Annotated in this window: 102 protein-coding genes, 4 tRNA genes and 1 pseudogene; 51 read left to right on the top strand and 56 right to left on the bottom strand. The window is 45.5% G+C overall.

Going from position 1 to position 106,248, the window contains the following annotated elements; translation table 11 throughout:
• Nucleotides 1-254: 254 nt before the first annotated feature.
• The 4 genes from A2621_05030 to A2621_05015 all read right to left on the bottom strand — a co-directional run bounded on the left by A2621_05030 (nt 255) and on the right by A2621_05015 (nt 1,761).
• Nucleotides 255-328, bottom strand: a tRNA-Gly gene (locus tag A2621_05030).
• A gap of 10 nt (nt 329-338) precedes the next feature.
• Nucleotides 339-424: transfer RNA gene (locus A2621_05025), tRNA-Tyr, on the bottom strand.
• Nucleotides 425-529: 105 nt separating this feature from the next.
• Complete coding sequence (locus tag A2621_05020) at nt 530-1,666, bottom strand: aminotransferase DegT (GenBank protein OFW90317.1); 1,137 nt, start codon at nt 1,664-1,666, stop codon at nt 530-532.
• An 18-nt stretch (nt 1,667-1,684) separates the two neighbouring features.
• Nucleotides 1,685-1,761, bottom strand: a tRNA-Arg gene (locus A2621_05015).
• 224 nt (nt 1,762-1,985) lie between these two features.
• Between A2621_05015 and A2621_05010 the strand changes: the two genes are divergently transcribed.
• The gene (locus A2621_05010) at nt 1,986-2,444 is read left to right on the top strand and encodes a hypothetical protein (GenBank protein ID OFW90324.1); all 459 of its coding nucleotides are present in this window, start codon (nt 1,986-1,988) and stop codon (nt 2,442-2,444) included.
• Here A2621_05010 and A2621_05005 read toward each other — a convergent pair.
• From A2621_05005 to obgE, 5 genes and pseudogenes are all read right to left on the bottom strand, one after another.
• Nucleotides 2,441-3,094 (bottom strand): hypothetical protein, encoded by a 654-nt coding sequence (locus tag A2621_05005; protein ID OFW90316.1) that lies wholly within the window; start codon nt 3,092-3,094, stop codon nt 2,441-2,443. The genes A2621_05010 and A2621_05005 overlap by 4 nt on opposite strands.
• 3 nt (nt 3,095-3,097) lie before the next feature.
• Nucleotides 3,098-3,397, bottom strand: coding sequence for a hypothetical protein (locus A2621_05000; protein ID OFW90323.1), 300 nt, complete (start codon nt 3,395-3,397; stop codon nt 3,098-3,100).
• A 94-nt stretch (nt 3,398-3,491) separates the two neighbouring features.
• Nucleotides 3,492-4,769 carry a hypothetical protein gene (locus A2621_04995; GenBank protein OFW90315.1) on the bottom strand — a complete coding sequence of 426 codons (1,278 nt, stop codon included), beginning with the start codon at nt 4,767-4,769 and terminating at the stop codon, nt 3,492-3,494.
• Between the two features lie 318 nt (nt 4,770-5,087).
• The gene (locus tag A2621_04990) at nt 5,088-5,504 is read right to left on the bottom strand and encodes a hypothetical protein (protein OFW90314.1); all 417 of its coding nucleotides are present in this window, start codon (nt 5,502-5,504) and stop codon (nt 5,088-5,090) included.
• Nucleotides 5,505-5,645: 141 nt separating this feature from the next.
• Nucleotides 5,646-6,539: pseudogene (obgE, locus tag A2621_04985) on the bottom strand (GTPase ObgE).
• A gap of 469 nt (nt 6,540-7,008) precedes the next feature.
• Between obgE and A2621_04980 the strand changes: the two are divergent.
• Both A2621_04980 and A2621_04975 read left to right on the top strand, forming a co-directional pair.
• A complete protein-coding gene (locus tag A2621_04980; protein ID OFW90313.1) occupies nt 7,009-7,206 on the top strand; it encodes a hypothetical protein in 198 nt (65 codons plus the stop codon).
• Between the two features lie 171 nt (nt 7,207-7,377).
• Nucleotides 7,378-8,322 carry a dTDP-4-dehydrorhamnose reductase gene (locus A2621_04975; protein OFW90312.1) on the top strand — a complete coding sequence of 315 codons (945 nt, stop codon included), beginning with the start codon at nt 7,378-7,380 and terminating at the stop codon, nt 8,320-8,322.
• 49 nt (nt 8,323-8,371) lie between these two features.
• Here A2621_04975 and A2621_04970 read toward each other — a convergent pair whose 3' ends face one another.
• The 9 genes from A2621_04970 to A2621_04930 form a co-directional block, all read right to left on the bottom strand.
• The gene (locus tag A2621_04970; protein OFW90311.1) at nt 8,372-8,836 is read right to left on the bottom strand and encodes a hypothetical protein; all 465 of its coding nucleotides are present in this window, start codon (nt 8,834-8,836) and stop codon (nt 8,372-8,374) included.
• 25 nt (nt 8,837-8,861) lie between these two features.
• The gene (locus A2621_04965; protein ID OFW90322.1) at nt 8,862-9,761 is read right to left on the bottom strand and encodes a site-specific tyrosine recombinase XerD; all 900 of its coding nucleotides are present in this window, start codon (nt 9,759-9,761) and stop codon (nt 8,862-8,864) included.
• A gap of 39 nt (nt 9,762-9,800) precedes the next feature.
• Nucleotides 9,801-10,169 (bottom strand): histidine triad nucleotide-binding protein, encoded by a 369-nt coding sequence (locus A2621_04960; protein ID OFW90310.1) that lies wholly within the window; start codon nt 10,167-10,169, stop codon nt 9,801-9,803.
• Nucleotides 10,166-10,540: a hypothetical protein gene (locus A2621_04955; GenBank protein OFW90309.1), complete on the bottom strand. Its 375-nt coding sequence runs from the start codon at nt 10,538-10,540 to the stop codon at nt 10,166-10,168. Before A2621_04955 ends, A2621_04960 begins: the two co-directional genes overlap by 4 nt.
• A 182-nt stretch (nt 10,541-10,722) precedes the next feature.
• Complete coding sequence (locus A2621_04950) at nt 10,723-11,100, bottom strand: 50S ribosomal protein L19 (GenBank protein OFW90308.1); 378 nt, start codon at nt 11,098-11,100, stop codon at nt 10,723-10,725.
• 7 nt (nt 11,101-11,107) lie between these two features.
• A complete protein-coding gene (locus A2621_04945; GenBank protein OFW90307.1) occupies nt 11,108-11,797 on the bottom strand; it encodes a tRNA (guanosine(37)-N1)-methyltransferase TrmD in 690 nt (229 codons plus the stop codon).
• Nucleotides 11,794-12,318, bottom strand: a complete 525-nt coding sequence (locus A2621_04940; GenBank protein OFW90306.1) for a 16S rRNA processing protein RimM — start codon at nt 12,316-12,318, stop codon at nt 11,794-11,796. Before A2621_04940 ends, A2621_04945 begins: the two co-directional genes overlap by 4 nt.
• A 53-nt stretch (nt 12,319-12,371) precedes the next feature.
• Nucleotides 12,372-12,926, bottom strand: coding sequence for a 30S ribosomal protein S16 (locus tag A2621_04935; GenBank protein ID OFW90305.1), 555 nt, complete (start codon nt 12,924-12,926; stop codon nt 12,372-12,374).
• Between the two features lie 18 nt (nt 12,927-12,944).
• Nucleotides 12,945-14,291, bottom strand: coding sequence for a signal recognition particle protein (locus A2621_04930; protein OFW90304.1), 1,347 nt, complete (start codon nt 14,289-14,291; stop codon nt 12,945-12,947).
• Between the two features lie 347 nt (nt 14,292-14,638).
• Here A2621_04930 and A2621_04925 point away from each other — a divergent pair, with 347 nt between their 5' ends.
• The gene (locus tag A2621_04925; GenBank protein ID OFW90303.1) at nt 14,639-15,286 is read left to right on the top strand and encodes a hypothetical protein; all 648 of its coding nucleotides are present in this window, start codon (nt 14,639-14,641) and stop codon (nt 15,284-15,286) included.
• A 68-nt stretch (nt 15,287-15,354) separates the two neighbouring features.
• Here the strand turns inward: A2621_04925 and A2621_04920 are convergent, their stop codons facing one another.
• The gene (locus A2621_04920) at nt 15,355-16,227 is read right to left on the bottom strand and encodes a hypothetical protein (GenBank protein OFW90302.1); all 873 of its coding nucleotides are present in this window, start codon (nt 16,225-16,227) and stop codon (nt 15,355-15,357) included.
• Between the two features lie 73 nt (nt 16,228-16,300).
• A complete protein-coding gene (locus A2621_04915; protein OFW90301.1) occupies nt 16,301-17,308 on the bottom strand; it encodes a hypothetical protein in 1,008 nt (335 codons plus the stop codon).
• 32 nt (nt 17,309-17,340) lie between these two features.
• Between A2621_04915 and A2621_04910 the strand changes: the two genes are divergently transcribed.
• A complete protein-coding gene (locus tag A2621_04910; GenBank protein ID OFW90300.1) occupies nt 17,341-18,090 on the top strand; it encodes a hypothetical protein in 750 nt (249 codons plus the stop codon).
• Between the two features lie 21 nt (nt 18,091-18,111).
• Here A2621_04910 and A2621_04905 read toward each other — a convergent pair whose 3' ends face one another.
• The 5 genes from A2621_04905 to A2621_04885 form a co-directional block, all read right to left on the bottom strand.
• Nucleotides 18,112-19,188 carry an anhydro-N-acetylmuramic acid kinase gene (locus A2621_04905; protein OFW90321.1) on the bottom strand — a complete coding sequence of 359 codons (1,077 nt, stop codon included), beginning with the start codon at nt 19,186-19,188 and terminating at the stop codon, nt 18,112-18,114.
• A gap of 67 nt (nt 19,189-19,255) precedes the next feature.
• Entirely contained in the window at nt 19,256-21,661 is a 2,406-nt protein-coding gene (locus tag A2621_04900) for an endopeptidase La (protein ID OFW90299.1), read from the bottom strand.
• Nucleotides 21,662-21,685: 24 nt separating this feature from the next.
• Entirely contained in the window at nt 21,686-22,954 is a 1,269-nt protein-coding gene (locus A2621_04895; protein OFW90298.1) for an ATP-dependent protease ATP-binding subunit ClpX, read from the bottom strand.
• Nucleotides 22,955-23,156: 202 nt separating this feature from the next.
• The gene (locus tag A2621_04890) at nt 23,157-23,579 is read right to left on the bottom strand and encodes a hypothetical protein (protein ID OFW90297.1); all 423 of its coding nucleotides are present in this window, start codon (nt 23,577-23,579) and stop codon (nt 23,157-23,159) included.
• Nucleotides 23,580-23,724: 145 nt separating this feature from the next.
• The gene (locus A2621_04885; protein ID OFW90296.1) at nt 23,725-25,560 is read right to left on the bottom strand and encodes a hypothetical protein; all 1,836 of its coding nucleotides are present in this window, start codon (nt 25,558-25,560) and stop codon (nt 23,725-23,727) included.
• 84 nt (nt 25,561-25,644) lie between these two features.
• On the opposite strand from A2621_04885, the gene A2621_04880 reads away from it, so the two are divergent.
• The 10 genes from A2621_04880 (at nt 25,645) to A2621_04835 (ending at nt 36,196) form a co-directional block, all read left to right on the top strand.
• Nucleotides 25,645-26,358, top strand: coding sequence for a triose-phosphate isomerase (locus tag A2621_04880; protein OFW90295.1), 714 nt, complete (start codon nt 25,645-25,647; stop codon nt 26,356-26,358).
• A complete protein-coding gene (locus tag A2621_04875) occupies nt 26,358-28,364 on the top strand; it encodes a hypothetical protein (protein OFW90294.1) in 2,007 nt (668 codons plus the stop codon). The genes A2621_04880 and A2621_04875 overlap by 1 nt, the downstream gene beginning before the upstream one ends.
• 33 nt (nt 28,365-28,397) lie before the next feature.
• Nucleotides 28,398-28,634: an ATP-binding protein gene (locus A2621_04870; protein OFW90293.1), complete on the top strand. Its 237-nt coding sequence runs from the start codon at nt 28,398-28,400 to the stop codon at nt 28,632-28,634.
• A gap of 9 nt (nt 28,635-28,643) precedes the next feature.
• Complete coding sequence (locus A2621_04865) at nt 28,644-28,952, top strand: monothiol glutaredoxin, Grx4 family (GenBank protein ID OFW90292.1); 309 nt, start codon at nt 28,644-28,646, stop codon at nt 28,950-28,952.
• A gap of 17 nt (nt 28,953-28,969) precedes the next feature.
• Nucleotides 28,970-30,460: a lysine--tRNA ligase gene (locus A2621_04860; GenBank protein OFW90291.1), complete on the top strand. Its 1,491-nt coding sequence runs from the start codon at nt 28,970-28,972 to the stop codon at nt 30,458-30,460.
• A gap of 3 nt (nt 30,461-30,463) precedes the next feature.
• A complete protein-coding gene (locus tag A2621_04855) occupies nt 30,464-32,116 on the top strand; it encodes a hypothetical protein (protein OFW90290.1) in 1,653 nt (550 codons plus the stop codon).
• Between the two features lie 11 nt (nt 32,117-32,127).
• Nucleotides 32,128-33,288: a UDP-4-amino-4,6-dideoxy-N-acetyl-beta-L-altrosamine transaminase gene (locus A2621_04850; GenBank protein ID OFW90289.1), complete on the top strand. Its 1,161-nt coding sequence runs from the start codon at nt 32,128-32,130 to the stop codon at nt 33,286-33,288.
• Between the two features lie 7 nt (nt 33,289-33,295).
• Nucleotides 33,296-34,252, top strand: coding sequence for a UDP-4-amino-4-deoxy-L-arabinose-oxoglutarate aminotransferase (locus tag A2621_04845; protein ID OFW90288.1), 957 nt, complete (start codon nt 33,296-33,298; stop codon nt 34,250-34,252).
• Nucleotides 34,249-35,289 (top strand): hypothetical protein, encoded by a 1,041-nt coding sequence (locus A2621_04840; protein ID OFW90287.1) that lies wholly within the window; start codon nt 34,249-34,251, stop codon nt 35,287-35,289. The genes A2621_04845 and A2621_04840 overlap by 4 nt, the downstream gene beginning before the upstream one ends.
• A gap of 64 nt (nt 35,290-35,353) precedes the next feature.
• Nucleotides 35,354-36,196, top strand: a complete 843-nt coding sequence (locus tag A2621_04835) for a hypothetical protein (protein OFW90320.1) — start codon at nt 35,354-35,356, stop codon at nt 36,194-36,196.
• On the opposite strand, the gene A2621_04830 is transcribed toward A2621_04835, so the two are convergent.
• From A2621_04830 to A2621_04820, 3 genes are read right to left on the bottom strand one after another with little or no spacing between them, the layout of a single operon-like run.
• Entirely contained in the window at nt 36,183-37,445 is a 1,263-nt protein-coding gene (locus A2621_04830) for a hypothetical protein (GenBank protein OFW90286.1), read from the bottom strand. The genes A2621_04835 and A2621_04830 overlap by 14 nt on opposite strands.
• 12 nt (nt 37,446-37,457) lie before the next feature.
• Nucleotides 37,458-38,861: a hypothetical protein gene (locus A2621_04825; GenBank protein OFW90285.1), complete on the bottom strand. Its 1,404-nt coding sequence runs from the start codon at nt 38,859-38,861 to the stop codon at nt 37,458-37,460.
• Nucleotides 38,854-39,417: a hypothetical protein gene (locus tag A2621_04820; protein OFW90284.1), complete on the bottom strand. Its 564-nt coding sequence runs from the start codon at nt 39,415-39,417 to the stop codon at nt 38,854-38,856. Before A2621_04820 ends, A2621_04825 begins: the two co-directional genes overlap by 8 nt.
• A 132-nt stretch (nt 39,418-39,549) precedes the next feature.
• Here A2621_04820 and A2621_04815 point away from each other — a divergent pair, with 132 nt between their 5' ends.
• The 4 genes from A2621_04815 to A2621_04800 all read left to right on the top strand — a co-directional run bounded on the left by A2621_04815 (nt 39,550) and on the right by A2621_04800 (nt 43,738).
• A complete protein-coding gene (locus A2621_04815) occupies nt 39,550-39,735 on the top strand; it encodes a hypothetical protein (GenBank protein OFW90283.1) in 186 nt (61 codons plus the stop codon).
• 40 nt (nt 39,736-39,775) lie between these two features.
• Nucleotides 39,776-41,650, top strand: a complete 1,875-nt coding sequence (locus A2621_04810) for a hypothetical protein (protein ID OFW90282.1) — start codon at nt 39,776-39,778, stop codon at nt 41,648-41,650.
• Nucleotides 41,651-41,673: 23 nt separating this feature from the next.
• On the top strand, nt 41,674-42,090 hold the full coding sequence (locus A2621_04805; protein ID OFW90281.1) for a hypothetical protein: 417 nt from the start codon (nt 41,674-41,676) through the stop codon (nt 42,088-42,090).
• 103 nt (nt 42,091-42,193) lie between these two features.
• Nucleotides 42,194-43,738, top strand: a complete 1,545-nt coding sequence (locus A2621_04800) for an AAA family ATPase (GenBank protein ID OFW90280.1) — start codon at nt 42,194-42,196, stop codon at nt 43,736-43,738.
• A 55-nt stretch (nt 43,739-43,793) separates the two neighbouring features.
• Here A2621_04800 and A2621_04795 read toward each other — a convergent pair whose 3' ends face one another.
• Nucleotides 43,794-44,537, bottom strand: coding sequence for a tRNA pseudouridine(38-40) synthase TruA (locus tag A2621_04795; protein OFW90279.1), 744 nt, complete (start codon nt 44,535-44,537; stop codon nt 43,794-43,796).
• A 3-nt stretch (nt 44,538-44,540) separates the two neighbouring features.
• The gene (locus A2621_04790; protein ID OFW90278.1) at nt 44,541-44,990 is read right to left on the bottom strand and encodes a tRNA-specific adenosine deaminase; all 450 of its coding nucleotides are present in this window, start codon (nt 44,988-44,990) and stop codon (nt 44,541-44,543) included.
• A 40-nt stretch (nt 44,991-45,030) separates the two neighbouring features.
• On the opposite strand from A2621_04790, the gene A2621_04785 reads away from it, so the two are divergent.
• The gene (locus A2621_04785; GenBank protein OFW90277.1) at nt 45,031-46,812 is read left to right on the top strand and encodes an oligoendopeptidase F; all 1,782 of its coding nucleotides are present in this window, start codon (nt 45,031-45,033) and stop codon (nt 46,810-46,812) included.
• 20 nt (nt 46,813-46,832) lie between these two features.
• The gene (locus A2621_04780) at nt 46,833-48,116 is read left to right on the top strand and encodes a hypothetical protein (protein OFW90276.1); all 1,284 of its coding nucleotides are present in this window, start codon (nt 46,833-46,835) and stop codon (nt 48,114-48,116) included.
• Here the strand turns inward: A2621_04780 and A2621_04775 are convergent.
• Both A2621_04775 and A2621_04770 read right to left on the bottom strand, forming a co-directional pair.
• Nucleotides 48,063-49,058 (bottom strand): hypothetical protein, encoded by a 996-nt coding sequence (locus A2621_04775; GenBank protein ID OFW90275.1) that lies wholly within the window; start codon nt 49,056-49,058, stop codon nt 48,063-48,065. The genes A2621_04780 and A2621_04775 overlap by 54 nt on opposite strands.
• Nucleotides 49,059-49,168: 110 nt before the next feature.
• Nucleotides 49,169-49,879 (bottom strand): hypothetical protein, encoded by a 711-nt coding sequence (locus tag A2621_04770; GenBank protein OFW90274.1) that lies wholly within the window; start codon nt 49,877-49,879, stop codon nt 49,169-49,171.
• A 125-nt stretch (nt 49,880-50,004) separates the two neighbouring features.
• On the opposite strand from A2621_04770, the gene A2621_04765 reads away from it, so the two are divergent.
• The 3 genes from A2621_04765 to A2621_04755 all read left to right on the top strand — a co-directional run bounded on the left by A2621_04765 (nt 50,005) and on the right by A2621_04755 (nt 52,736).
• Entirely contained in the window at nt 50,005-50,328 is a 324-nt protein-coding gene (locus A2621_04765; GenBank protein OFW90273.1) for a hypothetical protein, read from the top strand.
• Nucleotides 50,325-51,104: an exodeoxyribonuclease III gene (locus A2621_04760; GenBank protein OFW90272.1), complete on the top strand. Its 780-nt coding sequence runs from the start codon at nt 50,325-50,327 to the stop codon at nt 51,102-51,104. The genes A2621_04765 and A2621_04760 overlap by 4 nt, the downstream gene beginning before the upstream one ends.
• An 87-nt stretch (nt 51,105-51,191) precedes the next feature.
• Nucleotides 51,192-52,736: a murein biosynthesis integral membrane protein MurJ gene (locus A2621_04755; GenBank protein OFW90271.1), complete on the top strand. Its 1,545-nt coding sequence runs from the start codon at nt 51,192-51,194 to the stop codon at nt 52,734-52,736.
• A gap of 305 nt (nt 52,737-53,041) precedes the next feature.
• On the opposite strand, the gene A2621_04750 is transcribed toward A2621_04755, so the two are convergent.
• Nucleotides 53,042-55,678, bottom strand: coding sequence for a valine--tRNA ligase (locus A2621_04750; GenBank protein ID OFW90270.1), 2,637 nt, complete (start codon nt 55,676-55,678; stop codon nt 53,042-53,044).
• 122 nt (nt 55,679-55,800) lie between these two features.
• On the opposite strand from A2621_04750, the gene A2621_04745 reads away from it, so the two are divergent.
• From A2621_04745 to chaB, 6 genes are read left to right on the top strand one after another with little or no spacing between them, the layout of a single operon-like run.
• Nucleotides 55,801-56,622, top strand: coding sequence for a hypothetical protein (locus A2621_04745; protein ID OFW90269.1), 822 nt, complete (start codon nt 55,801-55,803; stop codon nt 56,620-56,622).
• Nucleotides 56,610-57,863 (top strand): tRNA lysidine(34) synthetase TilS, encoded by a 1,254-nt coding sequence (locus A2621_04740; protein ID OFW90268.1) that lies wholly within the window; start codon nt 56,610-56,612, stop codon nt 57,861-57,863. Before A2621_04745 ends, A2621_04740 begins: the two co-directional genes overlap by 13 nt.
• Before the next feature lie 33 nt (nt 57,864-57,896).
• Nucleotides 57,897-59,852: a cell division protein FtsH gene (locus A2621_04735; protein OFW90267.1), complete on the top strand. Its 1,956-nt coding sequence runs from the start codon at nt 57,897-57,899 to the stop codon at nt 59,850-59,852.
• On the top strand, nt 59,846-61,207 hold the full coding sequence (locus A2621_04730) for a phosphoglucosamine mutase (GenBank protein OFW90266.1): 1,362 nt from the start codon (nt 59,846-59,848) through the stop codon (nt 61,205-61,207). Before A2621_04735 ends, A2621_04730 begins: the two co-directional genes overlap by 7 nt.
• On the top strand, nt 61,185-61,724 hold the full coding sequence (locus A2621_04725) for a hypothetical protein (protein OFW90265.1): 540 nt from the start codon (nt 61,185-61,187) through the stop codon (nt 61,722-61,724). The genes A2621_04730 and A2621_04725 overlap by 23 nt, the downstream gene beginning before the upstream one ends.
• A 34-nt stretch (nt 61,725-61,758) precedes the next feature.
• Nucleotides 61,759-61,989, top strand: a complete 231-nt coding sequence (chaB, locus tag A2621_04720) for a cation transport regulator (GenBank protein ID OFW90264.1) — start codon at nt 61,759-61,761, stop codon at nt 61,987-61,989.
• A gap of 77 nt (nt 61,990-62,066) precedes the next feature.
• Here the strand turns inward: chaB and A2621_04715 are convergent, their stop codons facing one another.
• Nucleotides 62,067-62,297, bottom strand: a complete 231-nt coding sequence (locus A2621_04715; GenBank protein OFW90263.1) for a 50S ribosomal protein L31 — start codon at nt 62,295-62,297, stop codon at nt 62,067-62,069.
• 194 nt (nt 62,298-62,491) lie between these two features.
• On the opposite strand from A2621_04715, the gene A2621_04710 reads away from it, so the two are divergent.
• From A2621_04710 to A2621_04685, 6 genes are all read left to right on the top strand, one after another.
• Entirely contained in the window at nt 62,492-63,256 is a 765-nt protein-coding gene (locus tag A2621_04710) for a hypothetical protein (protein OFW90262.1), read from the top strand.
• Nucleotides 63,257-63,261: 5 nt separating this feature from the next.
• On the top strand, nt 63,262-63,729 hold the full coding sequence (locus tag A2621_04705; protein OFW90261.1) for a hypothetical protein: 468 nt from the start codon (nt 63,262-63,264) through the stop codon (nt 63,727-63,729).
• Between the two features lie 75 nt (nt 63,730-63,804).
• Nucleotides 63,805-65,505, top strand: a complete 1,701-nt coding sequence (locus A2621_04700) for a hypothetical protein (protein ID OFW90260.1) — start codon at nt 63,805-63,807, stop codon at nt 65,503-65,505.
• A complete protein-coding gene (locus tag A2621_04695; GenBank protein ID OFW90259.1) occupies nt 65,502-66,674 on the top strand; it encodes a hypothetical protein in 1,173 nt (390 codons plus the stop codon). Before A2621_04700 ends, A2621_04695 begins: the two co-directional genes overlap by 4 nt.
• Nucleotides 66,658-67,491: a hypothetical protein gene (locus tag A2621_04690; protein OFW90258.1), complete on the top strand. Its 834-nt coding sequence runs from the start codon at nt 66,658-66,660 to the stop codon at nt 67,489-67,491. The genes A2621_04695 and A2621_04690 overlap by 17 nt, the downstream gene beginning before the upstream one ends.
• 35 nt (nt 67,492-67,526) lie before the next feature.
• Nucleotides 67,527-67,736 carry a hypothetical protein gene (locus tag A2621_04685; GenBank protein ID OFW90257.1) on the top strand — a complete coding sequence of 70 codons (210 nt, stop codon included), beginning with the start codon at nt 67,527-67,529 and terminating at the stop codon, nt 67,734-67,736.
• On the opposite strand, the gene A2621_04680 is transcribed toward A2621_04685, so the two are convergent.
• Entirely contained in the window at nt 67,690-68,430 is a 741-nt protein-coding gene (locus tag A2621_04680) for a hypothetical protein (protein ID OFW90319.1), read from the bottom strand. The two genes, A2621_04685 and A2621_04680, sit on opposite strands and share 47 nt — an antisense overlap.
• A 349-nt stretch (nt 68,431-68,779) precedes the next feature.
• Between A2621_04680 and A2621_04675 the strand changes: the two genes are divergently transcribed.
• From A2621_04675 to A2621_04660, 4 genes are all read left to right on the top strand, one after another.
• Nucleotides 68,780-69,253: a transcription elongation factor GreA gene (locus A2621_04675; protein OFW90256.1), complete on the top strand. Its 474-nt coding sequence runs from the start codon at nt 68,780-68,782 to the stop codon at nt 69,251-69,253.
• Between the two features lie 88 nt (nt 69,254-69,341).
• Nucleotides 69,342-70,100 (top strand): hypothetical protein, encoded by a 759-nt coding sequence (locus tag A2621_04670; GenBank protein OFW90255.1) that lies wholly within the window; start codon nt 69,342-69,344, stop codon nt 70,098-70,100.
• A 3-nt stretch (nt 70,101-70,103) separates the two neighbouring features.
• Nucleotides 70,104-71,408, top strand: coding sequence for a hypothetical protein (locus A2621_04665; GenBank protein ID OFW90254.1), 1,305 nt, complete (start codon nt 70,104-70,106; stop codon nt 71,406-71,408).
• 46 nt (nt 71,409-71,454) lie between these two features.
• Nucleotides 71,455-71,802 (top strand): alkylphosphonate utilization protein, encoded by a 348-nt coding sequence (locus A2621_04660; protein ID OFW90253.1) that lies wholly within the window; start codon nt 71,455-71,457, stop codon nt 71,800-71,802.
• 21 nt (nt 71,803-71,823) lie between these two features.
• On the opposite strand, the gene A2621_04655 is transcribed toward A2621_04660, so the two are convergent.
• The 5 genes from A2621_04655 to A2621_04635 all read right to left on the bottom strand — a co-directional run bounded on the left by A2621_04655 (nt 71,824) and on the right by A2621_04635 (nt 78,514).
• The gene (locus A2621_04655) at nt 71,824-72,702 is read right to left on the bottom strand and encodes a hypothetical protein (protein OFW90252.1); all 879 of its coding nucleotides are present in this window, start codon (nt 72,700-72,702) and stop codon (nt 71,824-71,826) included.
• Between the two features lie 29 nt (nt 72,703-72,731).
• On the bottom strand, nt 72,732-74,540 hold the full coding sequence (locus A2621_04650) for an elongation factor 4 (protein OFW90251.1): 1,809 nt from the start codon (nt 74,538-74,540) through the stop codon (nt 72,732-72,734).
• Nucleotides 74,541-76,979 carry a phenylalanine--tRNA ligase subunit beta gene (locus tag A2621_04645; protein ID OFW90250.1) on the bottom strand — a complete coding sequence of 813 codons (2,439 nt, stop codon included), beginning with the start codon at nt 76,977-76,979 and terminating at the stop codon, nt 74,541-74,543.
• Nucleotides 76,976-78,061 carry a phenylalanine--tRNA ligase subunit alpha gene (locus tag A2621_04640; GenBank protein OFW90249.1) on the bottom strand — a complete coding sequence of 362 codons (1,086 nt, stop codon included), beginning with the start codon at nt 78,059-78,061 and terminating at the stop codon, nt 76,976-76,978. Before A2621_04640 ends, A2621_04645 begins: the two co-directional genes overlap by 4 nt.
• A 96-nt stretch (nt 78,062-78,157) precedes the next feature.
• Complete coding sequence (locus tag A2621_04635; GenBank protein OFW90248.1) at nt 78,158-78,514, bottom strand: 50S ribosomal protein L20; 357 nt, start codon at nt 78,512-78,514, stop codon at nt 78,158-78,160.
• Nucleotides 78,515-78,610: 96 nt separating this feature from the next.
• Between A2621_04635 and A2621_04630 the strand changes: the two genes are divergently transcribed.
• The 4 genes from A2621_04630 (at nt 78,611) to A2621_04615 (ending at nt 82,055) form a co-directional block, all read left to right on the top strand.
• On the top strand, nt 78,611-78,862 hold the full coding sequence (locus A2621_04630) for a hypothetical protein (protein OFW90247.1): 252 nt from the start codon (nt 78,611-78,613) through the stop codon (nt 78,860-78,862).
• A 134-nt stretch (nt 78,863-78,996) separates the two neighbouring features.
• On the top strand, nt 78,997-79,839 hold the full coding sequence (locus A2621_04625) for an acetyl-CoA carboxylase subunit beta (protein OFW90246.1): 843 nt from the start codon (nt 78,997-78,999) through the stop codon (nt 79,837-79,839).
• Nucleotides 79,840-79,887: 48 nt separating this feature from the next.
• A complete protein-coding gene (locus A2621_04620) occupies nt 79,888-80,577 on the top strand; it encodes a hypothetical protein (protein OFW90245.1) in 690 nt (229 codons plus the stop codon).
• A gap of 20 nt (nt 80,578-80,597) precedes the next feature.
• Nucleotides 80,598-82,055 (top strand): hypothetical protein, encoded by a 1,458-nt coding sequence (locus tag A2621_04615; protein OFW90244.1) that lies wholly within the window; start codon nt 80,598-80,600, stop codon nt 82,053-82,055.
• Here A2621_04615 and A2621_04610 read toward each other — a convergent pair.
• Nucleotides 82,052-82,951: a hypothetical protein gene (locus A2621_04610; protein OFW90243.1), complete on the bottom strand. Its 900-nt coding sequence runs from the start codon at nt 82,949-82,951 to the stop codon at nt 82,052-82,054. The two genes, A2621_04615 and A2621_04610, sit on opposite strands and share 4 nt — an antisense overlap.
• Nucleotides 82,952-83,171: 220 nt before the next feature.
• Here A2621_04610 and A2621_04605 point away from each other — a divergent pair, with 220 nt between their 5' ends.
• Nucleotides 83,172-84,773, top strand: a complete 1,602-nt coding sequence (locus A2621_04605) for a hypothetical protein (protein OFW90242.1) — start codon at nt 83,172-83,174, stop codon at nt 84,771-84,773.
• Nucleotides 84,770-84,961, top strand: coding sequence for a hypothetical protein (locus A2621_04600; protein OFW90241.1), 192 nt, complete (start codon nt 84,770-84,772; stop codon nt 84,959-84,961). Before A2621_04605 ends, A2621_04600 begins: the two co-directional genes overlap by 4 nt.
• Before the next feature lie 40 nt (nt 84,962-85,001).
• Here A2621_04600 and A2621_04595 read toward each other — a convergent pair whose 3' ends face one another.
• A complete protein-coding gene (locus A2621_04595; GenBank protein OFW90240.1) occupies nt 85,002-86,048 on the bottom strand; it encodes a hypothetical protein in 1,047 nt (348 codons plus the stop codon).
• A gap of 178 nt (nt 86,049-86,226) precedes the next feature.
• Here A2621_04595 and A2621_04590 point away from each other — a divergent pair, with 178 nt between their 5' ends.
• Nucleotides 86,227-86,982, top strand: coding sequence for a hypothetical protein (locus A2621_04590; protein ID OFW90239.1), 756 nt, complete (start codon nt 86,227-86,229; stop codon nt 86,980-86,982).
• Nucleotides 86,983-87,058: 76 nt separating this feature from the next.
• Here the strand turns inward: A2621_04590 and A2621_04585 are convergent, their stop codons facing one another.
• Nucleotides 87,059-88,243 (bottom strand): hypothetical protein, encoded by a 1,185-nt coding sequence (locus A2621_04585; protein OFW90238.1) that lies wholly within the window; start codon nt 88,241-88,243, stop codon nt 87,059-87,061.
• The gene (locus A2621_04580; GenBank protein OFW90237.1) at nt 88,230-88,859 is read right to left on the bottom strand and encodes a hypothetical protein; all 630 of its coding nucleotides are present in this window, start codon (nt 88,857-88,859) and stop codon (nt 88,230-88,232) included. The genes A2621_04585 and A2621_04580 overlap by 14 nt, the downstream gene beginning before the upstream one ends.
• An 86-nt stretch (nt 88,860-88,945) precedes the next feature.
• Between A2621_04580 and A2621_04575 the strand changes: the two genes are divergently transcribed.
• Entirely contained in the window at nt 88,946-90,217 is a 1,272-nt protein-coding gene (locus A2621_04575; protein ID OFW90236.1) for a hypothetical protein, read from the top strand.
• A 16-nt stretch (nt 90,218-90,233) separates the two neighbouring features.
• Here A2621_04575 and A2621_04570 read toward each other — a convergent pair whose 3' ends face one another.
• The 8 genes from A2621_04570 to A2621_04535 all read right to left on the bottom strand — a co-directional run bounded on the left by A2621_04570 (nt 90,234) and on the right by A2621_04535 (nt 101,997).
• Nucleotides 90,234-91,052 carry a hypothetical protein gene (locus A2621_04570; GenBank protein OFW90235.1) on the bottom strand — a complete coding sequence of 273 codons (819 nt, stop codon included), beginning with the start codon at nt 91,050-91,052 and terminating at the stop codon, nt 90,234-90,236.
• Nucleotides 91,049-91,564 carry an rRNA maturation RNase YbeY gene (locus tag A2621_04565; protein OFW90234.1) on the bottom strand — a complete coding sequence of 172 codons (516 nt, stop codon included), beginning with the start codon at nt 91,562-91,564 and terminating at the stop codon, nt 91,049-91,051. The genes A2621_04570 and A2621_04565 overlap by 4 nt, the downstream gene beginning before the upstream one ends.
• A complete protein-coding gene (locus A2621_04560) occupies nt 91,551-92,498 on the bottom strand; it encodes a phosphate starvation-inducible protein PhoH (GenBank protein ID OFW90233.1) in 948 nt (315 codons plus the stop codon). The genes A2621_04565 and A2621_04560 overlap by 14 nt, the downstream gene beginning before the upstream one ends.
• A gap of 7 nt (nt 92,499-92,505) precedes the next feature.
• The gene (locus A2621_04555; protein ID OFW90232.1) at nt 92,506-93,867 is read right to left on the bottom strand and encodes a tRNA (N6-isopentenyl adenosine(37)-C2)-methylthiotransferase MiaB; all 1,362 of its coding nucleotides are present in this window, start codon (nt 93,865-93,867) and stop codon (nt 92,506-92,508) included.
• A 258-nt stretch (nt 93,868-94,125) separates the two neighbouring features.
• Complete coding sequence (locus A2621_04550) at nt 94,126-96,078, bottom strand: hypothetical protein (protein ID OFW90231.1); 1,953 nt, start codon at nt 96,076-96,078, stop codon at nt 94,126-94,128.
• A 224-nt stretch (nt 96,079-96,302) separates the two neighbouring features.
• Nucleotides 96,303-97,490: a hypothetical protein gene (locus A2621_04545; protein ID OFW90230.1), complete on the bottom strand. Its 1,188-nt coding sequence runs from the start codon at nt 97,488-97,490 to the stop codon at nt 96,303-96,305.
• A 410-nt stretch (nt 97,491-97,900) separates the two neighbouring features.
• A complete protein-coding gene (locus A2621_04540) occupies nt 97,901-99,016 on the bottom strand; it encodes a hypothetical protein (GenBank protein ID OFW90229.1) in 1,116 nt (371 codons plus the stop codon).
• 287 nt (nt 99,017-99,303) lie between these two features.
• Nucleotides 99,304-101,997, bottom strand: coding sequence for a preprotein translocase subunit SecA (locus A2621_04535; protein ID OFW90228.1), 2,694 nt, complete (start codon nt 101,995-101,997; stop codon nt 99,304-99,306).
• Between the two features lie 203 nt (nt 101,998-102,200).
• On the opposite strand from A2621_04535, the gene A2621_04530 reads away from it, so the two are divergent.
• The 3 genes from A2621_04530 to A2621_04520 are packed head-to-tail and all read left to right on the top strand — an operon-like array spanning nt 102,201 to nt 103,760.
• On the top strand, nt 102,201-102,572 hold the full coding sequence (locus A2621_04530; protein ID OFW90227.1) for a ribosome silencing factor: 372 nt from the start codon (nt 102,201-102,203) through the stop codon (nt 102,570-102,572).
• Entirely contained in the window at nt 102,573-103,016 is a 444-nt protein-coding gene (locus A2621_04525; protein OFW90226.1) for a hypothetical protein, read from the top strand.
• A gap of 57 nt (nt 103,017-103,073) precedes the next feature.
• Nucleotides 103,074-103,760: a hypothetical protein gene (locus tag A2621_04520; GenBank protein ID OFW90225.1), complete on the top strand. Its 687-nt coding sequence runs from the start codon at nt 103,074-103,076 to the stop codon at nt 103,758-103,760.
• Between the two features lies 1 nt (nt 103,761).
• Here A2621_04520 and A2621_04515 read toward each other — a convergent pair whose 3' ends face one another.
• The 4 genes from A2621_04515 to A2621_04500 form a co-directional block, all read right to left on the bottom strand.
• Nucleotides 103,762-104,811, bottom strand: coding sequence for a hypothetical protein (locus A2621_04515; protein ID OFW90224.1), 1,050 nt, complete (start codon nt 104,809-104,811; stop codon nt 103,762-103,764).
• A 25-nt stretch (nt 104,812-104,836) separates the two neighbouring features.
• Nucleotides 104,837-104,913: transfer RNA gene (locus tag A2621_04510), tRNA-Arg, on the bottom strand.
• A 63-nt stretch (nt 104,914-104,976) separates the two neighbouring features.
• On the bottom strand, nt 104,977-105,579 hold the full coding sequence (locus tag A2621_04505) for a hypothetical protein (protein OFW90318.1): 603 nt from the start codon (nt 105,577-105,579) through the stop codon (nt 104,977-104,979).
• A 52-nt stretch (nt 105,580-105,631) separates the two neighbouring features.
• Entirely contained in the window at nt 105,632-106,024 is a 393-nt protein-coding gene (locus A2621_04500; protein ID OFW90223.1) for a hypothetical protein, read from the bottom strand.
• Nucleotides 106,025-106,248 lie beyond the last annotated feature (224 nt).

Genomic DNA, 106,248 nt, shown 5'->3' with positions numbered 1-106,248 from the left:
GCATCAATCTGGTCATACGCCTTATAAACCGCTCCGCCTGTCTCTGCCAGTATCTTTGTGATCGCTGCTGTTAAACTCGTCTTCCCATGATCAACGTGCCCGATCGTCCCGATATTACAATGCGGCTTCTTCCTCTCAAATCTCTCTTTTGCCATCTTCTTCTCTCTCTCTTCCTTTAATCTACGATTCAGCCCTTGACAGGACTCTCTAACCCTTCACCCTAAGCACTCCCATTTTGGGCATGCTGCAAAATTTGGAGCGGGTGATGGGGATCGAACCCACACAGCCAGCTTGGAAGGCTGGAATTCTACCATTGAACTACACCCGCAATTTTTAAGTGGTGGAGGGAGCAGGGTTCGAACCTGCGTACGCATTCGCGGGCAGATTTACAGTCTGCTGCCTTTAACCACTCGGCCATCCCTCCGGCCTATAAACCTAAAGCCATCGAACATGAACCTCAAGTACCTGTTCCACCCTAACGGAAATAGGTTATTTCCTGACAATTGTCAACTGAAATTCATCGAAACCTTTATTTTCCAAAGAAGCTTAGGAGGGTGTCAATAATATGGTCTTGCACCCCAGAATCCAGATATCCATGCATGGGCAGACTCAAGACTTCTTTGGACAGATGATCCGTTTCGGGCAGAGACCGCCCCAACAGCCCTGCTGCATAAAAAGGCTGCACATGGAGCGGCTTTTTATAATAAATGACGGAAGGAATGCCTTTTTCTTTGAGGAACGCCTGCAACTCGTCTCTCTGGGGAGTCTGAACGGTGTATTGAGCCCAAACGGAAGAACATCCCTCTTTTATCTTAGGCACTTTGCAAACAGCGGATAATTTCTCTCCATATCTTTTTGCCACACGATTTCTATGGGCAATTTCTTTAGGGAATACTTTCAATTTTTCAATTAGAATGGCGGCCTGCAACGTATCCAGGCGCCCTGTTAACCCCAATCCACTGGCCTCATACGGCACTGGACCTTGCCCATGCACGCGAATTTCCTTTAATTTTTCAGCAAGAGTCTTGTCTTCCGTAAAAATGGCACCCCCATCCCCATATCCTCCCAGCGGTTTTGCTGGGAAAAAACTGGTGGTCGCCGCAATGCCATGCTTCACCGTATGTTTCCCTTTGTATATCGCTCCCATGCTCTGAGCCGCGTCCACCAGCGTCCATAAACCATAGCGTTTGGCCACCTTTTCAATCTCGTCATGGGGAGCCGGATGGCCAAACAAATCAACGGAAATAATCCCTTTCAAGGCAACGCCTTTCCTTTTCGCAAACAGGATGGTTTCTTCTAAATGGAGAGGGCATAGAGTGAACGTGAGAGGATCCACATCCACAAATACAGGAAGCGCCCCGCGGAGCGCCACCACCTCAGCGGTCGCAATAAAGGTAAAGGACGGCACCAAGACCGCATCCCCTGGTTTTACATCCAACGCCATCAGCACCATGGTCAAGGCATCGGTTCCGTTCGAGCATCCTAAGACATGGGACGCCCCCGTATAATCTCTTAAGTCTTGTTCAAAGAGTTGGCACTCTGGCCCCAAAATGTATTGCCCATGATCCAAAACCCGCGCGAGCGCGCGATCGAGCGCTGGGCGAATATGGGCTTGCTGTGCCGCCAGGTCAATAAAAGGGATGGGATCTTGTCGCTTTGTATTCATGACTCGCTTCTTTCACTATGGTGCGTCCGAGGGGATTCGAACCTCTGACCTTTGCCTCCGGAGGGCAACGCTCTATCCAGCTGAGCTACGGACGCCTGATTTTATAGCTGACCCTTTTAAATAGTTGAGCCACTAATTTTTATCTTAGTGAAAATATAGCAAAAACAGATTGGTTTTCGACAAAACTTCTGTCAAAAGGGTGCAATTAATATTTCAAATTGTAACCCATTATCTTTGCAAAAATAGGAACAGTCTCTGGAAATGTAAACAAAAAAGTTATCTTGCACTCAGAATAGAGGCCCTTTATCATCAAGACCGTATGATGAAAAAGCTCTCTCAACTTATGGTCACGGTCTTCGGCATTGGGTATCTGCCCGCGGCGCCAGGCACGTTTGGCTCTCTCTTTGGGTTAGGGCTGGGGGGAGGCCTCCTTACCTTCTGCCCCCAGATCAGCCTGTGGATTGCTATTTTCATCGTTTTAGCTTTGGGGGTGTTCTTTATTCCAGTCTACCTCAAGGCCCATCCTGGTAAAAAAGACCCGAGCGAAATCGTCATCGATGAAGTCTTGGGCCAATTGGTAGCCCTCATCCTCTGCCACACCCTGTTTCAGATGGTGTGCGCGTTTGTGTTCTTCCGTGTGTTTGATATTTGGAAACCCTGGCCTGTCTCGTGGGCTGATGGCTTAGGCGGAGGCCTTACCAAAGACACCACCGGGATTCTGCTCGATGATGTGCTGGCGGGCCTATTGGTGCTAGCAGGGGTATGGGTATTGTTTTAGTGAGGTTTCTTTTTTTTCTCTTTTAGGTAGGCTCTATATTTTAGGATGCCAATCACACCCAAAATCAAGAATCCAAAGCCTCCAGCCAAGTAGATTTTATACCGATCAAAGTCTTGCAAGATCACATCGAGTGCCATGGCAAAGGTAAACCCAAGATAGGCAATGACGATGGCCCAAATGGCCGCAGAAATAGAAACCAAGAGACTATACCGCTGCCACGCCACCTTGCTATGCCCAACGATTAAAGGAGTGAGCGTCCGTATTCCATACACAAACCGAAAGCTCATGATAAATAGATTGTCATATTTATGAATCAGATCGCTGATCTTTGAAATGCGACTGTGCCATGAAGGAGAATAATTGATCAACTTTTTTCCAAAGACGCGCCCTGCAAAAAAAAGAAGATGGTCATGCAACACGGCCCCCAGAAACGCGATAAACATAACCCAATGCACATTCATATACCCATGATACGCAGACCCACCTGCTAACAAAAGAACCATCTCGCCTTCTAGTAACGCCCCCAGAATGACGATCCAATACTTATATTCATGGAGCAAATTCAGCCAAAAATCGGCTTCAACAAGATGCTGGAGGGAATGAACCCCCTCCCCGAGTCCTGCCATCAGAGAAGAAAGCCATTCCACCATTAATTAGCCTTGTATCGCAACGGTAAAAGGCTCTTTTTTCTCCACAGCAGCAGACCCAGGCAACATCCCCAAAGCATTGAGATAGAGATCGAGCATCTCCTCTTGTTCCTGACGGTCATCCGTATCCATTTTCCTGAGCTTGACCACTTGGCGCAATGTTTTTGCATCATATCCATTGCCCCGCGCTTCGGCGTACACATCTTTAATGTCTTCGGCTATGGCTGCCTTTTCTTGTTCTAATCTTTCAATCCGCTCCACAATCGACTTCAATTGATCGGCGGAGACTCCGGCAACATACGTCATGAGATCTCCTTTTTTCATGTCTTGTTATGGAGGGTTTTTGGGTAAGTTGTCAATTCCTCCTCAAAAACAAAAGAATTAAGAAAGAAAAATCTACTTATTTCTTTTTTTGTTTTTTGATCTTGGAGGAGATATTCCCCATACTTTCAGAAGAAGGTTCAGATTCTTTCCTCTTCCGCAGATTATGAGAAAGAGAAGTCATTTCTTCCCTTAAGGGTGCTGCCTCCCGTTGAAAGGTGCGCGTTCGAAAAGCTGGGAAATCTACATTTATTTGGAATCCGTTTGCGCTGATCCACTCTTGTATGGCCCTTTCTTTTTCTTGGGAAATTCTCGTTGCACAATTTCCACTCCTGATTGTTCCCCCATACGTATGGATAGCACGAACGCACTTGTGTCTATCTATAAGAGGACCTCCACTATGGCCTGGAGAGCTATTAATAAAATGAAACACTTGTTCTGGCGTCACATCAATAACGGGTCCTGAGGCATGATACATCTCTCCACTCGCACTCACCGCCATGCCATCTCTTAATACCGAAGAAGGATATCCTACAAGATCTAATACTTGCGTCTTTAAGTGTTCATCCGGTAAAAATCCGTAGGAAGCCCAGCCCACCTCTCGACCAATATGTTGACTCAAAATAACGATTCCAAGATCATGTTTTTGATAGTCTTCCCCTGCGCTTGAAATGAACCCTGGATCTACAACAAAGAATGTGGATGCAACTGCATGAGGAAAAGTGTAAGGATCTGATCGGGCCGGATGAAAAGTAATTTGACTATAAGCAGAGTTAAGATGTCTACACCATAAGTTATGACCTGCTGTTAAGACTATATTTGGCGCAATAAGCACCCCACTTCCCACATAACGTCTCGATATACCCCCATCGGGGCCAAAGAGTGATGTTTCTAGAAGACCTACACATCCCCATCCAGCATTCAGAGGATTTGGAACAAAAGTCGGCTCTCTACTTGTAACCCAACATTCAGGAACCCAAGAAAAATGTCGAAGTCTGAGAAAAGGTCCCGCGTTGTCGTCTAAGGGGTGATTATGCTGGGCTCTCTCTTCTGTTTCTGGCAAGAACAATGATCTTCGTAATGCTTCTTCCTTTCTCTTCTGTCTCGAGGAAAGAGGGGCAGACGCAAATACCCAACCTGTTGATGACTCAGAGAGGGGAAGATTTTTTTTGACAAAATTTAGGTCAAGTTCCGCCTGACTGCCATCACTCCAGTAAGGGAGACCCACCAGAGGGTCATACTGTAAACGGGTGTTTGGCCCCGGCCCCCATTCTTCTCCCCCAGGCGCCGTATGTCCATGGGTTCCCCCCATGAGAAATCCACTGATAACGACTAAAAAGAATTTGAAAAACTTCATCGAAACTCCCTACTTTCTGCTTTTTATTAATTGTATTCTGAAATGAGAAAAGAAGTCAACGAGATCTCTTATAAGCAAGAGGCACCCGACATGATTAAAGAAGCGTAAAAAGGGTTGCCTTTTCGGGGAGATTCGAAGAATCGACGTGGCAATCCATCTTATAAAATCTTTCCACAGTCGAAATATTGCCCGAATGATACTCAAAAAAGATGGATCACCCCAAAAATTCTCACGAATTTTCTCGTGATGACGAGGGGAGGAAATTGAAAATTCCCTCTTTATCAAACTATGTGGGATGGTAAGCTCAGTAAATAGGGATTATTTAACCTTAAACTTCTTTTTGGAGTTGGAGACAGGGAAACATATGACCCCAGCTTCAGTCTGAATTGTCTTAATCTTCATAACATCTCCAGAACTTATTGGCCCTGAGTTTCCTCGGAAAGGAAGTCCATCTTCGTTTACCCACCAAGAATTTGCTCCATCTTCATGGAGAAGATACACCAATGGATCTATTCTCGGTGCAGAAGAGGGGGGTGCTTCAAGAGGAACCAGAGGAACAGTAGCCGCCCGCTTCCGTCCCGGTTTTCGTGCGTCTACGGCGTCATCAACAGAAGACCAGCCACTCCCAAAGGTTGCGAACACCCCTATAAATACAAACCCAACAAAACTTTTCGTTCTAAACATAATTATCCTCCAATTTTTCCGTTTTAAATCAGTATTTACAATCAGATTCATCGTATATGGTCTTTTTACAAAAATCAAATTAGAAATCTAAATCCACCACTACATCTATACCATTAATTCCATCTCGTAAAGGATAGGCATAAAATCATTTTTTTTGAAATTAGAAAAACAGAACACTTTTCCCTTGGACAATTTTTCCAGGACTTTTTTCTGCTGTTGAACCACTTCTTCCTCCACAAGGTCAGTCTTGCTCAGGGCAACGATTTCAGGCTTGTCAATGAGCCCGCCCCCATACTCTTTCAATTCATGGCGAATGAGTTTATACGTTGCCCCCACATCTTCTTGATCAGCCGCAATCAAATGAAGCAACACTTTGCATCGTTCCACATGGCCTAGAAATCGTGTTCCCAATCCGATCCCTTGATGCGCCCCCTCAATAAGCCCCGGCAAATCCGCGATCACAAATTCGGTGCCCCCCACATAAGCCACCCCCAACTGGGGATGCAGCGTCGTAAACGGATAATCTGCGATTTTGGGGCGTGCTGCAGTGACTGCTTTGAGAAAAGTTGATTTCCCCGCATTGGGCAATCCTATTAGCCCCACATCCGCAATGAGTTTAAGGCGTAGCCAAAGCCACATCTCTTCCCCCTCTTGGCCAGGGTTCGCATGACGGGGCGCTTGGTTCGTGGACGACTTAAAGTAGGCATTGCCAAACCCCCCATTCCCTCCGCGCGCCAGCAAAAATTCTTTACCTTCGTGATCCATATCCACGATCAATGTTTTTTTGTCTTCCGCCAATACTTGGGTGCCCACCGGTACTTTTAGGATAAGCGTGTCTCCCGCCTTCCCAGAACGATTTTTTCCCATACCCCCTTGGCCCGATTCTGCCTTAAAATGCTGCAAATATCGAAAGTCGATTAATGTATTCAGATTAGAAACGGCCACTAGTTTGATAGCGCCACCTCTGCCACCATCTCCCCCATCAGGGCCACCGAATTCCACAAACTTTTCGCGACGGAAACTAACGGCGCCATTCCCGCCGTTCCCAGACTTGATATAAATTTTGGCTTCATCTAAAAATCTCATTCCATCTCCTAAGGCAGAATCCTTACCATATAAACGACATAAAAGGAACCGATCGTTTTAGAGACAAATAAAACCGTGCGGTTTAAAGAAATGAGCCGTTTTTCTAATCATGATTGAAAAATAAACCCGATCGGTAAAATTTAATCCCGTACGTATTTAAAATCTTAAAAATACACCCGAACGGGAGTTTTTCATTTCATTTGGGTTAAATGTGATAATATAATCCCGAGAGGATTGATTATGATTCACAAAATGTATGATACAAAAGCACTTGGCAATCTTATTCGGGAAACTCTCGAAAATCTCAGAACCTAACACAGACGCAACTATCTTCCCTATGCGGTGTGGGTGTTCGCTTCATTTCTGAAGTGGAAAAAGGGAAATCTAGCAGCCAGATTGGAAAAATTTTAATTGTCATAAAGATGCTAGGACTTGAAGTGGTCATAGCTAAACGTGGAGAACTTGCCTCATGAGCCGTATCTTAGACGTTTACTTCCATGAAATGTTTGTCGGCAAGCTTATACAGAATCTTTCTGGCAATTTGTCTTTTCAGTACGATGAAGAATACATAAACCTTAAAGCAGTTCCTGCCATTTCTATCTCCATGCCATTAAGGAGAGAAATTAATGTGATCTCTAAAAGATCAAAACGCGTTCAAGACATGTAGGGTATTTCTCTGTCAGAACGGAAAAAGAATAGAAGGAATTGTGCTTCCCCTCTTATGAAACAATGCCACCTCTTACACAATAGGTTTAATATATCTTTTGCGTTTTTCAGAGATTAGAATAATAAAGAGATATAAGGGAGATGTAAAATTAATAGGAGATAGTAGTTGTCCATGTTGTATGAAAAAAAGAAAGAAAAATCTCTAACAGCTAATAAGATTCACCATATTCTAATTTTAGGAGCAGGTGGGCAGCTAGGAACAAATCTAGTAAAATCTAAATGGCCTCAAGAATATTCTCTTAAAGGATTAAGTCACGAACAGCTTGATATTACAGATAGAGATTCTCTAGAAAAAGAAATTCAAAGTCAGCGCTGGAGTTTTGTTATCAATGCCACCGGCTATGTAAAAGTTGACAAAGCCGAGCAAGCTGGGCAAGAGCCATATCTAGTAAATGGTCTTGGTATTTTATGGTTAGCGACGATATGTAAAAAACATAATATCCCTGTTTTCCACTATTCAACGGATTATGTTTTTGATGGCAGTAAAAATACTCCGTATGTCGAATCTGATACGTTTAATCCTTTAAATACATATGGTCTTAGTAAATTATTTGGAGAACTTGCTCTAAAATCTGTGTTGGATAAACATATTATTTTAAGAAGTTCGTGGGTTTATGGGGTATATGGGCGTAACTTTGTCAAAACTGTTTTACAAAAGGCACGGGCCGAAGAAGATATTTTTGTGGTAAATGATCAAAAGGGTACCCCAACATGCGCCGAAGATATTGTCGAAGTCACAAAAGAGATTATTTTCTCTCAACTTGGCCAATGTAGTGAAGAAAAATGGGGAACCTATCATTATGCAGGGTTAGGGGAAACCACCTGGTATGAATATGCAAATTATATCTTGAACATTGCTTATCAAGATTTGAAAAAACCCGTATCAAAAATTATTCCAATAACGACAGAAACCCAAAGAAGAAATAGCCCTAATATTACTTTGAGGCCTAAGTATAGTGCCCTATGCTCTTCTTTAATAAAAAACACTTTTTCTGTCAAAGAAAGGTCTTGGAAGGATGGGGTGAAGAAAGTAGTTGAGCAATTAAGCACACTCTAAAACACTATTTTTTCCTGAATGGATTAGGTTATTGATGTTTTTTATAAGATTATAAATGACGTTCCGCTTCTGCCACGGGATGGAGCCGCGCCACAAACTCTTTATACGCTTGGAGGCCTGGCTCGAGAGGGAATTCTCTGATTCTTTTTTTTCCCAGAACAATATAAAGCATGCGCCGTGTGGTCCGATCCCCCAAATAAAGAACCTGACCTCGGCCCTCTAAAGGCTCGGCCAATCCCACATCCGTCACTTTCTGAAGGGAAAACTGTTCCTGCCCTAGCGAGATGGGATGATGATATTTGGTATGGGCATAAAAAATCCGAATGGCGGGAGGGTTACTTTGAACCACATAAATAAGCGGACGTCCTTCTTTTGTAGCAACTTGGACATGCCAAACTTTTGTCTTCTGTTTCAGGTTTTTTTTTGTCTGGACCGTTTCCCATTTTAGGGCACTGAAGGAAGGCAGAGAATAAAAAGAAAGGCTCATCACAACAAGGGTTAATAAGATATTCATTTTTATTTTCCAATATTCCCTTATGCTAGCCGTTTCCAGAAGAAGACACAATTTTTTTCTTTTGGCTAAGGGGGTGACATTGCTGAATAACATCCTGTAATTTTTTATGCATCACATGCGTATAGATTTGAGTGGTAGAAATATCCGCATGACCCAGCATGTTCTGCACGCTCAGCAAATCAGCCCCCCCATTCAAAAGATGGGTAGCAAAGGCATGGCGGATCACATGGGGAGATACTTTCTCAGGATCAAGTCCTGCCTGGAGAGCTAAGTCTTTCAAAAGTTGGCCAAACCGTTGTCGCGTTACATGACCCGACTTTCCATAGGACGGAAACAACCATCTGGATGCCCCCCATGGGGGCATAAACGCTGAACGCACCTTCAAATATTTTTCCAGCGCTTTAATGGCATAAGAACTTAAGGGGACAAGCCGTTCTTTCCCCCCTTTTCCTTTTACAATCAACGTTTCTTCTGCCCGAAGGACCGAGTTGTGCTCTAAAGAAATAAGCTCGGACACGCGTAACCCCGAGGCATAGAGAACTTCTAACAAAGCCTCTAGCCTCTCACCTTCAGGGGAGGAGTCTTCTGCCACCGTTTCGAGCAGTCTCGTGATCTCTGCCTCCGTTAAAATCTTGGGCAAAGGCTTGGTTTTTTTAGGACGGGCTAAAAGAGAGGTGGGATCTTCCTGAGCGATTTCTTCTGTGAGTAAAAATTGAAAGAATTGCTTGAGAGCAGAGAGATGTCTTGAAATGGAAGAACTGGTCATCCCCCGGTCATATAAAGACGTCAAATATTCCCTTAAGACACTGGGCTCTGCTTGTTCCAGAACAAGATTCCTTGTTTTCAGGAAGGCAGCGCAATCCGCTAAATCTCGACGATAAGATTCGAGGGTGTTCAAGGCACTTCCCCTTTCGGAGGCAAGCATCTCAATAAACTGGTCAATGTAGAAAGACACCTAGTACTCCTATCTATGACGCGATCCCAGCATAGACCCCAACGGCTCGCCTCCCAATAAATGCATATGGAAATGGGGAACTTCTTGGTTGGCGTCTCGCCCATGATTGGCAATCAACCGATATCCCGACCTCTCAACACCTGCTTTTTTCGCAATGAGTCCCACCGCACGGAAAAATCCTGCCAGCTCTTCGGGCGATGCCTTGAGAGAAAAGTCATGGAAAGAGACATAAGACCCTTTCGGAATGATCAGCAGGTGAACCGATGTTAAGGGGTTGATATCAGGGAAACTGAGGACAAACTCATCCTCATAAAATTTCTTACACGGAATCTTGTTCTCAAGAATTTTGGCAAAAATGTTATCTGCGTTATAGATCATGTGGTTTTATCCTGTCCATTTCCGTTACGACGGTGTTCTTTAATCGCCTGGATCATGGCCTCGGCAATGGCAATTTTATAATCAATAGCCCGTCTTTCATCTTCTATGGTGACCCCTGCTAAATCATTGTGATAGCGCTCTAAATCCTCTGCCAAAACCAAGGGATCAAGCTCATCTAGAAGGGTAAATGTTTCGGTGAAGATCTGACACCCTTCCTGGTCTATTGACGCGAGCCCGCCCCACACAAAGTAATGGCGCCAGAGCCCCCCCTTCTTATGGAGAGAAACAATCCCCGACCTTAGCTTCACCGCTAAGGGCGCATGGCGAGGTAAAACGCCAATTTTACCCTCAATCCCCGGCAACACCACCATGGACAGCCCCTCCAAGGCTTGGGAATGAAAGGGTGTTGCAAACGTACAGGCATAGCTATAAGGGATCATGGATCAAGTATAAGAAATTTTGTCACAGAAACCAAGAAGGGATCTCGGAAAAAAGGAAATCATTTGATGCTCTTAAATGTCTAGATCATTTTGGCGTCGTTGAAAGACGTTTTTTACTGAGCTGGAGCCTCAAGCCCTCTTGTCTTTTCCGCAATACGAGCTTTCTTACCTTTTAGATTTCTGAGGTAATAAAGTTTTGCCCGACGCACAGAACCCTGACGCACCACTTCGATGGTGATTTTTGGAGAGTACAGAGGGAATACACGTTCAACCCCTTCCCCATAAGAAATTTTCCGGACGGTAAAGGCAGAGTTCAGGCTCGCATTTTTCCGCGCGATACAAACGCCTTCAAAGGCCTGTACACGCTCTCTGTTCCCTTCAACAACCTTTACGTTTACTTTTAAAGTGTCTCCCGGCGCAAACTCAGGAATAGATTTCCCGGCTGTAAGCTTCTCGATCTGCTCTTTTTCAATTTGTTCTAAAATGTTCATCGTAAACTCAACTTTTCTTTTCTAAATGTCTTTTCCACAAATCGGGACGGCGCTTTTTGGTTATTTCACGCGACTGTTCCTGGCGCCACTCATTTATTTTTTCGTGATGACCAGATAATAATACTTCCGGAACCTGCATTCCCTTCCACTCTCTGGGTCGAGTATAGTGTGGATATTCCAAAAGATCGTCTTCAAAACTTTCTTGGACGGAAGACTGCTCATTCCCTATGACACCGGGCAAGAGACGCACACAGGCATCAATAAAAACAAACGAGGCAATCTCTCCTCCAGACAAAATAAAATCTCCAACACTGACTTCTTGGATGTTTCTTGACTGGATAACCCTCTCATCAATACCCTCATATCGCCCACAAATCAAGCCTATTCTGGGTAAAGATGCAAATTTCTTTACCATGCTTTGCGTTAAAGTACAACCCCTAGGGCTCAGATATATCAACGGGATGGGTTCAGAAAGAGACTCAATGGCTGCATCGAGCACATCTGGACGCATTACCATGCCTGGGCCTCCACCAAATCCCACATCGTCCACCGCTTGATGATTGCCTGTGGCAAACGAGCGAATATTGACGGTATCAAACGTCCAGTGTTTCCCGAGAGCCCTGCCCGTCACCGAGTACCCCAAGGGCCCAGGGAACATTTCTGGAAATAAAGTAAAAATAGTGGGGTGCCAGATCATTCTTCGTATAAGTCCGTTAAGTATTGGTCTTTGATCACCATGTGGGAATCCAGATCAATAAAGGGCACAGAGGCATCTTGAAAAGGCACGAGAACACTACGACAGGTCACAGGATCAAAAACTTCTAGAACCGTTCCTGCTCCATAATCATCCACATATTTAATCACGCCCACTACTGTACCGCTCTCATTTTGAACAGGAAGCCCCATTAAATCTGTATGGTAATAAGTATCAGCGTCTACCGCCGGCAACTGATCTCGTCTGACGTAAAGTTTTTCACCCCGCAACTTGAGAGCCTGATCTCTATCTTTGATGGTGGGAGTAGAGGCAATCACAGCATTGGCAAGCGAACGAATAACTTTTAAAGAAAATTCTGACCCATCTTCAAAGAAAAGAGGGGAATAGATGCCGATATCGCTGGGGGTATCTAAGTATACTCGGATCTTTAACTCTCCCCGAATGCCCTGGGCACCCGAGATGCTGGCAACACAAACCTTGTTGTTTTTTTTAGGCTCTGACATGGATGTGACGCTCCCTAAGACCAAGCTTCTTTGCTGGCTAGAAAAAAAGAGACTTAAGCAGAGGGCTCTTCTGAAGCGTCAGGTGTTGATTCTTCTTCAGACGTCTCGGTCACCGCTGGAGCTTCTTCTGATACAACATCAGCTTCTACCTCGGTGATCACATCTTCCGCTTGAACAACGGGCGCTTCTTCTGCAACGACGTCAATCACCGCTTCTTCTACTAGAACTTCTGGTTCTGCTTGAGGTTGGGCGGCGAGCTCTGCTGCTGCCTGCTGCTTCTTTATGTCAACGGCTATCCGTTCTTGAGCTTTTTTCTTCGGTTGATTCTTTTTCGTTTGCTCAAACCGTTCTTGCGCTTTTTCAATTCCAAGCTTGGCTAAATAACGGTTCACGCGATCAGAAGATTGAGCCCCCACCGAAAGCCAATACCGAACACGCTCTTCATTCACGGCGAACCTTTGGGGATGATCATTGCTTAAAAGAGGATCATGCATCCCCAATTTCTCAATAAACTTTCCATCCCGTGGGTTTCTTGAATCAGTCACAACCACACGATAAACGGGTCGTTTCTTTGAACCACCCCGTGCCATACGAATCTTTAATGCCATTTTTTCCTTCTTCCTTAATTAGCCAAACAGTCCCTTAAGACCATTTTTCAAAAGACCTTTTTTATTCAACTTGGTCATGCGCTTCATCATTTTTGACATGCCATCAAACTGCTTTAAAAGGCGATTAACATCCTGAACAGTCGCCCCAGAACCAAGCGCAATCCTGCGTCTTCTGGACGCGTTGATCAATTGAACATAACGCCGCTCCTTTGGGGTCATGGAACGAATAATGGCGATCTGCCGTTTAATCATTCTATCATCGAACCCAGCTTGGGACACCTTGCCTTGGAGCTGTCCCATACCGGGCAGCATCTTTAAAAGCATCCCCATGCCCCCCATTTTTACCATCTGGTTTAATTGGGTAGCCATATCATTCAGGTCAAACGAACCCTTCTCGATCCTCCTGTTTAGCCTGTCTGATTCTTCTTTGTCAATAGTTTCCATCGCTTTTTCTACAAGACTAACCACATCTCCTTGTCCAAGGAGGCGTCCTGCAATGCGATCCGGATGAAAAACTTCCAATTGGTCAAGTTTTTCCCCCACCCCCATAAACTTGATGGGTTTACCTGTGACATGGCTGATGGAGAGTGCCGCGCCTCCCCGCGCGTCCCCGTCTAACCGCGTTAAAATCATCCCTGTTAAGTCTAAATTTTCCTGAAAAGATTGGGCCACCCGCACGGCATCCTGCCCCATCATGGCATCCACAACCAACAAAATTTCTGCGGGAGAGCTTATGGACGCCAGCTGTTTTAACTCTTTCATCAACGGGGCATCCACATGCAATCGGCCCGCTGTATCCAGAAGAACGACGTCAAATCCCCCCAATTTCGCCTCGGATAACGCCCGTTTTGTGATGGCCTCGGGGGCTTCTTTCGGGTTGATGGGCAAGCTTTCGATCCCAAGGTTCGTCGCCAGGACTTCCAATTGATGCTGGGCTGCAGGTCGATAGACATCGAGAGACGCCACCAAAACCTTTTTCTTTAGCTTTTCCTTCAGATACTTCGCGAGCTTGCCTGTAGTGGTTGTTTTGCCTGACCCTTGCAACCCCACCAGCAGGATCACTGCCGGAGGCTTGACCGCAAAATTGAGCCCTGTCTCGCCCTGTCCCAATATGGAAACAAGCTCGTCGTGCACAATCTTAACCACCATTTGTCCGGGGGTGACGCTCGACAAAACCTCTGTGCCAACGGCTTTTTCTTTGATTCTTTGGATAAAATCTTTCACCACCGGCAAGGCCACATCAGCCTCCAGCAGGGCGATGCGCATCTCTCTAAGCGCCACCCCCACATCTTCTTCTCTGAGAGCACCCTTCTTCTGAAGAGACCCAAAAATTTTAATTAATTTATCCGAAAGATTTTCAAACATTATTCTATAGCTGGTTCCTTATAAATTGAATACATCGTCACATCGTCTCTTGCGTAGTTAGCACGCGGCGTTCCTCGTTCCTCGTCTCACTTTAAAGGATCTCAGCTATACTATTGTTCCTTTTTCGAAAACGATCTCTCCTGTTTTCGGGGCTGTATAGCGGATGGATTTTTTATCTGTACCGCGATGACTTCCGTCACAAAAGGGATAGGACGCACTTTTTTCACACGAGCATAAACAATAGGTCACTCCTTTTTCCACCGAGATTTTCATTTTTCCTTTAAATACTCCCAAATATTGCCAAAAATATTCTTTGTCTGGAAAGAAACTTACCCTATAGTGACGGCATGATTCAAGATTTTTATATTTTGTCCTCAGCGCGTCAAGCACCAAAATCTCTTGTGGTCATCCTCCATGGGTATGGGGCAGATGGAAAAAATCTCCTCTTCATGGCTCACTATTGGAAGAATCTCCTTAAAAACACGCTCTTTATCCTCCCCACTGCCCCGTTCCCCCTTCACCACTCGATCAATGAGGGGTATCAGTGGTTTGATATTGGAGATCTGGAGCCTTCTTACCTGGAGAAAGGCTCCCAAGAAGCAGCCCCGTTCCTGCGAGATTTTATTACCAAGATCCAAACTGCTTATAAAATTTCTGGAAAAAAAACAGTTCTTGCCGGCTTTTCCCAAGGCAGCATGATGGCGCTGGCCACCGGACTGCTCTATGAAAACCTGTGCCAGGGGATCCTCTCTTATTCGGGAGGGCTTTTCCTCGCAGCAGAGCGCCTAAGCCCCGCCTCTGCCCAGATTGATGTCTGTCTTATCCATGGGAGAGACGATTCTGTGGTGCCTTACACGGCCTCAACAGAGACCCGAGACTTTCTGGTAGGAAAAGTCCACACAGTCACTTTGCACAGCCTGTCAAATTTAGGCCACGAAATCAGTGAAACGGGTCTTCAGCAAGGGGCGGAGTTTATCAGCTCTCTAAACGCCTGAACCCCCTTCCATAAAAAAAGCCCCCAAGATGGGAGGCTTTTTTTTCAAAAGAATAATCCTTTTTGGATTTATGCGCCCCTTGGTGCTTTCGAAGACAGCAAATCAAACTTGTCAGGCTTTCCGTCCACGGTAAAGACTTGAAGACCGGACCGTTTAACGACGCCTTGTAAATATTCGAACAATGCTTTTTGGAAATACATACCCTTAAGCTGAGATTTAACTTCATCAAAGGTTGGCGGCGTCGCGGGTCGTGAGTCCCCTCTATACACGATAATAAACTTCCCGCCCTTTGAAATAATGTTGCGACTATGCGCATTGCTTTTCAAGATCTTGAAAGCTTTTCCAATGTCTGGACCCAATACCTGGTCTATGGCTGGTGCCAACAAGAACCCAAGACGTCCTCCTTGAGCCGATGTATTGGGCTCTTGAGAATATTTCTTGGCCACTTCTCCAAAGTTCTTGCCGGCATTCAGCTCTTGCATCGCTTTATCAGCGTCAGCTTTGGAATTGCAGACGATAATGCTGACTTCAGACTCTTTTTGGCCCTTGAATTTTTTTACAAGCTCTTCGTAAAGAGGCATTAATTTGGCATCCGTAATTTCCTTTTCAGCCGCTCTTTTTAAGAACACCTGCATTTCAATTGATTTGATGGCCTCTTGCTTGAGCTTGATGACTTCTGGATCGTTTGAAAGGTTCGCTTTGTTTTTTTCAGTTTCCAAAACAGCTTCCATCACCTTCTGATCTCTCAAAGGTTTGAACACTTTCTCAAACGGCATGGCCTTAATCTGGTCTGGCGCTGTTGCTTGAAACTTTTTGAGATCACTTACTTTTAAAGATCCCCCATTAAACTTTGCGACCACAGCATCACCTGCATCAGCTAAAACATTGACCGAGAGGAAAGCTGCAAAAACAAGGGAAGAAACTATATGTACACGCTTCATAGAAAAAAACTCCTTAATTAGTAATATAATGGAAAGGATAATGCCTGAAATCTTAAAGAATCTCAAGAATTATTTAACTCTCGCGCGACATCACAAAAGTGGCAAAATTCCTTAGGAATTCTTTCTCCATTGTTTCAGGCAACCCTTCCAAACAACGAAGCGCTCTTGAAATATACGGCGCGATACGCGATAAAATTTCATTTTCAATTTTGTATTTTCTCATCGCCCTTTTCAGAAAAGAAAAATCTTCTTCTGTCAACGCCCCCAGATTGAAAATCTCTTGAATACGGTTTTTTTCTTCGCTTGTCACTTGTTCGAGCAATAAGATCATGGGCAGCGTCACGTTTTTCTCTTGAAAATCTTGGCCCAAATTCTTGCCCACTTTGGATTTTTGCAACCCATAGTCCAGCAGATCATCCACTATTTGAAAGACCATTCCAAAGTTGTACCCATACTCTTTGATCAGATCTTTGTCTCTCTCTGAGGCGTTCGCAATCACGGCCCCCACCTGACAACAGGATTCAAACAACCTGGCTGTCTTTGATTCAATGATTTGGAAGTATTGTTTTTCAGAGAGGTCTAGATTTCCCACCGTTCCCAGCTGCATAATCTCCCCCTCCGCAATGGTGGTGGCTGTTCTTGAGAGGACTTTCAGAATCTCTAAGGACCCATCTTCTGTGACCAGCTCGAAGGCACGACAAAACAAAAAGTCTCCCACTAAGATGCTGGCTTGATCGCCCCAAATAGCATTGGCAGACGGGCGTCCTCGACGCTGCGTGCTGCGGTCCACCACATCATCATGAAGCAAGGTGGCCGTATGAATAAATTCGATGCAGGCGGCAACTTTAATGTGGCGTTGACCCTGGTATCCTAAAAGTCGAGCACTTAAAAGGGTGATGAGGGGACGCAATCTTTTGCCTCCCGCTTGGATTAAATACCCCGCCATCCCATTGATCAGAGGAACCCGTAAGGACAGTTTATTCAGAATGAGCATGTTCACTTCTTCAAGGTCTGCATGAAGAAGTTCTTGGGCTTGAGCCAATGAATCAGAAAAACTATTATAAGTATCAACGCGCAACATGTAGAATGCTCATTTAATTTTAGGTTAACTTTATGAATACCAACTTTGACATTACAACAGATTTATTCCTCGGAGGAAAACTAAAAATACAACAATATAAAAAAGGTTTCAAATCTGGCAGTGACGCTGTGTTATTAGCTTCTTTTATTCCTTCTCTCTCCGGGAACATTCTAGAGGTAGGGTGTGGTGTGGGGGTGGCGTCTTTATGTCTAGTTCGACGCCTTTCCGATATCCATATCACTGGCATCGATATTGATGAAACCCTCATCCAATTGGCCACTCGAAATGCCAAGGACAATGGGCTCGACGCGCGGTGCACTTTCCTAACCCAAGATATCACCAAAGACATTCGGGATAAGGGACTTCCCCCCCAAACCTTTGACCATGTCTTTTCCAATCCTCCTTATTTTGATGGGTCCTCCCCCTCCCCTGTCCCGGAAAGGGCTGTGGCCCGCAGCCATACCATCCCTCTGAGAGAATGGGTGGCCTATTGTATCAAAATGGTTAAACCCCGGGGGCGCCTCAGCTTTATTTACCCCACCACCAGTCTACACTCTCTTTTGGGTGCCCTAGAAGGGGTGGGAGACATTCGTTTGCTTCCTCTGTGGCCTTCGGCGGATAAGCCATCCAAGCGCATTCTTGTGTCGGCCCGCAAAGGGGTGAAAGGAGGACTGACCTTAGAACAAGGCCTTGTTCTACATGGCCTGACAGGTGTCTACACCAGAGAGGCGCAACAAATTCTGAAAGAGGGAGAGGGTCTCGCAGATCTTTTCCCGAGCTGAGTTGAAAGAGGACGGTACGTTCTAATGTGCCTTGAAAAAATCTCCGCCCGTCATGGCGTGTGGCACCCCTGTAGTGGTGGGCAAGCTGAGAGGCAACCCCTTGCGAGATCTAACCGCCAGAAACGCCCACGCCTCTGCCTCCATAAAATCACTTGACCATCCCACACTCTCGACATTTTGTACTTGAGCGGGTGTTAGGCCCAGATGATGTTGAAGGCGTTGGACCAGAAACTCATTATGAGCACCGCCCCCCGTTAAAAGCCATTTAAGAGGCGGCTCGGGGAAAAACTCACGCCCCCTTGCAATAGCGATCGCCGCAATTTCTGTGAGCGTCGCCGCCCCATCTTCTAAAGATAGCCCTCTGACTATGTCTTTCGAGTAATCCAATCTATCCAAAGATTTCGGAGGCTTTCGGGAAAAATACGGAGAGTCAAAGAACGTCTTAATGATGTCTTCATGAACGTGGCCCCTCGCCGCCGTCTTTCCAGATTCATCAAAAGCTTGACGGGCTTTTTCTGACATCCAGTCATTGAGCAACCCATTGCCTGGTCCCAGATCAAAGGCAAGGATCTCTCCCTCCTTGCCCAACCAAGTCACATTTGACGTTCCTCCGATGTTAACAATGGTGAGCGGCTTTTCCCTATCTTTCGCCAGCGCTTGATGATAGAGAGACACCAAAGGCGCGCCTTCCCCCCCAGCCATCACATCCTTTTCCCTCATATTCGCCACCACATCGATACCGGTGAGCCTGGCGAGCAAAGCGCCGTCCCCAATTTGCCAGGTGCGAAAGCCCACAGGAAATTTCGAAGGGGGCCTATGCAAAATAGCTTGACCATGAAACCCGATTAAATTGATGAGCCCTTTTAGATATGTAAATTTTTGCACAAATTTGAAGAAAGCGGCCCCATGGAGATCTGTTAACTCTTTTTGAATGGCGAAAATCTTTTGGGACGGTTCTGTGGAGCCGAGAATAGACCGCAGTTTCTCCGTAAATTCTTCTGAGTAGGGAACGAAGAGCCCAGGGCTTCTTTCAAGAATCCGAACACCATCTGTTCGGACGGCCGCCACATCGATACCATCCATGGACGTGCCACTCATCATACCTACAGCCCATTTTGTTCCATCATATTTGTCATTTATTTTATGAAGAAACAAGGGACCCCCTCTACTGGTGGTTTACAGAAGGACTCTCATAAGAAAAATCGGCACCACTGGGAGCAGGGACAAAAGAGATCTCTGTTTTGGGCGCTACAACAAGAGGCTTCAGAGGTTCCACCAGCGCCAACTGCAACACCTGCTCTATGGTCTCAACGGGGATGACTTTGATCTTGCTTTTAATGGACTCTGGCACGTCTTCCAAGTCTTTCATATTTTCGTGGGGAATGAGGACGGTTTCGATCCCGCCACGTTGGGCAGCCAGAAGTTTTTCCTTCAATCCGCCAATGGGTAAGACTTGGCCACGCAGCGAAATCTCCCCTGTCATGGCGACGGACGACAAAACAGGGATGCCCGTTAGAACAGACACCAGGGATGTGGTGATGGTCACCCCGGCGGAGGGACCATCCTTGGGGGTTGCCCCCTCTGGCACATGCACGTGTAAATCGGTGGCCAATAATTCGTCGATGTTGATTCCAAACGCGTCGGCTTTGGATTTAATGTAACTAAAGGAAGCCTGCACAGACTCTTGCATCACTTCCCCCAGTTTCCCGGTGATGGAGATCTTGCCCTTCCCCCGAGACCGTACCGCTTCGATGTATAGCAAATCGCCGCCCACTTCTGTCCACGCCAACCCCGTTGTCACGCCCAGCTGAGGCTTTGCGTTTGACTGGCCGAATTGGAACCGACGCACCCCCAAATATTCTTTTAAGTTTTTGGAGGTAATGGTTAGCTTCTTTTGCGCGTGCGTCATCAAAAAACAAACGGCTTTGCGGGCTAATTTTTGGATAGCTCGCTCAAGATTTCGCACCCCAGACTCGCGGGTGTAATAACGCACAATGTCTTGAACCGCTTCTCTTTTGAGGGCCAACTCTGAAGACTTAAGGCCATTCTCTTTCTTCTGCTTTTCGATTAAATGCCCAAATGCGATTTCAACTTTTTCTTCTTCCGTGTACCCTTCAATGCTGATGATTTCCATACGATCGAGAAGGGGCTTGGGAAGATTCAACGTATTCGCTGTGGCAATGAACGTCACATTGGAAAGATCATAATCCACTTCCAAATAATGATCGCTGAAGTTGGCATTTTGTTGGGGATCCAAAACTTCAAGCAATGCTGACGCTGGATCTCCTCGCCAATCTGTGCCCATCTTATCGATCTCATCGAGCAAGAACACTGGATTGGTTGCCTTCGCCTTTTTCATATTCTGGATGATTTTCCCTGGCATGGATCCAATGTAAGTGCGTCGATGCCCTCGGATCTCGGATTCATCCCTGACCCCTCCCAAAGCAGCCCGCACAAAAGGCCGATTCATCACGGTGGCAATGGATTTCGCCAATGAGGTCTTCCCAACACCTGGGGCCCCCACAAAACAAAGGACTTGTCCTTTTGGTTTGCCCAAACGCTCTTGCACTGCCAGAAACTCAAGAACACGTTCTTTAACTTTTTCGAGCCCATAATGATCCGCATCCAGTTGAGCCTTTGCCTTTTTAAGATTAATTTTCTTCCAGACCACTTTCTTCCAGGGCAGATCCACCATCCATTCCAAATAGTTCCGAATGACGGTAGCTTCAGCCGACATGGGGTTCATCATGCGTAACTTTTTTAACTCAGATTCTGCCTTTTCCAAGGCTTCTTTTGGCATCCCCAATGCCTTTATTTTTTTCTCTAACTGCGTTATCTCGTCTTTGCCGTCTTCATTATATAGTTCTTTTTGAATGGCTTTTAGTTGTTCTTGAAGATAATACTCTCTGTGATTTTTACTCATCTGAGACTTAATACGGTCTCTGATTTTTTCTTCTGTTTTTAACGTATCTGTTTCACGACGCACAAAGAAGAGCAGGATTTCCAAGCGATCTTTGAGAGACGCCGCTTCCAATAAATCTTGGCGCTCTGCAATTGTTAAAGAGAGGTGCACACTAATGGAATCAACAATTTTCTCATAGTCTTCCATACCCAAAAAAGTACTCATAAACTCAGGGGTAATTTTTTTGTTATAGAGGGCATACTCTTCAAATTCTTTGATCAGAATTTTGTCTAGAACATAAAGGGTGTCCTCATCCACCATTTTAGAAACGATGGGCGCAGAATCTCCGCGCAGGTATCCTTCTTTTATTTCGATGGACAAAACACGCGCCCGATATCGTCCTTCCACCAAAACTTTTACGGTGCCGTCAGGCAGATTAACGATCTGGGTTACTTCTCCCACCGTTCCAACCTTATACAAATTTTTTGCAGAGGGTTCATCGACGGAGGAATCTTTTTGAGCCACTAGAAAAATCTTCTTATTCAAAGACATGGCACTTTCGAGCGCTAAAATAGATTTGGACCGGCCCACAAAAAGGGTCGCCACCATCCCTGGAAAGACAACGATGTCTCGCAGGGGCAATAGGGGAAGATTTATTTTTTCAGTCATGTATAACTAACCCTTTATGTCAGGCTATGCTTCTTGTTTTTTGGGGGTGTTTTCTTTTTGTCGAAGCCTGGGAACGATGTTATTATCGACCATCTCTTTCGTAATCACAAGCTTTTCTTCCCCCGATGAATCGGGCAGCTCAAACATGGAGTCTAACAATAGAGATTCTAAAATAGACCTCAGTCCGCGCGCACCCGTCTTTCTCAGAAGAGCTTTTTTGGCAATCATTTTGAGGGCTTCATCCGTGAACTGAAGATCCACATCTTCCATTTCAAACAAAGCCTGGTACTGCTTGATGAGGGCATTTTTGGGTTCTGTTAGAATCCTGATCAATGCATCCATATCCAACTCTTCAAGGGTAGCTAAAACGGGCAACCGACCCACAAACTCAGGGATCAACCCATACTTGGTCAGATCGTCTGGCTCAACTTTTTTCAAAAGCTCTGAGGACTTTCCTGTTTGAACCGTCTTTACCTGTGCGCCAAATCCGATGGAGGAAGAATCTCCTCTCGCTTCAATGATCTTATCCAGCCCCGCAAAGGCCCCCCCGCAAATGAAGAGGATATTGGTGGTGTCAACTTGCAGAAAATCCTGTTGAGGATGTTTACGTCCCCCCTGAGGAGGGACTGAGGCCAACGTGCCTTCCATCATTTTCAAGAGAGCTTGTTGTACGCCTTCCCCTGATACATCGCGTGTGATAGACGGGTTTTCTGACTTGCGGCTAATCTTATCCACTTCATCGATGTAAATAATACCCCGTTGTGCTTTTTCCACATCATAATCAGCAGCTTGCAAAAGTTTTAAGATGATATTCTCGACGTCTTCGCCCACATATCCAGCTTCTGTCAGCGTGGTGGCATCAGCCATGGCAAAGGGAACATTCAAGATACGCGCGAGGGTTTGGGCCAGCAACGTTTTGCCCGTTCCCGTGGGCCCGATCACCAAAATATTTGATTTTTGAAGCTCAAGCCCGTCCTTGGAATTCATCCCGTGGGATAACCGCTTATAGTGGTTATGCACGGCCACCGATAAAATCTTTTTGGCTTGCTGTTGCCCGATGACATAATCATCCAAGATCCCACAAATATAAGAGGGGGAAGGAATGGTGCTTGTATCTGAAAAGAGGCCTGTTTTCTCTTCTTCTTCCACGATATCAGAGCAAAGATCAACACACTCGTTACAAATAAAGACTGAAGGCCCCGCAATCAGTTTTTTAACCTCATGCTGACTCTTTCCACAAAAAGAACAATTCAGAGACTTCTTATCATCAGAAAAGGAATTTTTGTCCGACATCCACTATCCTATTAATACCAAAAAAAATCATGGCTTAAAGCAGCCAACCGTATGCCCAAATTAAAGGCAAACATACTATGATGTAGCATTAAAACAGGATTATAGCAAGTTAAGTCGAAAAGCTTGTTCCCCGACATTTTAAAACTAAGAACGGAATGATGTACATATCATGGACCCCGAATGAGATCCCCTATTCTTTAACTTAATAAGCTCTTTCTCGCGCTATAGCCTTTTGCAACATCCGTCTTCGCCTGTAAACTTGCTCGTTATCTTCCGGATTTTGAGTGTAGTTTGTCCAATAGAATACGCGCTTAGACCATCTCGTAAACTGCAATTTTTTATTCCCATCGGTTTCGCTATCCTCTATCTGAAGATGGAATGGGGTACACATGGAACAATTGGAATTTTGGGTTACTTCGTCAAAAGTATGACAATTATGCCAGCAAAACGCGCGATGACAGTCCAAGGTATCCTCCCTTGCCTCCCGTACTCTCTTAAATCCCGCAGGAGTTGCACAAGCTAATTCTGAGGGATTTAAACTTTTCGTCCGTCCCCTAAGAGCTGCAGATGCAACAAGAGATACCGAAGCGGTAAATAAAAATAAGGATAGATAACATTTTTTCATTATAAAAGCCTCCTATTACCTACAAGGATACACTTTATTTGATGAAAATAAAACAGTCAATACATTTGTCATCTTACACTTACCACGCCCTGAGAGAATTCTCAAAGAGGGGGGGGTTGTTCTTTTTTTGAAAAACTGTCAGATGTTAATCTTTTAAATTTGCAACCGTATCCGGATAGATCTCAACTTTATATTCTTTTTTCAAAGCTTCCATGAATCCCCCATACAGGCTTTGCAACACAGACTTACCAAGATCTACTTTATAAGCCTTGTAAAGGCCCAGGTTCTTTGCAACGGGCAACGTCTCAATGGATAAAGGCATAATGACAAAAAGCGAATTATGATTCGCCACAATGTCCGGCTGTCCTTTTGCCAGAGAGAACCCCCGCTGAAGAACGGGGAGTGGCACCTTTATTTTTTGCGCTTCTTCGGAAATTGAGATTTTTGGGGTCTCCCTAAAAGAAACGGCTGGATGTTGTAGGGTCTCGCCCTTTTGCATTTTCTGCTTGACCATGTCAGCGATCTTCTTCATTTCCATTTGTCTTTTTTCTTGGATAAATTTCTTGATAACCTGATCGCGCGCCTTCTCAAAACTCTCGAGATGAGCCGGGAAAATCTTAGCGACCGAAACGATATAAGAAACTTCGTCAGGCAACTCTGTCAGCTGAGTCTCTGTCCCCTCCGAAAGCGCAAAAATATCTTTTACAATATCGGGGACAAGACTAACGGACTCGTTCCCAATCAAACGTCCTGAGACATCAATCTGGCCCTCTTGAGCTTCCAAGTGGTGTTTTGTTGCAATCTCCTTTAAAGAAAGCCCCTGATTTGTGCCCTCTTCTATCTTCTCTGCTATTTTTGACACTTCATCCACAGCCTTCTGGTGTTTTAAGTCTTCCAGAATCTGGGGACGCACCTCACTGAGAGACGATGTGGTGCGCGGCGTAATACCGTTGACTTTCACCAGAATGATCTGCTTGCGCCACTCGAAAGGCTCGCTCACTTGATTCTTGTTTAGTTTGAACACAACTTCGGCAAGGGACTTATCCAGATTCGCCTCTCCAATGGCGCCATAGTCTTTCTGACGGGTTTTATCCTCTAACGAACCAGACTGGAGTTGTTGTTTAAGTTTTTTGGCTTCGTCTTGATCCTTACACACCACAACAGAAAAAGAACGTGTCTCGGGGCTGACATAGGTTTCTTTTTGCTCATTATAAACTCGCTGAACATCACTGTCTGAAACAGAAAGGCGGGCAGCAATTTTGCCCGGATCCAATAAAATTAATTTGAACTGGCGATACTCTGGAATCCTAAACAGGTGAGGATGATCGTTATAAAACTTTCTGAGAGTGTCTTCCGTATATTTAATTTGAATTTTGTCCCCGAAGATAGTCGCAATACGGAAAGAAAATTTTTGAGTGATGGCCTGAAAAACAGGATAAGACAAAGCAGCAGGGGCATAATTTCCCACAGAGATGGCTGTCAAAAGATGCATCTGGGAAAGAGCCCGACGCCTGTTCGCAAAAAAAGATTTTTCGCTTAAGCCATTCATCTGCAAGATGCCTTTGAATTTTTCCCTATCGAAATTTCCTTGAGCATCTTGAAATAAAGGATCTGCCTGAATCAAGCTGGCAATTGTTTGGTCGCCCACGGAAAGCTTAATACCCTTTATAAACATATCAAGGACAATCTCGTTCACCATACGACTTAGGTTTTGAGCCACCAGCCCCAGTTGTAACGCTTGTGAAAAAGAAACGTTTTTCCCCTTTAGTTCTTTATTAAGTTTGCCTAATTCTTCCTGGACTGAATGCGTCAAAGCCTGTTTAGAAATCTCTAATTTACCCACACGGGCAACGATATTCGATTTATCCGTTCCTCGGAAAAATTCGGATATTCCCCAAAAAAGACCAAAACTGAGAATCAGGATTCCCAACAAAACTTTCATGATCCAAGAGTTTGCGTGATCTCTTAAAAACTTTAACATTTCTAACCTTTAAAATAGATTTATGCTTTTTTTTGTGGCATATGTTTGCTTTGAATTCAATATCATACTAAAATCACATCCGCTATGGAAAAGTTTATTATTGCTAATTGGAAAATGAACAAGGGTTCTGCTTTAGACCTCCCTTTTTTAACGAGCCTTTCCAAAATACCTATCCCTTCCTCGCTCACCGTGATTATTGCCCCTCCGTATACGCTCATTCAAGCTGCCCAACAAGTCCTAGATCCTACTCCTTTTTATTTGGGGGCTCAAGACTGTTCCTCTCAACAAAGTGGGCCTTATACGGGAGACATTAGCGCGTCCATGCTTAGAGAATGCGGATGCACTGCTGTGATTCTTGGGCACTCGGAGCGGCGCCAAGAACATCAAGAAACATCTGCCATCATTCAGAAAAAAGCTGAAGCTGCGGCAGAGAATGGTCTTTTACCCATCATCTGTGTGGGAGAGACCGCTGAAGAACACGCAACAGGACAAACCGCTGCCGTCCTCGAACGACAAATCAAAGAGTCTACCCCCCGTAAGGATTTTCCTTTTTGTATCGCCTATGAACCTATATGGGCTATTGGCACAGGACAAACACCACCTTTAGAGGAGATCAGCCGGCTCCACACCATCATCAAACAATATTTTAGAACACCAAAACCGGTCTTGTACGGCGGATCGGTAACTCCAGACAACACAAAGGAAGTTTTGTCTCTATCTATGGTGGATGGGCTACTGGTGGGAGGGGCCTCGCTGGATCTTGAAAAATTTAAGACGATCCTCGAAGAGGCGTCTTAATGATTTCTTTAAACTTTGGGGGACGATTTTTAAAAATTGTCCTTCTTATAATAACGTCTATGGGGGTTATTTTTTGCTTCCAGAAAGGATTTTTTATGAAGACTCAATCCACACTCATCCCCAGAAAAGTATTGTTTGGTAACCCCGACAGGACGCAAGTTCGTATTAGCCCAGACGGCAACTATCTGACCTATATTGCCCCCTACAAAAATGTCTTAAATTTATGGCTCCAACCCTTGAATCCTGCAGGAGAAGCGATCCTCTTGACGCACGATACAGGCAGAGGCGTTCAAGGCTATAGTTGGGCCTATGACAATCAAAACCTTCTCTATATCCAGGATAGGGATGGGGATGAAAACTGGCGCCTTTTCAAGGTCGACATTGTCACTAAAAAAATCACTACCTTGACGGATGAAAAGAAGGTGCGAGTGACGATTATGGGAACCTCTTATAAACACCCCCACTTGGTTTTAATCGGCCTTAACAATCGAAACGCTGAATACCATGATGTTTATATGTTGGATCTTCGAACGGATACGAAGAAAAAAATTTACGAAAACAATGAATTCGCTGGCTTTGAAGTGGACGATGACTTGACCTTGCGTCTTGCCTGTAAAATGACGGAAACAGGGGGCATGGATTGGTTTATTCAGAAAAAGGGGACATGGGAGCTTTATCGATCTTTCAATGCGGAAGACAACTCAACCTCAAGCCCCGCGGGCTTTTCTAAAGACGGGTCTCATATATATTGGTTGGATAGTAAAGGCAGAGACTTAGCTGTCTTGACACTATCTGATGTAGAGACCCAAAAGACAAAAATTATTGCGACCCCAACAAAAACCGATTTTTCAAGTGCCGCTTTCCACCCCACGGAGAATGTTCCTCTTTGGCTTGGGAAAAATTATATGAAACCAGAAAAAGAATTTCTCGATAAGACCTATGCAAAAGATTTCCAATATTTAGAAACTCTTCGGCCAGGAACTGTCCCTACTTTGGCCGGGACTACCCTTGATTTTAACCAATGGATTGTGGCCTGTCTCTCAGATGATGGTCCCGTTTATTATTACCTTTACAATCGAACCTATCAAAAGGCAGATTACTTGTTTTCCAATCGGAAAAGCTTGGAAGGGCTCGCTTTGTCTCCCATGGTTCCGTTAGAGCTGAAATCGCGGGATGGGCTAACACTTGTAAGTTACCTCACCCTTCCCCCTGGCATATCCTTGAAAACCGCCCAGAACTTGCCCACAATTTTGTTAGTTCATGGAGGACCAGAATCAAGAGACTCATGGGGATATGATTCACAACATCAATGGTTGGCCAATAGAGGCTATGCTGTTCTAAGTGTCAATTATCGAGGATCTTCTGGATTTGGGAAAAAATTTGTAACCGCTGGCAATAAGGAATGGGGACGTAAAGCCCATGATGATCTCATTGATGCTGTTCAGTGGCTCATCAAAGAAAAGATTTCTGATCCTCATAAAATCGCTATTTTTGGGGGAAGCTACGGCGGGTATGCTACCTTAGTTGGGCTAACTTTTACCCCAGACGTTTTCGCCTGCGGCGTTGACATTGTGGGGATGTCTAACCTCATTACCCTTCTCAATAGCTTCCCTCCTTATTGGAAACCAATCCTGTCCAGTATTATTCAAAAAGCAGGAGATCCCAAAACCGAGGAAGGGTTAAAGCTTTTAGCGGAAAGATCTCCTCTGACGCACGTTGACAAAATAAAAAGGCCTCTCTTGATCGCACAAGGCGCCAATGACCCTCGTGTTACGCAAGCAGAATCAGAGCAAATTGTGGACGCCATGAGGAAACGAAATATCCCAGTCACCTACGTTTTATACCCCGATGAAGGCCACGGATTTGCAAAGCCTGACAACCGCATTTCTTTTTATGCAGTGGCTGAAAAGTTCCTCGCTGCCTGCCTGGGGGGCAAGTTTGAACCCATTGGAGATGACTTTAAAGGATCCTCCATCCAGGTTAAAGAAGGCGCTATCCATCGATAGGCGGTAAGGACATAAGCACGTTGGGGATGAGAGATGTCATTTGATCGGACAAAAATTTTAGCGTTATTAGACAAAAGTTTTCCCCAGGATGAAATCGTTTTAAATGACCTCAAAGGAGATGGAAATTATTACTCTCTCACCATTACTTCCACCTCTTTCAAAGGAAAAAGCCGTGTACAGCAACACCAAATGGTGTATAACTCCTTGAAAGGATATGTGGGAGACGTGATCCATGCCCTTTCCTTGAAAACCATCGAGAAAAACGATTAGAGACATAAAATGAGTGCCATAGACCAAATCAAACAAGACCTCAGTGAGAACAACGTTGTTCTTTTCATGAAAGGAACCGCTAATATCCCCCTATGCGGATATTCGTCCACCGTTGTTCAAATTTTAAAAAAGCTCCAGGTTCCTTTTAAAGATGTGAATGTATTAACCGATCCTGCGTTGCGCCAAGGGATTAAAGATTTTACGGATTGGCCCACCATTCCCCAACTTTATGTCAAGGGGCAATTCATTGGGGGATGCGATATTGTGAAAGAAATGTTCGAATCAGGAGAGCTTCAGGAACTTTTTATAAAAAATTAAGGAACAAAAAGTAAAAAATGAGTGACTCTTCCCACAGTGCAGAAAAAGAACTAAGACATATCCGGCTTGAAAAGGTCCACACCCTTAAAAGTCGCGGTATTAATCCATATCCCTATAATTTTTCTCGTTCCCATAGAACCATAGCGCTGCAAGAAAAATATAAAGATCTTCTGAACGAATCCGTCACGGAAGATAGGGTTTCAGTCGCTGGACGCATTCGATCCATTCGCAACAGCGGCATGTTCATCGACCTCCAGGATGAAACCGGGTCTCTCCAAATCTTCTCGTCTCTAAAAGAGTTACCAGAAGAGTTAATGGCGCTTCTTTCTCTATTGGATCTTGGCGATTGGATCGGTGTCACCGGTGTGATCCGTCGCACAAAAAGGGGCGAACTTACCGTGAACATGCAGTCGTTGGAATTGCTCTCTAAAGCTTTGCTGCCTCTCCCTGAAAAGTATCATGGTCTGACCGACATCGAAACCCGATACCGTCAGAGATATATTGATTTGATTGTGAATGAAGAGAGCCGGGATCGATTGCAAAAAAGAAGTCGTATCATCGCTGCAATCCGCACCTACCTTTCCGCTCAAGGGTTCCTAGAAGTGGAAACCCCCATGCTGCATCTTATTCCCGGCGGGGCGGCAGCCAAACCCTTCTCAACGCATCACAATGCCCTTGATCTGACCATGTATTTGCGCATCGCCCCCGAACTGCACTTGAAAAGGCTGATGGTGGGTGGCTTATCCGATAAGATTTTTGAGATGAATCGTTGCTTTCGCAATGAGGGGATTTCTCCCCGCCACAATCCAGAATTCACCTCCGTTGAGATATATCAACTCTTTGCCGACTATCATGACATGATGAATCTCACCGAAGAGCTCATTCAATACGTCGCTCAAACCGTATTGGGCACCACTCAGGTTATCTATGACGGCATTGAACTGGATCTTTCTTCTCCCTGGCCCCGCAAATCCATGGTTGATTTGGTGACAGAAAAAACGGGGGTCGATTTTTCCAAAATCCAGACAGTGGAAGATGCCCGCACCGCCGCCCAAAAAATAGGGGGCATTCCACTCAAAGGCAAAGACACTTGGGGCAAAGTGGTGGAAGCCGTTTTTGCCGAAAAAGTAGAATCTTCTTTGGTCCAGCCTATCCATGTGATCGATCACCCTCTCGACATCTCACCGTTGGCCAAAGCTCATCGGACAGACCCTCGTTTGACCGAGCGCTTTGAGAGCTATATGAATAAGTGGGAAATTGCGAACGCCTTTTCAGAATTAACGGATCCCATTGATCAAAGACAACGCTTTGAAGCCCAAATGTCAGAACGAGATGGGGGAGATGATGAAGCTCACCTTATGGACTCAGACTTTGTCACTGCACTTGAACATGGCCTTCCCCCCACAGGCGGCCTTGGCATTGGGATTGATCGATTGGTTATGATTCTGACCAATGCACCCAGCATCAGAGATGTGATTGCGTTCCCCACCATGAAACCAAAGGAATAAAAAGTGATCGATAAAAAAAATAGCGGATGGGTAGACTATAGCCTGCTGATTGTTTTTTTAAGTGCTTTGTTTTTCACCTGCCTTGGGTCGCGGCCTTTCGCTGCACCTGACGAAGGGAGATACGTAGAAATCCCCCGCGAAATGGTGGCGTCAGGCAGCTACATAACGCCCCATCTGAACGGTCTTAAATATTTCGAAAAGCCTCCTCTTGTGTATTGGCTTGAAGCTGTTCCTCTTAAATTAGGACTGACTTCCGAGTTTTTCTTACGCCTCCCCATCGCTTTGTTTGCCCTTTTGGGATGCCTCGGGGTGTACGCGTATGCTAGTCGGATTTATAGCCGTCAGGCAGGGTATTTTAGTGCCATTGTACTCGCCACCACTGTCCTATATTTTTCTTTAGCTCGCCTTATTTTATTAGATCTTGTATTAACGGTGTTGCTCTCCCTTGGTTTGTTTTCTTTTATCCTTGGCGTCAAATTGCCCGCCGGAAAAGAACGACGCCTAAAGTTTGCGCTCGCCAGCACTTTTTTTGCAGGCGCGGTTCTCACCAAAGGATTAATCGGGCTGGTGTTACCCATCGGTATCATTGGACTATGGGTTATCACTTTGAACAAGTGGAAAGACGTGCGCCCTCTTTATCTGCCCACCAATCTTTTCGTTTTTTTGATCCTTGTTCTTCCCTGGCATATTCTGGTGTCTTTAGACAATCCACAATTTTTTGATTTCTATTTTATTCGAGAACATTTTGAGAGATACCTCACCACCATTCATCGACGCATGCAACCTTTTTGGTTCTTTATGCCTGTTTTTGTATTGGGATTTTTTCCCTGGATTGTTTTTTTACCGCGTGCTCTTAAAAATTTTATTCCCTTCAAATTCAAAGATTGGAAAATTTATGATTTAGAGGCTTTTTTGCTTCTATGGGCTGGGTTTATTTTCTTATTTTTTTCTTTTTCTTCTTCTAAACTCATTCCCTATATACTCCCTATTTTTCCGCCGCTAGCTGTGATCGTCGGTCGCTTTCTGGCGTATGTGACAGAAGGAGAACAATCCACCAAAATAGAAGCTATTATCTATTTCATGATCTCTCTTCTTTTGACGATCGGAATACCCTGGGGAGTAGAAAAATATGCGGATCCAGACTTATGCTCGAATCTCTCCTCCTATATTCCCTTTGTACAATTTTATTTGATGGGCAGCAGCCTTTCTTTTTTACTGCTTAGTTTATTAAAAAAAACGAGATGGAAACTGTGGGGTCTTCTTGGATTTCATATTGGATTCCTTTTTACTTTGAATGCTGCCGCCCCCCTTATACAAAAAACGTCTATGAAACCTTTTGCAACCCATATCAAGACCAACCTTCCCGCCAGCACTGAAGTGGTCTTTTATGGGATGTATGCCCAAGACCTCCCTTTTTATCTAGGGAAAACTGTAAAAATTTTGAATTGGAGTGGCGAACTCGACTTTGGCAAATCTCTTGATCCTCAAAATTCCATCTTTTTAGCCCCCAAAGATTTTAAAGCCTTAGGGTCAACTCTTTCCTCTCTCTGTGTTATTGCTAAAGAGAATGCTGTCCCTGAAATTCCTTTTCCCAGTCGTTCTCATTTTAAAGTTGTTTTCCAACAAGATGAATTTGTTTTATTGTGTAAAAAATGAAGTGTGGTTTTATGACTAAAGAATTATTTTTACCCTTTGCCAAGCCTTGTTTATCAGAAGAAACTTTAAATGAAGTTATGGATTCTTTACGCTCAGGTTGGATCACCACAGGACCTAAAGTTAAAAGGTTTGAGTCACTCCTGCAACAGTATTTAGAGTGCCCTAACATCTCTCTTCTCTCTTCTGGCACGGCCGGCCTTCATCTCTCCTTATTACACTTAGGATTAAAACCGGGCGATGAGGTCATTACAACGTCGTTCACCTTCATTGCGACCTTAAACACTATTGTGCTTGCCGGTGGCACGCCTGTCTTGGTGGATGTGGAACGCGACACGTACAATATGGATGTGTCTCACTTAGAGGCTGCGATCACAGAGCGGACCAAGGCCATTGTCCCTGTCCACTTTGCTGGCGCCCCCGTTGATTTAGACCCTCTCTATGCGCTCGCCCATCGATATAACCTTCGTGTTATTGAAGATGCCGCCCATGCTATTGGAGCAGAATATAAAGGCAAAAAAATTGGCAGCTTTGGGGATACGCAGGTCTTTAGCTTCCATCCCAATAAAAATATTACAACGGGGGAAGGTGGTTGTGTCTCTTCTCAAGATAAAGAGTTGATCCGCTCTGTCAATGTCCTTAAATTCCACGGGATTGATCGCGACTCTTGGAACCGTTTTTCAAAAGAAGGCAGCCAATTATATGATGTCATTGCCCCTGGGTTTAAATACAACATGATGGATTTACAGGCGGCTTTAGGAATTCACCAACTTCCCCTCTTAGATACGTTTACAGACCTCCGAACCGTGCGGGTTCAAAAGTATCGCCAAGCTTTCCAAGACTGGGACGAGTTGTTTTTACCCGAAGCGCCTGCCTATGACCATCATCATTCTTGGGATCTTTTTGCCCCCACCCTCAATTCGAAAAAAACCTCTCTCTCTCGCAACGAAGTGATCGATAAGCTAAAGGACGAAAATATTGGGGCCGGCCTTCACTGGCAAGCCCCTCATTTATTCTCTTTTTATCAAAACACTTTTGGATTCAAAGCAGGCGATTTTCCGAAAGCAGAATATATTGCGGATCATGTGTTAAGCTTGCCCCTATTCCCCCAGATGACGGACGCCGAGCAAGATCGCGTGATTAGAGCTATGCGTAAAATATTTAAAAAGGACTAAAGATCAAATGAAGGGTGTTTACTTATCAATCGTCATTCCTGTCTATAACGAGGAAGAAAGCCTCCACACGTTATCAGCACGACTCATGCCCGTCTTAGAAAAAACTGGCAAGTCCTTTGAGGTTATTTATACCAATGACGGCAGCAAAGATACCTCCATCAAAATCTTAAAAGAGCTTCAGCAAAAATATCCCAAGCAGGTGAGGATCATCGACTTCGGAGGTAATTATGGTCAGCACATGGCGATCATGGCAGCCTTTGAGGAAGTCCGGGGTCAAGTGATTATTAACCTGGATGCAGACCTCCAAAATCCCCCCGAAGAAATTCCAAAGCTTTTAGAAAAATTTGAAGAGGGCCACGATGTGGTGGGAAGCTATCGTCTCAAAAGAAAAGATCAGGCTTGGCGTCACTGGGGATCGCGCTTTGCAAACAAGGTGCGTTACGTTCTAACCGGCACGCATATGAAAGATCAGGGATGCATGTTTCGCGCTTATGCACGTCCCATCGTTGATCAAATCGTCAGCGGAACAGAATCTTCCACCTTTATTCCGGTGCTTGCCTGGAAACTCGCCCAAAACCCCTGTGAAATTGGGCTGAAACATGATGCCCGTACTCAAGGAGATTCCAAATATGGGATCTATGAACTCATCCGTGTGGCCATTGATCTGGCCACTAATTTTTCCATGGTACCCATCCAATTCTTTACTTTTTTTGGTATGATTGTGTCAGGGCTCAGCTTTTTACTGGTGATCTATATGGTCGCTCGTCGCGTGATCTATGGCCCGGAAGCAGAAGGTGTTTTCACGCTGATTGCCATTGTGATCTTCCTCATTAGTGTGGCCATCATGGGTATTGGCATTGTAGGCGAATATATTGGGCGGATTTACCAGGCTTTGTGTCGACGTCGGTATAGCATCCGTGCCATCCTCCAAGATAAATCTTTAGAGAAAGACAAAACAAAATGACGTTGAAAATTTTAATTCTGGGGGCCAATGGTTTTATTGGAAACTGTCTCACCCAAAATATTTTGTCCCGCACCTCTTGGGAGGTATATGGGTTGGATAGGGATGATCATAAGTTATCCGAATCTCTGAATCACCCTCGGTTTCATTTTTTCAAAGGGGATATGTTCTCTCATATGGACTGGATCAATGATCATATCCAAAAGTGTGATGTGGTCCTGCCTCTGGTGGCCATTGCAAACCCCGCCCTCTATGTGAAAGATCCGCTTCGTGTTTTCCACTTGGATTTTGAAGCCAACCTCGACGTTATAAAGCTGTGCGTCAAGCATAAAAAAAGGATCATTTTCCCGTCCACCTCAGAAGTCTATGGGATGTCTCACGACAAAGAGTTTGATGAGGAAACCACGAATCTGGTGCTGGGTCCTATCCACAAACAGCGCTGGATTTATTCGTGTTCAAAACAACTTCTAGACCGCGTCATTTATGCCTATGGCATTCATGAAAATTTGGATTATACTCTGTTCCGTCCTTTTAACTGGCTTGGCCCTAAAATGGACGATGTTTTTTCAGAAAAAGAAGGAAACTCCCGGGCTGTCATTCAGTTCATCAGCAATATCCTTTATGGCCGTCCCATCAAATTGATGGATGGCGGCAGCCAAAGACGGTGCTTTACATATGTGGAAGAAGGGGTGGATGCCCTTATGCGCATGATTGAAAACAAAAACGGCGCTGCCAGTAACCGCATCTTTAATGTGGGGAACCCCCAAAACAATCTCTCCATGTCTGAAGTGGCACACGAAGTTGTGTCAGTCATGAAAACCTATCCTCAATACAAAAAACATGCAGAGCAAACCAAAATTGAAGTAGTGGATTCCCAACATCATTTCGGGAGCTCGTACGAAGATGTCCAAGCTCGAGTTCCCTCTATCAAGAACATACAAACTCACCTAGGATGGACTCCTCAAGTGACTTTTACAGAAATTTTACATAAAACGATGGATTATCACTTTATTCAAAATCCAGGAACCATAAAGGTATAAAATGACTCCCGATACGATGACAGCAGTGCCCCAAAAATCAAAAGTTTTGGTGGGGGCGCTTTATATGACGCTCGCCATGTTTCTGTTCGGCATTGGCAATGGTCTTGTGAAAGAGACGGCGCAGGACTGTACCGTTACCCAGATTATATTTTTTCGGTCTCTCTGGGCCCTTGCAACCTTAGTGGTCTATATGTTCGTTGCTAAAAAATTCTCTCTCATCAAAACACACAAACTACCCCAACAACTCAGCCGGGGTCTCATTGGATTTGTGAGTCTCTGCGCCATGTACTATTCCTTTGATGTCCTGCCCTTAACGGACGGAACGGCCCTTGTTTTTGCCTCCCCCCTTTTCATCACCGCTCTTGCTTACCCCCTTCTTAAAGAACACGTAGAACTCAAGATATGGGTGGCGATCTTCATCGGATTTGCCGGGGTCTCCATTATGGCTAATCCCTCTGGTCATGTCACTTTTGCAGGAGTGAGTGCGGGTATTTTATCTGCCTTTTTGGAAGCGGTGATTGCCATTATGGCTCGGAAACTCTCTTCCACAGAGCACCCCATTACAACCACGTTTTACCACACCCTGGTTTTAACTGTGGTGGCAGGCGCTCTCGTTCCTTTCTTTTGGAACCCCATCAGCCTCAGCAGTTTTGTTCTTTTAATTGTCTTAGGTGTCCTCAGCGCCATTGGCCAAGTCTTTATGGTCTCTGCCTATAGCATGGCCCCAGCAGCTGTCGTCGCGCCCCTTCTGTATACCCTCATGGTTTGGGCCGCTATCCTTGGCTATTTCCGGTGGGATGAAAGCTTCCGGATTCACTTATTGGTGGGCGCCCCCATCGTCATTGTCTCAGGGGTTTATATTATTTACCGGGAAAGCCGAGCCGCCCCTCCGCCTACTCTTCAATAGGGAATCTTTTCATGAGGTATCCCAGCAAAAACAGTCCTGGCAGGGCCGCGGCACTGGCGATTAAGAAAAAAGAAATCCAATCAAACTGAGCCGCTATGAATCCAGAACTACATTGCACAAAGACACGCCCCACCGCCATCAGAGCCGAGAATAGCGCATATTGAGTCGCTGTAAAGTTAAGATTACAGAGACGAGACAGATAGGCCACAAAAGCAGCGGCCATGATACCGCCAGAAAGATTTTCTGAAATAATGGTGCCATATAAAAACGGCAGGGAGTGTCCATGGATGGCCAGTAAAATAAAGAACCCATTTGAAGCAATATGGAGAATCCCTCCAAACATCAGGGTTTTCATAATTCCAATGCGTTTGGCAATGGAGCCCCCCATGAGACCCCCAATAACCGCCATCCAAATCCCAAAGGTTTTGGTGACCATCCCAATCTCGGTACCTGTAAACCCAAGCTTTTGATAAAACACGGTGGACATTTGCCCAATGAGGTTATCTCCAAATCGATACAGAATAATGAACAATAAAACCCACACCCAACCCGGTCGTTGAATAAAGTTGAGGAACGGATCAAGAATCACCAATTTAAAGCTTTTTTTTTCTAAATCCACTTTTTTCGACGCCGCTGGTTCTTTACAGAAAAGAGTGGTCAGCAGCCCAACCCCCATAAAAAAACCCATCATTAAATACACGGTTGACCAGGTGTACGTATCGGATAAAAAGAGCGCAAATCCTCCCGCAATGATCATCCCCAGGCGATAGCCAAAGACTTCCATACCGCCTCCGGCGGCATATTCGGACGGATCCAAAGATTCAATCCGATAAGCATCAATTAAAATGTCTTGGGTGGCAGAAAAGAAAGCAACACAGACAGCAAAAAAAACGGCGAACGAAAGATTTACCTGAGGCTGACTTTGGCCCATTAGGATGATGGATCCTGCCAAGCAAAGTTGCACCAGGAAAAGCCATCCCCGCCGACGGCCAAGCCACTTCCCTAAAAAGGGAACTTGGAACCGATCTAAGAGAGGCGCCCACAAAAATTTCCACACATAGGGAGATCCTGTTAAGGCAAAGAGGCCAATGGTTCTGATATCGACTCCCTCTTGGGCAAACCAAAAGGACAAAGTGGACATGATTAACAATAGAGGAAGCCCGCTTGAAAACCCAAATAAAAGAATGATGATAAGGCGCTTTTTAAAATAGATGCTGAAACCATCCAAAATATTCATCACATACCCCATAATAAAGACCTCCTAATGATGATAAAAAATAGAATAACCTGGAAAATCATAGATGATTTTTGGGGGGATGTCCCCCTGTTTTTCTAAGAACTCGTTCTGATCTTTTTTCATCACGTACACGACTCTTTGTTTTAGGAAGGGATCTTTATCGGACAGAAATAAATCTTCCCTTTTTAAGGTACCCTTCCCATACCAGAGGTCGTGACTTTCACTCTCAATAATAGGAATCGGCCTCCCCACATAAAAAGGAAGGGTGGAGAGTTCCTCGAATCTTTTGTAAAGATAGAGAGGGGTTTCTTTGGACACAACGGAAAGGCTTCCCTTTGTGGAAAAGTGATCTTCGTGATTTTTAACATAAACGATGGCCGCAACCATAAGAGTCGCAGAACTTATAGCCGCCAGAACAGTAATCCGTTTTTGCCACCGATAGCCAGATAAATGCATCCCCAACCATAGGGCCAACGGCGGCATGCCTACCACCATATAGTAATTTGCTTTTGCTTTGGATAAAGAAAAGAAAACAAAGAATGTCAAAAACCAACAGCCTAAAAATCTTTGAAGAGACGACGACTCTGTCAAAGATTTTTTTCTTACAAAGAAGGGTGCCAAAAAAGTCCACGGCACCATATACCCCAAGACGCGGGGAAAATAATAATAAAACGGTCCCGTATAGTAATCCCTTGGCACCCGCTTATCTAAAAATCGCATCCATTGTTCGTTCACGAAATAAAACCAAAGAAACCCTTTTTCTTGAAGAGCCGCCGCCACATGCCAAGGAACAGCCAGCATAAAGAAAACGCCGCAAGCTCCAGGATTCAAAAGAACGCGTAAAAAAAGAAGGTTTTTCTCTAACACAAGAAAGACCAAAATGAGCAACCCCATGAGGGCAAGGGGTACAAGACCCTTTGTCAGAACGGCCGCCGCCATAAAACATGACAACCCGTACACATATTTTTTTTCTTCTGTGTCATAAAACTTGTAAAAACATAAAGCAGAGGCTGTTAAGAAAAAGGTGAGCACCACATCAAAGAAAACCATCCGTGAGAACACAATGAACCCACAGCAGGTGGCTAAAACGAACGCAGAGAGCTGCCCCCATCTTCTTTTATGGAAAGAGCCCGCAAAAACGTAAAGGGCAAGACACGTCAGAAATCCAAAGGTGGCCGGAACCAACCGCGCGGCCCATTCGTTTTTTCCAAAGAGTTTAAAACTACCCGCAACGAGCCAGTAGAGAAGAGGTGGCTTTTCAATATACGGCACGCCATTAAGATGAGGGATAACCCAATTCCCACTTTCTAGCATTTCCCAAGCAATTTGGGCATAGAGGCCCTCATTGTTATTGAGGAGAGCATAAGAACCGAGCCCCCCATAAAAAAAGGCCGCTGCCCCAAGAATGAAAAGAACGTTTTTAAGCATCCATCAGATAGTTGGAAAGCGTTTTATACGCAATGGTAATCTTTTTTAACTCTTCTTCTGCCCCTTTTTTATCTCGATTCAAATCTGGATGGAACTGTTTCACTTTTGTTTTGTAAACTTTTTTAAGCTCAGGCAACAGAATGGGCAGACCCACCCCCATGGTTTTCGCTGCTTTCTCTACCTCTTGGGGGAAAAAAGGAACTGTTTCTTTTTGGCGCACATAAGGGGAATGCTCATCAAATAAATTGAAAACGTTCTTCTCCACAAAACATCTTCTGTAATCACCTCTAAGCGGCCAGGTGGGCAGCCGCCAGATTGTGTCAGCTTTTACTTCTGCCTCAATTTCTTTGGTCCCCATATTTTTAAAATAGTCGATGGCTTTGTTATGCTCTTTGGCATGACCTAAACACATATGAACCCTCTCTTTGGGATTTCGAGGATCAAGAAGGACTGTGTGCGCTCCCAACCTCTTACATCCAGACACGACACACGTCGCGCAAGATTCACTTGAGGATTTGTAATAAGAAAAACTATGGTGTTGTTTTTGAACTGACATCGTTTTAATCTCTTATCGTAGACATTCTTATTTTTCAAGTTTATTAAAATCTTCACATCTAAACAAAAGATATGTATGATTGGTGTGTTTTTTAAGGTCTATTAAATAAATGATACAAGTTTTCAAGTATTTTTGGCTATCTCTTTTAATCTGTGTACTTTCTGTACCTATGGAATCTCTCTCAACGACAGATATGTCCTCCCCCGAGATCACAAACATACAAGAATCCAAAAAGCCGAAAAGCTCGAAAAGAAGCTCGAAAAAAAAGAAGATATCCCGCAAAGCGTCTCACCGCAAGAACAAGAAAAAGAAACCTAAAAAATCATCTTCTGTTCAGAAAATATCCCAGAAGGCTCCTATGGATGCGTCCATAGATGAGTTAACCTCTCCCGTTGAGGAACCCATTGCTGCTCCGGTGGAAGAAATGGCTGCTCCAGTGGAAGAGATGACTCCTCCCGTTGAGGAACCCATTGCCGCTCCGGTGGAGGAGATAGCCACGCCCAGTGAAGATATTCCCAGTGAAGAAGGGGTACCGAACCCGTCCCAACAAGACCCCCTTCTTGAATCGATAGCGGACATCGAAGCCCCCATCGAAAATATGCCGATCCCGTCTCCCACCCCAGAAACGGAAACATCTCAGGATCAGCTTAACCCCCTGTCTGAAACTCAGGAACAAATTTCTAAGGCAGATACTGTTCTTAATAAAGAGACGGTGACTCTTGTGACAGAGAAAACCCCGGCACAAGCGATCGTCCCTGATTCTGATGCTGTTTCTGCAGCTTCAGAAGAAGTGGAAGCCGCTAAAACAGACCAAGACTTCTTGACTCTAAAAGACGCGATGGAGGGCGCTTATGCGCAAAGTCCGCTCTTGACGGCAGAGTACGAAGTAAAGGCGGCTCAAATGGCTCTCTCTAGCGCAAAGAGAACTGGATGGCTTCCCACAGCTTCGGCCAATGTTGGATACACCACACAGGGGGGGGATACTGTTAATAGTCGTAGCGTTTTAAGCTCAGGCGCAAGATCTGATACCCAGAATAACTTCAGAACGGATACCACTCAAGGAGGCCTTACCCTTCAGCAAAATCTTTATAGCGGCGGATCCACAACCGCCAATATTCTAGCTCAAGAGAAAACCGTCGACGCAACCCTTGCCGCCTATATCGTGACCCTCAGAGACACTCTCCTTTCCGCCATTCAAAGCTTTATTGCGCTCTCTTCGAAGCAAGAAGTATTCCGCCTCAGAAAATCCAACCAAGCTCTTCTGGAACGCCAACTTGAAGTCGCTCAGAACCGATACGAGTTTGGGGAACTAACGCGTTACGACGTGGCAGCAACGCAAGCAAAATTAGATAAAGCAAAAGCCGAGGTCATCTCGGCCCTCGCAGAGGTAGAAATTGCAAAAGCTAATTTTGTAAAGATAACCGGCATTACCATTGAAAAATCTCTCAAAAAACCAACAGACCCCTCTGAGCTTCTCCCCGCTTCAAAAGCAGAAGCTGTTCAGATCGCCCTTAAATTAAGCCCGGAAATTCACAAACAAGAAGCCATTGCTGACGCGGCGAAAGCTGACATAGATAAAACCTTTGGAGGACTTCTTCCGTCTTTTGACGTCAGTGCTGGGGTGAGTCGGACATTAACAGAGAATTGGAATAGCGCTTCATACTTTCAGGGGTATGGGGGTTCACGTCAAAACCAAGCACAAGCAGCTGCTACTTTAACCATTCCTCTTGATTTCAGAGCATCCACTCAATCTAATGTTCGCCAGCAAAAGTATGTGGCGGCGCAAAAAAGATTAACAGCGATTTATGGACGCCGGAGTGTGATCGAACTCGTAAGCAAATATTGGGATTCCTTAGAAGCCGCACGCGCGCAAATCACCCAACTCAAATCTCAAATAAATGCGGCACAAATTGCTGTTGAAACCTCCACCGAAATGTTTTTGGCAGGAGACAAAACGACGCTTGAAGTCTTAACCGCCGAACAAGAGCTTCTGACCGCCCAAGTTGAACTCGTCAATGCAGAACAAGCGGTGATCTTGAATGCGTACCAGATTTTGGCAACCATCGGGCGCCTGGATGCACAAACCTTAGAATTGAATGTGGATATCTATAAGGCGAAAGAAGAATATGACCAGATGTCCTTCTGGGGTGTGGGTATTGGAGCGGCAGATAAGCGCATTGCCGCCCAAGAATTCTCAACTGACCTTATGAAGGAAGCAGAAGCAACCCAATAAACAAAGATTTGGAAATAATGACCATGAAATCAAACCTCCCTTCAGACCACGCAGAAGAAACTATGGAAGAAATTTTGGCCTCCATTCGGCAAATAATGGATCCCGCCCAGAATCAGAATGTTCCCCTTCAGCCATCCCCCCATCGCCCTCTCCCTGAAACAGAAAAACGAGAGGACAATGTCCTTGTTCTGACAAAGAAAATAACTACACCCCAAGCGGAACAGAAAGAGACCTCATCTGACAAGCAGCGGAAAGAACCTCTCTCCCCTTCTTCCCAAAAATTGGAAGGAAAAAGCCCGGTCTTGGAAAACTTGGTGGCCTCTTCCCTCGCCCCCCTCCTGCAAGATTGGCTCGCCAAGAACTTGCCAAACATGGTGGAGAAAGCGGTTAAGGAAGAATTCAAAAAATTATTGGATCCCTATTCCAAATCAATCAGATAGTTCCTTTAATTTGACTTTCTCATGAATCTATGCCAAGAGTTTTTAGGGACTGGCTCATCGTGGCTTCAGTCCATTTTTGGTTTAATTTAATATAAGGTTTATCATGTCTGAAAAACGTTTAGAAAAAGCAGAGTTTACAGGGTGGCGTTCTATTCTTTGGCCGATTCATGATCATGAATTGAAAAAGTTCTTGCCCATGGGTCTCATTATGTTTTGTGTGTTGGCCATTTATACCGTTCTTCGCGACACAAAAGATGCCCTCGTTGTGACGGCTCCCGGATCAGGCGCCGAGAGCTTAGCCTTTCTAAAAGGAATAGGCGTGACGGGATCTGCCATCCTCTTCATGATCATGTACACAAAAGCAGCTAACATTTTCAAAAGAGAAGGTTTGTTTTACATCACAGCTGTCCCTTTCTTAGCCTTTTTTGGTTGTTTTGGGTACATTATTTATCCGTTGAAAGACGTGATACATATGACACCCGAAACGATTGCGCAGTATCAAGCGGCGTATCCAACCCTTCACTGGATTATCCCCATCATTGGAAACTGGACGTACAGTGTATTCTATATTCTCTCCGAACTTTGGGGAAGCGCTATCTTGTCTCTCTTATTCTGGCAGTTTGCGAACGCTATTACACCAGTGATTCAAGCAAAACGTTTCTATGGAATGTTTGGATTTTTAGGAAATTTTGGGTTGCTCTTATCAGGACCGGCTGTGTACTACTTATCCCAAGTCACCACCACCATGGGGCTTTCCAAAACAGAAGCCTGGGGATTAAGCTTAAAGTACTTAATGGGGCTTGTCGTATTCCTTGGTAGTATCTTTCTGGCCACTTTCTACTGGATGAACAGAGCTGTTCTCACAGACAAGCGTTACTATGACCCAGAAGCCATGGGGGAAGGAAAGAAGAAAAAAGAAAAACTTTCCGTTATGCAAAGCTTGAAGGTCATTGCCACGTCTCCTTATTTGGGGCTGATCGCCATGCTCGTTCTGGCGTATGGTGTCTCCATCAATATTTTTGAAGGGGTATGGAAGGGACAAATCAAGATCGCTTTCCCAAATGAGAATGACTATAACGCGACGATGGGCGTACTTTCCACTGTAACTGGCCTTATTGCCATCACCTTGATGCTTGTTGGCAGTAATATCCTTCGTCGTTTCTCTTGGAGAACCGCCGCCCTCATTACACCCGTTGTCTTGTTGGTTGGCATTTTGATTTTCTTCGGCGTTATTTTCTATAACAACACTATGACGCCCGAAGGCATGAAAATTGCGGAAGCCATTGCTCAAGGCATGATGAACAAAGAACTGGTTGTTTTTGCCGTGTTCTTAGGTCTGGGCGTGAACGCCTTTGGAAAAGCCGTAAAGTACTCGCTGTTTGATCCAACCAAAGAGATGGCTTACATTCCTCTTGATCCTGAATTAAAGACCAAAGGAAAAGCGGCCGTTGATGTGATCGGTGGACGCGGCGGAAAATCTGGAGGCGCCTACATTCAGATTGGGTTGCTCACCGCCTTTGCGGGGAGCGCTTTGTACCAGCTAGTTCATATCATTGCCCCGATCTTGATCATCGTCGTGTTCTTCTGGATCTTGTCTGTGTTTGGTCTCAGCAAGAAGTTTAAAGCTTTAACACATGGACAAGGCTAAAACTCTAGGATAAGTTTTTCAAAAAAGCCCGGGATTTTTTTCTCGGGTTTTTTTATTAATAAGTGACTGCCATAAAATAAAGCCCCTCTGGAGGAGCCGTGGGGCCTGCCGCCGACCGATCTTTACCCTTCAAAATTGCCTTGATATAAACTGGCTCCCATCTCCCTTTGCCTATTTCAACCAAGGTCCCTACCATATTGCGCACTTGATGATGCAAAAATGACGGTGCTTCCACCCAGCATTCCAAAATATCTTCTTTTTGAATGATTTGAAAAGACTCTAGGGTTTTAACCGGGTTTTTTGATTGACAATGAATCGTGCGAAAAGACGTAAAGTCGTGTTTCCCCCCCAAAAGATCCGCCGCCTGCTGCATCTTTTTGATGTCTAATTTAACGGGGACATGCCACACTCTATTTTCTTCGAGCGCCGGTTTGGGGCGCCGATTCAAAATCCGATACACATATTTTCTTTTCTTAGCCGAAAAGCGCGCATGAAAATCTTCTGAGACAAGTTCTGCCGCCAAAATGGTAATTCTTTTCTCCTGAAGGTAATGATTGATTGCCCGCATCACCGTTTCTCTCTCAAATCTCTCGGGCAAATCCACATGCGCCACTTGGCCCAAGGCATGAACGCCCGCATCTGTCCTCCCTGCCCCGTGTAAGGTCACTTCTGGTAATTGGGAGAATTGAAGAATTGCTTTTTCTATCTCTTCCTGAATGGTGGGGGCATTGTCTTGGCGTTGCCACCCGGCGTACCCCGTCCCCTCATATTCTATGGTCAGTTTAATCCGTCTTGTCATGCCTCATTCTCCCCGTTTTTTTGCCTGACGCAAAGCCTGGAAAAAGGACTGCAAAACAAGACTGCTCTCATCTTGTAAAAGACCCGCAACAATTTCGGGGCGGTGGTGACACGTGGCATGCGTATAAACCTTTGCCCCCTGTCTCACGCCGCCCCCTTTGGAGTCTAAAGCTCCATAGTAAAGCGTTTTAATACGCGCCAAAGAGATGGCCGTGGCACACATGGCGCACGGTTCCAACGTCACATACAAATCACAGTCTGTCAGACGTTCATTCCCTATTTTTTGACACGCCTCTCGAATCACCAGAAGCTCGGCATGGGCCGTTGGATCTTTGGACTCAATCACCCGATTTGATTGCGTCGATAAAATCTCGTTCCCACAAACAATCACGGCTCCCACCGGAACTTCTCCTCGGCTGGCCGCTGATTTTGCTTCTTGTAAAGCGCGCTTCATATAGGTATTGTGAATCATACTCATAAAGCTAGGTGGAATTATGGAAAAAGGCAAGCTAAAGGTAAAAGCACCCACATGGAATTTAGATGACCTTTATCAGGGGTTAAAAGACCCAGCGATCCGAAGAGATCTCTCTGCTCTCGCTAAAGACATCCAAAGTTTTGTCAAAAAATACGAGGGGGAAGTGGCCGATCTTTCAGCAGCGGCTTTGGCAGCCTCTATTAAAGAATACGAAGATTTGTCTGAAAGAATTGGCCGCGTTGCCTGTTTTTCTGTTCTCTTCTTCGCCCAAGACATGACGGATAAAGAAGCAACCTCGTTCTATCAAAACATCCAAGAAGAAACGACAGAACTTTCCACCCACCTTATTTTTTATTCCTTAGAGCTCAATCAAATTCCAACAGATACGTTGAAAAAGCAGTTTGAGCAATGCCCAGCACTCTCCCATTATAAACCTTGGATCGAGCAAGTCCGCATCTTTAAGGACCATCAACTCACGAAGGATCTGGAAACAGTCTTTCATGAATTGAGTGTCCCCGCCTGTAACAACTGGCTCCGTCTTTATGATGAAACGTTCTCGAAGATGAGATTTCCCTTGGATGGAAAAGATTTATCCTTTGTTGAAATAACGAACTTTTTTACGTCCCCTGATGAATCTCTGCGTCAAAAAGCAGCCGAAGCTTTTGGCGCAACGCTGAAAGAAGCGGCCCCGGTATGTGCCCTCATTTTGAATACCGTGTCTAAGGAAAAACAAATCGAAGACAGGTGGCGTCACTATGACAAGCCTGTGTCATCTCGTAACTTGGGCAACCATGTGGAAGACGAGGTGGTTTCTGCCCTCATCCAGAGCGTACAAAAAAAATATCCCGATCTCAGCCATCGATATTTCAAGTTAAAAGCCAAATGGTTAGGAAAAGATAAACTAAATTATTGGGATCGCAGTGCACCCTTGCCGAAAGATACGCAAAAAAAATATTCGTGGGATGAAGCCCAAGAAATTGTTTTGGATGCCTATCACAAATTCTCCCCTGAAATGGCCTCCATTGGGCGTCAGTTTTTTGACAAAAACTGGATTGATGCTGCCGTGCGCCCTGGAAAAGACAGCGGCGCCTTTTCTCATCCAGCTGTCCCCTCCTTGCACCCCTATATTCTACAAAACTATCAAGGAAAGATCTGGGACGTGATGACCTTGGCTCATGAATTGGGGCATGGCATTCACCAAGTTTTAGCATCCCGCCAAGGCTATTTGATGGCAGACACGCCGCTGACGCTTGCTGAAACGGCGAGCATCTTTGGAGAAATGTTAACCTTCCAATCCTTGTTAGACCAAACCCCCAATAAGGAAGAGAAGAAAATCCTGTTGGCGGGAAAGACAAGTGACGCCCTCAACACCCTCGTGCGTCAGATTTCCTTTTCTCAGTTCGAACATGAATTTCATGATCGTCGTCGCGAGAAAGAACTCACCCTGGAAGAAATCAACGCCCTCTGGATGAAAACCCAACAAGATAGTCTCGGCCCCTCCGTCATTCTAAAAGACAATTATGCCTATTATTGGGCTTATATTTCCCACTTGTTCCATGTCCCCTTTTATGTATATGCATATGCGTTCGGAAATTGCTTAGTCAATTCCCTCTATATGACCTATGAAAATAAGTTTCCTGATTTCCAAAAAAAATACATCCAGATGTTACAAGCAGGCGGCACCCTTCATCATACAAAGCTTTTGGAACCCTTTGGCCTTGACGCTTCAAAGGCGAACTTTTGGGATCAGGGACTGAATCTTGTGTCTCGATGGATCGACGAGCTTGAAGATCTGTCATAGGCTTTTTAAGAGGTCTCGTGATGGACAAAAATACGCTCAGTGATCGCCTGAAACGATATTCTCATAGTTCTACCTCCTTTGCCGCGTTAGCCACCAAATACCTGACCTATCAACTCGCCCCCCAAGATCTCGTCAAGCACCTGGGATCTCTCCGAGGCCCCCTCATGAAAGTAGGGCAACTTTTGGCCATGGTGCCCGACCTTTTGCCAGAACCTTACGCGAAAGCTTTGAGTTCTCTCCAATCTCAAGCCCCTTCCATGGGGGGGTTGTTTGTAAAGCGTCGCCTGAGATCTGAACTAGGACCTGACTGGGAACAAAATTTTAAATCTTTTACTCTTGACCCCTTTGCCGCAGCCTCCATTGGCCAAGTCCATAAAGCCGAAAGTTTAACGGGTGACGTCTTGGCGTGCAAACTTCAGTATCCCAACATGCAGGGGATTATTGAGGCCGACCTTGCCCAGTTTCGTCTTCTGCTGGCGCTCTATGAAACAAGAGGAGGAGCTCTTAAAACGGGTCAGTTTTTGAAAGAGATTGAGCATCATCTTTATGAGGAAATTAACTATAAAAAAGAGGCTGAACACATTCAGACCTTCAAAACTATTTTCAAAGAGCATCCCTCCATATCCCTCCCAAAAGTATTTCCCTCTCTCTCCACAGAGCGCCTTTTGACCATGTCTTATATGACAGGGGATTCTTTGAACACCTTCTCAGAAAAGCCCCTGGCGCTGAGAAATCAAGCGGCGGCAACCTTATTTTTTGCCTGGTACTATCCCCTTCATGCCCATGGGTATTTACATGGAGATCCCCATGCCGGCAATTATCTCTTCTCAGAAGAGGGCAACGTCAGCCTCCTGGATTTTGGATGTGTCCGACACTTTTCTCCTTCTTTTCTGCGCGGCGTCAGACAATTATATGAAGCGCTCAAAACGGAGAGAGAAGATCAGTTAATGGCGGCGTACACCCAATGGGGATTCCAAAATTTAACGAAAGAACTCGCGGAGACGCTCACCATTTGGGCTCGTTTTCTCTATGGTCCCGTCCTTGAAGATCGCGTCCGTCCTATTTCAGAAGCCTATAGCGGAGAGCAAGGACGGATGATCGTCAAAGACGTCCTCACCAAGCTCAAAGCCCATGGGAAAGTAGAACTGCCGCGGGAATTCATCTTAATGGATCGCGTGACCGTTGGAATGGGCGCTGCCTTTATTAAATTGGGCGCCCAATTAAACTGGCACCAGATGTTCGAAGAGCTCCTAGACAGGGCATCCTTGAGGCAAAAAGACAGAAACATCCCCCAAGAAATATAAAATAATGTTAATCATTACAAAGGAAATAAGGGTTGAAATCACAATCAACGTATTCGCTCTCTGGACATCCAGACCATACCGTTGAGCAAACAAAGCAGAATTCCTAGCGGTAGGCATAGCTGCCATCAGCGATGCCGTAACCAGCCAAAACGGGCTCAAGTGAAAGACAAATTTTCCTAAACAAAATGCCAAAAGAGGATGGAAAAGATTTTTCAAAAAGAGCAGCGCAAAGATTTGCTGACGGAACTTCCCATCGCGAAAACTGATCTTATCTTGCTGGAGAGAAAGCCCTAGAACAAATAAAGAAAGAGGGGCTGCCGATGTTCCCATTAGATCAAGGAAGTATCCCACGGAGGATGGAAAAGAAAGATGATTATAAGAAAACACCAACCCAATAAAGGAGGCTATAATAATGGGGGTTTTTACCAAAGCTTTCGGCAGTTCTTTTAAAAATAGCAGATGAGTAAATCCTTCTTTTTTGGCTGACTTATATAAATCATATTCAATCAGTCCTAAAACGAGGGAAGAAATCACCAGCTGCTGAAAAACACTGACCATCACAACCGGTGCAACGGTTTTAAAAAATAACAAAAAGACAGGAATGGCAAGATAGGCGGTGTTGACCTGGCTGATTGACATGAGGGTTAAGGCCGTCTCTGACAGTCTCTGTTTAAAGATCTTTTTTCCGAGAAAAGCGCCAATGGCTGCGAGAGTTAGGGTGGCGATGGCAATAACCGCCATGTAAGAACCGTTGAAAATTTTATCCACAGAATGCTTTGAAAACTGATAAAGCACCATACACGGCAAGGCAATAAAAAAGACGAAATCTGTTAGAACAGATGTCGCTCGTTTACCCAAGATATGAAAATAAGAACAAAAGTAACCCAGCAAGACTGCAGCAAAAATGGGAACATTGTTTTTTAATAGAAAAAGAAAAAGCACTCTTTCCTCTTATGAAAATTAGGTTACTGATATATGACGCACCATCGGGGTGGTGACACGAAACTTGTTTGATTAATATAAAGAAAGGATGAAAAAAATTCAATCAAAAACTAACTAACAACCAGACAATGGGCGCCTGCTTGCTTAAGATCTTGACAGGTTCTCTCAGCCTCTCCCTTGCTTTCAAAGGGTCCTGCTTGGAGGCGATGGTAGGTTCCTTTCCCTGCCAATTCTTTTGGGACAATTTTAATGTCCAGCGTTTTGAGAGGGACATATTTCCTCTTCAACCGCCGACTCTCTTGCTGAGCCTCTTGATCTGAGGACAAAGACCCAATCTGGAGGAAAAATAGACCCGTTCTTTCTTTTTTTACAGCTTGCTTTTGGGCCTTAAAAGTTGGTGCCGCTTTTACCGGGGGGATATCTATATCGATCACTTCCGTTTTTTCCTCTATACGCACCTTGCGATTTGGCCCCTCCTTTTCCTCAATCTGCTGAAAACTAGTTTCATAAACAGGATCTTCTGCCTCCGTTTTCAAAGAAGAGGTTTTAGACTTCTCTTGTGAGATCAAGCTATAAACAGAGTCTCCTTCTTCCACCAAAAGCTCTTGGGGTCTTTCTTTGACTGTCACCGTTTCTGCCGCAATAACGGGGATATTCGCCTCATCCACATCATCCGTACGCGACATGATGACATTCCAAAAAACAATGAACCCGACGAAAACAGAGAGAGCTAGTAAGATAACCAAAAGAACTTTAGAGGACCACCAGGGTGATCGGGGGGGTGGGGTAAACTCTGTATTGTTCCACGGGTTGTTTGTCATAGGGTTATCTCCTCCTGTATAATGGCAAGAACGGACTTAAACCGTCAAGAAGATCTCATTTTTTTCTGAAAATTTGACTTTTCTTGCAAAGTTATTTAGGTCTGTTTAAAAGAAAGTATTTACGAATGGTTCCCACTTTTAATATATTAGACTCTGCTTTTCAACAACTTGTCTCGATGCAGAGGGATAAAAATCAGTTTTTACGAATTTCCATCTTAGCCGGCGGATGTTCCGGTCTACAATATCAGTTTGATCTAGAAACAGAGATTCACCCGGATGACATTGTTATTCGCCGGGAAGAGATCACCGTTTTGATTGACCCCGTTTCTTATCCTTTCTTGGAAAGGGCAGCCCTCAGCTATGAGACGGAACTCATTGGATCTTATTTTAAGATCACCAATCCCAATGCTGACAAGTCCTGTGGGTGTGGGGCCTCTTTCTCCATATGAAAATTGCCAGCTGGAACGTAAACTCAATTAAAGTACGCCTCCCCCTCTTCAGCGAGTGGGTGGCAGAAACAAAACCTGACATCATTCTGCTTCAAGAAACAAAGTGCCAAAATGAGGCCTTTCCCGCCGAATTTATAGAAGATATGGGATACAACATCGCGATCCATGGGCAAAAAACGTTTAATGGAGTCGCCATTCTCTCTAAATTCCCGCTGGAAGATGTTCAATATAATTTGCCTCATTTTTCTGACCCCCAAGCCCGCTACATCGACGCTTTCACAGGCGGGGTGCGCGTGGCCTCTGTCTATGCTCCCAATGGAGGCATTGTGGGATCAGAAAAATATGCCTACAAACTTTCCTTTTACCACCATCTCAAAGATCACCTAACCACCCTTCTCACCTTTAAGGAGAAACTGATTGTGGGTGGGGACTATAACGTGGCCCCCACCGATGCCGATGTCCATGAGCCAGAGAAATGGATAGGAGAAGTATTGGTCAGTGACGCTGAACGGTCGAGTTTTAACGCTCTCTTGGATATAGGTCTTTGTGATGCCGTGCGCGCCCTCTATCCCGAAGACCGGACCAACAACCAAGACTGGTATACCTGGTGGGACTATCGACAAGGCGCCTGGCGTCGCAATTGGGGGTTGAGGATTGACCATCTTCTTTTATCACCCGAGGCAAACAGCTCTCTGAAATCAGTGGGGATTGACAGAGGTTTTAGGGGGAAAGAACGCCCTTCTGACCATGCTCCCCTTTGGTGTATCCTCCTCTAGATCGACAAGAGAAACAATTTCTCATCCTTTCCCTCTTGCCTTTTTGTTCTTCTCTGCTTAGTATCGGGCCAACAAGATGAAGAGCACATGAAACTTATTCGGTCTTTCCTATCCGTTAGTGGGTTTACCATTCTAAGTCGGGTGACTGGTTTTGTCCGTGAAACACTGCAAGCTTATTACATTGGGGTGAATGCTGTCAGCGATGCCTTGGGTATTGCTATCAAGATCCCCAGTTTATTCCGCCGTATTTTTGCCGAAGGGGCGTTTAACGTTTCTTTTGTCCCCGTGTTTTCAGGCATTCTTGCCAGAGAGGGACGGTCTGCAGCGCTATCGTTTGCTCAAAACATTTTTTCTTTTCTCGCCATTACCCTGACAGCTCTTATTATCATCGTGGAGTTTTTTCTGCCCGATCTCATTCCTCTCTTTTTCCGAGGATTGGTCCAAACTCCAGATCGGCTGGCGCTAACCATTAGTTTTTCAAAAATCACGTTCCCTTTTTTATTCTTTATTTCTCTCACCGCTTTTTTTAGTGGCATTCTCAATTCGTTTGAACGCTTTGCCGCGGCGGCAGCCTCCCCTGCTGCTGGGAATCTTTTTATTATTGGATGTCTTCTTTATCTAAGCCCAGCGTTACATTCCCCTGGATATGCTCTCGCCTGGGGTATTTTGGGATGTGGGATTATCCAATTTTTATGGGTCTTTGTCCCCTGTCAATTCTCTAAAATAGCTGTCTTCCCGAAAAAACCTAAAATCACCCCTCAAGTACGCACCTTTTTCAGAACCCTTCTCCCCGCGGCTCTAGGATCCAGCGTGGTGCAAATTAACTTGTTCCTCGACATTATGATCGCGTCTTATTTAAAAATAGGGGGCATTTCTTATATGAGTTACGCCGACCGCTTAGCCCAGCTGCCCCTCAGTGTGATTGGGATCGCCTTAAGCACCGTGTTGTTGCCTACCCTTTCCAAATACATGCGTACCCAAAATTGGGAGCAGACTAAAACGTTGCAAACCCTCGCGCTGGAAAGCGCGCTCACCCTGTCGGTCCCCGCTGGTATCAGCTTAATGCTTTTGGCACCTTTCCTGGTAGACAATCTCTATGCTCACGGCGAGTTCAAACAAGAAGATATTTTACCAACAGCTCATACATTGTGCGCCCTGGCGTCAGGTCTTCCTGCCTACATTTTGATCAAACTTTTTAGCACTTGTTTCTTTTCTAGTGGAGACACCCGTACACCCATGTTTATTGGAGCTGGTGGTGTTCTTTTAAATGTAACCCTGAATCTTCTTCTGATTAATTCCCTGGAATATGTGGGCCTCGCGCTGGCCACCAGTATCTCGGCCTGGGTCCAAGCAACTGTCCTGGGAATATTCTTAAAAAAGAAACGATTATTCTTTTTTTCTACCCAATTATCCAACTATATAAGGAAGTTAAGTATTCCCGTCCTCGTTCTTGTTGCTTATTTAACTGTATTAGTACCCTCTTTCGAATTGTTTATAAAGAAAATCGCCCCGTCTTCTTGGATTCTTCTCCCTGCCATTCTTGGCCCTGGTATTGGATTATATATCCTCTTTGCTGCCTGGGTTGGTATCTTCAGACCCTCCTACTTCAAAAATTTTTCTAAAGACCTTTAGTTCCCTCTATATTAAAGAAAAAAAATATGGTACAGATTAAAGAGGTAATTAATTATGGAGACATAAATTGAAAATAATTCTATCGATGACTGCACTTGCTCTTCTTTTTGTTCTTGCAAATTGCGACAAAAAGAAAGAGGGGGATATGCCTGCTGATGCGACAACAACTCAAGAGGCCCCTGCCGCTACAGAAGCGACAGAAGAAGCTCCTGCAGCAGAAGACAGCAAAGAATAAGTTGGAATACAGGGAGGCAATCTTTTCATAGAAATTTCTATGAAAAGATTTGAGCTCTTCTGTTTTTTAACTATTCCAAAAGCGTTTTTATTTTCCCGAGAGATTGTTGATATTTTTCTTGTTTGGACCTAAAGATCTTCTTTCTGTCCTGCAATTCTTTAACAATCTCTCGGGGAGCTTTTGATAAAAGAAGCGGATCACTTAATTTCTTTTCCACCTTTAGTAACTCTTCTTCCACCTTTTGCAATTCCTTTTCTAATCTTGTCATTTCTTGAATAGGGTCAAACGCTCCCGTTACTTCTACCCCAAAAGATTCCCCGTTAATCACAAGATCAATCATCTTGCCCTTAGGGGCTTGATGAACAAATTTGATACGACCCAGCCCTTCTAAAACAACTCCATGCTTTGAAATGACTGTTTGAGCCTGGCCTGATAATGAACCCGTGAATATGCTTAAAACAAAAGGAGGTTCGATGCTAAGGTCGCTCCGCAAAGAACGGAATTCCGAAATCACCTCAATGACGTGATTGATTTCTTCTCGAGCGTCCTCAAAAGCAGACACACGCCCGAGAGACGGCCAAGAAGCCCTAATGAGAAGGCCTTTCCCCCCTATGGCACGCCAAATCTCTTCTGTCACATACGGCATCAAGGGGTGCATCAAGTGGCACAGCTGCCCAACCGCCCACGCCATGGTGTGTTGAATCTCTGTTTTTATCGGCCCTGCATCGCCCAGTAAGAGTGGCTTTGTAAATTCCACATACCAATCACAAAACGTACCCCATAAGAAATGATAGAGGGTTTGGGCTGCCTCATGGAATCGATAACTCTGAATCGCTGTCCCCACCTCTTCGGCACAAAGCGCAAGTTCTGCCACAATCCAGCGATTGATTTCAAAGACACATTTTTCTGCTTGAAACTCTTCTCTCCACACCGCCCCATTCATCTGAGCATACCGTGTGGCATTCCAAAGCTTGGTGATGAAATTACGCGATCCCTCAACATGAGCTTCCGATAGCTTGATGTCCCGACCTGGCGCCGCTAAGGAGGCCAACGTGAATCGAAGCGCATCAGCCCCATATTCGTCAATCAGATACAAAGGATCGATGACATTGCCTTTAGACTTAGACATCTTTTGTCCTTTGGTATCACGAACCAAGGCATGCATGTAAACGTCTCGGAAGGGAACTTTCTGGGTGAAATAAATCCCCAGCATCATCATACGAGCGACCCAGAAAAAGATGATGTCAAACCCCGTTACCAACACATCGGTTGGATACCGTTTTTGAAAGTCAGGATGATTCTCAAACCCCCCTAAGGTTACAATTGGCCAAAGACCAGAAGAAAACCACGTATCCAACACATCTGGATCTGGCGTTAGATCAACAGAGTGACCATATGTTTTTTCGGCCTGTTCTTGCGCCTCTTTTTCTGTATACGCCACGAAGACATGGCCCTCTGGCCCATACCAAGCCGGAATGGAGTGCCCCCACCAAATCTGGCGGGAAATGCACCAGGGCTGAATGTTGTTGAGCCAGTCAAAGTAAACCTTCGTCCACTGTTCGGGAAAGAAAGTGGTGTCACCTTTCTCCACCGCTTCCATAGCTTTTTTTGACAGAGTCTTTGCATCCACATACCACTGATCTGTTAACCGAGGCTCGATCACACTGTCGGAACGATCCCCATGTGGCACAGTGTGGGTGATGTCTTCTATTTTTTCGAGTACCCCGTTCTCTTCAAAAGCAGCCAGCACTTTTTCACGCGCTTGGCGGGTGGTCAACCCCACATAGTCTCCGAGGACACACGCCCCCCTCAATCTATTGTGCTCGTCTAAAATAGAGAGCGCCTCTAAGCCATGTCGCTGCGCCATCTCAAAATCGTTGAAATCATGGGCGGGTGTAATTTTAACAGCCCCCGTGCCCTTGTCAGGATCACAATGATCATCTCCGATAATGGGGAGAGCTCTCTCGGTCAGAGGTTGTATAACCCGTGTTCCAATGAGATGTTTATACCGTTCATCTTGGGGGTGCACTGCCACCGCTACATCTCCAAAAAATGTTTCTGGTCGTGTGGTTGCAATGACAATTCGCCCTTCTCCTGACTCCAAAGGATAAGCAACATAATACATCTTACCTTTAACGTCCTTTTGAATCACTTCCAAATCGGAAATAGCTGTTTGGTATGTCGCATCCCAATTGACCAAACGCTTATCTCGGTAAATCAGCCCATCTTTATAGAGTTGAATAAAAGATCGTTTCACCCCTTGGTTCGCCTGATCATCCATGGTGAATCGCTCCCGTGACCAATCGGCACTAGCACCCAGACGTTTTAGTTGATCAATGATGTCGCCCCCAGATTTAGCTTTCCATGTCCAGACCTCTTCTAGAAATGCCTCGCGACCCAAATCCTGTCGCATCGTTCCTTTTTCAGCTAACTGGCGCTCGACTACCATTTGGGTGGCAATGCCAGCGTGGTCTGTCCCGGCCTGCCACAAAACATCCCGGCCTTTCATACGGTGAAATCGAATGAGAATATCTTGCAACGTAAAGGTAAGCGCATGCCCTAAATGCAAACTTCCGGTGACATTGGCAGGCGGCATAATGATGGTGTATGGCCTGCCTTTACCCGAGGGTTTAAAACACCCGGATTTTTCCCACAACGTATAAAAATATTTTTCCGTTACGGCTGAATCGTATTTTTTTTCTAACATTCCAAACACTACACTTTCTTTAGACTTTGAGTTTTACATAAAGCTCCCGGAATTTTAAAGAAAAATATGGGAAAAAGACCCCACTCTATGGTATTTTCAAATCATAGAAGGAAATTGTCTCCATGAACAAAATTGTTTTTTTTATACTGCTCACCCTCTCAAGCTCTCTTTTAGCGGATGCCCCTGCGGACGCTCCTGTGGAAATCGGTGGGCACAATCTGTCTCGTCTTGCGGAAGAACTGGCCACTTTACAGAAGTTTATTTATAAACGTTTCGGCGGAGATCCGGCCTATCAAGAAGCCGGCGCCAACCCACCCGAAGATCCGTCGCACACCCTATTTCTTGAAAAAATTCAATCTCTTAAAGCCCAAGTATCTGGGGTTATTAGTAAGATGGAAGAACTCCAACAGCAGATTTTAACGAGCAAAAGTGAGGCTGAAAAAAGGCAAGCCAGTTTTGAAGGAAAGATCGCATCTTTGGAAAAAACGATCTCTGACACAACAGAAACGGTTCAGAAAAGTGATGATCAAGCCTACCAGGATAAGTTAAACAAAATGAGCGCCGATGAACTGAGGCTTCATATTGAAACCTCAGGGCGCATCCTCCCCGAAAAACGATTTGAAAAGGCGTTGCATTTATTTGTGACTAAATTTCCAAATGATCCCCATATTGCCTCCATCTATAAAGAACTTGTTTATGTAACTTACAAGAAAGATGAGTATCAAGAAGCGGCTCTCTATGCGGGAGAATTCTATAAGAAATCACCCAAGGCTCCCGAAGCGCCAGAAGTTTTGCTCATGATGGCATTTGCCCTTGAAAAGTTAGGAAAAAATAAAGAAGCCTGCACAACGCTGACGAAAATAAAAACAGATTATCCAAAGACATCTGAAGATTTCCAAGAGCGCCTTTCTATGGCTTGCGCTTCCCTTTCATGTCTCGCCTAAATATTCCTGTTACTCTTTTTGATCGGTTTTCTAAGGAGATGGAGCACTTTGGTCCTTTCGAAGATCGCCCTCTCTTAGGAGTCGCGGTGTCTGGAGGCAGCGACAGTTTGGCGCTCACTTTCCTTCTCCAAAAATGGATCAGCCAACAAGGCGGCAGCCTCCAGGCGTTTCATGTAGACCACAAACTAAGACTCACCTCTACAGAAGAGGCCCACCAAGTCAAAACCTGGCTTGAAGACCAAGGCATTCCTTGCTGTATCTTGACATGGAATCACACCCACAAGCCCACCAGTCGCCTGCAAGAAAAAGCCCGTCAAGCCCGTTATAAGTTGTTGGAAGACGCGTGTGGTGTAAGCGGCATTCTCCATTTAGCAACCGCTCATCATGCCGATGATCAACAAGAAACTTATGTGATGCGCCACCAAGCTCACAGTACAGCGTATGGGTTGTCCGGCATGAGTGCGGTGACTTATTTTGACACGGGACGCTTAATCCGCCCTCTTCTTTCTTTCAAAAAAGAAGACCTCAAAACCAGTTTGGGTACCCACCCCCACTTGGAAGATCCTAGTAATCAAAACTTGGCTTTCCGCCGCGCTCACTTGCGCCAACACCCCTTACCCCCCCAAGACCTCTTATCGTATCAAGAGAATCGCCGGACAGAAGAGAAAGAAACCGCTCAGTTTTTGGCCCTCCATGTCCGAGTAGGAAAAGAAGGATATGGACGTCTGCCCCTCAGCGCTGTAGGCGAGGCAGATAAAGCGATCCTTAAGCGGGCGTTGAGCTTTCTGATTCGATGCATCGGAAATCTAGAGTATTTCCCCAGCCCTTCCTCTGTTGAACGCCTCTATCAGAAATGGCAGCAGCAAGAGTATTCCCCCACCTCTTTGGGGAAATGCGTTGTCTACGTTCATCAAAAGACGGTATGGATTGTGCCCGATCGTCGGTTACTCCCTCCCACCCGCGCCCTGCAGCCCAATGAAAAATTGTGGAACCGATTTTGGGTCAACGGCCCTCTTCCCCCGCATACCCACCTCAAACCTTTGGGCCGAGAGGGATGGTCTCAAATTCGGTCAGAGATCGCGTCTTCTCTTCCCTATCCCGTTGTGATAACCTTTCCCGCTTATTGGCAAGAAAACAAAGTCGTTGCCGTTCCTTTTCTAAAATCTTCTGTAGAGGAAACGACTTACCCTTCTTTTCTCTATCAGCCACAACATTCTTTGCTTGCAGAATTCTTTGTTTAAGTCTACAATTTCCTTCGTTTTAGGAGTTTTTATATGAGTACAAATCAAAGAAATTTTTTGATTTTATTGTTATTGGTTTTTGGTCTTTTCTTCATCTACCAAACATTTTTAGACGACACTTCGAAAATTCAAGGCAAAGCCATTGATTACACGTCCTTTCAGCAGGCCGTGGAAACCAATGATATTAAAGAAGTGGTTATGCGAGGGGATGCTATCTCGGGCAAACGGATGGATGGATCTGCCTTTACCACCAAAGTACCTGAAAAAACAGAAGTGGCTAATGTCCTTGCAAAAAATGGCGTTAAAGTAGAGGTCGCAGGGCGAGAGGAAGATCGTTCCACCTTCTGGAGTATCTTTGTTTCTTGGTTCCCCACCCTTTTGTTCATCGGAGTGTGGATTTATTTTTACCGTCAAATGCAGTCCGGTAGTGGAAAAGCCATGGGGTTCGGCAAATCGAAAGCAAAACTTCTGATTCCAAAATCTGGAAAAATTACCTTTAAAGATGTGGCCGGCATTAATGAATCCAAACAAGAAGTAGAAGAAATTGTAGAATTCTTAAAAGATCCCCCCAAATTCCAACGCTTGGGCGGGAAAATTCCCAAAGGGGTCCTGTTGATCGGATCTCCTGGAAACGGAAAAACCTTATTGGCACGGGCGATTGCCGGTGAAGCCAATGTGCCTTTCTTCTCCATCTCAGGATCTGATTTTGTGGAGATGTTCGTAGGTGTGGGCGCGAGCCGAGTCAGAGATATGTTTGAGCAAGCCAAAAAACATGCTCCCTGCATCATCTTTATCGATGAAATCGATGCGGTTGGACGCCATCGGGGTGCTGGCCTTGGGGGAGGGAATGACGAACGCGAACAAACGCTCAACCAGCTTTTGGTGGAGATGGATGGATTTGAATCCAACGAAGGGATCATTCTCATTGCTGCCACCAACAGGCCTGATGTTTTAGATCCTGCCCTTCTGCGACCCGGTCGATTTGATCGCCAAGTCATCGTCCCTGCGCCTGACGTGAATGGTCGGGAAGACATCTTAAAAGTACACCTGCAGAAAATTCAAAAAGGGGATGATATTGATGCCCGCGTCATTGCTCGAGGAACTCCAGGATTCTCTGGGGCAGATCTTGCCAATCTTGTGAATGAAGCCGCCCTGCTCGCCGCACGCAAAGGGCGCCGATTTGTGGGAATGGCAGAATTAGAAGAAGCCAAAGACAAGGTCATGATGGGCGCAGAACGTCGATCTCTCGCCATGAGCGAAGAAGAAAAGAAACTCACTGCCTATCATGAAGCTGGACACGCTTTGGTGGGGTCTCATTTGTCTGAGTCTGACCCGATTCATAAAGCCACCATCATTCCACGAGGTCGTTCTTTGGGAATGGTCATGCGCCTGCCCGAGGGAGACCGTCTTTCCATAAGTTTTGCAAAGTTGAAGGCGGATCTGGCCGTCGCCATGGGCGGTCGTGTGGCAGAAGAACAAATCTTCGGTACAGACAAAGTGACCACGGGGGCCTCTTCTGATATTAAATATGCTACAGAAATAGCCCGTCGCATGGTGACAGAATGGGGTCTTAGTGAAAAGATGGGGCCTATTACTTATGGCTCCCCCCAGCAAGAGCTTTTCCTCGGACACTCAGTCACCCAAACACAAACCATGTCGGAAGCCACCGCGCAAACCGTGGATCAAGAAGTTCGACGCATTGTGGATGAAGCCTATCAAACGGCTCGAAAAATTTTGACCAAGCATACTACACAACTGGAAGATTTGGCCCAAGCTTTGATTGAGTTTGAAACCCTCACAGGGGAAGACATCAATAACTTGCTCGCGGGCAAAAAAATAAAACCGGTAGCTCAGCAAAAGCCACGCAAGATTCATCAAACCTCTCTCCCTATTTTGGAAGAGGTCTCCCCTAAATCCAAACTACAAACGATCAAGAAGAAATTGATGAAACTTTCTAAACCCAAAAAAACTCCTAAAGAGGAATCGTGAAAAGAAAATTCTTTGGTACAGACGGCATTCGAGGCCTCGTTAATAAAGGAAACATGACCCCTGACATGCTGCTCCGCATGGCTCAAGCGGCAGGACGATGTTTTCAGAAAGAAGACCGACATCATTTGGTGGTGATCGGTAAAGACACTCGTCTCTCGGGATATATGGTAGAACCAGCGCTCACCGCGGGTTTTATTTCCGTGGGGATGGACGTGGTCTTGGTAGGCCCTCTGCCCACCCCCGCCGTTGCGTTGCTTACCCGCTCTTTGCGTGCGGATCTTGGGGTTATGATTTCAGCCTCCCACAACCCGTATACAGATAATGGTATTAAACTCTTCACCCCCGAAGGAAACAAACTGTCTGACGCTCAAGAACTGGAGATTGAACAGAAAATTCTAAGCTTTGATAGTGAATACCTTGCCTCCCCGGATCAACTCGGCCGTGCCAAACGGTTGGATGATGCTCCTGGGCGCTATATTGAATTTGTAAAATCCACCTTCCCTGCAGGTTTAAGATTAGATGGTCTCAAAATTGTGGTGGATTGCGCCAATGGCGCCGCGTACAAAATTGCCCCCATGGTTTTATGGGAGTTAGGGGCCCACATTATCCCTATCGGAGATGACCCCAATGGGAAAAACATCAATTTAGACTGTGGCGCCACCTCTCCTGGCCTGATGGCAAAGACGGTCCGAACACATAATGCCGACATCGGTATTGGTCTAGATGGAGATGCGGATCGACTCATCGTCTGTGATGAAAACGGAACAGTTGTTGAGGGAGACCTCCTCATCGGCGTCATTGCATCGCTCTGGAAAGAAAAAGGACAGCTCAAAGGTAACGCTGTTGTGTCCACCATTATGTCAAACATGGGGTTAGAAAAGTTCTTGTCTCATAGAGGTATCTCTCTTGTGCGTACCGCTGTGGGGGATCGCTATGTCACCGAAGAAATGAAAAGACGGGGCGCTAATGTAGGGGGTGAACCCTCTGGCCATATTGTCTTCAGCGACTATGGCACCACAGGCGACGGACTTGTGGCTGCCTTGCAGGTGCTCTCTCTGCTCGTTCAATCAAAAAAACCGGCTAGCCAAATCTTGCATCCTTTTGCCCTGACACCTCAGATCACGAGCAACCTCAAATTGAAGAATAAAAAGCTGCTCCAAGACCCTCATCTTTTAAAGGAAATTGAAAAGATTTCTCGGGCCTCTCAGAAACAAGGCGATCGTCTTTTGGTCCGCCCCTCGGGGACAGAACCTGTTGTACGGTTGATGGTGGAAGGACCCGACAAAGCCCAGTTAGAGGGAACCTTAAAGAAAGTGGAGAAACTTTTAAAAGATGCCGATCTCACCCACTCTTAAGGTGATTGTCTCCGCCCCACCCCCTCAACAAGGACGCGGCCTTACCCTTACCTTGTTCACCGGACACACCCAAGGGTTCCCCTATGTTGGTCTTTTAAAAGATAAAAATATGGTTGCCTTAGGACTCGTCGGGCCCGACTTTCCCGAAGAAGCCGTTCGGGCCGATTTGTGCCATCGCCCCGCGTGGCGGCAAGCGTCTTTCCAAGAAGCTCTCGTCAATCCACAGGACATTGAAGCCTTTGAGCTGTGGGGAACTCCTTTTCAAATCAAAGTCTGGCAAGCTCTCTACGCCCTCCCCCGCCATCAACCCACCACGTATAAAGAAATCGCCTATCAAGCTGGGTATCCCCGGGCATTCCAAGCCGTGGGCCAAGCCATTTCGCGCAACCCCATTTCCATTTTTATTCCCTGTCATCTGGTGATTAAAAAATCCGGGGAAAGGGGAGATTATTATTGGGGGAAGTCGCTGAAGGAAAAATTGCTTAACACCCCTCAAACAATATTTTATAGTAATTAAAAAGAAGTCTGTTTATTGAGTTGGGGAGGAACCCATGCCTTACAAAACCATCAAAGATTTACCAGAGGGTGTCCAACATGTGCTGCCGCATCATGCCCAAGAGATTTATCGAGCGGCCTACAACAATGCCCATTCCCAATATTTTAAAAAAGATACTCGGCGTGACCCAGAAGACTCGTTAGAAGAAATCTGCCATCGGGTAGCCTGGGGAGCGGTGAAAGTAGTCTACCGTAAGAATGCCCAGGGTAAGTGGGTAGAAAAGTAAGGAGCCTGTTCTTTTAGACAAACAACAGAGGCCATCAAAACAGTCTTTTCAAAAGAGTGTCCTGAGGCTTAAAAAGTCTACTTTGTTGGCTTAATGTTAAGACCGCCAAAACGATTTTTAAACTTACCAACCTGGCCGCCCGCATTCAAAAGTCTTTGAACGCCAGTCCACGCCGGATGGTTTTTCGGATCTGTTTGAAGTCGCAGCACATCACCCTCTTTGCCCCATGTGGAACGTGTTTCATATTCAGATCCATCCGTCATAACAACTTTGATGGTGTGATAATCTGGGTGTATGTTCTTTTTCATTGATTGAATCCTACTTATTTTCAGTCCTCTTTAAATACTGGAAATCTTTCCTTGAATCAAGAAAAAAGTGAGTTTTTCCTTTGAGAAAGGCCTTTTTTTCTCTCTTTTTTACGAAATTTCTTTACCTAATGGGGAAGTCGCCCTAGAATACACTTGCTTTTATGCAATGACGATTTTTTGAAGGAGACGCAGAAATGACTGCCCCACTTATGCCTCGAGCAACAGCTTCTTGGCTCTTAGACAATACAACTTTAACCTTTGAGCAAATCGCTGAGTTTTGTGGATTACATCCCTTAGAGATTCAAGCTTTAGCTGATGGCGAAACCTTTGTGGTGGGGGTTGACCCTATTGCCACAGAGCAATTGTCCTTTGAAGAAATTCAACTAGCGACAAAAAATCCCTTGCATAAACTAAGACTCAAACAAGAGCTTTCTGAAAAGCAACGGCGCACCAGCGGCCCGCGCTATACCCCCTTGAATAAACGTCAAGATAAACCGGATGCGGTTTCTTGGCTTTTGCGGCACCACGGCAACCTGAGTGACAATCAAATCATTAAACTGGTTGGAACCACCAAAAGTACCATTGATAAAATCCGCGACCGTTCCCATTGGAATTTCAAGAATTTAAAGCCCCGGAACCCCGTTGAACTTGGGTTGTGTACAGAGAGAGACTTAGAGGAATCTTTGGCAATCTCAGAGAAAAAGGAAAAAGAACCCAAAGTGATGCCCTCTAAAAAAGAGGTCCTCAAAAAAAGAAAAGTCCCTAAACTTGTGAAGGCAGCAAAGCCTAAAGCGGCAAAGAAGACGGTAAAGCCTGTGAAGGCGACAAAACCTAAAGCGGCAAAGAAAGTCGTTGCTCCTAAAGCTAAAAAAGCAGCAAACCCCAAAGCTAAAAAAAAGGGAGCGGCTAAGGCGGCGAAAAAGCCAGCCACCAAAAAGAAGACCCCAAAGAAGAAGTAAAAGCCTTGGGCCTCTTTTTTTTCCCGCTGCTTGGCCTGATTGCCCTGTGGATTAGCTATCAGGACATTAGATACGGCAGAATCCCGAATCTGGCGCTGATCGCTTTAGGATTTCTTCTCTGCTGGCATTATGGGCACATTTTCCAGAAGGATGCTACCCTCTCTGCCCTCCTTCCCCTACTTCTCTCTGGCCTCCTTGGACTCAGCCTCGTGGGGGTATTTCTTTTCTTGCCAAAATATAGGAGCTTTGTCGGCGCTGGCGACTTGAAGCTTTTTTGTCTTGCCTGTTTTTTTGTGCCCCTTGAGACACTTCCCTTCTTTCTGATTACAAGTGGCGTCTTAGGAGGACTCTGGGCTGTTGTTTATAAAAAAAAGACATCCCCCCAAAAAACCTTTCCGCTCGGCCCCGCCTTGATGTTCGCCCTGGTAGGGGTGGTGGGGTTCGCTAGAGTGAGTTCCTTGTCCCGTTTATAATTTTCTCTTTTTTTCTACTTTTTCACCTTTATCTTTCTGCCTATGATGCCTGTCAAGATAACAGAGCGGCATGCTATGAATGATGCGGTCAAGAACTTAGACGCCCCCTCTTTTGAGTCTTTTTTAGTTCAGTGTCAAATCTTATCCCCGGATTTGCTCTCTGTAGTACGTCGCGAGAAGGGCAAAGAACGACGCTCTTTTGAAAAAATCTTGCTTAATCTCCACCTGATAAATGAAGAACAGCTAACCGAACTTTTGTCTGATTTTTCCGGTCTGCCTCTCGCGGATCTAAGTCATACCGATCTCAGTCATGTCCACCCCCTCTTCACAGAACTATCTCCGCTGTTGTCCACCGAGTTATCTTCTCACCCCACTTGGCTGCCTTTTAAAAAAGAAGAGGAGACGCTCCATATTGCCGTTGCCGACCCTTTGAAGGAACGAGACAGAAGCCATCTTACCTATCAACTGTCTTCTTTCCAGTGTATTTTTTATGTGGCCCCCGCGTCTCAGATAGAAAGGTTGAGACGTCTCCCCGAGCAGGAAGACCCATCTTTATCTGACCTTTTCGCGACGCTGGACTCCTCTTCCTTGACCGTACCCTCCCTTGTCTCTGCGGAACTCATCCCCCGTATTCTCGACAGATGCTTGACAGAAGCCGTCCACCAAAGAGCCTCCGATATTCATCTCGAAACTGAAAGTAAGTTTATCCGGATACGACTCCGGGTTGACGGACAGTTATTGCTTTACCATTCTTTCCATAGAGATTTTTGGGATAGTTTCTGTGTGCATTTAAAAGTCTGTTCCCAAATGAACATTGCGGAAAGTCGCCTCCCCCAATCGGGACGATTCTCAAGAAAAATAGAGGGCGAAGAAATCGATTTTCGTGTCTCTACCCATCCCACCAAACATGGGGAGAGCATCGTGATTCGTGTCTTAGATAGAGTGAAAGCTCTCCTGTCTCTGCACGAGATTGGGTTCCCTTTACCAACCATTGCTTGCCTTAAAGACACTCTTCAAATCCCGCAAGGATTATTCATTGTGTCAGGCCCCACAGGGTCTGGAAAAACGACAACGCTCTATTCCATTCTCACTCATCTGAATACCCCCGCTCGCAATATCATGACACTGGAGCAACCCATCGAATATGAACTGCCCTTTGTGCGACAAACAGAGATCCAAGAGAACTCTTTTTTTACGTTTGCCAATGGAGTGCGCTCTATTCTCCGACAAGACCCCGACATTTTGTTTATTGGGGAGGTGCGCGACGCTGACACGGCACAAATGGCACTAAGGGCCTCCATGACTGGGCACCAAGTTTATACCACCCTCCATGCCCCCCGTGCCTTGGGAACCATCCAGCGGTTGACGGATCTTGGTCTCTCTTCGGCCGCCCTGGCGGGGAACCTAAAGGGCCTTCTCTCCCAACGTCTTATCCGTTCCCTGTGCCCCCGGTGTCGGCAGAGACGCCCTCTCTCCTTTCAAGAGTCTTGCCTGATTCAAGAAGACACAGATCAATTTGTGTATGATCCGATTGGATGTTCTTTTTGTCATCAAACAGGATACAAAGGACGGTTCCCGCTGGTGGAGTTTATTCCCTGTACAGAGGCCTTTAATCAGCTCATCCTCGACAAAGCACCCCTGGCTGTTCTTGAAAAAGAAGCACGCACAATAGGGTACGTCCCTCTCGCCGAACAAGGCATCCAGGCCCTCTTGGAAGGGCTCACCTCCCTTTCCGAATTATGTTCTGTTGTGTCGCTTGAAAAGGAAATCTTATGACACTTTATAGGTACAAGGGGCTTCAAGACAAAAGGACGGTGACAGGAATGTTAGACGCTCCCACCTTGGCAGAGTTTTTAGAAAAACTCGTGGCCCAGAATATCCACGTTCTTTGGTATTTTCCTAATCCATGGATCTCTAAGAGACTCTCTTTTCAAGACTCATTGGCCCTCTCGAGCCATTTAGAATATCTCTTAAAGGCAGGCCTCTCTCTCCACACAGCGCTCTACCATATCAGCCGGCAATCCTCCCGTTCGCTGCGCACTTCAGCCCTTTTTTTACAAAAGAAAATTGAGGGCGGCTTTAGTCTTTCTGAAGCCATTCGTTCGGAAAAAACTTTTTTTGATCCTGTGTTTATAGAGCTGATCACGATAGGAGAGGCCAATGGAAACTTGGCCCAATCCTTTGCCCACATTAAAGTGTATCTCTTATGGAAAAATAAATTTCAAAAAACATTGGTTCAGTCGCTCCGTTATCCTTTCATTTTGTTCTTTTTATTGATCGTTCTCATGATCACCCTCACCACATTTTTGGTGCCGCCCCTTAAATCTTTTTTGGTCGCGATGAACCTCGAACAAAGTCTTTCCACCTCTTTGTTGTTACGTTTTACAGACGTGTGGTGTCACTATGGTAGCTTTGTCTTTTTAGGGTTCATTTTTACGAGTGTTTCTTTCTTTTTTTTAACAAGAGTTAAGAAAATAAAATACCTCTGGCACAAAACATTGATTCATATCCCTTTGTTGGGGCCCTTCTTAGTAAAACTGTGGATTATCCGCATCAGCATGAGTCTCTTCCTTTTGCTGAAATCGGACATTTTTCTTCTGAAAGCATTGCAAATCACCGCCACTCAAACAGACAATTTGTATCTAACCTCAATTCTAGAGAGGGTGCGCGCACAGCTCACAAAAGGGCAAAGTCTTTCCCATTCCTTTGAGTCGGTTAAAACCATTCCTTCCCTGATGTCCCATTTTATTAAAGCCGGGGAAGAATCCAATAATCTGACGGATAGTTTTTTGACTATTCGAGATTACTATAGTGAAATGGCTCACTATCAAATTGATTTTTTGAAAGACTTTCTGCCCATTCTCTGCCTTCTTCTGATGGGAGGATTTTTAATCTGGGTCGTACTGGGTATATTTTACCCCCTTTATAATGTATCAGGACTCTAATATGCTTCTACTTGTCATTGTTTTTCTAGATCCTACCCTCTTCGTCTCGGTGATAGAAAAGAAAAAGACGCGAGAGTCTTACGCCTTTTCCACCCTAGAAGAGTTTCTCTCATCTCCCTTGTGGACACACCATAAAGAGACTCCTCGTGTGGTGTATCTCGAACAAGAATCCTTCCAGACCCTCTGCGATCTCAGGGACCTTTCTCCTTGGGAAAAAGCGCTCTTTTGGATCCAAAAGAAAACCGGTGTCTCCCACGCTGCTCTTTATTTCCTGTCATGGCATCAGGCCTTTTTTTTCCACCCCACTCTTCCCGCTTCCTTAAAAAAAGGTCCCCTTCTGAAAACCAGCTGCGTGCTTCTTGACCTCTTAAAAACCATCCCCAAACGCACTGCAGAGCCCACCCTCTTCTTTTATTTCCATCCAGCTCTTGGGCTGTGGCAATGTGCTTTCTCAAAGACCTTTTTATTCACCCTCTTCACACCCCCTATGCCTGAAGAAAAGGTGGAAGATCATGTGCAGAAAAGTCTCCATGAAATGCGGAAAAGGGGCTTTAAAGAAGGGATCTCCTCCGTTCCTCTTTCTTCCCCTCTTGAACACATTTCCCCTTTCTCTTCTTTTAAGATGCCCCCCACTTATTTGCACAAAACTTTGGCGGCAGGGTTCCTCTTTGTTTTGTGTGTGGGGTACACCCTTTATTCTCTGAAAATATGGGAGGCCCAATTGCACCGCTCTCGACAGGCGTTGAGGCAGATGGAAACAAAGATCAACACCCCAGAGTATCGAAAGGTGAAGGCTCATTTTGGAGGGCAGAAATAGGATCCTCAGAACGTACCACCAAGATACTTTTTGTCATGCTCAGCGGTCTGATTGTGGGATCTCTTGTTTATCGGTATTATGTGTTTGGTCTTTTCTATCACGAACAAAAAGAAATAACCGCCGCCCAAAAAAAGATCTCCCTGGAGCACAGGGAGATCTTATATCATCATAAAAGACAACAAGAATTAGAGAAACGACTTAGCGACGGTCGCCCAAGAATCTTAATAAAAGTAGAAACAGATTGATAAAGTCGAGATAGAGAGCCAGCGCGCCCATAACGGCTTTTTTCGACTGTACTTCGCCCGAGTCATGCTCGTAGTAGATTTCCTTAACTCTTTGGGTATCATACGCGGTGAGCCCCGTGAAAATGATCACGCCCAAAATCGAGATAATGAATTCCATCATGGAGCTTTTTAAGAATATATTCACAACAGACGCGAGCACTACCCCGATAAGTCCCATAAGAAAGAAAGACCCTAGACCGGACAAATCACGCTTGGTGATATAGCCATAAAGACTCATGATTCCAAAAACGGAAGACGTGATGAAAAATACACGCGTTAAGCTTGCCCCTGTGTACACCAAAAAAATGGAAGACAGGCTTAATCCCATCAGCATGGCATATCCTAAAAAGATGAGCCTTGCTGTCGCGGCTCTTAATTGGTTGATTCTAAGCGACAAATAAAAGACGGTGCCGAGTTGGGCAAAGAACAAAAGCCACGTAAACCCGCTGGGCACATATCTGCCCGTGGCATCAACCGCAAAAAGCAACTGTTGCAGTGCCGGAACTTGAGTCACAGAAAAGGCCATAAATCCTGTAAGGATCAGCCCCATAAACATATACCCATAGACTTTCATCATATAGCCACGCAACCCAAGATCCATCTCGGACGCTCGAGAGCCTGTTTGATTAATAACTTTATATCGAAGATCTGACATAATTAATTCTCCATCATAATGATCTAAATCCCAAATCAGGGCTGATTTTACCATATTTAAAAAAGGAATACAATAAAAGCAAAAAAGGGATTCATCCTCCAAACCCACATGAATATTTCCAAAACTTTCAACTGGTTACAGAAAGTATGATTAAACGAACCAATGCCCAAGCAATCCCCAAAGATCTCCCCTCTAAAGTCGAAAGAGATCCTCTTGTTTTTGCACTGTTTCATTCCCCACAGCGCCTTCTTTTAAAACAATCTATACTGCAATCTATGAAAGATTTTACTTGATTTTAGGGGGTCAACTACGGTAATTAGCAAGCTGTATTAAATTTAAGGAGTTACAAATGGAAAGAATTCCATTAACTGCCCGAGGCCTCAAAAGATTAGAAGCCGAGCTAGCGCATTTAAAATCAGTTGAACGTCCGGCCGTGATTAAAGCGATTGAAGACGCCCGCGCCCATGGAGACCTTTCCGAGAATGCCGAGTATCATGCCGCCCGCGAACGTCAATCTTTTGTAGAGGGGCGTATTAACGAGTTGGAAGATAAAACCAGTCGCGCTGAGGTGATTGATGTTCAAAAGCTTTCCGGAGATACCATTAAGTTTGGTGCAACAGTTAGATTGTCTGACGAGCTTGTCAAAGAAAAATCAAAGTATCAAATTGTAGGCGTGGATGAGGCGGATATTAAGCAAGGGCTTCTTCCCATTAATTCTCCGTTAGCCCGCAGTCTTATTGGCAAAAAAGTGAACGATATCGTGGAAGTGAAAACGCCTCGGGGAGAAAAAGTTTATAAAATTCTCGATATTTCTTTTGTCTAAATTCAGACTTCCGAAACTTTCTTTGTTTTATTTATCTTAAGCTCCCTTTTCAGTGGCATATTTAAAAAAAATATCTTAGATTGTTTCCATGGTTCAAAAATCTGAGATTAAAGCGAAACCTCTCCCTGTGATGCCTTCGAAAAGCAACCGGTGGGTTTGGATTTTGCTTAGCGCTTTTTTGATCACCGCCGGCATGGGGGGATATTTTCTCTTTCAATGTAAAAGTTTTTCTGTCTCAGATGATCAAATCAATCTAAAAGCGCTTCAAACCGCTCGGGCAGAAATCCAAACATTGCGCCAGCAGTTAGCAGAGCAAGGATCATCCGGCCAAACGGCCCAAATCACTCTCGCCAACAAAGAGGCTTTGAGAAGGATTTCTGATAATTTCCAGAAAATATTTATTTTTTCTAGGTTAGAGCGCCGTGTCTTGACGGGAAAAAATTTCTCTGCGTCTTTCTCAAAATTAGATCAGCTCGTTGGACCGCCCCTTCAAGATCCCCGATTCGATATTTTAAGAAACAATACCCAAGGCATTACCCCGCCTTCCGGCATTGAGACTTCTTTTAGATCCTATACCCCTCCCCAAAAGTCTGGCTCTGGGGCTTTAGGAGAGAAAATATTTTATTTCTTTAATAACTTTCTAAAAATTAGAAATTTCCAAGAAAAAGAAAAAATAGATACGCTCTGTACCCTCATCCGGAATGATCATACCCAAAAAGCCCTTCTCTTTATTGAAAAGAATTTCCCTGAGTATCAAGAGTGGAGTCAATCTCTGAAAATCAGACTCGACGTAAAACAAGCATTGAGATCTTTGGAGGAGCTTGTTTTTAATGGCTTGAGGATATAGGAAATGCTGTCTAGAAAGATTGGATTTTTATTAAGACTTATTTTAATTGTTGGCTTTGTTTTTTGGCTTGCCAACAATCCTGGGACACTTACTTTAAATTGGTTAGGGTATGAAATTGAAACAACGATTTCCTTCGTCCTACTTCTGGTGTTTCTGCTCTTTATTTTAGCCGCTCTTATTTCTTCTGGTTGGCAAGGTCTTGTTTGGATTGTGAAACAAATTCTGAGTGTGGGATCCCATCTTAAAACAAATCCTCATAAGGTACTCGCCCAAGCTTTTTCAGCCATTGAATTTGGTAATCTGAAAGAAGCCCAGCAATTAGCCAAAGAAGCCATGAACCTGAACCCTGAATCGGCCTTGCCAGCCATTGCCCTCTTAAAAGCATCTCAAATTCTACACGATAGGAAGACGGAAAGTTTGGCTTTATCTCATCTAAAGCAGTTTGAGGAATTTACGGCCATGGCTTGGTATGACGAGATTGGCGCGGCATTGAAAAGCAAGCGGCTGGACCTTGCGAAAAAACTGATTGCCTCTTCTTCTAAAGCCCATGGAGATCAAGGCTGGTTTTTGAAGCAAGCGTTAAAAGTAGCCATTGCGGCCGCTGACTGGAACGAGGCTTTAGACCTTTTGAAACAATCCAACAAAAAAGGCAGCTTCACCCAAGAAGAATCGAATCACATCTACGGGTTTCTTTGGTACCAACTTTCCCTTGAACGTTCCCTTCCTGAGAGCGAAAAACTTTCCCGCATGGAAACGTCTTATAAATATGACCCCCACTTTTTAGACAATCTCTTGAGTTTTGCCCGACTGCTCGCAACCAAAAAAGACAAACGCGCGGCTCAGACTCTTTTAGAAAAAGCGTGGTCAGACAAACCATCCTGGGCCATTGCAGACGTTTATTGTGACTTACTGGGCACAGATAGCCAACCTTTATCAAAAGCACGACAAGCGCGGCAACTCTATGATCTGATGCCTGACCACCCGGTGAGTCAGTTGATTCTGATTACATATTTTATCCAAGCTAAGTTGTGGGGAGAAGCGAAACGTGTCTTGGCTCTGTTGCCTAAGGACGTGCCGGAAGCCTATGTTTTAAAAGCGGCTTTGACGAAAAAAGAAAAGAACAATATGCCGGATGTGCTCACCTACCTAAAGAAAGCCATGCAGCAAATCTCTTATCCCTACAAGTGCACCAAGTGTCGAAAATCCATGGAAAAATGGGAGATCTCTTGCAGTCATTGTGGGTCGTTTTTGAGTGTGTATTTAAAACACCCCATTACCTATGCCCAGTGTTTGGATGCACTGGAATAAATAGTTTCTGAGCTAATAACCCCTTCTTAAAAGGAGAAGCCAAACGATGAGCGACCTTCCTCCCTGCCCCAAATGCCAATCTCCTTATCTATATGAAGACAGAGGACTACATATTTGTCCGGAATGTGGATATGAAGGCGCTGCGCAATTAGACCCAGAGGGAACTCTTGGCGCCGAGATTGTTCGGGATGCGAATGGCGTGGAGCTCAAAGACGGGGACACGGTCACCGTCATTAAAGATTTAAAGGTCAAAGGATCGTCTGCGATCGTCAAGGTGGGAACAAAAGTTAAAAACATCCATCTTGTTGAAGGAGACCATGATATTGATTGCCGAATTCCGGGCATCGGCTCTATGGGATTGAAGTCACAATTCGTCAAGAAAGTGGTGGAGTGAACCCATCTACTGATAGAGCTTCTAAGTAATCTTCCGTCCGAAAATATCTGTCAGTTGTTGAAAGAAAATACTCTCTCCTTTGTCTTCCAAAGCCCAAGTCCACGCCACAACGGCTTGTACAAAACACCATTCCTCGATGCGCTTTTTCTCCCAGTCAAACGCCTCCGAAAATGCCTGGATCCTGAGATCGATGATCTTTTCTGCCTCCGGCAGATTGAGAAGAGGAAGGATGGGATTTCGGATAAACGAACCGGCCTCATACACAGGATCCCCCACAATCCCTTTGGGATCGATGAGAACCCACCCTGCCCCATCTTGAAGGATATTCTCATGATGCAAATCTCCATGGAGCAACACAGACTCTTTGGTAGTTGCCAAAAGCTTATCCCGCAAAGACCGAGCTGTCTTAAGATAGAAGAGCGGAATGGAGGGGAAATCTTTATCCAGCGTTCGAAGCCAATCGGTTAGCTTTGGAAAAGAATGCCCCTGCGGCACCGGGGCCTGATGCAGCTGGCGGATGGTCTGGATCGCGACTTCAAGACCCATTGATTCTTTTTCAGGGAATATCTCTTTAAGGGACGTGCCCGGCACAGCTCTCTCCAGCAACAGTGCTCCTTTTTTTTGGTTAAGCACCCGCACGGCGCAGTAGTTTGCGAAGGCCTTCAGAGCAGCGGCCTCTCTCTCGAGTCCGTCAAAATCGAGGCTGAGTTTCAGGATGATGGGCGCTTTTCCTCGGGCGCCTTTTAAGACATAGTTGTAAGACAAATTCTTGACGGGGGTGAGGTGTGACACCCCCCATGCCTCTTCGAAAGACCGAACGATTTGGGGGAGGTGAGAAAGCCATGTCTCGCCTTCCTTGCCATAAATGCCTTTGATATTTTTTTCAAATTGATTGAGCATTGAAGTCTCCTAGCCATGACGAGGCAGATCTAAGTCTCATCCCTCTTTAGGGCGGCCAAAAACGCACTTTGGGGAATCTCCACGTTACCAATTTGGCGCATCTTCTTCTTACCTTTTTTCTGCTTATCCAGCAGTTTCCGTTTCCGGCTTACGTCTCCCCCATAACACTTGGCGGTCACGTCTTTCCGCATGGCCGAGACGGTCTCTCGCGCAATGATTTTGCCCCCAATGGCGGCTTGAATGGCAATCTTAAATAACTGCCGCGGGATTAAATCTTTCAGTCTTTCACAGATCTCCCGACCGCGCCCTTCCGCCCGATCCCGATGCCAGATGAACGACAAGGCATCCACAGGATCCCCATTCACCATGATTCCGATTTTCACCAGATCACCCTCTCGATAAGAGTCAAGCTGATAATCAAAACTGGCGTATCCTTTACTGATGGACTTCAGACGATCATAAAAATCGAACACAATTTCGTTGAGGGGGAGTCGATACACCACCATCACCCGATTCCCCACGTAGTTCATATCCAGCTGCTCGCCCCGGCGTTCCGTACACAGCGTTAAAATCGATCCCAGATATTCATCGGGCACCATAATGGTTGCCTTGATCCACGGCTCTTCCACATAGGCGATGCGGCCTGCATCTGGCATATCCGCAGGGTTATGTAGCTCAATCATCGTGCCATCGGTTTTGTGCACCCGATAAATAACGCTGGGCGCTGTTGTGATGAGATCTAAATCAAATTCACGTTCTAAACGTTCTTGAATAATTTCAAGGTGCAACAGCCCTAAAAATCCACAGCGAAACCCAAACCCAAGCGCTGCAGAACTTTCTGTTTCAAAGTGAAAACTGGCATCATTCAGCCGCAGTTTTGAGAGACTTTCTTTGAGCACATCAAACTCGGAGGCGTCTGACGGAAACATGCCACAAAACACAACCGGTACAGAGGGTTTGAATCCTTTCAAAGGTTCTAAACATCCTCCTTTTTCCGTGGTGATGGTATCCCCCACCTGGCAATCCGCCACTTGTTTAATGTTGGCAGAAATGTACCCAATTTCGCCCGGATAGAGCACGTCTGTTTTTTGAATCTTGGGCGTAAAACATCCCACCTGATCCACCGTATAAAGACCGTTCGTGGCCATCATGCGGATTTTCATCCCAGGCTTTAAAACGCCCTCTTTGATGCGAACCAAAGTGACAACCCCTAAGTAACTGTCATACCAGCTGTCGATCAGCAAGGCTTGCAAGGGCAGGGATTCATCCCCCTGGGGGGCTGGCAACTTGTGAACAATAGCTTCTAAAATGTCCACCACTCCTTGACCCGTTTTGGCAGAGGTTAGGATGGCCCCACTCGCGTCAATGCCGATTACTTCTTCAATTTGCGCGCGAATCCGTTCGGGTTCTGCGGCAGGCAAATCAATCTTATTCAGAATGGGAATGATCTCATGGTTGTTATCAATGGCTTGGTAAACATTCGCCAGGGTTTGGGCCTCCACCCCTTGGGATGCATCCACAATGAGTAACGATCCTTCGCACGCCGCCAGCGAGCGACTCACCTCATAAGCAAAATCCACATGTCCCGGGGTATCCATGAGATTGAGCTGATAGGTTTCTCCATTTTTGGCGGTATACATCAATCGAACGGTTTGCGCTTTGATGGTGATGCCTCGCTCTCGCTCAATGTCCATGGAATCTAAGACTTGGTCTCGGAGTTCACGCTCCGTCAACCCTTGGCATTCCTGAATCAACCGATCAGCGAGCGTCGACTTACCATGATCGATATGGGCAATGATGGAAAAGTTGCGAATATGAGACAAAGGAATTTTGGTCATTTATACTCTCAAAGACCCTTGAAGGTCGGCTTCAACAGCCTCTAGCACCCGATCATAGAGAGTCTTAATCTCAGCATCAGAAAATGTATGATCTTGCGGTTCAAAGGTCACATGAATGGACACAGATTTAAACCCTGCAGGCACCCCCGTGCCTTCGTAGAGGTCAAAAATTTGCACCTCTTTGACGCACGGATCTATCCGCCTCACGGTCTTCATAATACGCTCTGCCTTCACCGATTTATTGAAGAGAAAGCAGAAATCTCTTTCCACCCGTTGGAAGGGGGACAAGGAAAACACGCCCTTTGATTTGACTTTCTTGGCACTCCCTCTCGCCACATCAAGCCCAACTAAATCTAGTTCAAAGGCATAGACACGTTCCCTAATCCCAAATTCTTTTAAGATCGCGGGATGAATCTCCCCAAACACCCCGATGGACCCCTTCGGTACGTTTATCCAAGCAGACCGACCCGGATGGTACCAGGAGGGAAGCGACCGAGGCCTGAGTTTATCATCCTTCAAATACGGCGTCTCTGAGCTGAACTCTACACACTCGAGGGGAACCCCTGACCGTTCTAGAATAGCCACCACATCAGATTTTAGATCAAACACATCCGTTTCTCGCTCTTGCTTAGACCAATGATAAGCTTTCTGTGTCCCTAGACGCACCCCCGCGATGGTTGATATCTCATCAGGCATAAACCGCTCCTCTGGAAGAGTCCGATAGGCCGGACCGATCTCAAAAAAGGATAAAGGGGAGAGCCCTCGATCTAAGTTCTGCTGCACCGCTTTGAGGAGATGAATCAGAACAGAGGGACGCAAATATTCCAAATCCACCGTAATGGGATTCATAATACGCAGATTCTCATCCGTTCCCCCAAAAAGACGAAATTGTTTTTTGCTCACCATGGACCATGTTACCACTTCCATAAAGGACCGACTGGCCAAAAGATGACGCAGGAAAAACTCAGACCGTTTCACATCAAAGAGTGTTTTCGGCGGCTCAGAGGGGAGGGAAACCTCTGGTAAATGCTCGTACCCATAAATGCGCGCCACTTCTTCCACCACATCCACCGACAGGGTAATATCCGGTCGCCATGATGGAGGCACCGCCACATGCTGATCTTTCAGAAGGGTGAATCCCAAATTTTCTAAAATCTTATAAGCTGTGTCTTTTGGTAATTTAATGCCTGTACGCTTGGTCACCATCTCCACATGAAACGGGATATGGGGGAGGGGTGCAACGACTTCTCCCACCTCTATAATATCACTCACTTCTCCCCCGCAAATTTCTAGAATCAGCTGAGTTGCCCGCTCCATCCCCATGCGCGTCAGCAGGGGATCCACCCCCCGTTCGAATCGATACCGAGACTCACTGTGTATATTAAGCTTTCTCCCTGTGCTTGCCACTGACAGAGGATTAAAATACGCCGACTCTAACAAAACAGAGTCTGTTTCAAGGGTACAGCCCGAGTCTAAGCCACCCATCACGCCCCCCAAAGCCAAGACTTTTTCTTGGTCAGCGATCACCACCATATCAGCCTCAAGAACATATTCTTTTTCATCTAAGGCAACAAAAGGTTCGCCCTGCCGCGCCAAGCGGATATCCACCGATCTTTTGATGGATCTCAAATCAAAGACATGCAAAGGACGACACAGATCAAAAGACACATAATTGGTGATATCCACCAGGGCCGAAATGGGTGTCGCCCCAATGGCTTTGAGGCGCTTTTGCAACCACTCGGGGCTTGGCCTGTTTTTTATCCCCCGAATCGTCCGCCCCAGATATTGTGGACACGCTTGCTGTGCCTCTGGGGATAGGGTGAGTTTAAGATCCATTTTAAAGGAACCAGGAATCTCTGGAATCATCAAAGGCTTTAAGGTACCGGCGCCGGCAGCTGCTAAATCTCTGGCAATCCCTCGGACCCCTAAACAATCGGGACGGTTGGGCGTGACACTCACTTCAATGACAGGGTCATCTAAACCGGCGTACGGGGCAAACTCTGCCCCAACGGGAGCCTTTTCCGCCAATTCTATGATGCCATCCTGGCCTTCTTCGAGCCCCAACTCTTTCGCCGAACACAACATGCCAAAGCTGGTAACACCCCGGATTTTTGTTTCCTTCAACGTGAGATTCAACGCAGGCACATGCGTTCCGGGGAGACCCAATACAGATTTTAATCCTCGCCGCGCATTCGGCGCCCCACACACAATTTGAAGGGGTGTGGCGTCACCGCAATCGACGGTACAGATTTGCAACCGATCTGCCTCAGGGTGAGGTTTTGCCTCAAGAATATGAGCGACCTTAAATCCCTTAAGATTCACCGCTGGATTGGTGACGGATTCCACTTCAAGCCCGAGCTTGGTTAACCGATGGATGAGTTGGTCTAATGTTTCAGACGTTTCTAAATGGTCTTTTAACCACGAGAGGGTAAATTTCATGGCATGTCTCTTTTTTTCTTGAGCAGGGCAGACGCCATCGACATCGCCTCAAACCCATAATGGGTGAGCCATCGTTTATCAGACTCATAAAACTGTCTCAAATCAGGAATTCCGTATTTCAACATGGCCAGACGTTCGAGCCCCGCCCCAAAGGCAAAGCCTTGATATTCATCGGGGTCTAATCCCACATTTTTCAAAACGTTGGGATGGACCATGCCGCATCCCAAAATCTCTAGCCAATCTTGTCCGCCCCCAATTTTCAATTGGTTATCCGATCGGCTGCACCCAATATCCACCTCAGCAGAGGGTTCGGTAAAGGGGAAAAAACTGGGTCGAAATCGCAGCGGCAACTCATCTACATCAAAGAAAGATTCCAGAAAATCTTTCAAGCATTTCTTCAAATGCCCCATGTGAACCGTCTTATCAATCACCAATCCCTCGAGCTGATGGAACATGGGGGTATGGGTCATATCATAATCGGACCGGAACGCGCGCCCTGTGACAATCATCCGGAAGGGAGGTTTGTCCCCCATCATAGCCCGGATTTGTACCGGAGAAGTATGCGTTCTCAAAACCCCAGGGGTGCCATTAAGAAGGCCTTGCACATAGAAAGTGTCATGCTCTTGGCGCGCCGGATGCTCAGGCGGGATATTCAGCGCGGTAAAATTATGAAAATCATCTTCCACATGTCCTCCATCCTCTAGAGAGAATCCTTTGGACAGAAAATAATGGGTGACCTCTTCAATGGTTTGGCTGAGCGGATGAACCCGTCCTGCTTCCTCTGGCAGAGAGGGTAGCGTCATATCTAAGGTTTCTGTGATGAGCTTTGCTTCTAAGGCTTTTTGCTCAAGCCGATCTTTCTGCACCGAGAAAGCCGCGAGAATTTCTTCTTTCACCTTATTCAGTAAAGCGCCTGCAGCACTTCTGTCTTCTGCAGACATCAGACCTAGTGCCTTCATTTGTTCGGACAATTGCCCCTTCTTGCCTAGGAACTCTAGCCGAGCCTCTTCAAGACTTTCTAAGGAATGACTTTCCTTAATTTGATCAAGCGCTCTTTTTTTTAACTGCTGATAGTGTGACATGCCCTCCACCTTATGCGAAAATCGTGTTTTCCTCAATAAATAACCACAAAAAAGGGGCGCAAAGCCCCTCTTTGTTAAAAAACAGATGTCTCTATTCTATTGTAAAGCGGCTTTGGCTTGCTCTGTGATTTGTCTAAAAGCTTCTTTTTGATGGATAGCTAAGTCTGACAAAACCTTCCGATCCATTTGAATGTTGGCTTTTTTAAGTCCATCAATAAACCGAGAATACGTGAGCCCTTCTAAGCGCACGGCAGCGTTAATACGCTGAATCCACAAAGCCCGCATGTCGCGCTTACGGGTGCGACGATCGCGATAGGCATATTGCAAACTTTTTTCAAGACGTTGAACGGCTATTCTAAAACAGCTCTTTGAACGTCCTCTAAATCCTTTGGATTGACTGATAACTTTTTTGTGTCTCGCCCGAGCAGGGACACCTCTTTTGACGCGTGCCATTTAAATTCTCCTCTTCCTTAACCGTTGGGTAACAACCTTTTAACGAGCTTCGCATCGCAATCCTGCAAAATCATGGTTCCCCGAGAATCACGGATCATGCGATGGGATTTATTGCGACGAAAGTGGTTTTTACCCGCTGTGGTCGACCGAACTTTCCCCGTCGCCGTTAAACGGAAGCGCTTTTTAGCACTGCTATTTGTTTTCATTTTGGGCATTTTGTCTCCTTATTATTTTTTAAAACAGGTGTTTGGCATGCCCGTTGTTCCTTTACAACTCGCCAAATTACCCTACAATATGAGGCGAGAATGTAACCCAAAAAAATTCAAATTTCAAGAAAATTCTACATAAATTATGTTTAGTGTATCTGTCCGAGACAGAGTGCGCTCTTGCGAACAAGAAAAAAGTTTGCTACACATGGGGATATTCATGATGTATCGCTTTCATCCTGTTAGACTGTCAAACAAGAGAATAGAGCCCCCCCTATGAATTGGATTACAGATTACGTTCGCCCAAAACTAAGTAAACTTACCCCCCAGAAAAAAGAGACACCCAATAATCTGTGGACCAAATGCCCCTCGTGCGAGCAGATGCTTTTTCATCGCGATCTAGAGGATAGTTTATTTGTCTGCCCTCACTGTGACCATCACCTGCGCATCACCGCCCAGCAACGCCTGAACCAGCTGTTTAATGGGGAGTATACTCCCCTCACTCTACGCACCGTTAAACAAGACCCTCTAAAATTTAAGGATTCCAAAAAATATACGGATAGACTCAAAGAGTATCGCCAAAAAACAGGATTGGAAGATGCGATCCTCGTGGCTCACGGGAAAATCAATCAAAAACCGGCGGTAGTAGCTGTCTTTGAATTTGGGTTCATGGGGGGGTCCATGGGTATGGCTGTAGGTGAAGCCCTTGTGACGGCCGCAGAAACGGCCATCAAACTTAATTTCCCCCTCATTGTCATCCCAGCGTCCGGCGGGGCCCGCATGCAGGAAGGGATGCTATCCCTCATGCAAATGCCCCGCACCACGGTGGCCATCCAAATGGTTCGGGAAGCAAAGCTCCCCTATATCGTTATTTTGACCGACCCCACGCTCGGGGGCGTTTCGGCCTCCTTCGCCATGCTCGGGGACCTCACCTTGGCCGAGCCCAAAGCCACCATCGGCTTTGCGGGCGCCCGCGTCATTCAGGAAACCATTCGCGAAAAGCTGCCCGCTGACTTCCAAACATCGGAATACCTCAAAGACCATGGCATGGTAGACCTGATCGTACCGCGCAAAGACCTCAACAACACCCTCGCCCGCATCCTTAAAATCTTCTCTTGACACCCCCCCCCTCGTCTGCTGGAATGAAAGGAACAGGTGAGGTTACTCATGAAATTAAAAGTTTTACTATCGGCATCATGCCTTTCGATCGCCGCGTCCTCTCTGGCTCATGAGAGCGGTTTTTATACCGCCGCTGGGGCCGTGTTTTCGCAATTTGATGCCCGCCTGAGAGCCGAGGGTGTAAGCGGAACAGACACTGCGTCCTCTCACTTTAATGAACAAACGACGCAGGCAACGGGCCGGCTGTTTGCCGGATATCAACAGGCGTTACACGATCATTCTTTTGCAGCCGCAGAGCTTTTTTTCACCCCCCATGACAGTGTGAAAAAATTTGATTTCGATCTTCACGACCCAGATAGTACAAACCGAACTCAGATCGGCTCTCTCAAATTAAGCCGAGACTATACGGTTGGTCTTAATTTAAAGTACGGTCGATATTTTGATTCAAAAACCGCGGCCTTCATAGGGCTAGGATTCCTCGGCAGCCAGTTTACCACGACCTTCCGAGATGTCACCCAATCAACCAGTGATAGAAATTCAGTGTTTGGTGTGTCACCCACCGTAGGCATCATGCATCACATTAAGCCTAGGCTGCCAGTTTCCTTGAGCTATGCCTACGATATTTACAAAACATTTAAAACTAAAAATATAGATATGACAGGAGCTGACGACTCTTTAAGAATCACATCTAAAAACAGGTACCATACGTTCATGCTATCTGTTTCATGTATGCTATAGATTAATCGGAGGAATAAACCATGATTACAAAGCTTATTTTTATTTCTTTTATCGTTCTTGTCTATGGCTTTGCAGGGCACACAACAACCAAGCCAACTGACAGACTAAAAATGGATAAGATTCAAGGGTTAAACAAAGATGATCCTACACATTACAGTTGGTATATAGAGGCTAAACACAGAAAACAAGAAAACAACCGACAATGGTATGTAGATCGCGGATATCTGCCCCCATTGGGTGGTGGGAGCATAGGGGCAACGGGTGGAGGTACAATGGGTGGACATCATGCTGGAATGACCTTTAACCCGAGAATAATGGGATATGGCTCAGTTTATGACCCTCTGGTAGCGATCATCAAACAACATCTTTTAGACGTAGGGATAACGGGTAATAAGCCTTACGATACAGAGACAGGTGTCTTGTTTTTTCAAGAAACCAATACATACCCCAAAACGAGCGTAGAATTTTTTAATTATCAGAACCGAATTTCATCTGACTTTTTCAAAGAATGTTTAGCCTATATAAGGAGCCGTGCTCCCATTACAGATACAGCAAGGTTAACACGTTTGTTCACTCTTAATCTCTCCATACCAGATCCTAAAGCTCAGTTTTTAAATCAGATGGCTTTTGATGAACTTGTTATTTATGTTGCCGATCGGATGAACGCTGCCCTCTTACCTGGCGCTACTGCTGGTTTAAAGATTCCTGCTCTCTTCAGGCGTTTGAATGATTTCAATGGCATTCTACGGCAAGTATTTGCCTTTGATAGCCGGGTTAGAATAAGCGGCAGCATACCAGACACGGTTATGAGTAAAATTATAGGGATATGGGTAAATGGTGTCAAAGAAGTCTCCCGGAAACTGATACAAACTCCTCCAACTGCGCGTGTAATATATCCTGCCGACAGAAACATAAGAGAAAATGAGGATATTCTCTCTAGAGACCCCGCAGCCCATTCCAAGATTTTAAAGCAAGTTATTATACAACTTCTAAATACTGCGCGTCGAGAGGGAAGCATTAATAATTTACTTTCCGCCATGAACAGAACAATGAACATGAGAGGAGGGGCACGTGAAGCCAATACCTTTGAAAACATGATTAAAGGACTTACTCCCCGCAAAGATAGGGTCTTACAAATATTTCTGTTAGATTTGTGTTTCCAATCTAATGTAGCCTCCTTAAAAGAATTTGCTTCTAGAAATGCCGCAGAGGTTCTCTTTAATACGCTGGATTTTAAAAGTCCTACCTCCGAAGAGTTAATTCAGCTGATACTCCTTGTTGACAAGCTCACTGGATATCGTCGGAGTCCTGTAGCAGCAGCTGCTGCTGCCGATGATGCTCCTGAAGAAGCAGCCGCCCGTGGTGGGGACGAGAGAGCCGCACGAGAGGAAGAATTAAGAAGAGGTGCGGCAGAGCGTAGAGCCAACTTCGCCCGAGCGAGAGCCGGCATAGCAGCAGGTTTTGTACCCCGTATTTAACTAACTCTCAACACCGTCTCAAGAAAACTTTCTGTTTCCTTCTCCTGCTGGGGGGAATAGAAAGCTGAGAAACTTGTCCCCACCCACTGTTTTCCCTCATCCCATTTTGAATCAACAAAAACCTGAGACGCAACGGCCACTAAACGAGCTCCCCCTTCTTGCTCAACAAACAAGCCTCCTCCCGAATCACCCGGCAATCCAGAAGAAATTAAGAGATCTTTTTGTTCCTCCTCTTTTTCAAACCAAGAAAAGAAGCTGGCTCCAGACTCAGTTTGGGGAAAATATTGGGAAAGACGGCAGGTGCCTTTTGCTTTTATGCCATAGGCTCTGAGGTCTGGTTTGGGGTCCAGCACCCCAAAATGGCTAAACTGCAAATTCCTAACATACGCTTTGTTTCTCTCTATCACCGTTTCCCATAGCCCCTTATGCCCATATCCAAAAAAGAAGGCTGGATAACCCTTGTTGGCACGAGGCTGGTTGTGGGGGTGTTTCCACTGGGCGATCAAATTCTGATGTTCATCAGGCGCCATAAGCTGAGCTACATATGTCTTGGGGAGAGATTCCGCTGTTTTTAAGAAAGCCAGATCTTGGTCAAGGAAAAGGTGGTACTTTTCGATAGAATAGCGTTTATCTGTGGCATCAGAAAAAGAGAAACTATCTAAGCCGTGGGGCCCCCGTTCCAACTGAAAGGCATGGGCAGCCGTTACAACCCATTCTGGATTAACAATAACCGCAGAGCCCTCCACAATCCCGCTTATGCGGATAGCACCCCCATGAACATCTTCTCGTGCCTGTTTTATGCCCTCTTCGATTCCCTGAACGGAGCCATACCAACCGGCACACGCCGTTTCTATCATCATAGAAATAAGGAAAAATCCCATTCTTTTCAGCATCATGTCTCTCTCCAATCATTATTTTTATTTTGTTATAAGAGATAAACAAAAATTGAATCAAGAGAAAAAGCCAGCCAATACCACCCGAAGGAAACCTTCTGTGCCCCTTTATGCTGTGTTTGAACAATAATTCACGAGAATTCAACAAAAAAATCAAAGTCTTATTGCCTTTTAGCGCGAATTGATATAAAAGCGATACTTTATAATTCGATGAAGATTAATGATGAAGAGACTTTATACAACAGCGCTTTTAGGTTTGTTAGCTATTTCTTTACCCGCTTTAGCGGCGAGCGCGCCTGATGACGATCCGGATGTATTTTTTGGACCACTTTCTGCCGCTTCCCTGGGGACAGAGAAATGGGTGTTTGAAGAAAATGTTTTTGAGGAAGCCATCCGCTTTTTTGATGGCACAGAGGACCCGCTCAAACAATCTCCCTTTTCTTTCGGGCATTCTTCCCCCTCTTCCGCCTCATCGGCAGTTCTCCCTGAGGATACGATACCGTCTAATGCAGAATTATTCTCGTTTTTACCGATTGCGTCAAATGCAGCAGAACCCCCTGCCAAAAGACAAAAATCTTGGGGCGTTGTATTTGTAGACCCTTTTAAGGAGGATGCCAACCTAAATGATCTGAAGGAAGTTCCTGCAATGAACGCATTATTAACTCAAATCGAACAGGAAAGAGTAGAGGATTATGAGACTCGAGCCACAAATTTGAGACAGTATCCAACGGCTCCTATCCCAAAATATAGTAAAGATTTAGAAAGGCTTTTCCAACGAACATTGTCTCTGAGAAATCGCAGAATAAAGGCCGCTGTTTCTCTTTATAGAGAAGGGAGGGAAAAGATTTCCCAGGAGGCTGAACCAGCTCGGGCTGCACAATACCAAGAATTCCTTGAAGGACTTGTACAAACGCAAGATACAGAGATAAAAAAGACCTTGGTCGATTTAGAAAATAGTGAAAGTCAAGGTCAGAGTAGTTCTCATCAAAAAGGTCGCTCAAAATCCTTAAACAGCAGCATGCAAAAAAAATACTTAGCTGAATTAAATAAAGCTTTTCCGGTCTTCTTCCCCCTTGTTGCTTCTGATCCGTTGGAAAGTTTAGATGAATCCATCTCTGTTTCTTTCTCTAAACCACAGAAAAAAAGGGGCACGACTTATTTTCAGAATCCCTTTGAGGATGCCAACCTAAAAGATATAAAAGAAATTCCTGCAATGAATGTATTGCTAACTCAAATCGAACAGGAAAGAGTAGAGGCTTATGCACACCAAGTTGCAGAGGTTAACCAAAGTCCAGAATGTGAAACGTTAGATCGGGAAAATAGAAAAAGAAAATATGAATCTATTTATAAAAAAACATTCTCACAAAGAAAGGCAAGAATAGAAGAAGCCGTTTATTTTTATAGGAAATGGACGAATACGTTTACAGAAATGATTAATCGAGAGAAGGGCCTTGAGCATGCTAAAAAATTTCAAGCCGTACTTGTGGAACTGGCAAGGAATCAAGACTTAGAGTTTAAACATACCCTCACCGATCCAGAAAAAGAAAGGGAAGGACAGGCAGCCCTATCAGGGGATGAGATTAGAAAAATTAGAAGTACAATGAAGCAGAAGATTTGGGAACGTTATGATGCACAGGCAGAAAGTCTGGTGACGAGTACAATTTGTGAGAGCTGCCCTCTCTTGAACCCTTCTTTTACGGCTATGGTGGTCAAGGGCTTTCATCCTCCCCGAAAGAGACACAAAAAAATCCCTGGTTCTGCAACGGAAGAGGCACCCCTTCCTGCAGAATTTGAAGATCTCCCGCCTCCCGCGGACATGATTTGATCATAAAAAATGGCTCAGCCGACATCTACTTTTTATATAACTGTCGTCTTTTTAGTTCTGAGTTTGTTAAAACTCTTCTCACAATTCTCACGAGTGCTCAACAAAAGTATGCTCCGCTGCTTGACATCTTTTTCCTCCCCAAAATAAGATCTTTGGTTCTGCAAGAAACTCTGCGTCTTTTTCGGTGAATTTAGACGTCGTGCGGTTTATTTTATAGTATTTGAAGTTTTATCTTTCATAGTTCGATTTTTTATTCTGTATTTCTTCTTTGATTCTTTTGATTATTTGATCTTTGATTAGAGGGTTAGTACTTAATTGATTTACATAACCGTTTAAAAAAGCTTCATAGATTTTGTCATAGAGTTCTTTATCCCAATTTCGAGTATATATTGGCCATAGATAAAGGTGTGTCGCATCTTTTATAAATGGAGTTTTTTGTTGTAATGATTTGAGCATTGTTTCTGTATCAATAAAATAAATAAACTTTCTATCATAGAAAATATTTCCAGGATTAAGATCCCCATGACTGATCGTAAAGCATTGGTTAATATCATCGCCACCTTTCAGCAAACAATTTTTGCCAGTCATAAATCTTTTATGAAAATTTGCAAGAACTTGCCCAAGCTTTCTAAAGGCTTCGTAGGTTACTGGGCCTTCTGGATTTTTTTCAAAAAGGTCATAAAGGCTCGCCCCCCTTGCAGCATGGATGAGAGAAAAATAGCTTAAGTCTTCTTCATCTTTTAGGGAAAACTCCCCACGCTTGCCACTTTGATATGAATAAAAATTCTCTGCAAATGTCATTTGAGGGAGGGAAGGATCTCTAAGGTTTCCAAGAACTCTAAGCTCAGGATGTTTTTGTAAAACATAAAGATTAGGAATTTCTGTTTCCTCACTAAAATCATCTAGTTCTTTAATAATAAAGGCGAGTTTAAAAGGGGTAGGATTAGGACAGCTGGGATTATACTCTACACGAAAAAGTTTTTCTGTTCTCATCCCTCTTATTTCTTTTTTTTCAACCTGCACAATACGCAAACAATTGGGATTTTGAAGAAACTTACGATTGATTAAGCGGGATCTTTTCAACCAATCTCTCAGTTTATCGACTGTGAGTTCTCCCTTTATACCGGTATCTTGAACAAAGGCTGACATGTCTGTACGTTGAGCTGCCCTGTACTCCGTTGTCCCAATTCTTTTCTGTGTCCATCTTGTTGCGTATTTTCGAGCAACAGGAGGGGGAGGGATTTGTACGGCTCCTTCTACAATATTGGTTATCATAATGGTGAAAAAAGCCGCTTTTAAAAAGGGTTTGATGAGAATTTTTATGGAGAATTTATACACTATTGCCCTCTGCCTCTCTGTTTTTAAGTATGTTTTTTCTATTTTTATTCAGTGTGATGAGATCTGTCAACAGACATTGTTGCGTGTCTTGCCTCTTGTTCTCAAATAAAATAAGATGGCAGAGATGCAAATAATCCCTCGGGAGGTTTCCATGAGAATCTTAAAGCGTATGGTCGCTTTTTGTATCTTCACTTTTCTGCCATTATCAACGCTTGCCATGATGCAAGGAATCGATGAGGCTTCTGCGGTGCTTCCAAGAACTCATCCTGTATCTTCAATGGGAGACCTTCAGCTTCTGGCTGAGGTGGCTGCTTTAAAACAATGTGTTTCTCTCACAATAGAAAACAACGCCCAGAATCAAGAACCGTTGGTGACAAAAAAACGGAAAAAAAATCGGTGGGCAAAAAGGAGAAAAATATTCTCACAAGAAGAAAACATCCTTCTGCAGGATTTAGGCCCAGATTTTAAAAGTTTTATAGAGGAGACGAGAAACAAGGAAGATAAAAAATACAAAACATTTAGACACCTACATGGGGATGAATTAAACGCAGAAAATAGAAAAAAGTGGTCTCGCAAGAGGGGAAATAACCGTCGAGATAAGTACCGGATACTCCTTAGAATATGGAGGCAGTATAGAAAAAACCTTGGAAGATCAGAAGGAGTCTCTATAAACCCAGATATGTTTTTATTGGTTAGTCAGGAATTGGAGGCTGATCCCGCGAGTGAAAGGTGCTTCCTCCGCTATGGGGAGACAGAATCAATCACGAAAAGAAATGCAAGGCAACGTATACGCGATCAGTTGATAGAGAAATATGTGGATCGTTATACTTACTATGTGTCAGATAGGGAGTCTGTCCCTGTTGATCCCTAAGAAGCCTCCGGCGCAGATTCGAAAGGGAAAAGAGAGGGTGAACTAACCTCATCCCAAATCTTTTTATCTTCGGGAGTCATCTTTTTTCCAGCAGATACTGTCGACTTACGGACGCTTCTTTGGGAAGGAAAATATAATACTGCCCCTTTGACTTCATTTTTCCTGCTTTTTCCATGGCTTCTTTGCCATATCCCCAGAAAAAATCTCCTCGCACCGCCCCTCGAATAGCACCCCCCGTATCTTGAGCAATCATCAAGCGCCGCTCTTGAATATAGTTATCTGGATGATACCCATCAAACCACAAAGGCGCCCCCATGGGCAGCCACCGTCGGTCGATGGCCATCGTGCGTCCCTCTGTTACCGGCACGCCTATACACCCAATGGGGCCATCCTCTGCTAAGCCTTTCACTTCCCGGAAGAACACATAGGAGGGGTTTCTGTGCATCAGTGTACGGGCTTTCTCGGGACACCTCGCCATCCAATCACGAATAGACTGCATGGAAACATCTTTCACATCCATGATATTATCTTTGATCAGCTCTTTTCCAATGGAGATAAAAGGGTGGCCGTTAGAAGCAGCATAGTTAACCCGCACAACTCTCCCATTCGGTAAATTAACTCGCCCAGACCCTTGGACATGGAGGAAAAAAGCCTCCACAGGATCGTCTACCCACAGAAGCTCTAGCCCTTTGCCCTCGAGAGCTCCGTTATCAATGGCAGCCCGATCATGGTAGGGAGCCACCCGCCCCCAACTGAGCACACCCCATTTTTTTTCTGTGCCCTGAGACAGAACAAGCTCGGGGGGTTTCTTATAGAGAGGGTACCAAAATCTTCTTGTCTTTTTTAAGGATCCATTCAAAGAGCTTTCATAATAGCCCGTGAAAAGCCCCTCAGGGTTCCCCTCATCTGTGACATGATAAGGGGTAAAATGCTCTTCAAAAAACGTACGAATTTCCGAGAGAGAATAAACACGCGTCATCTCTAATGCCTTTTGGCAAACAGGATGCCAGTCATCAGCCGTGGTGCCCAATCCCACCTCTGTGGAAGCTTTTTTCTTTAAGAAAACGGGACAGGATTTTTTGAAAGCGACGAACGCTTGGGAAAGTCCTTCATCTTGTTGCCAATCTGGCAATGCATAAAACGTTGTTGGTTCAACTTTTAAAACGGGAACTCTGTCTGACCCGCGCCTCAAAGAACCACATCCCCCTAGAAGAAAGGCAACCGTTAGCCATCCTACCAAAAAAAGACTAGAAAGCCTCATAGGGCGTGATTCCTGAAAGCATCCAGGGCCCTTTTGACTTTAACGGACGTTCGAATGTCCACAATTCGCTAATGCGATCAATAAACCCTGCATCACCAGCGATTGTTTTCCCTGTACTGTTTTTACGAACTTGCGTTTGTTCTGAGACAAAATGAACCTGGATATGTCCCATTCCATCTTTCGTTTTAATATCCTTTACTTCGGCTGAAATGAGACGGAAAAATTCCAAATGAGTGGTTGTTTTTTTCTGAGTCAATAGATTAATCTCTTTCTCATACAAAGCATAAAACTTATCTTTCAGAAAAACACTGAGGACCTTCTTATCCCCTTCCACAAAGGCATGAATGATTTTTTCAAATGCCTCTTTTATCTTCTCGACAAAATCTTCCACAAAAAACTTGCGATCATGTTTTTGAATTTCTTGAAGACCGGAAAAGGAGGGGGAGATCAATTGAATGACTTCGCCCTTCTTTGCTTGGGGAGTTACATTTTTCATCTCATCTAACGCAGGATAAAAGAATCGATTCTCAGTGCCCGTGCGGCGCCCAAGACGCATATAGAGGACAAACCCAACCCCCAGCGTTATTAGTAAAAAAATAAGATCCAAAAATTGCATATGGTTACCTTCTTCATAATCTGTTATACACACAGTATTAGAAATTCACAATATTGTATAGAAAAACCACACTTTATGGACTTAAAATGACAACACACTCAAAAGAAAAAATGGTTCTTGATTATCATGCTCATGGCAAACCAGGGAAACTGGAAATTGTTCCCACCAAACCTTTAGAGAACCAAGAAGATTTAGCGTTGGCCTATACACCCGGTGTGGCCATTCCCTGCCTTGCCATTGAAAAAGATCCCGAAGCCGCTTATGCCTATACCAACAAAGGCAACTTGGTGGCGGTTATTTCGAACGGCACGGCTGTGCTGGGACTTGGCAATATCGGCGCTCTCGCCTCCAAGCCTGTGATGGAAGGCAAAGCTGTCTTATTCAAAAAGTTTGCTAACGTTGACAGTATTGATTTAGAGATTGAGTCTCCTGACGCCGAATCCTTTATTAATGCCGTGCGCTATTTGGGCCCTAGTTTCGGCGGCATCAACCTCGAGGACATTAAAGCGCCTGAGTGCTTTATCATTGAAGACACTCTGAAGAAAGTCATGGATATCCCCATCTTCCATGATGATCAACATGGCACCGCCATTTGTGTCTTGGCCGCCGTGCTGAATGCCTGTGACCTCACCGATCGTGATTTCACTGATCTTAAGGTGACCATTAACGGTGCTGGCGCTGCCGCCATTGCATGCGCCGAATTGTTGGTGGCCCGGGGAGTGCGGAAAGAAAATCTGATCTTGGTCGATCGTACGGGCGTCATTCACAAAGGACGCACCCAAGGAATGAATCCCTGGAAAGAAAAGTGGGCCAACGATACCCATGACCGCACTTTATTAGAAGCGGCCACCGGCGCCGATGTCTTGATTGGTTTGTCCTCCAAGGGGGCTTTCAGCATCGAGATGATCCGCGCTATGACTGATCGCCCCATCGTGTTCGCCATGGCGAACCCCAATCCTGAAATCCTACCTGAAGAGGTGAAACAGCATATTCCTGATGCCATTATGGCAACCGGTCGCTCTGATTTTCCCAACCAAATTAACAACGTCTTGTGCTTTCCTTTTCTATTTAGAGGAACCCTTGATTGTCGGGCCAAAGAAATCAACCAAGAGATGAAAATGGCCGCAGCAGAAGCCCTCGCGGGACTCGCAAAGGAACCCGTACCAGCCTCTGTTTTAAAAGCTTACAAAAAAGAAAAGCTGGTTTTTGGTCCTGAGTACATCTTGCCTGCTGCCCTCGATCCACGGCTGATCTATACCATCTCTCCGGCGGTCGCCAAAGCGGCTATGGACACAAAAGTTGCCCAGAAGCCCATTGAAGATTTAGCCCAGTATGAGGCGGATCTAAAAAATCATTGAAGTCTGTTTTATGAGATTATTTCTGAGCCCCATTCACAGGGTGGAGGCGCAGCTTTTTAATGCGGCGAGCGTCACACGTAAGCACTTCAAATACCAGTCCCGATCCATGCTTAATAAGCTCACCTCTCACCGGGATGTGCCCGGCCAGACTAGAGGCGAGCCCCCCCACCGTATCAGCTCCGTTCGCTTTCTCTTGTAAGACAAGCCCCGGAACTTCGCGATTTAAATCCTCAAGCGTCATGCGACCATCAACCGTCAACGTATGATCTTTGTGAAAAATAATAGGAGCCACTTCTGACAACTGATCAAGATCCACCTCACCGATGACTTTTTCTGAAATATCACTAAGGGTGACCAATCCATCCACACCACCAAATTCATCCACCACCACAGCCATATAATTTTTGGATTGTTTCATCTTCAGAATAAGGTCAGTGCAAGAAAGAGAGGGGGAAACAAATAAAATGGGCTCACAATATTTTTCTAGCTTTACCTTATCCAAGTTTTCTTCTGAGAGCAGCACTTTTTTAAGGCTGACCTTGCCAATGACTTTATCTAAATCATGGCGACAGAGAGGAAAACTGTTATGAGAGGATTTTAGAACGTATTTATATATCTTTGGGAGGGGCTGCTCCAGATCGATCCAATCAATGTCTGCTCGAGGTGTCATGATTTCATAAACAGGAAGCTCGAAAAGAGGGAGAACATTCTGGATCATGGCCATCTTTTTTTCGTCCACTTCTTCGTGGGGACGATCAGATAGTTTGTCTTTCTGGAGGGTCGACTGATCCTTTCTATGCACCCACAGTGATTTTATTTTTGTTAAAAAGGTCATTCGAGCTCATCCTCCTCGTAGGGGTTAGGAACATTCAAAGAGTTTAAAATCTTAATTTCAAGCGATTCCATTTCGGCTGCATCGGACGGATCTTCATGATCGAATCCCAGAAGATGAAGGAACCCGTGCACCACAAGGTGCTTTAAATGATGGGAGAAAGCTTTATGTTGAGAGAAGGCTTCTGCTTTAATGGTCTGATAAGAGAGCACAATATCCCCCAATAACACAAATTTTTCCGGGGGTAAATAGCTTCCTTTCTTTAAGTCTTCTTGGGGGAAAGAAAGGACATTGGTGGGCTTATTTTTCTGACAGTACGTTGCATTCAAGTGTTGCAATAAATCATCATCTCCAAGAACCACATCTACATGACCTTTCTGAACTAATAAGGGAAAAAAGCGCCTCACCGCCGCAAGAGCTGTTTCAATATCTAATACCGAAAACTCAGCCTCTTGTTGCCAAGCTTCAGCTTTTATGGAAATTTCTGCGAGCGCCAGAGGATTAGTCCCCGTCATAAGCCTTCAAAACCTGTCCAACCAAAGGATGGCGCACCACATCGTCTTGAGAAAACTTCATGACGCCAATATCCGGTATTTTTTCTAATTTTTCCAACGCATCCACCAACCCTGATTTTTGATGAGGGGGAAGGTCTATTTGCGTCATATCTCCTGTGATCACCATGCGCGCATTCTCGCCTAAACGGGTGAGAAACATTTTCATTTGCATGGCCGTCGTGTTCTGGGCTTCATCCAGAATGATATAGGAATGAGATAACGTGCGACCCCGCATAAAGGCAAGAGGCGCCACTTCAATAATGCCACTCACCATCAATTTTTCCAGAGTGGAGGGGCTAAACATATCATGGAGCGCATCAAAAATAGGGCGCAAATACGGATCAATTTTTTCTTTTAGATCCCCGGGCAAGAATCCCAGTTTTTCGCCCGCTTCGATGGCCGGACGAGAGAGAACAAGCCGGTCAACATGCCCTGCCATCAGCAGTGAGACCCCCATGGCCACCGCCATATAGGTTTTGCCCGTGCCGGCGGGACCGACCCCAAAGACGAGATCATGTTTTTGAAGAAGATGGATGAAATGGCTCTGATTTTTATTCCGCGGAACAATTACACGATCTTCTGTTTTTAACTTGATGCGGATATCGGTTTGATCGACCGCTCCCTTTGAAAAATGCCGTGTCACGTCAGATTGATTCATTCCCCCCCCTGTTTCTAATAAATGATAAAGATCTGTCAAAACAGTTTTGGCTTGCTGTACGTTTGATTCTTCTCCGACCAGGGTGATAAAGTTGCCGCGCAAACAAACCTTGATCTCGAACTGAGACTCAAGTTTTTTCAAATGCTCATTGTGGGACCCAACCAGTTGCTGAAGAACCTGGTTATCGGAAAATTCTAAAATGCTTTCTAAGATTGGAGTTGTTTTTATCTCTGTCATCCGAACTCTATGAGAGAACTATCCCTTTCAACGCTTTAAAGCCTGCTTCTGTTATTTTAACGTCTTTTATAAGTCCGATTATATCACAATTTGATTCCACATGAACACCCTGCATGTAGGGACTTTTGCCAATTATTTGATTTTCCCCCGTCCCTTTCTTTTCAAACAGCACCGGAATACTCGTGCCCACCAAGCTTTTGTTAAATCTCATTTGTTGTTCATTTAAGAGAGATTGCAATCTTTGGAGGCGTTCATCCTGTATCTCGACGGGAACTTGTAACTCCATGACAGAGGCGGGCGTTCCAGGGCGACGACTGTATTTGAAGCTGTAAGAAAGCGCATAGTCAATATCCCGAACGAGCTGCATGGTCTCTTCAAAATCTTTCTCGGACTCTCCGGGAAACCCCACGATGAAATCGGACGAAAAAGCCATCTGAGGACAAGCCTCTCGAAACATGGCAATGATCTCGCGATAGTGGCTGGCTGTGTGCTGACGATTCATCAATTTCAAAATACGATCCGACCCTGACTGCACAGGCAAGTGCAGGAAAGGCATGAGTTTAGAGCAGGACCCATGAGCATTTGCCAGAGATTGATCCATATCGCGCGGATGGGAGGTTGTATAACGAATGCGTTCAAGCCCTTCCATATTGGCCAATTCAAGGCACAGCTCAGCGATCCCCCACTCCCCGCAACCCGTGGGGCTTTTCCCATGGTACGCTGTCACATTCTGACCCAGCAGCATGAGTTCCTTCACCCCTTGACCCACCAAATGCTTGGCTTCCGCCAGGAGCTCCGACACGGGGCGAGAAAACTCAGCCCCCCGCGTATAGGGCACCACACAATAGGTACAGAACTTATCGCACCCTTCTTGAATGGAAAGCAATGCGGAGAGTTGTTGGTTAGAGTCGGGTAAAGGCAACTGATCAAACTTCGACTCCACAGGAAATTCTGTACGCACGAGATTCTGCCGATCGTCTGCCGGCAAGGCACGTTTGGCCCTTTCAATCATTTCGGGCAGTTCATGATAAGATTGGGGACCAATCACCACATCCACATAGGGCGCTCGACGCATGATTTCTGATCCCTCGGCTTGAGCCACACACCCAGCCACCACGAGGAGACCTTCTTCGCCCTTATCCCGTTTGGACTTTCTATTGGCTTTCAGGCGTCCCAATTCAGAAAAAACTTTCTCTGTGGCTTTTTCCCGAATATGGCAGGTGTTCACGATACTGATATTGGCGTCTTTCGGATTCTCGGTCACTTCATACCCATGCATCTCGAGCAGCTGGGTCATCCGATCGGAATCGTAAACATTCATCGCGCAGCCATATGTTTTTACATAGACTTTCTTCAACGGATTAGTCATGGGTCAAAACTCTACACATCCTGAGAGTTTTAGTACAGATTCAGCAAAGATGCAAGGCCATCAAGCCTCATTCCTCTCCACCATCGTCATCCAGAGCCCATTCGAAGAATAGGCGCGGGATCCAGCTGTTTTAAGTGTACTACAGGAAATATGCCAGATAGGAAACATCTTTATAAGATGGATTACCACGCCCAGAGGGCTCGAGAGTGACGGAGATTGTTTTTTTATAATCATCTGTTGAGAGCGTCGGAACAATCTTCAGAACGTATATCCTATCCCCATACCACCAGCTTTTTCACCACTGTTTCCAATGGCCAAATTACCACTAAATTGGAAATTCCCGGGCAAGCGGTGGGCCATGGCCAGAGAGGTGGCTTGCGTGCCATTATACGACCCCACACCCACCCCAATGGTGGAAGAATGTCCTTCTGGAATCGGGATCTGCGCATTGACCACCGCCATTTGCATGGCACCCAGGTTATCGACCCGACGACCTAGGTTTCTGACGTCAGTAGAAACAGCGGTGTGTAGACCATCCACATAATCTTTGGTGGTGGCATCGTGCGCCGCTGTAGGGGTAGCCACATTCATAATGCGGCGATATTGATACGTCGCAGAATCCCCAGCAGCCCCAGACCCTACTGAGATGGTATTGGCTTGATCGGCAATGGACCCTACCCCAAAAGCACCTGAATTCGTCGCGGTGGCTTGAGCACTAGGACCAATAGCGATGGCAGAAGTGCCAGACGCTGTGGAGGAGGCTCCAAAAGCAGCGGAAGAGGTGCCCGACGCGGTGGAGGAGGGTCCAATGGAGATGGTAGAGGTACTTGAAGCTGTGGAGGAAAGTCCAACGGCAATGGCAGAGGCGCCTGAAGCTGTGGAGGAGGCTCCAAAGGCAGCGGAAGAAGTGCCCGACGCGGTGGAGGAGTTTCCAACGGCAGAGGCAGAGGTGGCTGAAGCGGAGGCCGTTTTTCCGAGGGCTGTGGCACCAGCACCCGCGGCGGCGGCCCCTGGCCCAACACCCGTTGCATAATTCCCCGCGACAGTGGCAGACACCGGCGTTCCCGCATCGTTGGGCCCTCCAATGGCGATGGCAGAGGTACCAGAAGCAGCTGATGAAAGTCCAACAGCAATGGAAGAGGTCCCTGATGCTGTTGCTGAGTTTCCAACGGCAGAGGCAGAGGTGGCTGAAGCGGAGGCCGTTTTTCCGAGGGCTGTGGCACCAGCACCCGCGGCGGCGGCCCCTGGTCCAACACCGGTTGCATAATTCCCCGTGACAAGGGCGGGTACAGGCGTTCCCGCATCGTTGGGCCCTCCAATAGCGATGGAAGAAAGACCATCCGCTTGGGCGCTGTGCCCAAGAGCACTGGAGCTTGTTCCTGTAGCTAGTGCTGCGACCCCGATGGCGGTGGCAGAGGTGCCAGTCGCTGCGGAGGAGGATCCAAAGGCAGCGGCAGAGGTCGCTGAAGCTGTTGATGACTTTCCAACGGCGGTGGCACTAGCACCCGCGGCGGCAGCCCCTGGCCCAATACCTGTTGCATAATTCCCGGCAACAGTGGCAGACACAGGCGTTCCTGCATCGTTAGGCCCTCCAATGGCGATGGAAGAGAGACCACTCGCGTGGGCGCCTGACGACCCAATGGTCCCTCCGATAGCGATGGTAGAGGTATTCGAAGCTGTTGTTGACTTTCCAACGGCAGAAGCATAGTTGCCTGAAGCTATTGATGATTCTCCAACAGCAGCGGCAGCGGTACCTGAAGCCGCTGCAGCAGATCCAATGGCAGCGCTAGCGCTGCCTGAAGCTGTTGCTGTGGGTCCAACGGCAGCGGCACCGCTGCCTGAAGCTGTGGAGGAAAGTCCAATGGCGATGGCAGAGGTCGCTGAAGCGGTTGATGAGTGTCCAACGGCAATATTATCTACATAAGTACCAGACTGACCACTGACACCTGCAACAGCTGCAGGACCAATGGCAACACTGTCATTTCCATAGGCGTTGGCCGCAGTTCCTGCACCATTTCCTGTGGACCCCCCCTGAATTTGAACAGAATTTGTTCCAGCAGCGTATGACCGATCAGGGATTAAAAAAAGACCCAAAATGAGGATCAAAAAAGGGCAGTGCTTCCGTGTAAATACACTGAAAACTCTGTGGGAAAGTACCCTCTGTTTTATTTTTTTATACTCGATCATAGAAAAGATCGCCCCTGCCCCCATTTTTTCCTGCTTCTTCCAGTGTACCATCAAACACTTAAAAGAAAAGGCATAAATTTCAAGGGAAGAGATGAAGAAACAGGGGGTATGGGCTCTTGGTTTTTCTGTACTTTCTCTTTAGGCCTCTGGCGCAGAAGAGACTCTTGTTAGGTTCTTCCTCGGAACAGACAGGGGGAGGTGCCCCAATGAGAGGGACGAGAAAGATCATTTTTCTTTCCGTAAAGATTCTATTCATTGAACCACCCTTCTGGATTAGGATTAAGGGACGGGGCCTCATCCCAGGCTGGATTCCATTCTTCATCTCTCGAATGATTCTCTGAGGGAGATTCCCCTCTGCCTGAATCGGCTGCAGAAGCTGTCTCCAAAGGCTGACTGGCAGCGATCATTTTTAACCACGCCCACAGGTTTTCATGAACATATTGTTCTCCTAAGGTTTGGTAGAGAGGTCTCACGACAACATAAGGAAGAAAGCGCGGATCTGGGGCGCTGAGACAGCAATCAACATAGCATTGGACTATGGATCCCCAGTGGTTTAAATAATTGGCATGACCTTCGTGGTCTGATTCGTTTCCAAGCAGCATTCTGGGATAATTTTTGATCAACTCAACGACAGCGTCTAGGGGATACGGGCATAGAGGTTGATTTGTTGTTGCGCTTCTCACAGACCAAGCACTGAGAACCAAGAGTTTCAAAGGGTCCAGCGGGAATGTTTCTTGTGTAAAGAGGTCAAAACCCGTGAACAAAGCCAGCGCTGGGCGCACAAGAGGAAAAAAATAGGATTGGTCTCCGTCCATAGGCGTTTGGAGTTCATGATACGCCCATATGTGAAGAACATCCTCGGCAATGCGCCGTTGTGCGTCCACTGGTTGGCGTGAAAAACCGGGGTTCGTAAAAAGGTGCAGAGACTCGATCAGGGGAATAATCTGATGGAAAGGACGTTGGAATCTGGGCAACCACGCATCAAATTGTTCCGTGAGAAAAGCGAGATGTCCATACTTTTGTTGAAAATAAGCTTCGTTGTTGCCTAAATAGGCACCAATCAAATCGGTGATTTGAAGAAGATCTTCGTGCGTATGCTCTTGGCGTACGGATCTTATAAAGAAGCGCGTAGCGGCGGAGGCGATAGTGGTATTAAACCCAGACTTTACGACCAGATCTTTGAAGAAGGGGCTATAGTATGCGGCATTGGCGTAATAAGCATGGGCTTCTTGATACGTCAACTCTAAAGGTTGTGGAAATAAGGCTCTGTAATGGTTATGGACCAAAGCTGGTAGGTCTTTTCCAGGATAGGCCTGTTCCATTTGGGCCCAATCCTCCATAAGAAGTCGAAGCCTAAGAGTGCTGCATTCTGCTTTTGTTTGACTGCTGGCCTGAGGATCGACACTTTGGCTGAGGAGAGGATACCAGTTTTTCATGGCATCTCTGAAGAGATCATAAAGTGTTAAGAGGGGTATTGGCCTCCGTTCCCCTACGGCATAGTGAAACTTCTGTAGTATGTATTGAACCACGTCCTTCAAGTAGGGAATAGTCCCTTTCGGGAGACGAGAGATTGAACGGTCCGCGAGAACGGATTGTAGGAGAGCACTTGCGTGGTTGCTGAGATGCTCTTCGTAAGGATCTCTCTGTATAGGGTCTCTCTGGTCCTCTAGATCTCTAGGACTGTGACGCTTCTGCCTGGCATGAGGAGGAGGATCATCATCCCTGCTGGCTGGTGTGGGTGCCGCTCCTGTGTCTAAAGGAATCCCAAGAAAAGGGATGGTAAGGCTTATGCAAAGAAAACGTGTGAAACGGTTTGAAATTATGGTTAGAGTCTTTCTAAAAAAAGTTATGAAGAAGCCCCAGAGTCTACGTCTTCCCAAAATTCCTCGTCGCTATCTTCACTAGACTTGCGGATGGTATAGTCGTTTTGGAGAGGATTTCCCTCCAACAAGGGAGAACGATCTGTTTCCCCTTCCTCTGTGCCAGCAGAAGGGGGGGAGGACACCTCAATGAAGCGATCTGTCGCTCCTCCTCTAGGAGGAGGGGGTGGGGAGGTGTCGCTCTTCTCGTCGTCTCCTGATGGAAAGATCTCTTCAAAAAGATCTTTCCAGCCATCCCTAGGGATTGGGGGAAGGATGGAAGTGGGCATTCTACCAGAAGAGAAGTCCGCATGGGTAAGGGTATGGTGCGCTGCACGGACGAAATTTTGGGCATCCCCTAGAAGACACTCAAAATCATGGGCCGTTTTTATGTGGGACTTGAAGAGAAGAGCTGCACATATGATCTGTTTGGAGATGTGTTCTTGGCACCTATTAGAAATGAAAATGCTCGCCAACACAGATAAGTAGGGCCCAGGATTCCTTATGTCTAAGAAAAAAGAAACAAATTGAGAGTATACAAAACGAACGGCACGCCCTTCTGAATAAGAATAGTCTGTTTCTATCCTCCCCAAGATCTGCAGAAAATTCGTTAGGGGAAGGTCTTCATGGCGATTTCCTGCATATTGAATGCCTAAGTCTATGAGGGTGTTGACGATGGGGCCATCGAGTGTACGCTTAAACTTGTCTACCAGACGGTTTAATTCTTCTTCTGCTAGGCCTGTAATGCACCAAGCTTCTATGAGCTCCTTGATTTGAGGGGCGTCAGAAGAGGGAGATACTCTTTTGGCAAGGGGGGCGGCGTCCGCAGGATCATCATCCGCTGGAGCACCGAGGACAGGGAGAGAGAAGGCTATCACCAAACTGAGGCACGGGAGCAATTTCAAGAGTACTTTTATGATCATCAGAGTTCTTTCTAAAATGGTTAGGAGGGCATCATTCGATTCATCTCGTTGTTGGATCTGGAGAGTCATCAGCGGAGAAGCACGAGCCGCTGTTATTGGGAGGATTATCGTCATATCCAGGCAGGGGAAACGATTGTTGAACGCCACGAGAATCGATAAAAAGAAGATGTGTTGTTCCATACGGCACCCATTCGCGGAGGTCGTGGTTTTCAAAAAATGAGAGAGCTGTTAGCGCCGCATATAAAAAAAATCTCCAGAGGCAGTGTTGCATCAAGGGCTCCACGTCGTTGTGTGTTTAATCACTTCTTTAACGCTAAAGGCTTAATAAGCCGTTATTTCCTTTTTTATCGCGAAAATCAATATTTTTTGTTGATTCTTTATTTATTTAAACAAAAGCATGGCGAGTCAAGAGATTGCTCTAGTTTTTTCAGGAAAAGCAGAAATACCCGGCCTAAGAGCCTCCTGGGCTAATTCAACTTCCCGTGGCAATACTTATATTTCTTCCCAGATCCACAAGGGCACGGCACATTGCGCGGTAACTGCCCCCAGGTAGAAGAATCTGACGGATTAAACTCTACCATAGAGTCTTGACCCCCTTGGCCCTTTTGTTGATTCTGCAACGCCGGGTCTTGGCGGGTTTCATGCATACGCGCCGGCCCTTCCGGCATGACATTCAGAAGATCTTCAGGTTCGAAACGGAAATGGCAGAGCACAGAGATAATGTTTTCTTTCAGGCGCTCTAACATGGCTTCGAACATCTTAAAGGCTTCGTGCTTGTATTCATTCAAGGGGTCGCGCTGGGCGTAGGCCCTCAAATTGACACCTTGGCGCATATGGTCCAAAGAAAGCAAATGATCCTTCCAATGTTGGTCTAAGAGACGTAAAAGAACGCTCTTTTGAAGCGTCTTTAGCATCTCGCCATCCACACCGGATAACTTATGCTGAATTTGTTTTTCAATCTCAGTTTCAAGACGTTTTTTAATTTCTTGATCCGCAATCCCCTCTTCGGACGCCCACTCTGCCACCGGCAGCTCTAAATCAAAAATCCGTCGGACTTCTTCGTGAAGTCCAGAAATATTCCAATCAGAAGGGTAAGCTTTGGGCGGAATACAGCTGGTAATCAACTGACTGACCACATCTTCTCTCATACCCTGCAACATTTCAGAGACATCCACATCTTGCATCAAGTCACGACGCAACTCATAAACGGCTTTTCTCTGTTCGTTCATCACGTTGTCGTATTTGAGCAAATGCTTCCGCATATCATAGTTTCGGGCTTCTACTTTGCCCTGTGCTTTTTCTAACGCCTTGTTGATCCAAGGGTGCGTAATGGCCTCCCCTTCCTTTAGCCCCAGCTTCACGAGCATGCTATCCAATCGTTCGGATCCAAAAATTCTCATGAGATCATCTTCTAAGGATAAGAAAAACTTAGACGCCCCAGGGTCTCCTTGACGACCAGACCGCCCCCGCAACTGATTGTCAATCCGCCGGCTTTCATGCCGCTCCGTTCCAATCACATAAAGACCTCCAGACGCCAACACTTTCTCAGCATCTTTCTGAATGTCTTCCTTTATTTTCTGCATGGCTTTGATTTTTGCAGGTCCATCTTCCATAGATCCCAACTCAAGAGCTGTGCGCGCTTCTAGATTCCCGCCCAACTTAATATCTGTCCCACGCCCTGCCATGTTGGTGGCAATGGTAACGTTTCCTGGTCGACCGGCGTCCGCAATAATGAGAGCTTCCTTATCATGATACCGTGCATTTAAGACATTATGAGGAATCTTATGTTTTTTCAGCTCTTGGGAGAATTGCTCGGACTTCTCGATACTCGCTGTTCCTACCAACACGGGCTGCTGACGGGATTGGCAGTCCTTAACCACGTCTACCACCGCCGCAAATTTTTCGCGTTCGGTCCGATAGACTTCGTCGTCCCTGTCTTTCCGCACACAAGGCTCATGGGTGGGGAGATCAAAACACTGCAAGCCGTAAGTTTCTTCAAATTCTAGGGCTTCTGTCATGGCTGTTCCCGTCATTCCCGCTAGTTTGGGATACATACGAAAATAGTTTTGGAAAGTAATGGACGCCAAGGTCTGGTTCTCCATCTGAACAGGCACATCTTCTTTGGCTTCTAAGGCTTGGTGCAGCCCATCCGAGAATCGACGGCCATCCATCATACGGCCGGTAAACTCGTCAATCAGGACGATCTTCATATCCTTAATGATATAATCCTTTTCTTTCTGGAAAAGGGTGTGGGCTTTTAAAGCCTGGTTCACATGGTGCACTAAGGAAATATTCTGAAGATCATAAAGGGACGCGCTGGTTAAAAGCCCTGCTTTCCTGAGCAGTTCTTCCACTTTCTCCACACCCTTTTCTGTCAACGTGACATTGTTTTGCTTTTCATCTTTTTCATAGTCTTCTGCTTTTAATTGACTGACAACCTTATTCACTGACACATAAAGAGCCGAAGAGTCTTCTGCCGCGCCAGAAATGATCAGGGGGGTTCGCGCTTCATCGATGAGAATACTGTCTACTTCATCCACGATGGCATAGTTAAAGGGACGCTGAACCATCTCTTCTAAGCGGAACTTCATATTGTCCCGCAGGTAATCGAACCCCAGCTCGTTGTTCGTCACATAGGTGATATCTGCTTTATAAGCCTCTCGACGCGCCTCATCTGACATGTTGTTCGTAATGCACGACACCGTCAGACCCAAAAATCGATAAATTCTTCCCATCCAGGCCGTGTCTCGTTCGGCCAAATAATCGTTGATGGTGACAAGGTGAACCCCTTTACCTTCTAAGGCATTTAGATAAATGGGAAGCGTTGCGACCAACGTTTTTCCTTCCCCCGTTTTCATTTCAACGATTTGCCCCTGATGAAGAATCATGCCTCCCATCAACTGAACATCGTAATGCCGGTGACCTAGAGTCCGTTTAGCGGCCTCTCGAACAGTGGCAAATGCCTCGGGCAGGATATCTTGTAAAGAAGCCCCTTCCCTAAGTTTAGTGCGAAACTTGTCTGTTTGCGCCCGCAATTCCTCGTCAGACAAGGAAGAGAGCAACGGTTCAAACCCATTGATTTGAGTAACGGTTAAATAAAGTTTTTTTACAACTCGTTCATTAGAAGAACCGAATACTTTTTGGAGAAGCGTCTTTAACATCATCACAACCCTTTTTTAATCTTTCCGTTATACATGAAATTGTACCAAAATTAAATGTTTTTTCTTAGAAATCCTTGTATTCATCAGTGTTTTTTTGTAGAGTTCCCCTAATTTTATTAGGTGTCAGCCCCTCAGATAATCTTTTAAAGAAATATTTGAAGTTCATAAATTCTAGGGATATAATCAAAAGAATAAGGAGACCTATGTCTGTGAAAAATAAAACCTCTTCAACGAGGGGAGCCTTTCTAAAGGTCATTTGTAAAGTCCTTGATGACAACAAAGCTATAGACGTCACCGTTATCGACCTAGTCGATAAAACTTCTTTTTCCGATCATATGATTGTTGCTTCTGGTACAAGCCAGCGCCATTTATTGGCGCTTGGTGATTATGTACAGAAAACGGCTCATAAATTGGGGCACACGTATGTTCGGATTGAAGGGAAAGAAAATGGCGCTGATTGGATTCTTGTGGACCTCGGAAACCTGATTGTGCATCTCTTCCGCCCAGAAACACGTCAACTATACGACCTAGAAAATATGTGGAGCACGCCTCTCTTGGTCGCTCGACGAGGATAGATGCACATTACCATTGTTGCGGTTGGGAGACTAAAACCCTCCCCCCTGCTTTCTTTAGTCCAAGACTATGTGACCCCCCTTCATTGGAAGGTTACCTTTAAAGAATTGGACCCAAAGGAAGAAGCCAAATCAACCTTTGGAGAGAAATTTCTCTCCCTCATTCCCAAAAACACCTTCCTCATTGCTTTGGACGAAAAAGGAACGTCTCTTTCCAGCATGGACTTCAGCCACCACATCGAGAAGTGGCAGACCCAAGGGGAAAGCCATCTTTGTTTTTTAATTGGGGCCGCGAGGGGGCTCCCTCCCTTGGCTCAACAAAAAGCCCAGATGACCCTTTCTTTTGGCCGCACCACTTGGCCCCACATGATGGTCCGCCTTCTCTTAGTGGAACAACTTTATCGCGCTCAACAAATTCTAAGTGGTCATCCGTATCATAGAGAATAGACTCTCTAGACCGCTCGGTCCTTCTATGATAGCCTTGAAATAGGGGGGATTATCTTTATGTCCATACAGTCTTTCTTAGTAAACCTACTGTCCTTTGTTTTGCTTGTCATTTTGATAGGGTTTTCCTTTTTGATTGTTGACCGTCTCGTCTTAAACGGGCGTTATACAAATTCGTATAATAAGAACGATGTGATCAAATCTTTAGGCGAGCGCTTAAATCTCCAAGTTCAAGAAAACAACCAACTCAAAGCACGGCTGAACAACGTACAGTCTGATTTTGAAGCAAGACTGGAGACCACCCAAAGAAAACTAGATGCCATTCCCTTGTACCAACTGAATAGTGCCCTTGAGCAAGCCTTGAACCCCACGTGTGGCATTACTCTGGAAAAAGGGCGTCTCACCTTTCGCGACCAGACGTTTTTCAAATCAGAGTCTGACGGCCTTACCCCTTCCGCCAAAAAATCCTTGGACAAAATTGCTACCCAATTATTACGTCTCACGAAACAAACAAAATTTCCCTGGATTTTGCGGATTGAAGGCCACGCTGACCCCCAAACCTCCCCCAACCAAAATGGATACACCTCAAGCTGGATGATTGCCTATAAGCGCGCCTACACCGTGGGTCAATACTTTATCAGTAAAGGGGTGGACGCGAAAAGATTATGCCTAATTAGCTTCAGCAGTTATAACCGTGGCCCCTACCCACAAAACAGACGGGTAAGCCTCAGCTTTGATTACGTATAAATCAGCACACCCAGTTCTGATAGGCTTTTAGGAAAGACAGTCCGTATTTTAATTTGTCTTCCAGACTTCGTTCCCCTGCCTTTAGCGATACAACGTCCCCCGTTCGAGTATAGTCCCACGCTTCCCGAAGAGGCTCCTCCATCCATCGATCGAGATCCTGCCTTTGCTCAGCCATGGTGAGGGAGGGGTGACGACCCACATCACCATACGCCGCCTGCAACCAAAGGGTCGCTGTATAAAAAGCACCCCCCTTTTGCCCCCAACAGAGCGCCGTGAGTTCTTTTTTTGTTGGCGGACGCCCAAAATAGGCATCCATGAGACTCTCTGTCTCAACAGGTCCCATGCCGCCCCACAGCGTCAGATTCCCTAAGTCCACATATTGATTGTCTAGGCTCGCCGTCGCCCAATCAATCAGAAAGATTTTTCCCTCGGAGGTGAGCAAGATATTCGACAGATTTAAATCCCCGTGTACCAAAGCCTGGTCCTTTTTCTCTTGCTGATTGGCTTCTGCTTGATACCGTTCATAGAGATCTTCGTAAACCGATGGGAAAGCAATGTCATACCTCCGCGCTTTCTGGACATGCAACATCACCCGATCCCGCTGAGACCGCCGATGGGGAAAGAAATCAGACTTTCCATGCAATTTGGACAAGATTTTTCCCAAGGTTTCCAGAATGTCTTTTTTTTTGAGATCATGGAGCGTCAGAACCCGTGATTCCACATAAGCCATGATCAAAATAAAGGCGTTGGGGTCTGTATAATAAAGCCGAGGCGCGATGCCCAGTTGAGCTCCAAGGGTATGAGCTTCGATTTCATTTCGCCGCTTCTCCGCCGTATAATGGGGCGCCAAAATCCGCAAGACATAAGACTGGTTTTTATGGGTGAATCGATAGAGTTTTGTGATCGACATCCCGTCAAGAATTTCAAAAAAAGAAAGATTTTTCGCATCCTCTTGTACAAGGCTTTTTAGACCAATCTCAATAAAGGGCCTTAAAAACTCCCCCACACGAGAAAGAAACAGAGAATAAGACAGAGCAGAAGACAACCGCATTTGGATCAAACTCAGACAAAGAAACTGGTGCGCTCGAGAGGACTCGAACCTCTAACCTCTTGATTCGTAGTCAAGTGCTCTATCCAATTGAGCTACGAGCGCATAAGATTCTGGAAACTTATCCCAAGGAACAGCTAAGTGCAAGCCTTTTTTAGAAAAGACCCTCTATAGACCCTCAGCAAATTTGCTGAGATAGGATGCAACCCCTTTTGAGGTCGGTTCCATGCCCTTGCTGCCTTTGTTCCAACCTGCCGGACAGACTTCCCCATGTTCCTCATGAAACTGTAAGGCATCCACCATGCGCAGAGATTCATCCACATTTCGTCCGAGTGGCAAATCATTCACCACTTGATGACGCACAAAACCCTCTTCATCAATCAAGAAAGTACCCCGTAAAGCGACCGCTTCATTGATTAGCACATCATAATCACGGGCAATGTTCTTTGTGAGATCTGCCACAATGGGAAATTTTACGTGTCCAATACCACCCGCGTTAATGGCCGTATTTTTCCAAGCCAGATGGGTAAAGTGGGAATCCACACTCACCGCGATCACTTCCACGCCACGCTCTTTAAACTGAGCCATCCGATTATCAAAAGCCAAAATTTCAGAGGGACACACAAAGGTAAAGTCGAGCGGATAGAAAAATAGAAGACCTACTTTTCCTTTAAGATGTTTTTTAAGGTTAAAGTGTTCGTTAATGGAATTATCAGGCATCACTGCTGCCGCTGTAAAATCAGGGGCTTGCTTACCGACTAATACGCTCATGGAATCTCCTTTTGTACTTCTAAGAGACACTGCCATATTAGAGAGGAAAAATCTAGCTCTTTTGTTGCTCTTTTTTTCTGTAAGCTCTTTGAATTGTTTTCGCTGCGAATTCTTGCTCGGCTCGAAGCATTTTTAACATTTTTTTACGAATTTCTACAGGAGAAGATCTTACCCCTTTTTGTTTTTCTAAATTTAGAATAAAGGCATATAGCAAAGCATTTTTAATATTTAAAATCCCCTTACCATATTGAGAAAATCGTTTAAAATCAGGTTTCTCTCCTGGCTTTACCGATTGATCTGCATCCGGATCACCTTTCAAAGTATGATAGGTTTCATGTCGTGTTATTCCCTGTTTCACTAGATTGTCACGAAAGGCAATCAGTTGAGAAGGTGAAAAATCTCTTTTATTATAGACCTGGATTGGGCCTTGATTATCAAATCTCATAAATGTTCGATCCGCTGATTCTAGTAAAATTTCACCAATTTCTTCGCTAGAGAAGTTTGGATATTTGCTTCTGATCAACGCAGCAGCACCAGAAATAATGGGTGCAGAAAAAGAAGTGCCTGATTGTTTGGAGAGGTGGTCCTAAGAAAGTGGACCAGTAGGTAAGGATAAATTTCTGGTAGAGTGTAACGCTAGAAAGGAGTCTAAAATGAGCGTCAGAAGGA

It is taken from the genome of Alphaproteobacteria bacterium RIFCSPHIGHO2_01_FULL_41_14 (assembly GCA_001767855.1).
In the GTDB taxonomy this organism is placed as follows: domain Bacteria; phylum Pseudomonadota; class Alphaproteobacteria; order UBA7879; family UBA5542; genus 2-01-FULL-41-14.
This window is presented reverse-complemented; position numbering and strand designations above follow the sequence as displayed.

Bases quoted from the DNA above. Each gene is read 5' to 3' on its own strand.
- A2621_05020 (OFW90317.1), bottom strand. From the start codon at position 1,666: ATGAATACAAAGCGACAAGATCCCATCCCTTTTATTGACCTGGCGGCA.
- A2621_05010 (OFW90324.1), top strand. From the start codon at position 1,986: ATGATGAAAAAGCTCTCTCAACTTATGGTCACGGTCTTCGGCATTGGG.
- A2621_05005 (OFW90316.1), bottom strand. From the start codon at position 3,094: ATGGTGGAATGGCTTTCTTCTCTGATGGCAGGACTCGGGGAGGGGGTT.
- A2621_05000 (OFW90323.1), bottom strand. From the start codon at position 3,397: ATGACGTATGTTGCCGGAGTCTCCGCCGATCAATTGAAGTCGATTGTG.
- A2621_04995 (OFW90315.1), bottom strand. From the start codon at position 4,769: ATGAAGTTTTTCAAATTCTTTTTAGTCGTTATCAGTGGATTTCTCATG.
- A2621_04990 (OFW90314.1), bottom strand. From the start codon at position 5,504: ATGAATCTGATTGTAAATACTGATTTAAAACGGAAAAATTGGAGGATA.
- A2621_04980 (OFW90313.1), top strand. From the start codon at position 7,009: ATGAGCCGTATCTTAGACGTTTACTTCCATGAAATGTTTGTCGGCAAG.
- A2621_04975 (OFW90312.1), top strand. From the start codon at position 7,378: ATGTTGTATGAAAAAAAGAAAGAAAAATCTCTAACAGCTAATAAGATT.
- A2621_04970 (OFW90311.1), bottom strand. From the start codon at position 8,836: ATGAATATCTTATTAACCCTTGTTGTGATGAGCCTTTCTTTTTATTCT.
- A2621_04965 (OFW90322.1), bottom strand. From the start codon at position 9,761: ATGCTTGCCTCCGAAAGGGGAAGTGCCTTGAACACCCTCGAATCTTAT.
- A2621_04960 (OFW90310.1), bottom strand. From the start codon at position 10,169: ATGATCTATAACGCAGATAACATTTTTGCCAAAATTCTTGAGAACAAG.
- A2621_04955 (OFW90309.1), bottom strand. From the start codon at position 10,540: ATGGTGGTGTTGCCGGGGATTGAGGGTAAAATTGGCGTTTTACCTCGC.
- A2621_04950 (OFW90308.1), bottom strand. From the start codon at position 11,100: ATGAACATTTTAGAACAAATTGAAAAAGAGCAGATCGAGAAGCTTACA.
- A2621_04945 (OFW90307.1), bottom strand. From the start codon at position 11,797: ATGATCTGGCACCCCACTATTTTTACTTTATTTCCAGAAATGTTCCCT.
- A2621_04940 (OFW90306.1), bottom strand. From the start codon at position 12,318: ATGTCAGAGCCTAAAAAAAACAACAAGGTTTGTGTTGCCAGCATCTCG.
- A2621_04935 (OFW90305.1), bottom strand. From the start codon at position 12,926: ATGGCATTAAAGATTCGTATGGCACGGGGTGGTTCAAAGAAACGACCC.
- A2621_04930 (OFW90304.1), bottom strand. From the start codon at position 14,291: ATGTTTGAAAATCTTTCGGATAAATTAATTAAAATTTTTGGGTCTCTT.
- A2621_04925 (OFW90303.1), top strand. From the start codon at position 14,639: ATGATTCAAGATTTTTATATTTTGTCCTCAGCGCGTCAAGCACCAAAA.
- A2621_04920 (OFW90302.1), bottom strand. From the start codon at position 16,227: ATGAAGCGTGTACATATAGTTTCTTCCCTTGTTTTTGCAGCTTTCCTC.
- A2621_04915 (OFW90301.1), bottom strand. From the start codon at position 17,308: ATGTTGCGCGTTGATACTTATAATAGTTTTTCTGATTCATTGGCTCAA.
- A2621_04910 (OFW90300.1), top strand. From the start codon at position 17,341: ATGAATACCAACTTTGACATTACAACAGATTTATTCCTCGGAGGAAAA.
- A2621_04905 (OFW90321.1), bottom strand. From the start codon at position 19,188: ATGAGTGGCACGTCCATGGATGGTATCGATGTGGCGGCCGTCCGAACA.
- A2621_04900 (OFW90299.1), bottom strand. From the start codon at position 21,661: ATGACTGAAAAAATAAATCTTCCCCTATTGCCCCTGCGAGACATCGTT.
- A2621_04895 (OFW90298.1), bottom strand. From the start codon at position 22,954: ATGTCGGACAAAAATTCCTTTTCTGATGATAAGAAGTCTCTGAATTGT.
- A2621_04890 (OFW90297.1), bottom strand. From the start codon at position 23,579: ATGAAAAAATGTTATCTATCCTTATTTTTATTTACCGCTTCGGTATCT.
- A2621_04885 (OFW90296.1), bottom strand. From the start codon at position 25,560: ATGTTAAAGTTTTTAAGAGATCACGCAAACTCTTGGATCATGAAAGTT.
- A2621_04880 (OFW90295.1), top strand. From the start codon at position 25,645: ATGGAAAAGTTTATTATTGCTAATTGGAAAATGAACAAGGGTTCTGCT.
- A2621_04875 (OFW90294.1), top strand. From the start codon at position 26,358: ATGATTTCTTTAAACTTTGGGGGACGATTTTTAAAAATTGTCCTTCTT.
- A2621_04870 (OFW90293.1), top strand. From the start codon at position 28,398: ATGTCATTTGATCGGACAAAAATTTTAGCGTTATTAGACAAAAGTTTT.
- A2621_04865 (OFW90292.1), top strand. From the start codon at position 28,644: ATGAGTGCCATAGACCAAATCAAACAAGACCTCAGTGAGAACAACGTT.
- A2621_04860 (OFW90291.1), top strand. From the start codon at position 28,970: ATGAGTGACTCTTCCCACAGTGCAGAAAAAGAACTAAGACATATCCGG.
- A2621_04850 (OFW90289.1), top strand. From the start codon at position 32,128: ATGACTAAAGAATTATTTTTACCCTTTGCCAAGCCTTGTTTATCAGAA.
- A2621_04845 (OFW90288.1), top strand. From the start codon at position 33,296: ATGAAGGGTGTTTACTTATCAATCGTCATTCCTGTCTATAACGAGGAA.
- A2621_04840 (OFW90287.1), top strand. From the start codon at position 34,249: ATGACGTTGAAAATTTTAATTCTGGGGGCCAATGGTTTTATTGGAAAC.
- A2621_04835 (OFW90320.1), top strand. From the start codon at position 35,354: ATGACGCTCGCCATGTTTCTGTTCGGCATTGGCAATGGTCTTGTGAAA.
- A2621_04830 (OFW90286.1), bottom strand. From the start codon at position 37,445: ATGGGGTATGTGATGAATATTTTGGATGGTTTCAGCATCTATTTTAAA.
- A2621_04825 (OFW90285.1), bottom strand. From the start codon at position 38,861: ATGCTTAAAAACGTTCTTTTCATTCTTGGGGCAGCGGCCTTTTTTTAT.
- A2621_04820 (OFW90284.1), bottom strand. From the start codon at position 39,417: ATGTCAGTTCAAAAACAACACCATAGTTTTTCTTATTACAAATCCTCA.
- A2621_04810 (OFW90282.1), top strand. From the start codon at position 39,776: ATGGATGCGTCCATAGATGAGTTAACCTCTCCCGTTGAGGAACCCATT.
- A2621_04805 (OFW90281.1), top strand. From the start codon at position 41,674: ATGAAATCAAACCTCCCTTCAGACCACGCAGAAGAAACTATGGAAGAA.
- A2621_04800 (OFW90280.1), top strand. From the start codon at position 42,194: ATGTCTGAAAAACGTTTAGAAAAAGCAGAGTTTACAGGGTGGCGTTCT.
- A2621_04795 (OFW90279.1), bottom strand. From the start codon at position 44,537: ATGACAAGACGGATTAAACTGACCATAGAATATGAGGGGACGGGGTAC.
- A2621_04790 (OFW90278.1), bottom strand. From the start codon at position 44,990: ATGAAGCGCGCTTTACAAGAAGCAAAATCAGCGGCCAGCCGAGGAGAA.
- A2621_04785 (OFW90277.1), top strand. From the start codon at position 45,031: ATGGAAAAAGGCAAGCTAAAGGTAAAAGCACCCACATGGAATTTAGAT.
- A2621_04780 (OFW90276.1), top strand. From the start codon at position 46,833: ATGGACAAAAATACGCTCAGTGATCGCCTGAAACGATATTCTCATAGT.
- A2621_04770 (OFW90274.1), bottom strand. From the start codon at position 49,879: ATGACAAACAACCCGTGGAACAATACAGAGTTTACCCCACCCCCCCGA.
- A2621_04765 (OFW90273.1), top strand. From the start codon at position 50,005: ATGGTTCCCACTTTTAATATATTAGACTCTGCTTTTCAACAACTTGTC.
- A2621_04760 (OFW90272.1), top strand. From the start codon at position 50,325: ATGAAAATTGCCAGCTGGAACGTAAACTCAATTAAAGTACGCCTCCCC.
- A2621_04755 (OFW90271.1), top strand. From the start codon at position 51,192: ATGAAACTTATTCGGTCTTTCCTATCCGTTAGTGGGTTTACCATTCTA.
- A2621_04750 (OFW90270.1), bottom strand. From the start codon at position 55,678: ATGTTAGAAAAAAAATACGATTCAGCCGTAACGGAAAAATATTTTTAT.
- A2621_04745 (OFW90269.1), top strand. From the start codon at position 55,801: ATGAACAAAATTGTTTTTTTTATACTGCTCACCCTCTCAAGCTCTCTT.
- A2621_04740 (OFW90268.1), top strand. From the start codon at position 56,610: ATGTCTCGCCTAAATATTCCTGTTACTCTTTTTGATCGGTTTTCTAAG.
- A2621_04735 (OFW90267.1), top strand. From the start codon at position 57,897: ATGAGTACAAATCAAAGAAATTTTTTGATTTTATTGTTATTGGTTTTT.
- A2621_04725 (OFW90265.1), top strand. From the start codon at position 61,185: ATGCCGATCTCACCCACTCTTAAGGTGATTGTCTCCGCCCCACCCCCT.
- chaB (OFW90264.1), top strand. From the start codon at position 61,759: ATGCCTTACAAAACCATCAAAGATTTACCAGAGGGTGTCCAACATGTG.
- A2621_04715 (OFW90263.1), bottom strand. From the start codon at position 62,297: ATGAAAAAGAACATACACCCAGATTATCACACCATCAAAGTTGTTATG.
- A2621_04710 (OFW90262.1), top strand. From the start codon at position 62,492: ATGACTGCCCCACTTATGCCTCGAGCAACAGCTTCTTGGCTCTTAGAC.
- A2621_04700 (OFW90260.1), top strand. From the start codon at position 63,805: ATGAATGATGCGGTCAAGAACTTAGACGCCCCCTCTTTTGAGTCTTTT.
- A2621_04695 (OFW90259.1), top strand. From the start codon at position 65,502: ATGACACTTTATAGGTACAAGGGGCTTCAAGACAAAAGGACGGTGACA.
- A2621_04690 (OFW90258.1), top strand. From the start codon at position 66,658: ATGTATCAGGACTCTAATATGCTTCTACTTGTCATTGTTTTTCTAGAT.
- A2621_04685 (OFW90257.1), top strand. From the start codon at position 67,527: ATGCTCAGCGGTCTGATTGTGGGATCTCTTGTTTATCGGTATTATGTG.
- A2621_04680 (OFW90319.1), bottom strand. From the start codon at position 68,430: ATGTCAGATCTTCGATATAAAGTTATTAATCAAACAGGCTCTCGAGCG.
- A2621_04675 (OFW90256.1), top strand. From the start codon at position 68,780: ATGGAAAGAATTCCATTAACTGCCCGAGGCCTCAAAAGATTAGAAGCC.
- A2621_04670 (OFW90255.1), top strand. From the start codon at position 69,342: ATGGTTCAAAAATCTGAGATTAAAGCGAAACCTCTCCCTGTGATGCCT.
- A2621_04665 (OFW90254.1), top strand. From the start codon at position 70,104: ATGCTGTCTAGAAAGATTGGATTTTTATTAAGACTTATTTTAATTGTT.
- A2621_04660 (OFW90253.1), top strand. From the start codon at position 71,455: ATGAGCGACCTTCCTCCCTGCCCCAAATGCCAATCTCCTTATCTATAT.
- A2621_04655 (OFW90252.1), bottom strand. From the start codon at position 72,702: ATGCTCAATCAATTTGAAAAAAATATCAAAGGCATTTATGGCAAGGAA.
- A2621_04650 (OFW90251.1), bottom strand. From the start codon at position 74,540: ATGACCAAAATTCCTTTGTCTCATATTCGCAACTTTTCCATCATTGCC.
- A2621_04645 (OFW90250.1), bottom strand. From the start codon at position 76,979: ATGAAATTTACCCTCTCGTGGTTAAAAGACCATTTAGAAACGTCTGAA.
- A2621_04640 (OFW90249.1), bottom strand. From the start codon at position 78,061: ATGTCACACTATCAGCAGTTAAAAAAAAGAGCGCTTGATCAAATTAAG.
- A2621_04635 (OFW90248.1), bottom strand. From the start codon at position 78,514: ATGGCACGCGTCAAAAGAGGTGTCCCTGCTCGGGCGAGACACAAAAAA.
- A2621_04630 (OFW90247.1), top strand. From the start codon at position 78,611: ATGCGATGGGATTTATTGCGACGAAAGTGGTTTTTACCCGCTGTGGTC.
- A2621_04625 (OFW90246.1), top strand. From the start codon at position 78,997: ATGAATTGGATTACAGATTACGTTCGCCCAAAACTAAGTAAACTTACC.
- A2621_04620 (OFW90245.1), top strand. From the start codon at position 79,888: ATGAAATTAAAAGTTTTACTATCGGCATCATGCCTTTCGATCGCCGCG.
- A2621_04615 (OFW90244.1), top strand. From the start codon at position 80,598: ATGATTACAAAGCTTATTTTTATTTCTTTTATCGTTCTTGTCTATGGC.
- A2621_04610 (OFW90243.1), bottom strand. From the start codon at position 82,951: ATGATGCTGAAAAGAATGGGATTTTTCCTTATTTCTATGATGATAGAA.
- A2621_04605 (OFW90242.1), top strand. From the start codon at position 83,172: ATGAAGAGACTTTATACAACAGCGCTTTTAGGTTTGTTAGCTATTTCT.
- A2621_04595 (OFW90240.1), bottom strand. From the start codon at position 86,048: ATGATAACCAATATTGTAGAAGGAGCCGTACAAATCCCTCCCCCTCCT.
- A2621_04590 (OFW90239.1), top strand. From the start codon at position 86,227: ATGGCAGAGATGCAAATAATCCCTCGGGAGGTTTCCATGAGAATCTTA.
- A2621_04585 (OFW90238.1), bottom strand. From the start codon at position 88,243: ATGAGGCTTTCTAGTCTTTTTTTGGTAGGATGGCTAACGGTTGCCTTT.
- A2621_04580 (OFW90237.1), bottom strand. From the start codon at position 88,859: ATGCAATTTTTGGATCTTATTTTTTTACTAATAACGCTGGGGGTTGGG.
- A2621_04575 (OFW90236.1), top strand. From the start codon at position 88,946: ATGACAACACACTCAAAAGAAAAAATGGTTCTTGATTATCATGCTCAT.
- A2621_04570 (OFW90235.1), bottom strand. From the start codon at position 91,052: ATGACCTTTTTAACAAAAATAAAATCACTGTGGGTGCATAGAAAGGAT.
- A2621_04565 (OFW90234.1), bottom strand. From the start codon at position 91,564: ATGACGGGGACTAATCCTCTGGCGCTCGCAGAAATTTCCATAAAAGCT.
- A2621_04560 (OFW90233.1), bottom strand. From the start codon at position 92,498: ATGACAGAGATAAAAACAACTCCAATCTTAGAAAGCATTTTAGAATTT.
- A2621_04555 (OFW90232.1), bottom strand. From the start codon at position 93,867: ATGACTAATCCGTTGAAGAAAGTCTATGTAAAAACATATGGCTGCGCG.
- A2621_04550 (OFW90231.1), bottom strand. From the start codon at position 96,078: ATGGGGGCAGGGGCGATCTTTTCTATGATCGAGTATAAAAAAATAAAA.
- A2621_04545 (OFW90230.1), bottom strand. From the start codon at position 97,490: ATGAAAAACTGGTATCCTCTCCTCAGCCAAAGTGTCGATCCTCAGGCC.
- A2621_04540 (OFW90229.1), bottom strand. From the start codon at position 99,016: ATGGAACAACACATCTTCTTTTTATCGATTCTCGTGGCGTTCAACAAT.
- A2621_04535 (OFW90228.1), bottom strand. From the start codon at position 101,997: ATGTTAAAGACGCTTCTCCAAAAAGTATTCGGTTCTTCTAATGAACGA.
- A2621_04530 (OFW90227.1), top strand. From the start codon at position 102,201: ATGTCTGTGAAAAATAAAACCTCTTCAACGAGGGGAGCCTTTCTAAAG.
- A2621_04525 (OFW90226.1), top strand. From the start codon at position 102,573: ATGCACATTACCATTGTTGCGGTTGGGAGACTAAAACCCTCCCCCCTG.
- A2621_04520 (OFW90225.1), top strand. From the start codon at position 103,074: ATGTCCATACAGTCTTTCTTAGTAAACCTACTGTCCTTTGTTTTGCTT.
- A2621_04515 (OFW90224.1), bottom strand. From the start codon at position 104,811: ATGCGGTTGTCTTCTGCTCTGTCTTATTCTCTGTTTCTTTCTCGTGTG.
- A2621_04505 (OFW90318.1), bottom strand. From the start codon at position 105,579: ATGAGCGTATTAGTCGGTAAGCAAGCCCCTGATTTTACAGCGGCAGCA.
- A2621_04500 (OFW90223.1), bottom strand. From the start codon at position 106,024: ATGAGATTTGATAATCAAGGCCCAATCCAGGTCTATAATAAAAGAGAT.